Origin of the sequence: Pseudomonas sp. PDM32 (assembly GCF_019219225.1) — a bacterium.
Taxonomy (GTDB): domain Bacteria; phylum Pseudomonadota; class Gammaproteobacteria; order Pseudomonadales; family Pseudomonadaceae; genus Aquipseudomonas; species Aquipseudomonas laurylsulfatiphila.
The window spans coordinates 57,672-169,805 of the sequence record NZ_JAHUWE010000017.1; the positions used below are offsets into that span (position 1 = coordinate 57,672).

Below are 112,134 nucleotides of genomic sequence, written 5' to 3' on the forward strand. Positions count from 1 at the left end.
CCAAAAAAAGCCGGGCCGACGGAGCCGATGAAGGGCATGTGCGCGGCTGCCGAGACTTTGGAAATATTGCGCAGCAAGGCAATGTCCTGCGGGCTGCGGTCGAACTCGAAGTTGGAAATGGCAGCGGCGATCGGCTCACCACCCGGGGTGTCGTACTCCTGGGTGTAGGTATGCACATACAGGCCACTTTGTGCGATCTCCGGTGCATCCTCGAAATCCTGGACCAGGTGATCCTTGCTGATATCGAGCAATTCGATGCTCACGTTCTGGCGGAAATCGGTCTGATCGATCAGCGATTTCACACCGCGCCAGGTGGACTCCACCCGCTGGAAATCCGGGTGATGCATCACGGCGTCCAGTTGGCGGCTGATTTGTGCATCCAGCGACGCAATATGTTCATCCAGCAGTGTCCTGTCCAGACGCCGGACTTTGCGCGAAGACTGTTTGATCAGATTCAAAAAAACACTGACAGCGGCAGTCACACGCTCATCGGCGGATACGTCCGACAGTGCCTCGGAACTTTGAAACACTTCGATTTCGCCCAGCACTTTTACCGGGTTGAGATTGATCTTGCCAAACAACGCGCCATATACGCCTTGGCTTTCTTCAGGCAACACTGTAGTGCCGCGCGATTGCGCGTGAGAATGCTCAACAGACATTTTTAAATTTCCCTTTTAAACGAGCCGAGGTGAATTAACGAATGTGTTCCGGAGTCAGGGCAGCCAACTCATCTCGCAGTTCGTCACTCAGTGCCTCGTCCACGAGAATACGCTCCAGTTCCTGGCGGAACGTGGCATTGTCCAACAGGTTGGACTTGAGGTCGCGCAGCAGGTTACGCATAGCAAGCAGTGCGCGCAGTTGCGGAATTTGCCGAGCCACTTGTTCCGGCTCGAAATCCTTCAAACTCCGGAAACCCAGATCGACCGCCGCTTCGCCGGCATCCTCTGCCAGTGTGTTGGCCACCGCCAGCTTGACCTCGGGAGAAAACTCCGCCAGTACACTATCGAAATTATTCTTGTCGATGGCGACTTTGCTTCTCTCCGACAACGGCCGCTGTTCCTTGCCGTTACTGTAGTCGCCCATCACCATCAACTTGAGCGGCAATTCGACTTTTTTCTGTGCATCGCCCGTATGCAAATCGAGCTTGATGTTGACCCGTGCCTTGGGCACTTCGTTTTGAAAACTACCAGAAGCCATAAATCCTCCCAGGATATTTGTAACAACATACAACGTTACAAAAGCTCAACAACACAATCGAACTCAGGAATTGAGCCAACAATACGCAATCAAACAAGCGGACGTAACACGCAAACTTGCTTCGACTACGAAAGACTAGCCTTTCCAAAAGGAACCGCAACTACGGAAACAAACACTCAAACACTACCAGACGCAATAGTGATTCATCTTACAAAGACATTCCAACCGCCTAATTAAAATTAAGAAATATATTACATTGCGATCAGATCTTGCCTGCTCTCTAAATATCTATTTCCCACGCAATTAAGGAAGTTTCCTACGCAGAGATTATTGGTGTGTTTTGATTGCTGCGCGGCATGGCCGTTGAGACAGAGGATGATCGGTTCATTCCGGAAAAGCGGGGAGGCGATTTCACGACTGCCGTGCCCGGGTCTTGAATACCGGGCAAGGCAGCACAGTGCGGCGGGATTCTAGAATTTTTCCGCGATGTACTTGAACGGATAGTTCGGATCCCGATAGTTGCCGGGACTTTGGCGCTTGGGCAGTTTCACTTTCGCCCGCGGTACTTCCTCATAAGGAATGCTGCTGAGCACATCACTGATGATGTTCAGTCGCGCCCGCCGCTTGTCATTGGAGTTGGCGACCCGCCACGGGGCGAACTCGGTGTCGGTGGCCTCGAACATGTCGTCCCGGGCACGGGAGTAGTCGTACCAGCGGTTATAGGACTTGAGGTCCATCGGTGACAGCTTCCAGATCTTGCGCCCGTCGGTGATGCGCGCCTTGAGGCGTCGGGTCTGCTCCTCCGGGCTCACTTCAAGCCAGTACTTGATCAGGATGATGCCCGACTCGACCAGCGCATACTCGACGCGCGGCGCTACGGCGAGAAAGGTGCGCACCTGTTCGTCGGTGCAAAACCCCATGACCCGCTCGACACCGGCGCGGTTGTACCAACTGCGATCGAAGATCACCACTTCACCGGCCGCCGGCATGTGCGGCAGATAGCGCTGCACGTACATCTGGCTTTTTTCCCGATCGGTCGGTGCCGGCAACGCGATCACCCGGAACACCCGCGGGCTGACACGCTCGGTCAGTGCCTTGATGGTCCCGCCCTTGCCGGCGCCATCACGGCCCTCGAAGACGATGCAGACCTTGGCGCCCGAGTGCTGTACCCACTCTTGCAGCTTGACCATCTCGACATGCAGCCGCGCCAGCTCCTCGAGATACACCTTGTTCTTGAGTTTGCCGCTTTCAACCGGCTTGCTTTTCGTTGCCGTCTTCTTCTTTGCCATGCCCGTTATCTCCTTCAATGCGTCACACAGCGTCCGGCATGCACCCGGCCGCATTCATTCAGCGCCGACTGCGCTGGTAATGTTCAACCGCCAGTTCCAGGTTCAGGAACATGCGTGCCTCACCCAACGTATGGCCCAAGGGAGCCTTGATGACCATGTCCCATACGCTGGGGCTCATGCCCACCAGCCACAGTGAAATGCCTTTTTCGCTCATGCGCTGCTCGGCGCTGGTGAGCATCTTCAGGGCTGTGTATTCCAGGTCGAACACGCTGCGCAGGTCCAGGACCACGACCCTGGGGGTCGCCGCATCGATCAGCGGCCGGATTTTCTCGGCGATGCGTTCGGCATTGGCGAAGAACACCCGCCCCTCGGGCCTGAGCAACAGCAGCCCGTCAAAGTGTTCGTCGTCGGCGTGTTCGGCAGACGGCGGCCGGTACACATTGGTGCCGGGCTTGCGCCCGAGGACATGCACCGGTGGGTCCGAGACCTGATAGGCCAGGGCCAGCAAGGAGACGATGATCGCCACGACGATCCCTTGCAGCGTGCCCAGCAGCATCACGCCGATCATCGCCACCACGGCCCAGGCGAATTCGGTACGGCGAACCGACAGGATTTCGCGAAACTCCGCCGGCTCGATCAAGCCCACCGAATACACGATCACCACGGCGGCGAGCGTGGCATTGGGCATCAGGCCAATGAGCGGTGCCAGCAGCAGACAAGTGCCCAATGCCAGTGCAGCGGTAATCAGTGCGGACAGTTGCGAGCGGGCGCCGGCCAGGCGGTTGACCGCCGTTTGCGTGGTCCCGCCACCCGCGACCATGGCCCCGAGAAACGCACCGCCTATGTTGGCAACACCAGTGGCCAGCAGCTCCCGGTTCGGTTGTGGCGCAGGCTCGTCACTGCGGGCGAACGCGCGTCCCGCGGCGATGGTTTCGGTGAAACTCATCAGCGCGATACCCATCGCCGAAGGCCACAGGGTTTCGGCCAGCGACCATAGCGGCAGGGTCGGCGCCGGCAATCCGATCGGCACCACGCCGACGGCGGACACACCAAGGCTCTCAAGGCCAAGCAGGCTCATGCCGAGGATGCCCAGTGCCACCGCAATCAAGGGGGCGGGCAGGCGCGGTGTAAAACGCTTCATGCCGACCAGCAGCAGGACCATGAATACCCCGACCGCCACGGTCGGCAGCGAGGCATGCGGGAGGCTCTGAACCGTGGCCACCAGGTTGTGCAGGAAGCCGCCTTTGTCGATGTGGGTGCCCAGCAGCTTGGGTAACTGGTCGAGCACGATGACGACGCCTATGCCGGCCTTGAACCCCACCAGCACCGGTTCGGAAATGAAATTGGCGACGAAACCCAGGCGCAGCAACCCCGCGACGATCAGGATCGCGCCGACCATCAGGGCCAGCGTGGCGGAGCCCGCCAGCAGGGTCGCCGCATCGCCATCGGGGCTGATCTGGCCCAGTGCGGAGCCGGCGAGAATGGCCAGGGTGGTCGTGGTGCTGACACTGAGCGGACGCGACGTGCCGAGCACGGCATAGATCACCATCGGTACCAGTACCGTGTACAGCCCGACCTGCACCGGCAGACCGGCAATCGTGGCGTACGCCAGCGCCTTGGGAATGACCACGGCCGCTGCCGTCAGCCCGGCGACCACATCGCCCCGCAGCCAGTCCGGGCGATAGCTGTCGAGCCACTCCGGGATCAACAGGCTGCGCAAGGTACCCCGCTGTAGAGCGCCAGGGTTCCGCGCTTGCGGATCGCTGCCTAGTTGATTCATCAGTCACTCCAGTCGCAAATCGTCCGTGCGGATGATGAGTGGGCTCAACTGACCGCACAATCCGTTAACTGCACGCGTAACCACTGCAAACCTTCATCGGCATCGAAGTGCGCGTGCCCGCAACCAATCCACGCGGGCTCGACTACAAATGTAGCCGGTTTGCACCGCCACGCCGCCACTTGGTTGAAGAAGGAGTAAGACGCCCCAGCATCTGCGCGCAAAAATGGAAAGCCTTATATGGACGACGTCATGAGGGCGATAAATGAGCTATACCCGCTAATTCCCCCCCATTGCAGTTCTTCAACTCAGGAGTTTGGCAATGAAGCTCAAGACCTCTCTGGCAGCACTCATGGTCGCGGCCAGCCTTTTCGGCTGCGCCACTTCCTCGCACCACGGCGTGAACGTCAACCTGGTCGCCACCCGGCAAAACGCCGGTCAGATCGGCACCGTCACCTTGACCGACTGGGACAAGAAAACCGGGCTCAGCTTCTTCATCAGCGGTGTTCCAACCGGGGGTACCCTGCCCCTGCGCCTTTACTCGTTCATCAATAACGGCACCTGCGAGCAACCCGGATCAGTCGCCTACGCGATGAACGACACCGTCAACACCGAACGCCAACCCATACGCGGCTGGTCCTTTACCCGAACCGCGCCCGTGCCGTTGCAAACCCTGGTTGACGGCAAATATTCGGTGGTCGTGCGAACGGCTCCGACCGATGGCAACGTCGATATCTTTTGCGGGGACATCAAGGCGACAGAGCCGGTGAAATAGCCCCGGCCAGTGCAGGCCAGCCCACGCCCCGGTACCGCTCGTGCCACCGGTTGTCCGGTGCGAGCGGTGGCGTCGGGTGAACGGAACCGGGGGCCGGCGACGCCAGCAGCCACAACCGGTCACAAACCTGTCATTACTCACTGATAACGTCCTGACGCTTTCCCGAACCGCATCCGCTCGATCTCCGATCGCCAGCTCCCTGTACCAGGGCTTTGCCCATCCGCTCAAGGTGACACTTCAGGTGTACGCAAGCACGACGCGCAAGCAAATCATCATCAGGTCCAACGACATGAGCTGCGACGACTTCGGCGCGTTGTTCTCGAACCTGTTCGGCAACCTGTATGCCGACTCCCCGCCACCGCCGAAAAACATCATCATCGGCGGGGTCTACGGCCGACACGAAGGTGTCAGTTTTCGGCGCATGCACTATCGCGGCGACTTCACGGTGGATTTTCCCGCGCCTATGGATGAAATCACTTTCGTCATTCCTACCGCCGGCAAGATCATCTTCAACCATGTCACCCAGTCGGTAGGGTTCTCGCAGATCGGCCTGGCGATCGACAAGGCCGAGGTCCGCTCGGCGCGCTTTGTCGATAACCACGCACAGCACGGGATTTCGATCAGCCGTCGGCTGATCACCGAGCGCCTGTCGACGTTGCTGGGCAAACCCATTCTGCAAAAGGTGCAGTTCGAACCGGTGGTGGATCTGCAGGCATCGGCCTTGCAGGGCATCCGGGCATTGATCGACCTGGCCACGGGCAGCGAGTTCGACCTGCTGATCAACAGCGGTTCGCTGATGCCTTCGCGCCTTCGCGAAATGCTGGTCGATGCAGTGCTGGAAACCTGGCCGCACAACTTCACCGAAGCCCTCCGGCGCCCCTCCCCACTGATAGCGCCACGGCATGTGAAGCTGGCGGTCGAGTACATCCAGGCGCACCCCGACCACCTGGCCAGCGGCACGGAGCTGGCGCAACTGACCCATGTCAGCCTGCGCGCCTTGCAGGAAGGTTTTCAGCGTTTCATGGGCACTTCGATCGTTTCCTACCAGCGCCAGGTACGCCTGGAGCGCGCCTTTGCCGCGCTGTCCCAGGGGGCGGCGCCGTCGGTAACAGACGTAGCTCTGCAATACGGCTTCAGCAACGTCGGGCGGTTTTGCCAGTATTTCCAGAGCGCCTACGGCATCAGTCCAGCAGACGTGAGAAAGGGTGTGCGAATTCGGCCGATGGCGACCCATTGAGGGGTTACGGGAGCGCTCGCGAAGGTGGAGTGACATTCAACATCCCTGTCGACTGACATGGCCTCTTCGCGGGCAAGCCCGCTCCCACAATGTTTTGTGCTTGCCACATGATCCGGGCACGACACACAACCTGTGGGAGCGGGCTTGCTCGCGAAGTGGCCGGAAGACTCAATATCAATATTGCCGGTCAAATCACTATCGCGAGCCCGCTCCCACAGCTTGCCTTGACTGATCGTCAGAACAGATAGCTGGCCTTCAGCCCGCCATTGAAGCCGTGGCTGTCGCCGCCACCGCTGGCGCCGATTTCTGCCCCCACGCTCCACGGCCCCAGGTTGGCCATGACGTTGACGCCACCGGTGAACTGGTCACGGTTGTCGAAGGCGGCCTGTTGCTCGATGTCCAGGCCCAGCAGGTGCCCTTCGCTGTCGACTTCAGTGTCGCCCAGCACATGCTCGTAGCCCACTTGCACCCCCGGCACCAGTTGCCAGGCGCCCAGGTTGACCGGTGCAAAGGATGCGTTGAGGTTGGCCACCGCGCTCTTGCGGGTCTCGTGGATGCCATCGACGTCCAGCGCCAGCTCACTGCCTTTTTCCTGGAAGCCCGACAGATTGACGTGGCTGACTCGCACACCGAGGCTTGGCTCGAGGGTCACGCCGTTCACCGGAACCCGGTAGCCCACGGCCAGGGTCGCGCCGGTGAGGTTGCCATGGCTGTCGCCCTTGGCCGTGCCCAGGCCGCCGCCGAGTTCGCGCTTGCTCTCGTAATCGAGATAACCGGCGCTGGCATCGGCATCCACAAACAGGCCGCGCTCCAGACCGTTCGGTGCAAAGCGGGCACCCACGCTGAAGAAGGTCAGGTCGGTATCGACCTCGCCACCGGCGCCACCGACATTGCCGCGGCTGTAGCCGAAGCCGGCATGGGCGCTGAGCTGTTCGGAAAAGCGCTGGGTCAGGCCGATCATCAGGCCCTGGCTATGCTCGTTGCTGCTGGAGGCCTGAGACGAGCCGTCGGTGCCCAGATACCCCGCCAGGGCAGTGCTCCACAGGCGATATTGCCCGGTCTTGAGGTCGGTGCCGCTGGTGAAGGGCGCAGCGGCCTGGTCGATCATCGCGCCCTGGCGCAGCAGATAACTGGCAGCGTCGGCATGCACCTGGCCGCCAACGGTGGACTCGACGCCGCCGAGGCTGCGCGCATCAATGGCCGATTGCAGGTAGTAGTTGTAGGCGCTGTAGGTGCCCGACAGGTTGCTGTTCTGCAGTTGTTGCAACAGCTGCGCGCCAGCCGCGGCGTTGCCCGCCAGGTCCGCCGCGCCCGGCAGGCTGTTGTAGAACACCATCTTGCCGCGCAGCACGTAAATGGTTTCCTGGGACAGGCCGAGGCCTTGCTTGAGGTAGTTGTCCATGGTGCCGTACTGCGCGGTCACCTGGTCCAGCCCGGCTTGCAGGTAGCTGGCTTCCACACCGATCAGCGGCCCGTAAATGATCGCCATGCCCGGAGGCATCGCCGCCAGGGTCGCCTTGACACGCGCGGCGGTGTAGTCGTTGGTCGCCAGGTAGTTGCTCATGATGGTGGCATCGTCGACCCCGGCGATGCTTTGCAGCACAGCGGCGGTCCAGCCCGTGCGGTCCTTGCCGGCAGTGCAATGGAACAGCGCGGCACCGTCGACCGCGGCCAGTTCATTGAACAGCTGGTTGAACTCGCTGCGCATCCCCGCGTTCCGTACGAAATCACGGTTGGTGTCCTGCATCATCGCGGTGGCTTCAGCGGCGCTGTGGAACGCGATGTTAGTGACGTTGGCGCCAGACGCTGAACCGCCAATGATGTCGATGTTGCTGTAGGTCGCGCCTGTGAGCATCGTGTCGGGCGTGGCGGCGATCTCGGTGGGCGTGCGCAGGTCGTAGACCGCCTTGATGCCCAGGCCGTTGAGGGTCGCCAGGTCCGCTGCCGATGGCGTCAGCGCATTGGAGCGGTAAAACACCCCGCCACGCATCGTGCCGTCATTGGCTGTGGTGTATGCCGTGGTGAGACCGGCGACATCGCGGAAATTGTCGATGCTCTTCAGGCGTGGGGTGTTGAGGGGAACAGTCTCGGCCGCCTGGGCGGCAGCGATGGACAGGCTCAAAACAGACAGCGAACACACAAGTCGTTGGAACACAGTGCAGCCTCATTGGAATCACGTTGGGCTGACCAATATCTACATTGCATTGACGCTGAACATGACAAATCGCCTGCAAATGCAAATCACTGCGCGATGTGTCCGGGTGGCTCGTTTTCTGTCCGTGCATGGCCCGGGGTGCGGCCAGCTTCAGTGCCGAAAACCCATGACAGGCCGGGTGGGAAACGTGCTGCGCAATGTCCGGCGATCAAATGCCGGACGCAAAAAACCCGCCTTTCAGCGGGTTTTTGGCTTTTCTGAAACGGCTCGCTACTGCTGTGAACTCAATGGGTTTTTTTCGAGGTCGACAGCCCGGCTTTACTCAAGCCTTTGGTGTTGTGCTCACCCGGCGTCGAGGCCGAGATAGCCCCGGCCTTGGAGAGGCCGCGAGTATCCTTGGAGTGGGCGATGCCTGAGGTCGTGGTGCCATGACCGTTGTCATCGTTGCGCTCACTACCGTAGTGGTTGCCGCTCAGACCATGGTCGCGCACGGATTTGCCGGCATGGTCGCTGTCCAGCCCGTTGCCGCGGCCGTTACTGCCGGAGTGGCCTGTGCCGGCGTGTCCGCCACCCATGCCGCCGCCGTGACCTGCGCCGTTTCCGCCGCCGTGGCCGCCACCGTTTCCGCCGCCATTACCACCGCCGTTTCCACCGCCGCCGCCACCGTTTCCACCGCCACCGCCACCGCCACCGCCGTCCTTCGCGTAGGCGGAACCCATGATCGACAGGCCATCAGGCAGCAAAGGGGCGGCTGCAAGCATCATGGCGCATGACATTACAGCAACGAGACTCTTGTTTTTGAAAAGCATGATTGCTTCCGTAGGTGGTTGATATTGCGTGACGTATGACGCGATATCCCTCAAACAGTTCCAGCCCGACGACAGGCGGCTGGAAGCCCACTCACACATCAATCGAACACACCGTTGAGAATTTCATAAACGAGCCCGGTGGCCAGCGCGACCAGGATCAGATCCGTGCCGACTTGCTGCCACTCGTAACCGTCATAGTGGGGCAACCTGCCGACCAGCCGGCCATCCAGCTTTTTGGCAATGCCCGGTGGAAGCGGCTTGCCTCGGGCAAGGTTCTTTTGAATACCCGGTGGCAAGGCAGGCCCAGGGCTCCAGTAGCCCGTGTTGGCGCCAATGATCTCGAGCACGCTGCTGTGATTGATACTGGGACCATGACTCCAATCCCCGCCGCCGGAATTCTTGTTCTTGTTGCCATGACTGCCCTGGTTGCCCTGGTTGCCATGGCTGGCCTTGTTGTTGCCCTGGCCGTTTCCTGGATCAGCCAGTGCAGTCACTGAGCCGCTGACCAAGGCCAGGCAGGTGATTGCTGCAATCAACGATCGAGACTTGATCATGAGTCGTTCCTTCGTGGCGGGAATGTTCCCTTGATTTTAGACGCCATTGACGACGTTGGTTCCATCGGGTCACCGAACGCAACGCTCAATGCTTCAAAGCTTCACACTGATTTCGCAGGTCCTGGTTATCGATTCCACCGCAGCTGCCACTGCCGGTCTTGGCTTCGCAGAATCTGCGCTGATCCTGATTATCGATGCCCCCGCAACTGCCACTGCCTGTTTCCGCCTCGCACATTCTGCGCAGATCCTGATTGTCGATGCCGCCGCAACTACCACTGCCGGTCTTGGCTTCACAGTAGCGACGCTGATCCTGGTTATCGATCCCCCCGCAACTGCCGCTGCCCGTTTCTGCTTCGCACATCCTGCGCAGGTCCTGGTTGTCGATGCCGCCGCAACTGCCACTGCCGGACTTGGCTTCGCAATAGCGGCGCTGATCCTGATTGTCTATGGCGCCGCATCCATTGGCAAAGGCATGTCCGCCCATCCCCAACATCAACAACATCGCAAGCACTGATCTCATCACACACATCCTTGGGTTCACCGGGAAACAGCCTGGCACTGATTGATTCTGAGCGTCGCGACACGCTATCAAATTGACATCAACCTTTGAAAAAGTTCCGTTTGCGCAAGGTTTAGCGAAAGCAGCTATCCGCTCATCCCGACGCCCGAAAATCACCTGGGAATTCACTCACCGTGGCGAAGGAGCTTGCTCCCGCCGGGCTGCGAAGCAGCACTAGGCTCTGTACGAAAAGCAATGTCGTAAACACCGCATGGCGCAGGCCAGCGAGACCACCGCGGCATAACTTTTCGCAAGCTTGTCGAAACGCGTAACGATGCGGCGGTTCTCTTTCAACCAGCCGAACATGCGCTCACTGCATCTGTAGCGATCGCGTCTCAACATTAAGCCCCACGACATACTGCCTGCTGCCGCTTCCATTTTGACATTTGCAATACCAACTATCACAAAAAAATATATAAAACTGACATTTATTACAGTTACCCCAGTAAAACAACCTCACTAAACTTCTCCGCGAACGAACGATAACACTCCCAAAAATATCCCACGGAGTTGCATAAAACGTTTAAAAGCAAAATCAACAGAAGGAAACAATCATGAACCAGGAAAACAAAACGTTGCTCATCACCTACAGCCCTGAAGATATTAATTATCAGACGGCAGGAGCATTCCGCCTGCCGCTGAGGGAAAGCGCCGCACACAATGCGGACTACCTGGTCAATTTAAATACAGACGTTATTTCAAACACACTCCAGGTCCTTAGTTTCGATAACTTTAGCAGCAATGATCTCAGGTTCAGGAAAGTCAATACAGTAATAGACATAAGACTTTCTGGAAAAATAAAAGTAACAATGAAAAACACCATTGCTAGCGACCTTGACTGGCTAACTAATATCGACTTAACCATTCACCCCAGCGAAGGGAGAGAAAAAGCCTTTCAATTTCGCACATACTACTACTCGATAACAAACAAACCAGAATCATTCATTCAACTCAAGATCAATGAAAGAGAAATGTTTCGTGAAAGTATTTCGACATCAATGGCTAGACCTAACAGAGTAGAACAGATAGTCCTAGAGTTCGACGCCTGACAAATACAAACATCAATACCCATCTTGGGAGCCCGCTCCGGCAGGCGCCAAAGGTTGTAACCAGCTCGCCCGTCCCCACAGCCCATGCCATAAAAAATCCGATGCAGGTCAAGGCATCGGATCATTTTTTTATTATGGCGAATTAGCGGTTGTGCGTGGGAGATCTACGGGTCTGCCGAGCTTTGGGTTGTGTTCCTCGGTCTGTGTACCCGCACACAGCTGGCACCCAATTGATTCGCAGCAATCAGGTGGCGCTTCATCAATTTTTGAGTGAGCTTGAAAATGATGAACGCCCCCCCGCCGATTCACCCCCATGAAACAAATCGCCACCAGCTACCCTGTACTCCTCTTCGACAGCGACACGCCCCTGCGCGAACTCCACAACTGCGCAGTCGAACGCCTCAACGCCGTACTGCAATTTCTCAATCTCATGGCCTGCACCAGCCTCCCCGACTACGCCGAAAACGACATCAACACCGTGACCAACATTTCGCGGATTCTGCTGCAGAACGTGCGGGATGTGTTTGGGGTGATTGAGCAGCGTGGGTTTGAGGTGCCGAAGAAGCAGTGACATTTTTCAAGCGCAAAAAACCCGCATTTCTGCGGGTTTTCAATGGCCACAGTTCAGTTGGCTACAGCCCCATCAGCAGACTGAGATGCACAAAAGCGATTATTGAAAAACGTCTAAAAAATCCATCTCCCCGGCCGATTCATTTAGACTCGACTGTTGGCTCATGTGGCCAGGCCAAGCCCTATAACGGATATCCAAGACAGCTTTTCATGAAAAAAATAATCAGTTATTTGCGAAATAGTTACTGGAAAGGATGGATTCGCAAACACAAATGCAAAGTGGCGGGCGGTGTATTGTCACTGCACAAAAGATCGACACTGACCATTGAAGAAGGCGTGGCCCTTGGGCATGTGGTCATAGAGTCAAAAAAGCTGGAAATCGGTGCGCATACCTATATCCGCAGTGACTGCGTCCTTTCGGCGGTCTCCTCCATTGGCAGGTTTTGCTCCATTGGCAGCAGCTGTTTTATCGGCCAACAAAAGAGCTCGCATCCGTTGGACTGGCTCAGTTCACATCCCTTTCAATATACCGACACTGCGCTGGTTTACGACCCGGAGGTTGCGGACATCACGATTGGGCATGACGTCTGGGTCGGCCATAGCGCGATGATCCTGGAAGGCGTGACCATAGGCACCGGCGCTGTCATCGCCACCCGCGCCCTGGTTGCCCATGACGTGCCGCCGTACGCCATTGTTGCCGGCACCCCGGCAAAAGTCGTCAAGTATCGGCACACACCCGAGTTGATTGAGGCGCTGATCAACAGCAAGTGGTGGGAGGTTGATGTCGAGGTACTCAAGACATTACCACTCAATGATCCGCAAGCCGCTTTGACTCTGCTGGCCACCCTGCAGAAAGAAACGCGCGCCGACTACCAACAAATCGAGATCACCCGCAAAGGGTGCAGTGTTTCGTCTTGAGCAGCGCAAATGACCAGCGTCGCACTTCAAGATGCCTGGCTGTAACCCGATTCGAATGATAAAAAAACCCGCATCAAATGCGGGTTTTAAAGGGCGGTTGCTGATGAACCCTGCCCGAAAAGCGCTTATCAGAAGTTCGCCGGTGTGTTGGCGCTGATGATTTCCGCCTCATCCGCCCCGATATTGCGAAACCGGTGCGGCAAGGTGGTCGGGAAGTAATAGCCATCCCCGGCATTCAGCACACTCACCTGGCCATCCACGGTCAACTCCACGGTGCCTCGTGTCACCAACCCGCACTCCTCGCCTTCGGAATGCACGATTGGCTCTTCGCCGGAGCTTGCGCCCGGTGCGTATTGCTCGCGCAGCAGGCGCATCTGCCGGCTTGGCACGGACGCGCCGATCAGCAGCAGGCGCAGGCCGTGGCGGCCGAGGTCAGGCTGTTCGTTGGCGCGGAAGACGTACTGGTGTTCGCGGGGTGGCTGATCGAAGGTGAAGAAGTCGGCCAGGGACATGGGGATGCCCTCCAGCAGTTTCTTCAGGGAGCTGACGGAAGGACTGACCCGATTCTGTTCGATCAGGGAGATGGTTGCATTGGTGACGCCGCTACGCCGGGCCAGCTCGCGCTGGGACAGTTTGTAGCTTTCGCGTACTAATTTGAGTCGTGAGCCCGTGTCCATGACAGCCTTATGTGCCAACCCGTAGGAGCGAGCTTGCTCGCGATTGCGATTTTAGCCTCAACATTGATGTTGATTGAACTGGCGCTTTCGCGAGCAAGCTCGCTCCTACAGGGATAATGGAGGGGTGGAGTACAGGCGCGGATCACGCCGTTTTCCGGTCCCGGAAACGTGAAAGGCGGCTATTAAATCACGTTTGTTCATAATGCTCAGCAGGTTCGATAAACGGCAGAAAAAAACGATCTGTGGGAGCGAGCCTGCTCGCGAAAGCGGTGTGTCAGGCGACATCTGTTTTGGCTGATATGGCCTCTTCGCGAGCAGGCTCGCTCCCACAGGGGGGTAGCGGTGTTTCGGATAAAAAACCGGCGGCACCCTTTGGGGAGACGCCGCCGGCGAGGTAAAACTTAGATGCCGAAACGGTCGCGCAGCGAGTAGTACACGGCGCCCATGGCGGTCAACGGTGCCGAGAAGGTGCGCCCGCCGATCATCGGCATGTGCGGCAAGGAGGCAAACGCATCGAAACGCTCGGCGTCGCCACGGATCATTTCCGAGATCAGTTTGCCGGCCAGGTGCGAGCAGGTGACGCCGTGGCCGCTGTAGCCCTGCATGTAGTAGGCGTTTTTCTCGATACGGCCGAATTGCGGCATGCGCGACATGGTCAGCAGGAAGTTGCCGGTCCAGCGGTAGTCGATCTTCACGTCCTTCAATTGCGGGAAGGTCTTGAGGATTTTCGGGCGGATCAGTTGCTCGATGTCGTTCGGTTCACGCGCACCGTAGACTACGCCACCGCCGTACAGCAGGCGGTTGTCCGCCGTCAGGCGGTAGTAGTCGAGCAGGTAGTTGCAGTCTTCGACGCAGTAGTTGTTCTTGATCAGGCTGCGGGCCTGCTTTTCCGACAACGGCTCGGTGACGACGATCTGCGAACCGCACGGCATGCTCTTGCTGGTCACGCGGTTGTCCAGACCCTGCGGCAGGTAGGCGTTACCGGCGATCAGCAGGTACTTGGCCTTCACCACGCCTTTGGCAGTGCGCACGGTGATCGGCTCGCCGTAGGTGATTTCCACCGCCGCCGATTGCTCGTAGATCTTGCCGCCCAGGCCGATGATCGCCGAGGCTTCGCCGAGGGCCAGGTTCAGCGGGTGAATGTGACCGCCCTGCATGTCCAGCAGGCCGCCGACGTAGGCATCGGAACCCACTTCGCGCTTGATGTCGGCTTCGCCGAGCAGTGTCAGGTTCTTGTTGCCGTAGCGCTCCCAGCTTTTTTTCTGCTCGGCCAGGCCCTTGAGTTGCTTCTTGTTCATCGCCGCGAAGATGCCGCCGGGACGGTAATCGCACTGGATGTCGTAGTGCTGTATGCGCTGACGAATGATGTCGGCGCCTTCGAAAATCATGCTGCCGAGCACTTCGGCGGTCTTGTCGCCGTAGCGCTCTTCGATGACATCGACGTCGCGGCTGTAGGAGTTGACCAGTTGGCCGCCGTTGCGACCGCTGGCGCCGAAGCCGACTTTGGCCGCTTCGAGCACGGTCACGCTGTAGCCCGCTTCGGCGAGGAACAGCGCCGAGGACAGGCCGGTGTAGCCGGCGCCGATCACGCAGACGTCACAGTCCACCGCCCCTTCCAGCACCGGGAAATCACCGGTGAAGTTGCGGGTGGCGGCGTAGTAGCTGTTTACATGCTGTTGATTGCTAGAGCTGTGTTTCATAAGTTTCTCCGATGGCCGCCGCAGGTTGCCGGCGACCGCCGCTTTATTGTTGTTAGAGCTTGATCCAGGTCGCTTTGAGTTCGGTGTACTTGTCGAACGCGTGCAGCGATTTGTCCCGACCGTTACCCGACTGCTTGTACCCGCCGAACGGCGCGGTCATGTCGCCGCCGTCGTACTGGTTCACCCAGACGCTGCCGGCACGCAAGCCACGGGCGAAGGTGTGGGCCTTGCTCAGGTTGCGGGTCCAGACGCCGGCGGCCAGGCCGAAGATGCTGTCGTTGGCAATCGCCAGCGCTTCTTCGGCGGTGTCGAAGGTGATGACCGACAGCACCGGGCCGAAGATTTCTTCCCGGGCGATGGTCATGGCGTTGGTCACGCCGTCGAAAATCGTCGGCTGAACGTACTGGCCACCGGTGTCTTCTAGGGTGCGGCTGCCGCCGGCGATCAGTTCGGCGCCCTGCTCCTTGCCGATGCCGATATAGCGCAGCACGTTGTCCAGTTGACGCTGGTCGACGACCGCACCAACGGTGGTCGCAGGATCGAGCGCGTGGCCCGGCTTCCAGGCTTGCAAGGCTTCCACCAGCAATGGCATGAACTGCTCGCGAATCGAACGTTCCACCAGCAGCCGCGAACCGGCGGTGCAGACTTCGCCCTGGTTGAAGGCGATGGCGCTGGCCGCAGCCTGCGCTGCCGCGCGCAGATCCGGTGCATCGGCGAACACCACGTTCGCGCTCTTGCCTCCAGCTTCGGCCCAGACGCGTTTCATGTTGCTTTGCCCGGCGTAGATCATCAGCTGCTTGGCAATCGCCGTGGAGCCGGTGAAGGCCAGCACGTCGACATCCATGTGCAAGGCCAGCGCCTTGCCCACGGTGTGGCCGTAACCCGGCAGGACGTTGAACACGCCTTTCGGGATGCCGGCATCGAGTGCCAGCTGCGCGATGCGGATCGCGGTCAGCGGCGACTTTTCCGAAGGCTTGAGGATGAACGAGTTGCCCATCGCCAGGGCCGGGGCGAATTTCCAGCTGGCCATGATCAGCGGGAAGTTCCACGGCACGATGGCCGCGACCACGCCGGACGCTTCGCGCGTCACCAGGCCCAGTTGATCGTGGGGCGTGGCGGCGACTTCGTCGTAGATCTTGTCGATGGCTTCGGCGGTCCAGCGGATCGCGTTGGCGGTCGCCGGAATGTCGATGCTCATGGAGTCGCTGATCGGCTTGCCCATGTCGAGGGTTTCGAGCAGGGCCAGTTCTTCCTGGTTCGCCAGGATCAGGTCGGCGAAACGGATCAGGATGCGCTTGCGCTCGGCCGGGGCCAGGCTGGCCCACACACCGGATTCGAAGGTACGGCGCGCCACGGCGACTGCCGCATTGGCGTCGGCTTCGTCGGTGCTGGCGACGTTCACCAGGAAACGGCCGTCCACGGGGCTTAAGCATTCGAACGTGGCGCCACTGGCGGCCGCGCAGTATTGGCCGTCAATGAAGGCGCGACCTTCAATGGAGAGGGACTGGAAGCGTTGCTCCCAATCGCTGCGAGTGTTTGTCATGGTTGTGACTCGACGCAGGGGAATTAGGTGACCGCCAGCCTGGCGCCCTGTAGGAGCTGCCGAAGGCTGCGATCTTTTGATCCTGGTTTTTTGCCGTCCATGAAACCGCCGAAGGTCAAGATCAAAAGATCGCAGCCTTCGGCAGCTCCTACAGGGTTAGCCACCCGTGCGGGTGGCTGCTTGTCAGACGGTATGCAAGTACCAGTTGTACTCAAGGTCGGAGATGGAGTTCTCGAACTCGGCCAGCTCGCTTTCCTTGCACGCCACAAACACGTCGATGTACATCGGGTCGATGTAGCGCGCCATGACTTCGCTGTCATCCAGCTCGCGCAGGGCATCGCGCAGGTTGTTCGGCAGGCTTTGCTCGTTCTGCTCGTAGCTGTTGCCTTCCACCGGGGCGCCCGGCTCGATCTGGTTGGTCAGGCCGTGGTGTACGCCGGCCAATACCGAAGCCATCAGCAGGTACGGGTTGGCGTCGGCACCGGCCACGCGGTGTTCGATGCGCACGGCGTCCTTCGAGCCGGTCGGTACGCGCACGGCCACGGTGCGGTTGTCGATGCCCCAGCTCGGCGAGTTCGGCACATAGAACTGCGCGCCGAAACGACGGTACGAGTTGACGTTCGGGCAGAGGAACGCCATCTGCGCCGGCAGGGTCTCGAGCACACCGCCGATCGCGTGTCGCAGCGCGGCGTTCTGCTCGGGATCCTCGCTGGCAAAGATGTTGTTGCCTTCTTTGTCGAGAATCGAAATATGCACGTGCAGACCGTTGCCCGCCTGGCCCGGATACGGCTTGGCCATGAAGGTGGTGTCCATCTCGTGGTCGTAGGCGATGTTCTTCACCAGACGCTTGAGCAGGACTGCGTAGTCGCAGGCCTTGATCGGGTCAGCCACGTGATGCAGGTTGACTTCGAACTGCGCCGGGGCGCTTTCCTTGACGATGGCGTCAGCCGGGATGCCCTGCTCTTTAGCGCCTTCGAGGATGTCTTGCAGGCAGTCGACGTATTCGTCGAGGTCGTCGATCAGGTACACCTGGGTCGACATCGGACGCTTGCCGGATACCGGCGAACGCGGCGATTGCGGACGACCGTTCACGTTGTCCTGGTCGATCAGGTAGAACTCCAGTTCGAACGCGGCGCAGATGGTCAGGCCCAAGTCGTCGAACTTGCGCACGACATTGGCCAGCACTTCACGCGGGTCGGCGAAGAAGGGCTCGCCTTCGAGTTCGTGCATGGTCATCAGCAGTTGCGCAGTCGGGCGCTTCTGCCAGGGTTCGATGCTCAGGGTGCCCGGGATGGGGTAACAGATCCGGTCGGAGTCGCCGATGTCCAGACCCAGGCCGGTGCTTTCCACCGTGGAGCCATTGATGTCCAGAGCAAACAGAGACGCCGGCAGGTTGATGCCTTTCTCGTAAACCTTATGAAGACTGGTGCGCTCGATGCGCTTGCCGCGCACCACACCGTTCATATCCGCAATCAGAAGGTCGACGTACAAAACCTCAGGATATTTCTTAAGGAATGCGTTTGCTTCGTTGAGTTGAACGGTACGCAGAGGGACCGACATGATGCACCTATTTTTTACTGTTAATTATTATGTTCACCGCCCTTTCACGAGCCCAGTCAATCCGAAAGGCAAAGTGAAGTCAATAGCGAACACCTGGCCTTTCAACGTTTATTTTCGGGCCTCTCAGAAGGACGAGAGTGCCAGATACGCCCTCAAACACGCGTAAATCCTGAAGATCGGACGTGCGGCGTTTAGAATTTTTTACATGAGAGTTGTTAATTAAATTCAACAAGGCTAAGCTCCGGAAAAGCTCGTTCAAGTGTGAAACTTCGAGGTGATAAAAATGGCATTCAAGCCATTGATCGGCGTTACTGCATGCGTCAAACAGATTGGCCTGCACCCCTACCACATCAGCGGCGACAAGTACTTGCGTGCTGTCAGCGTTGCGGCGCTGGGGCTGCCTGTCGTTATTCCTTCCTTAGGCGACCTGACCGAAATCGATGACCTGCTGCCGCAGCTCGACGGTCTGTTGCTGACCGGCTCGCCGTCGAACGTGGAACCTTTCCACTATCAAGGCCCCGACAGCGCCCCCGGCACGGAACACGATCCGCAACGGGACCGCACCACCCTGCCACTGATCCGCGCAGCCATCGCTGCCGGCGTTCCGGTGCTCGGCATCTGCCGCGGCTTCCAGGAAATGAACGTGGCGTTCGGTGGCAGCCTGCATCAGAAAGTCCATGAACTTCCCGGTTTCCTCGACCACCGCGAGGCCAACCACCCGGAACTGGCCGTGCAATACGCTCCCGCCCATGCGGTGAATGTGCAGCCCGGTGGTGTGTTCGAAGCCCTGGACCTGCCACCGGTGTTCCAGGTCAACTCGATCCACAGCCAGGGCATCGACCGCCTCGCGCCCGGCCTGCGCGCCGAAGCCGTCGCACCCGATGGCCTGATCGAAGCGATCTCGGTCGAGCACAGCAAGGCCTTCGCCCTCGGCGTGCAATGGCACCCGGAATGGCAGGTCCTGAACAACCCGCCCTACTTGAGTATTTTCCAGGCGTTCGGCGAAGCCTGCCGGCAACGGGCGGCGCTGCGTCACTCGCGCTGACGACCCGGCACCCACATTCAACGATTGACTGCCCAACGCGAGCGGGCGGGCGCTTTTGCGCGTCCCGTTCGCGATAACAACACACTGCAATAACAACAAGTACGACCAGGCAGCCAGGATGGCGGCGCCGAATAAACCCGGCCGGTGTCGGTGAATCAAACGCAACACCCTGTAGGAGCTGCCGAAGGCTGCGATCTCTTGATCTTGATTTTGAAGAGCAAAGTCAAAAGATCGCAGCCTTCGGCAGCTCCTACAGGGACAGCGTTCGAATTTGACCGACACCACAAGGCTCGGGTTTGCAATCCACTATTAAGCCGGGCCGTGTTGGCCTGGCGACTGAAACCTGTTGGGAGTTTCACATGGCAAACGCCTCCAGCATTTACAGGAAGGCTATTGAAGGTCACCAGGCACCGAAGAAGGTCCTGGTGAAAGTCGATCGCGTCACCAAGAAATTCGACGAAACCACCGCAGTGGACGATGTGTCCCTGGAAATCCACCAGGGTGAAATCTTCGCCCTGCTCGGTGGTTCCGGCTCCGGCAAATCGACCCTGCTGCGCATGCTCGCCGGTTTCGAGCGCCCGACCGAAGGCCGGATTCTGCTCGACGGTGTCGACATCACCGACATGCCGCCGTACGAACGACCGATCAACATGATGTTCCAGTCCTACGCCTTGTTCCCGCACATGACGGTGGCGCAGAACATCGCCTTCGGCCTCAAGCAGGACCGTTTGCCAGCGGCCGAGATCGAAGCCCGGGTGCAGGAGATGCTGCGCCTGGTGCACATGACCCAGTACGCCAAGCGCAAGCCGCACCAACTGTCCGGCGGCCAGCGTCAGCGCGTGGCCCTGGCCCGTTCCCTGGCCAAGCGTCCGAAGCTGCTGCTGCTCGACGAACCGATGGGCGCCCTGGATAAAAAGCTGCGCTCGCAAATGCAGCTGGAGCTGGTGGAAATCATCGAGCGCGTCGGCGTGACCTGCGTGATGGTGACCCACGACCAGGAAGAGGCCATGACCATGGCCCAGCGCATCGCGATCATGCACCTGGGCTGGATCGCCCAGATCGGCAGCCCGGTCGACATCTATGAAGCACCGGTCAGCCGCATGGTCTGCGAATTCATCGGCAACGTGAACGCTTTCGAAGGCACAGTGGTAGAAGACCTGGAAGGTCACGCGATCATCCACAGCCCGGACCTGGAGCAAAAAATCTACGTCGGTCACGGCGTCAGCACCTCGGTGCAGGACAAGTCGATCACCTACGCGATTCGCCCGGAAAAACTGCTGGTCAGCACCGTCAAGCCGGACAACCGCTACAACTGGTCCAGCGGCAAGGTACATGACATTGCCTACCTCGGTGGCCACTCGGTGTTCTACGTCGAGCTGCCTGGCGGCAAGATCGTCCAGTCGTTCATGGCCAACGCCGAACGCCGTGGTGCACGTCCGACCTGGGACGATCAGGTCTACGTGTGGTGGGAAGACGACAGCGGCGTGGTACTGCGCGCATGAAAACCTTCAATCAGCAATTTCTGAGACTGGTCCCCAGCGGGCGCAAGTTCGTCATCGGGATTCCATTCATCTGGCTGTTTCTGTTCTTCATGCTGCCGTTCTTCCTGGTGATGAAGATCAGCTTCTCGGAAGCAGCCCTGGCCATTCCGCCCTACTCGGAGATCTACACCTACGCCGAGCAGAAATTCCAGCTGTTGCTCAACATCGGCAACTACACCTTGCTGGGCCAGGACGAGCTGTACCTCTCGGCTTATCTCGGTTCGTTGAAGGTCGCGCTGTTCAGCACCCTGATGTGCCTGGTGATCGGTTTCCCGATGGCCTACGCCATCACCAAGGCCAGCAAGGAAGCGCAGAACGTGCTGATGCTGCTGATCATGATGCCGACCTGGACCGCGATCCTGATCCGCGTGTATGCGTGGATGGGCATCCTCAGCAACAACGGCCTGCTCAACGGGTTCCTGATGTGGACCGGGCTGACGTCGCAGCCGATCGAGATCCTCAATACCAACATGGCTGTTTACATCGGCGTGGTGTATGCATACCTGCCGTTCATGGTGCTGCCGCTGTACGCCAACCTGGTCAAGCACGACCAGAGCCTGCTGGAAGCCGCGTCGGACCTGGGTTCGAGCACCTTCAACAGCTTCTGGAAAATCACCGTGCCGCTGGCCAAGAACGGCATCATCGCCGGCTGCATGCTGGTGTTCATTCCGGTGGTCGGTGAGTTCGTGATTCCGGAACTGCTGGGCGGTCCGGAAACCCTGATGATCGGCCGTGTGTTGTGGCAAGAGTTCTTCAACAACCGCGACTGGCCGGTGGCGTCTGCCCTGGCGGTGGTGATGCTGTTGATCCTGATTGTGCCGATTCTGCTGTTCAACCGCAGTCAGGCCAAAGAGATGGAGGCACGGGGATGAAACGCTTCGGATTTTCAAAGTTCATGCTGATTTTCGGCCTGTCGTTTATCTACCTGCCGATGCTGATCCTGGTGATCTACTCGTTCAACGCCTCGAAGCTGGTGACGGTGTGGGGTGGCTGGTCGTTCAAGTGGTACGCCGGCCTGCTCGACAACTCGCAACTGATGGGCTCGGTGGTGCGCTCGCTGGAAATCGCCTGCTACACCGCCATCGCGGCGGTGGCGCTGGGTACCCTGGCAGCGTTCGTGCTGACCCGCGTCACCCGTTTCAAGGGGCGCACCCTGTTCGGTGGCCTGGTCACCGCGCCGCTGGTGATGCCTGAGGTGATCACCGGTCTGTCGCTGTTGCTGCTGTTCGTGGCCATGGCGCAGTTGATCGGCTGGCCGATGGAACGCGGCATCGTCACCATCTGGATCGCCCACACCACGTTTTGTGCCGCTTATGTGGCGGTGGTAGTCTCGGCCCGCCTTCGCGAGCTGGACCTGTCCATCGAGGAAGCGGCCATGGACCTGGGCGCGAAACCGTTCAAGGTGTTTTTCCTGATCACCATCCCGATGATCGCGCCGTCACTGGCGGCCGGCGGCATGATGTCGTTCGCCCTGTCGCTGGATGACCTGGTGCTGGCGAGCTTCGTCTCCGGCCCGGGTTCCACGACCCTGCCGATGGAAGTGTTCTCGGCGGTACGTCTGGGGGTCAAGCCCGAGATCAACGCCGTGGCCAGCCTGATCCTGTTGGCCGTGTCGATCGTGACCTTCATGGTCTGGTACTTCAGCCGCCGCGCCGAAGCTTCCCGCAAACGCGCGATCCAGGAAGCCATGGACCAGACCGCCAGCGAATCCTGGCAACAACCGAAGAAGCAGATGGCAGGAGCAACGGCTTAAGCCGCTGCTGAATTAACTGTGGCGAGGGGGCTTTTGTGGCGAGGGGGCTTGCCCCCGTTGGGTCGCGAAGCGGCCCCAAAACCGGAAACCGCGGTGTTTCAGTTTCACCGCACTCGCTGGTTTTACGACTGCTGCGCAGCCGAACGGGGGCAAGCCCCCTCGCCACAAAAGCGCCCTCGCCACAGATTCACTGTTTTGCTTTGCGTACTTGAATAAAAAAGAAATGGAGTTGTACCGATGAAAATGTTTGGCAGGACTCTGCTGACACTGTCCTTATTGGGCGCGATCGCCACTGGCGCCCAGGCCAATGACAAGGTTCTGCGCGTCTACAACTGGTCGGATTACATTGGCCCGGACACCGTCAAGAAGTTCGAAGACGAGACCGGCATCCAGGTGACCTACGATGTGTTCGACAGCAACGAAACCCTCGAGGCGCGCCTGCTGGCGGGCAAATCCGGCTACGACATCGTCGTGCCGTCCAACAGCTTCCTGGCCAAGCAGATCAAGGCCGGCGTCTACCAGACGCTGGACAAGTCGAAGCTGCCGAACTGGAACAACCTCAATGCGGTGCTGCTGAAAAACGCCTCCGCGAGCGATCCCGACAACGCTCACGCCATCCCGTACATGTGGGGCTCGATCGGCATCGGTTTCAACCCGGCCAAGGTCAAGGAAGTGCTCGGCGCCAACGCCCCGACCAACTCCTGGGACCTGCTGTTCAAACCGGAAAACGCCGAGAAGCTCAAGGCCTGCGGCATCAGCTTCCTCGACTCGCCGACCGAAATGATCCCGACCGCCCTGCACTACCTGGGCTACCCGGTGAACGATCAGGACAAACAGCACATCGCCCAAGCCGAGGCGCTGTTCATGAAGATTCGCCCGAACGTGGCGTACTTCCATTCGTCGAAATACATCTCGGACCTGGCCAACGGCAACATCTGCGTGGCCGTCGGTTACTCCGGCGACGTGCTGCAGGCCAAGGCCCGCGCCCAGGAAGCCGGGGACAAGGTGAAGATCGACTACAGCATCCCGAAAGAAGGCGCCGCCAGTTTCTACGACATGCTCGCGATCCCGCGCGATGCCGCCAACGTCGAGAACGCCTACCTGTTCATGAACTTCCTGATGCGCCCCGACGTGATCGCCGACATCACCAACAACATCGGCTACAGCAACGCCAACGCGGCGGCCACGCCACTGGTCGATGAAGCGATCCGCAACGATCCGGGTTCCTACCCGTCGGAAGCGGTGATGGCCACGCTCTATGCCGTACCGGACCAGCCGATCGCCATCCAGCGAATCATGACCCGTGGCTGGACCAAGGTGAAACTCGGCCAGTAATCCAGGACCCCATCATCAACTGTGGGAGCGGGCTTGCTCGCGAAGAGGCCATCACATTCAACATCAATGTTGACTGGCACATCGCATTCGCGAGCAAGCCCGCTCCCACATTGGGCAGGTGGGTGTTCAACACTTTCCGTTCACGCAGCGCCTTACCACCGCTGCCTCTCCTGCAAGTAGAACGGCCTCACCTGGCTCCCTCGGTTCAGGTGAATTTGGCGCCCTCGGGCGCCTTTTTTATGGGGGATCAAGCAACGGCCATTCGGCCAGCGCCCGATAACGGCCCTTGTGGGATTCGAACAGGGTGAAGCGCTCGACATGCAGGATGAACTCCGGCGCGGTTGGGGACTCCGGCACCGGCGCCCGATAATCCCGCGCCAGGGTCAGGTGCGGGCGATACTCCCTTGGGGCCTCCTCCAGCCCGAACGGCAACATCGCCTGTTCCAGGGCATAGACCAGACGCAGCAATGCCGGGGGCGCCTGCTGCGGCGCGAGCACCAACGCCCCTGCCCTGCGCCATACGTCCAGCCGGTCAAGCACCACCGTCAAGCGCTCGCCCGGCGTGCGGATGGCCCCCGCTGCGTTGCAGAGCTCGGCGATCTGCGCCACACCCACCGCGCCCAAAAACTTCAGCGTCAGGTGAAAGTTGTCCGCCGGCACCGGTCGACCATTGCGCAGCTGCAGCGCGCTGCGCCACTGGGCGATCTCCCGGCGCTGGGCCGGGGCGCAGTCCAGCGCAAAGAACAGACGCTTGATCGGCTCGCGGGTTTCGTCGTTCATGCCGCACTCCTTGTGGGAAGACTGTCTGAGTGTACTCAACAGCCGCCTGCCGGCCAGCGGATTTCTGGCAACGTCCGGCAGGCGCGTTATAGTTTTGGCATCCTGCAGACCGGAGGGGGACCATGCGACAGATCATCAGCAAAGAGCCATGGTGGGCCAGACCGCCCGCGCCAGGTCAGGATGAACTCCAGCTGGAATGGGGCTGGCTGGTGCATTACAGCGAAGGTGAGCCGCGCTTCGAGTTCATCCACGAGCGGCCGACGGATGACGAGATCCGCCAGCGCAAGAGTTGCAGGACCACCCCGACGCCGGAGTGATCCCGCGTCCGGCATCAAGCCGTAAGGAGTACTTCAAACCCGCCGTACACCATGCGCTGGCCATCGAAGGGCATCGGATTGACGTCCGGCTTCATGCGCGGGTCCTGCATCATCTTGTCCATCCCGGCATTGCGGGTGGCCTTGTCCGGCCAGATGATCCAGCCAAAGGCAACGGTTTCGCCCTCCTTGAGCTTCACCGACATCGGGAACGAGGTGACCTTGCCATCCGGCACGTCCTCGCCCCAGCATTCGACCACGCTCAAGGCACCGTTTTCCTTAAAGACCGAGGCGGCGATTTCGGCGTGTTTGAGGTATTGCCCACGGTGGGCGGTGGGTACGGCAGCGATAAAACCATCGACATAAGACATGAGTGTTTCTCCTTGGGTCATGGGGTGTTCTGCTGGGTAGTCGGTTGCGCCGGCGTCCAATCGACAGTACCGGCACTCAAACCGACCGGCGGTTGTGCGCCGCCGCCCAGACTCCCTTCGATCTGCCCCGCCATGTAAAGCGTGCCGGCCATGACACCGGTGGTCGGGTTCTGCACCAGCTTGATCCAGGCCTTGTCGAAGGTGTTGCCCAGGCTGCTGCGGATCAGTGCCTCGCTGTCGGGCCTGTCATTGGCCTGAATGATCGCGCGAATGCCCGCCACACCGACGGTGATCAATCCGCCGGCGAGTTTCCCGGCAGCGGCGGCCACGGCACTGGCGGCCCCGCGCGGGGCCATCTCGGCTTCCATGCGCTGGCTGGCGCGCTTGGCCACCGGCGCCATCGCTGTGTCGGTCGACCCCACGCCCCGGTCACCGCCGGCCTTGTGGATTTTGTCGAGCAACGCGGCGTAGGCCGGCAATGTGGTCAATGATTCAGTGTGCACGACCTGGTACAACGAGGCGTCCCGCGCCGGCGGTGGCCCGAGGGCAATGGCCGGGATTTTCTGGATGCGCCCGTTGAGCTGGGCCATCGGCACGCCGTGGCGGGTGGAGATCTTCTGCAGTTCTTCCTTGAGGATGTCGACGTAGAATGCCGCTGCCAGGCCAAGAATCGCATCGGGATCGATTTCCGCCGCCACCGGGGCCAGGACCTTCTCCTGATAGGCCTCGAGCAGGTACGCCGCCAGGCGCTTGGCCGAGGCATCCTGCTCACCCTTGGCGCTGATGGTGTACCAGCTGACCTTCATCGACAGCCACTCCTGGGTCCAGTAGCTGCTGAACCACGGAATGAAATTCTCTTCGGTCAGTTCATAGACCCGCGTGCGCCAGTATTCCATGGCGCCACGGGCGTAGATTCGGGTCTGTTCGGTGGCCGACTGCGACGCGGCGACGATCTCCCGGTCCACTTGTTGCCAGGTGCTGGCGGGAACGATGACCGGCGCCACTTCCACTGGCGCACGCGGCGGCGTGGCGCACCCTGCCAACACCACCAGCACGGCAATGATCAGCGAACGCAGGTTCAAGATGGCGGCTTCCAGAAGTGTGCACCGGGCGGGATGTCCAGCACTCGAAAACCATGATTCAAGTATAGGTCGCGGCGCACCTGAGGCCGCCTTCGCGAGCAAGCCCGCTCCCACAGGTTCACCGTCGATCAGTGTGGGAGCGGGCTTGCTCGCGAAAGGGCCAGAGCAGACAGAACAAAAACCACCATCACTGGCGTCGATATTCACCATCGCCGCGATTGCCTTCCGCTTGCACACCGTCAGCGTAGGATCGATCCCAAGCCAACACGAAATCCCGAATCGGAGGGAAACCTCATGCTGATCCATCTGCTGACCTGCCTGGCCCTGACGGCGTTCACATTGAGTGTGTTTGCCTGGTACGTCCTGAGCGAGGAGCAAACATCATGATGCACACCGTCTCCCTCGCCGTGCGTTTTCCGCTGTTCGGCAGCAATTTCTACGCGCAGAAATTCGAATCACGTAAAGAGTTGACTCTGCTGTTCGACGAGAAGTTCGACGCATTGCTGATCCCTTCAGCCGATCATCACTTCAGTAACGAAGTGGTCGGGCTCAATGATCAGTTCCGCTTTTTGAATGACGTGTTGGCCGAGCATTTGCTGGATGTCGAGCTGGCAAAAGCCTCGGCCCGCGCCTTCGGATTCTGACGGCGACCACCGGTCACCCGGGCACGGACGCGAACCGCTCACAACGTTCGCTGGCTATTGCCAGTCCCCCTCGCAATATCGATTCCCCAATCCATCGCCGCCTCCATGTCCAGCATGTGCGGCCGTGGGTCGTGGTTTTCGTCGATGACCGAGCCGTCCGGCTTGTAGACACCGATAAACATGCCCAACGAACCGTCCTTCAATATCTCGGCGGTGACTTTGATTTTGCATCCATTCGATAACGTCTCCTTGTGCTCTATATGGCGCTCGGTCATGACTGCATTGCTCCCCTGACTGGATTCAAACCCTACTGGCCATGCTAGCTCAGGCCCCGGAACTGCGCCGCCCCGCTGGACCGGAGGGCCTGGCCTGACAGCGGCGCAATGCCACCTATACTCAAGGCCACCTCCCCCCAGGGGATCTGCACGTCCAACAATAAAAAGCAGAGGTGGAACATGGTCTGGCAGCAAGTCTACGATCCGTTCGGTAACCCGGTGCTTTCAACGCTCATGGCGGCTGTGCCGGTGGTGGTGATGCTGGCGTCCCTCGCGTTTTTCCATGTCAAGGCGCACCTGGCGGCGCTGCTCGCCCTGGCCTCGGCCTTGCTGATCGCGATCTTCGCCTTCGGCATGCCGGCGAACATGGCCGGTTCCGCGGCGCTGTTCGGTGCAGCCAACGGTTTGCTGCCGATTGGCTGGATCGTGTTGAACATCATCTTCCTGCACCGCCTGACCACCGAGAACGGTTCGTTCAAGGTGCTGCAAGATTCCCTGGCGCGCATCACCGATGACCGGCGCCTGCAATTGCTCCTGATCGCCTTCTGCTTCGGTGCGTTTTTCGAAGGCGCGGCCGGTTTCGGTACGCCGGTGGCAGTGACCGGGGCGATTCTCATCGGGCTGGGCTTTTCGCCGCTTGCCGCCTCGGGGCTGGCGCTGATCGCCAACACCGCGCCGGTGGCATTCGGCGCCCTTGGCACGCCGATCATCACCCTGGCCAAGGTCACCGGGCTGGATGAGATGGAGCTGTCGATGATGGTCGGTCGGCAGTTGCCTTTCTTCTCGGTGTTGGTGCCGTTCTGGCTGATCTGGGCTTTCGCCGGCTGGCGCAAGATGCTGGAGATCTGGCCGGCGATCCTGGTGGCCGGGGTCAGTTTTGCCGTGCCACAGTTCCTCGTGTCGAACTATCACGGGCCCATGCTGGTGGATGTGATCGCCGCGCTGATCTCCATGGCCTGCCTGACCGGTTTCCTCAGGGTCTGGAAACCGGCCACCGTGCACACCTCCGCCGCCCTGTCCGGCCGGGTCGACAACTCGAAGATCGACGCCGAGCACGACGAAAAGCCCGTACCGACCGCAACCTTCGCCAACGAGGCGAAACCGGCGGTGATGCGAGCCTGGATGCCGTGGATCATCCTCACGGTCTTCGTGTTCATCTGGGGCACCCAGGGCTTCAAGAACACCTTCGACACCCGCCCTGCCATCGACCCGCAAACCAGTGCCGCCAAGCTCGATCCGCAGGGCAAGCCGATGCGCGAGGCCAACCCGCTGTTTGCGCCGGTCGTGACCTTCACCACCCTGCACTTGCAGGTCGAGAAAGTCCCGCCCGTGGTGGCCGCGCCGAAAACCGAGGAGGCGGTGTACAAGTTCACCTGGTTCACCGCCACCGGCAGCGGCATTCTGCTGGCGGCAATCGTTGGCGGCTTGTTGATGGGTTACTCGATCCCGCAACTGATTCACCAGTACCTGCGCACGTTGTGGGTGGTGCGTTACTCGCTGATCACCATTGCCGCGATGCTCGCGCTGGGCTTCCTCACACGCTACTCCGGCCTGGATGCGACCATGGGCCTGGCCTTTGCCGCGACGGGCATTTTCTACCCGATGTTCGGCACCCTGCTCGGCTGGCTCGGCGTGGCGCTGACCGGCTCGGACACCGCGTCCAACGTGCTGTTCGGCGGCCTGCAACGGGTGACGTCCGAGCAACTGGGCATCAGCCCGGTATTGATGGCCGCCGCCAACAGTTCCGGCGGGGTCATGGGCAAGATGGTCGACGCCCAATCGATCGTGGTCGCCTCCACCGCCACCCGCTGGTACGGCCATGAAGGGGAAATCCTGCGCTATGTGTTCTTCCACTCGATTGTGCTGGCGATTCTGGTCGGCGGGCTGGTGACGTTGCAGGCCTACGTCGCGCCGTTCAGCCATATGGTGGTGGGCGGGCATTGAATCCAATAGCAGGCAATTCTGCTTAAGCCTCATCCCTGTGGGAGCGGGCTTGCTCGCGAAGGCGGTGTGTCAGTCGAAGACATTGCCGTCTGACACACCGCCTTCGCGAGCAAGCCCGCTCCCACAGTGGCGAGTGGTTTTTTTGAATGAATGGTCCGTCGTGCGGACAAACATCCCATGGACAGCCGGCCGTCTCAGGCCAATGATGAAGGTCGCAGGTCTCCAGCGAGAATCGTGATCCCATGAACATTCTCTACGATGAACGCGTTGACGGCGCCTTGCCCGACGTCGACAGACAGGCCCTGTTGCAGGCCCTGCAGAGCCGCTTGCCGGGCCTGGAAATCCTGCATCAGCAGGAGGAACTCAAGCCCTACGAATGCGACGGACTGTCGGCCTATCGCACCACGCCGATGCTGGTGGTGCTGCCCCGGCACATCGACGAAGTGCAAGGGGTGCTGCGCGTCTGTCATGAGCGGCACGTCCCGGTCGTCGCCCGTGGCGCGGGCACCGGTTTGTCCGGTGGTGCGCTGCCCCTTGAGAAAGGCGTGCTGCTGGTGATGGCGCGTTTCAACAACATCCTGGGCATCGACCCCGCCGCCCGTACCGCACGGGTTCAGCCGGGTGTGCGCAATCTGGCGATTTCCCAGGCGGCGGCACCGTTCGGCCTGTATTACGCGCCGGATCCGTCCTCGCAAATTGCCTGCTCCATCGGCGGCAACGTCGCGGAAAATGCCGGTGGCGTGCATTGCCTGAAGTACGGCCTGACCGTGCACAACGTGCTCAAGGTCGACATCCTCACGGTCGACGGCGAGCATTTGAGCCTGGGCTCAAACGCCCTAGACGCCCCCGGTTTCGATCTGCTGGCTCTGTTCACCGGCTCCGAAGGCCTGCTCGGGGTGATCACCGAGGTCACGGTCAAGCTGCTACCCAAACCGCAGACCGCCAAGGTATTGCTGGCGGCGTTCGACTCCGTGGAAAAAGCCGGGCGCGCCGTCGGCGACATCATTGCCGCCGGCATCATCCCCGGTGGCCTGGAAATGATGGACAACCTGGCCATCCGCGCCGCCGAGGACTTCATTCACGCCGGATATCCGGTGGAGGCCCAGGCCATTCTGCTGTGCGAACTCGATGGTGTTGAAGCCGACGTCTCGGATGACTGCGACCGGGTGCGCCAGGTCCTGCAACAGGCCGGTGCGACCGAGGTGCGCCAGGCGAAGGACGAAGCCGAGCGCGTACGTTTCTGGGCCGGGCGCAAGAACGCCTTCCCGGCGGTGGGCCGACTCTCGCCGGATTATTACTGCATGGACGGCACCATCCCCCGTCGCGAACTGCCCGGCGTGCTGCACGCCATCGCCGAACTCTCGAACGAATACGGCCTGCGGGTGGCTAACGTATTCCACGCCGGCGACGGCAACATGCATCCGTTGATCCTGTTCGACGCCAATCAACCCGGTGAACTGGAGCGCGCGGAAAACCTGGGCGGCAAGATTCTGGAGCTGTGCGTGAAGGTCGGCGGCAGCATCACCGGTGAGCACGGCGTGGGTCGCGAGAAGATCAACCAGATGTGCGCGCAATTCAACAGCGATGAGCTGACCCTGTTCCATGCCATCAAGGCCGCCTTCGACCCGAGCGGCCTGCTCAACCCCGGCAAGAACATTCCGACCCTGCACCGCTGCGCCGAATTCGGTGCCATGCACATACATCGCGGTCAATTGCCCTTCCCCGAGCTGGAGCGTTTCTGATGCGCGGCCCTGAAGATTTCGATGACAGTCAACTGCTCCTGGAGCAGGTCAATCAGGCGCTGGAAAACGCTACGCCGTTGCGCATCCAGGGTTCCAACAGCAAGGGGTTTCTCGGCCGCACCACGGCCGGGGAAATTCTCGATACCCGCGCGCACCGGGGCATCGTCAGTTACGACCCGACCGAACTGGTGATCACCACCCGTTGCGGCACGCCGTTGTCGGAACTGGCCCAGGCACTGGATGCCGCGCAACAGATGCTGCCTTGTGAGCCGCCGTCCTTTGGCGAGGGCGCCACGGTCGGCGGCATGATCGCCTGCGGACTGTCCGGCCCACGGCGCCCGTGGTCCGGCTCGGTGCGCGATTTCGTCCTCGGCACGCGGGTCATCACCGGTCAAGGCAAACTGTTGCGCTTCGGTGGCGAGGTGATGAAAAACGTCGCCGGCTACGACCTGTCACGCCTGATGACCGGCAGTTACGGCTGCCTCGGGCTGATCACCGAAGTCTCGCTCAAAGTGCTGCCAAAACCCCGGAAAGTCCTGAGCATCAGCCTGGAAATGGACCCTGAACGCGCCTTGCTGCGCCTGGCGGAGTGGGGCCAGCAACCGTTGCCGATCAGCGCAGCCTGTCACGACGGTACACGCCTGCACCTGCGGCTCGAGGGCGGTGAAGGCTCGGTGGCGGCGGCCCACGAGCGCCTCGGTGGCGAACGGCTGGACGCTTCCTGGTGGGAAGACCTCAATGAACAGCGCTTGAGTTTCTTCGATGAAGACCAGCCGCTTTGGCGCCTGTCACTGCCGCACAACACACCGCGCCTGTCGCTGCCGGGGCGCCAGTTGATCGACTGGGGCGGCGCCCAGCGCTGGTTGAAATCCGATGCCGAGGCGGCGTTCATCCGCCAGGTCGTCGACGAAGTCGGCGGCCATGTCACCTGCTTCAGCCACGGCCTCACCGACACCCCGTTCCAGCCCCTGCCCCCGGCCCTGATGCGCTATCACCGCAACCTGAAACAACAGCTCGATCCACGGGGCATCTTCAACCCCGGACGCCTGTACGCGGAGCTTTGAACCATGCAGACGACCCTGAGTGAACGCGCCCGCCATCTGCCCCGCGCTGCAGAAGCCGAAAGCATCCTGCGCACCTGCGTGCACTGCGGCTTCTGCAATGCCACCTGCCCGACCTATCAATTGCTCGGCGATGAACTGGACGGACCGCGGGGCCGCATTTACCTGATCAAGCAAGTGCTGGAAGGCAACGATGTCACGCAAAAGACCCAGCAACACCTGGATCGCTGCCTGTCGTGCCGCAACTGCGAAACCACCTGCCCGTCGGGCGTCGATTACCACAACCTGCTGGACATCGGTCGGGCGGTGGTCGATGCGGCGGTGCCGCGTCCGCTCGGCCAGCGCCTGTTGCGCGAAGGGTTGCGCCAGACCGTGCCGCATCCGGACCTGTTCAAGAGCCTGGTCAATGGCGGCCAGGTGTTCCGCGCACTGCTGCCGGGCACGCTGCAAAGCAAATTGCCGCGCCATGCACCGCCGGCCAAGCCGCGCCCCATGACTCTGCGCGAGCGTCAGGTGCTGATGCTCGAAGGCTGCGTGCAGCCTGCCCTGTCACCCAACACCAATGCCGCGGCGGCGCGGGTGCTGGACCGGTTGGGGATCAGCGTCATCGCGACCCGCGAAGCCGGTTGTTGCGGTGCCGTGGACTACCACCTGGACGCCCAGGCCGCCGGCCTCGATCGCGCCCGGCGCAACATCGACGCGTGGTGGCCGAGCATCGAAAAAGGCGCCGAGGCGATTGTGCAGACCGCCAGCGGTTGCGGCGCCTTCATCAAGGACTACGGCCATCTGCTCGCCAGCGACCCGGCCTATGCCGACAAGGCGAAAAAGGTCAGCGAACTGGCCCGGGACCTGGTGGAGGTGTTGCGCGACGAGCCGCTGGAAAAACTCGGGATCCACGCCTCGCAGCGCCTGGCCTTCCATTGCCCCTGCACCTTGCAGCACGGGCAGAAACTCGGCGGTGCCGTGGAAGCACTGCTGACCGGCCTCGGTTTCAACCTGACGTCCGTTCCCGACGGGCACCTGTGCTGCGGTTCGGCGGGCACCTATTCGTTGACCCAGCCCGAGCTGTCGCGACAACTGCGCGACAACAAGCTCAATGCCCTGGAAAGCGGCCATCCCGAGGTCATCGTCACGGCCAACATCGGCTGCCAGTCGCACCTCGACGGCGCGGGCCGGACCCCGGTGCGGCACTGGATCGAACTGGTCGAAGCCGCCCTGCCTTAACCGAATCCCGGAGATGCCCATGAACCGCAAAGCCGTGCTGAGCCAGACCGAAGTCCAGCAGATCATCAAAGCCGCCCGTGCCGAAGCACAGGCCAATCAATGGGCCGTGACCATAGTGGTGGTCGATGACGGCGGCCACCCGCTGGCCCTCGAACGCCTCGACGGTTGCGCACCGGGCAGTGCCTATATCGCCACCGAAAAGGCCCGCACCGCCGCCCTCGGGCGGCGCGAATCGAAAAGCTATGAGGACATGGTCAACGCAGGGCGCTACGCTTTTCTGTCAGCACCGTTGCTGACTTCGCTCGAGGGTGGCGTGCCGATCATTTTCGATGGCCAGGTGATTGGGGCTGTCGGGGTGTCGGGCGTCAAGCCTGAGCAGGATGCGCAGGTGGCGAAGGCTGGGGCGCAGTGCGTGAAATGAGATGCCGGCATCACCATTCCCCCCTGTGGGAGCGGGCTTGCTCGCGAATGCGGTGGCACATCCAACATCCATGTATCTGACACACCGCTTTCGCGAGCAAGCCCGCTCCCACAGGGGCCGTGTTCAACCTTCTGTAAGGAGTTGCACCGATGACCCGCCTCACAGCCAAAGACTTTTCCCCGGAGCTGCTGGAACTCTACGACTACTACGCCCACGGCAAGATCAATCGCCGGGAGTTTCTCGACCGCGCAGCGTTGTTCACCTTCGCAGGTTTGACCGCCGGTGCCCTGCTCGCCGCGCTAAGCCCCAACTACGCGCTGGCCGAGCAAGTCGAGTTCACCGACCCGGACATCATTGCCGAGTACGTCACCTACCCTTCGCCCAAGGGCAACGGCCAGGTACGGGCTTATCTGGTGCGCCCGGCCAGGGCCACCGGCAAGGTGCCGGCGGTGGTGGTCGTGCATGAAAACCGCGGGCTCAACCCCTACATCGAAGACGTGGCCCGGCGTGTGGCCAAGGCCGGTTTCATCGCCCTGGCCCCGGACGGCCTGACCTCGGTCGGCGGTTATCCCGGCAATGACGACAAGGGCCGCGAGCTTCAGGCCACGGTCGCCCCAGAAAAGCTGATGAACGATTTTTTCGCCGCCGTCGAGTGGATGATGAAACACCCGGCCGCCACTGGAAAAGTCGGCATCACCGGGTTCTGCTACGGCGGTGGCGTGACCAACGCCGCCGCCGTGGCCTATCCGGAACTGGGCGCCGCCGTGTCGTTTTATGGTCGTCAGCCAACGGCCGAGGAAGTGCCCCAAATCAAGGCACCGGTGATGCTGCACTACGGCGAACTGGATACACGGATCAACGAGGGCTGGCCGGCCTACGAGAAAGCATTGAAGGCCGGGGGCAAGACCTATGAGGCCTACATTTATCCGGGCGCCAATCATGGTTTCCACAACGACTCGACGCCGCGTTATGACGAGGCGGCGGCGAAGCTGGCGTGGGAGCGGACGTTGGGGTGGTTTAGAAAGTATCTGGTTTGAAGTACTTGGCCACCAGGGCCGGCCCCTTCGCGGGCAAGCCCGCTCCCACAGGGTCCTGAGTCGTTCACAGATATGTGCTTCGACTCGACCCCCTGTGGGAGCGGGCTTGCTCGCGAAGGCGGCATCAGGGCTGCCGAGGCTACTTCGGCTGAGCCACCGTCCGCAAATACGGCTTCAGTGTCTTGAAGCCATCCGGGTATTTCTTCTTCGCATCTTCATCAGACACCGAAGTCGGGATGATCACATCCTCACCCGGCCGCCAGTTCACCGGCGTGGCGACGGTATGCTTGGCATTCAGTTGCAGAGAGTCGAGCAGGCGCAGCACTTCATCGAAATTGCGCCCGGCGCTCATCGGGTAGATCAGCATGGCCTTGACCTTCTTGTCCGGGCCGACGATGAACACCGAGCGCACCGTGGCGTTGTCCACGGCTGTGCGCGCGCCGCCGCTGGCATTGGGGTGGATCATGTCGTAGAGCTTGGCCACCACCAGGTTTTCATCGCCGATCAGCGGGTAGTTGACGGCGCAGCCCTGAGTCTCGGCGATGTCGCCGACCCAACGGTTGTGGTCACTGACCGGGTCGACGCTGAGGCCGATGACCTTGGTGTTGCGCTTGTCGAATTCGGGCTTGAGTTTCGCCAGGTAACCCAATTCAGTGGTGCAGACCGGGGTGAAATCCTTGGGGTGGGAAAACAGGATGGCCCACCCGTCGCCGATCCATTGGTGAAAATTGAGCGTGCCTTCGGTGGTTTCGGCGGTGAAATCCGGTGCTTCATCGCCAATGCGGATAGCCATGTTCGATCTCCTTGCAGTGATGGACAGGGACGCCGTCAGGGCAACGAATGCGCTTTCAACGGCATGGACGCGGACAGTATAGGAGAGGTTGCGCAACTCGCCGGCTGCGCTAGTCCACCAGCGCAATCAGCTGCTGACGCTGGGCATCGGTCAGCATCGGGCCGAAACCGGCCCGGGCATTTTCCGCCATGTAGCGCGGGTTGCCGGTGCCCGGAATCACGCAGGTCACCGCCGAATGCGACAGCAGGAACTTAAGTGCCAGTTGCGGCCAGCTCTTGACCCCGACTTGCGCCGCCCAGCCTGGCAGCGGTTTGTCTTTCAGTCTGGCCAGCAGGCCGCCACCGCCGAACGGCCGATTGCAGATCACCGCCACGCCCCGTTCTCGGCACAACGGCAGCAAGCGTTTCTCGGCGCCGCGATCATCCAGGGCGTAGTTGATCTGCAGGAAATCCAGCGGCTCGGCCTTGAGTACCGCTTCCACTTCGTCGTAGGCCGACGCCGTGTAATGGGTGATGCCGATGTAGCGGATGCGCCCCTGTTCTTTCCAGTGGCGCAGGGTCGGCAAGTGCGTCTGCCAGTCCAGCAGGTTGTGGATCTGCATCAGGTCGATCCGGTCGGTTTGCAACAGGGCGAAGGATTGTTCCATCTGCGCGATGCCTTCCTCGCGCCCGCGGGTCCACACCTTGGTGGCCAGGAACGCCGGCGAGCGCGGTTCATGGATCGACAGCAATTCGCCGGTGGTCTGTTCGGCGCGACCGTACATCGGCGAGCTGTCGATCAGCTTGCCACCCTTGTCGAACAACGCATCCAGTACCGCGGGCAAGTCCTTGTAGGCCGGTTGCGAAGGCTCGACGTCGAATCCGCGATAAGTGCCCAAGCCTACGATCGGCAAGGACTCGTTGCTGGAAGGAATGGCGCGAGTCTGCATGGTCTTGCCTCCTGTTCCCGTCGACGGCGCGGGTTGCGCACCCACCGGACCGAACGTGAAGACCGCCGAAGCGCCGGCAGCCAGCGTGAGAATTTCTCTACGGGTGTAACCCTCAGGATGGCTCATAAAACGCTTCTCACCAGTCGTTCGGGTCCGGCCTGTTGCACCGACACGGCGGATAACCCGTGCCATGGGTCGATTGACTACACTCACAAGGCCCTGCGGCGCCAGTCACTTTCAAACCCCGAGCCGTCAATGCCGCCCACTAACGTTAGTCGAATGTCGCGCACCCTGGTGTTACTCGTTGTCATCGTCGCTGCGTTGTACCTGGCGCTGTGCCTGGCGTTGTTCGTGTTTCAGCGGGCGCTGATCTATTACCCGCAACCGCGTGCCGTCGGAACAGCCGGGACGCTGCTCACCCTGCCGGTCGCCGACGCACGGGTGCTGGTGTCCATCCGACCTCACGAAGGCCCGAATGCGCTGATCTACTTTGGCGGCAACGCCGAAGACGTCTCGCGCAACTTGCCCGTGTTCACCCAGGCGTTCCCTGACTACGCGCTGTATCTGCTGCATTACCGTGGCTTTGGCGGCAGTTCCGGCTCGCCTTCGGAAGAGGCCATCGCCCGCGATGCCTTGACCTTGTTCGACCAGGTGTATGCCAGTCACTCGCATGTGGCGGTGGTCGGACGCAGCCTGGGGTCGGGTGTCGCCGTGCGCCTGGCCAGCCAGCGCCCGGCCGCGCGCCTGGTGTTGATCACGCCCTACAACAGCCTCGAGGGGCTGGCCGCTCGTCAGTTTCGCTGGTTGCCGGTGCGCTGGTTGCTGAAGGACAAATACCCGTCCTGGCAGTACGCCGCCCGCATCACGGTGCCGACGGTCTTGATAGTGGCCGAGCATGATGAAGTGATTCCGCGTTCGAGCACCGAGCGTTTGTACACACACTTCGCCAAAGGCGTGGCGTCACTGCAGGTGATACCGGGGGCGGGGCATAACTCGATCAGCGAAAGTCCCGACTACCTCAAACGTCTGCGTGAAGGGCTGTAACGGCAACACCAGTCTTTGTGGCGAGGGGGCTTGCCCCCGTTGGACTACGAAGTAGTCCCGAATCCAGACGATGCGTATTCAGGTTAACCGCATGTAGCTGTTTTACGACTGCTGCGCAGCCGAACGGGGGCAAGCCCCCTCGCCACAAAAAGCCTCCCTATGCCCCCAGTCGCTTCCAGCAACAGGCTATGGCCATTCATCCGAGAGTTCGCTTCCAGCCAATAAAAACATATTTTTATGCCTATATTGATATTGTCGAACGTTCCCACTCTCAGAGGGTGCCGTCATGAATATCAAAACCCTGGCTTTGCTCCTGCTGGCTTTCTGTGCGCAACCGGTCTGGAGCCAGACGCCTGCCGCTTCACCCGCCGCTGCCGACAGCCCCGCGCTGACCACACGCCTGGCCGAGCGTGACCTTTGGGTCGAGCACATTTTCTGGATCAGAAACTACGCGCTGGCCAATCAATCCGCCGACCAGAAACAAGCCAAAGTTGCGGCCGATCAGGTGGTCGACAACGCCACCAAGATCGCCAACAGCATCGCCCCGCTCTACGGCCAGCGGGCGGCGGATCAATTGCTCAAGCTGCTTGCCGGCCATTGGGGCGCGGTGAAACACTACAGCGATGCCACCGTTGCCAAAGATGCCAAGGGCAAGCAGGCCGCCGTCACCGAGCTGACCAGCAATGCCAAGGCGATTGCGGCGTTCCTGGCCACGGCGAACCCCAATCTGCCTGAGGCGACACTGGTGACGATGTTGTCAGCCCATGGCGGTCACCACATCACCCAGATCGATGAATTCGCGGCACATGATTACGCCGGCGAAGCCCGTACCTGGGCGATGATGCGCACGCACATCCTGGCCCTGGCCGATGCGTTGACCGGCGCGTTGGTCAAGCAATTCCCGGACAAGTTCTGATATCGCGCGAGGCTATCCCATGCTGGAAGGACTGGGCCGAACACAGCAAGACCTGCTCAATGCGCTGCTGCACCATGCCGGCGGCATGAGCATTGACGAGTTGGCTGAACATCTGGCCGTCACGCGCACCGCAATCCGCCAACACCTGGCGGCGCTGGAGCGTGACGGCCTGGTGCTGCGCGGCGACACCCGCCCGACGGGGCGTCGCCCGGAGCAGCTGTATCGGCTCACCGACCACGCACGGGAGCAATTCCCTCGCCACTATCAGCTACTGGCCAGCGTCCTGATCGATGAAGTTGCCGCCATCATCGGCCCCGAAGCCCTGGCCTCGCTGATGCGCAGCATGGGCCGCAAACTGGCGCTGGACCGTGAACAGCAGGTCGTCGACGAAACCAGGATCGTCCAGCACATGAACCAGGCGGGCTACGAAGCCGAGGTGTTTTTTCGCTCAGGCGACACGCCGGAAATCGTCGCGCATAACTGCGTGTTCCATCGCCTGGCCGCCGAGCATCCGGTGGTCTGCGAACTGGACCTGGCCTTGATCGGCGCGTTGGGCGGCGGTGAAGTCGAGCACAGCGAATGCATGGTGCGTGGCGGGCATGTCTGTCGCTTCAGGCTGCGACCGAGCGAGAAGCAGGATCCCGTTTAAACGGCGCACCACACCCTACCCTTCGTCGGATGCCTCGGCTGGATCACAGGCAGCAGCTTGTCCGCCGTGAACCTTGTGTCGAGACACCAGTCATACCCTGCGTTTTCCCCCCTCTCCTTTCGTCGTCATCTCATTCGAGTTGTCCGTTCATGCGCCAAACCGTCGTTGCCTTGCGCTTTTCTTCGCTGTGCCTGCTTCCCCTGCTCCCCGTTTTTGCCAGCCCCGCCCACGCCGATGGGCAACGGCAACTGGTCGACGCCATCAACGACTACCGCGCCCATCCGCAACGTTGCGACCGACGCCCCGCGCAACGCTTGTCACCCCTGACGCTCAAAGCGAACCTGGCCTTGCCCGTTGGTTATGGCGGTGGGTTGCGGGACCGGTTAAAGGCTTCCGGCTATCAGGCGACCATGGTGCGCTCTATCCGCGTGGTGGGTGCACGGGATGCCGAAGAAGCCTTCGATATGTTCCAGGACGAGCACTGCGCCGCACTGCTGGACAACCAATACGCCGATATCGGCGTCAGTCGCGCCGGGAGCGAGTGGCAAGTGGTGCTGGCGCGGCCGGTGCTCGACCGGCAAACCGCCGATCCCCGCAGCGCCGCCCAGGCGTTGCTGGCGCAGGTCAACGCTGCCCGGGCCAAGCCGCGCCTGTGTGGTCGCCAGCGCTTCGCCGCCGCACGGCCGCTGTCCTGGAGTGCTGCCTTGGGTTCCGCAGCGCAAAATCACAGCAAGGACATGGCCTACGGCAACTACTTCGCCCACCAGGACCCCGACGGTGACATGCCCGCCGACCGCGCCAGGGCTGCCGGCTACCGTGGCCGCCAGATCGGTGAAAACATCGCCGCCGGACAAGGTTCGCCGAGCAAGGCCATGGCCGGTTGGCTCGCCAGTCCCGGGCACTGCGCCAACCTGATGAACCCGATGTTCACCCAGGTCGGTGCCGCGTACGCCGCCAACGCCCGCAGCGACAACGGTGTTTACTGGACGATGCTGTTCGGCGCGCCTTGAGCGGCCGGCCAGACCCACCTTGCGGGCATTGAAAAGGTTCTAGACGGGAAACTGTAGGAGCCAGCCTGCTGGCGATGGACTCCAGTGCGCCGCGTTTATCCGGTTCACCCGCGTTATCGTTAACGACCATCGCTGGCAAGCCAGCTCCCACAAAAAACCGCGCCCACACGCTGAAACTGTAGGAGCCAGCTTGCTGGCGATGGACTCAGATGCGCCGCGTTTATCCGGTTCACCCGCGTTATCGTTAACGACCATCGCAGGCAAGCCAGCTCCCACAAAAGACCGTGCCCACGCTGCAACTGTAGGAGCCAGCCTGCTGGCGATGGACTAAAGCGCGCCGCGTTCATCCAGTTCACACGCGTGAACGTTGACGACCATCGCAGGCAAGCCAGCTCCCACAAAAGACCGCGCCCACACGCTGAAACTGTAGGAGCCAGCCTGCTGGCGATGGACTCCAGTGCGCCGCGTTTATCCCGTTCACACGCGTTATCGTTAACGACCATCGCGGGCAAGCCAGCTCCCACAAAGGGCCATGCCCACGCTGAAACTGTAGGAGCCAGCCTGCTGGCGATGGACTCCAGTGCGCCGCGTTTATCCAGGTCACACGCGTTATCGTTAACGACCATCGCCAGCAAGCTGGCTCCTACAAAGACGCCAAAAACCAAGGCATTAAAAAGCCCGCACTGGGCGGGCTTCGTGGGTGAGTACAAGTAGGTGGCCGGTGCTGGTCTCCGGCTTACAAGGTTTATCAGGCCTCCCACAAAAGAGTCGTGAAACCGTAATGGAACTCTTCTGCTTCACACGGCATAAGGGCTGGATCCCAGCGCGGGGATCTTTCTAACCGTGTACCCTTCGGAACGCGCCCCACGTCTCCTTGCTATCCTTTTGCGCATCAGTCTGCGTCTTCACCTACAAAGTTGAGGATAGCAAAACAGGGACGATTGCCAACCGGGCTTTTAGACCGATTTCGACCAGCAGAAAACATGGCAGGACGGAAAAATACTATCGATAAGGAGAGGGTATTGCATGGATGAGTTTCACCAGGGCAGCTGCCTTTGCGGCGCGGTCAAATATGGCGTGTCGACCGAGTTGAAAGCCGTCACCCATTGCCATTGCAGCCAGTGCCGAAAGAGCCATGGGGCTGCGTTTGCGACCTATGCGAGCGCGCCCGTCTCGGCGCTGTCGATCATGACCGGCACAGATTCGCTTCAGGCCTATGAATCATCCAAAGGTGTCACCCGGCAGTTCTGTTGCCGCTGCGGATCTTCGCTGTTCTGGACTGACTCGACAGGCGCGTTTTCCGAGTGGGTTTCGATTGCCCTCGGCTCGCTGGATACGCCGCTACGGACACGCAAGCAAAAACATGTTTGCGTCGGCTCGAAAGCGGATTGGTACGAGATCAACGATCAGCATCCACAAGCGGACTGAGTGAGGTTGCTTGCAGATTTTGCATACACCCACTGCCCCTGTGGGAGCGGGCTTGCTCGCGAAGGCGGCGTGTCAGACGACATTGATGCTAGCTGATACACCGCCTTCGCGAGCAAGCCCGCTCCCACAGGGTAAGTGGGTGTACACAGTTCCGTGCATCACGAAGGCCGACGCACCACCCTCACCTTGCCGCTTTCGCCGCCACCGCAGAACAACCGCTCGCCGCCATCGGACTCCAGTCCCGACACGCCGACGCCTTCGGGCATCCTGAGGCTCTCGAGCACTTCACCGGTTTGCGCGTCGATGCGCCGCAACTCACTCTCGTCGCCCTCCCAGGTGCCATGCCACAGCGAACCTTGCACCCAGGTCACGCCGGTAACGAAACGGTTGGATTCGAGGGTGCGCAGGATCTTGCCGGTCTCGGGGTCGATCTGATGGATCTTGCGTTCGCGGTACTGGCCCACCCACAACGTCCCTTCGGCCCAGGTCAGCCCCGAATCGGTGCCGGCGCCGGGGGCCGGAATCGTCGACAGGATGCGGCCGGTGCGGGGGTCGATCTTGTGGATGCGGTCGTCGGCGATCTGGAACAGATGCTCGCCATCGAACGCGGTGCCGGCATGGGCAGCGACATCGATCGAGTCCAGCAACTTGCCGCTTTCCGGGTCGAGGGCGTTGATTTTGCTGTTGCTGGCGAACCAGACCTTTTCGCCGTCCCAGGTGACGCCGCACACATGATCGACCTCGGCAAACGGGCCATATTCACGAATGACTTCAGCAGTTGCGTGTTTCATCTGGCAATCCTCAATGGGGGGTTGGTGGCGTTCATCCTAGCCACCGGGCAGCGGCGCCGGGAGTAACAAGGTCGTCGCGAATCCCGGCACCGGCGGTGTCATCCAGCGCCGCGCGCGGCCTCGGCCAAACCACTGCACCTTGCCCTGCTCCGCCAGCGTATCGAGTGCACGCTGCACCGTGCGCTGGCTGGTACCCAGCGCCAGGGCCAGGGCGGAACTCGACCACGACTCGCCATCGGCGAGGCAGGCAAATACCGCGGCAAATTTTTCCTCGACCGGTTGCGCCAGTGTCACCACCTCCGTGCACACGGACGTTTGCAGGGCAAAACCACGGGGCGTCGCGATGACGCCGGCCAACGGCTTGAGTGCTTTACGCAGCCGGCCGATTTCCACGCGAAGCCGGGCACGATGGGACTCATCCGAGAGCTTCAGACGGAACGCCCGGGCGATCAGCGTTTCCCGTGCAACGTCGGCGGGCCAGGCTTCGGCCAGGGTGCGGGCGAGCAGGAACAGGATCGGCCGCGTCGCGAGCGACACCGACATGCCGCAGCCCCGCACAACGTACCGGCAGGCATCCACCACCAACGCCGTTGAACCGAGCAAGGCTTCGACTTCATCGAGCAGCAGTGCGCGTTCCTCACCCCGGGCAATCAGGCGTGCCGCGGGGGCGTCGAGCAGGCGCGCAGCCTGTTCGACTTCAGCGATCAGCGCGGCAATCCCCGTCTGACCGGCAGCCTGCCCGGCTCGCGTCAACGCCTCCCGTGCCGCGTTCGATTGCAGGCGGCGAATGGCGATCCCCGCCAGCACCAGCTCATGGGTAGCGCGCAAGGCCGGCGGCAAGGGGCCGGGGTCGAGGCTGGCCAGCAACTGCTGCGCCTCATCGAGCTGACCGATCAGCAGCAGACGGCGGATTTGCAGATACCGCGCATGAGCGGCATTGACCCGGTCACCGTGCTGTTCAAGGGTGACCCGCGCCGTTTCGAGCGCCTTGACCGGCCAACCGAGTTCCCGCGACGCCAGGGCGATTTCGGCTTCGGCCACCACGCATCGGGCACGGGCCAGCACTTCCCTGGGCGAAAAGGCCCGCTGCGCGCGCTTGACCAGCGCCCGGGCGCGCACCAGATCGCCCAGTTGCGCCATGGCGATGCCGCGCAGGGCCAGCGCCGGCGCATCGTCGCGCAAGGCCACGCGGTCCAGTGCGCCCAGTGGATTGCCCGCCGCCAGCGCCTGGGCAGCGGCCGTGATCATCGAGTCCATCGAAATCCCGCCACGCTTGTCACTCCCATCATTCGATACCCGGGTTTAGTCTAATTCACGACCTTTCACCAGGAGCGTACAGCGATGAACACGCACACAACCGCGACCCGGGACCAATGGCTGGCGGCACGCCTGCAACTGCTCGAAGCGGAAAAGGCCCTGACCCGACGCAGCGATGAACTGGCCCGGCAACGCCAGGCCTTGCCGTGGGTTCGTCTCGACAAGACGTACCGTTTCGCTACCGACAACGGTAGCGCCACCCTGGCCGAACTCTTTCAAGGGCGCTCGCAACTGCTGGTCTATCACTTCATGTTCGGCCCCGACTACACCGCCGGCTGCCCTTCCTGCTCAGCCATTGCCGATGGCTTCGACCCCCTGGTCATCCACCTGGCCAATCACGACGTGACCCTGATGGCGATATCCCGCGCACCGTTGGCGAAACTGCAGGCCTACAAGCGCCGGATGGGCTGGACCTTCCCCTGGGCCTCGGCCGCCGACAGCGATTTCACCGCCGACTTCAACGTCTACTTCACCGAAGCGCAGCAGCGCGAAGGCCTGGTCGAGTACAACTACCAGCGCGGCGGCCATGCCATGGACGCCAGTGACATTCCGGAACCGGTGAAACAGTTCGCCGCGACCTGTGGCACCGACGCACCGACCTATACCCGCGACCGGCCGGGGCTGAGTACCTTTGTACTGGAGGACGGCCAGATCTATCACACCTACTCCACCTACGCGCGGGGCCTGGACGGGTTGTGGAGCATGTACCAATGGCTCGACCGCGCGCCCAGGGGACGCAATGAAACGGGGCCCTGGTGGCGTCGGCATGATGAGTACCGGTGAGCGCGAAGGCGGTGTGGCCTGGTTGCGGATCGCGGGCATGCCACACTAGCCTTCTCCAGCCCCGGAATAACAACCGCTTCCCGAGACCCTTTGATCAGGCCTGCTATACGATTTGACAGGCAGATAGGGTTAACGAACTCCCCCCTCGATTCATGATCAATCCGGCAACAGTGTTTATCCCGCCGACCGATTTTTGCGCCCCCGCCAAACGCCTAACATCGACTTCACCCAAGTGAATAATCCCCGGGATAACGCTTTTACCACGAGGTAACGATCATGAAACTGTTAAACATCGCACTCTTGCTTGCGCTGGCCAGCGCCGGCACCCAGGCCTTGGCGGACGACAGCCACTCGACTACTGCAGCTAACCAACCACCCATTGAAACCTACACCTACGGCACCCGGCTTGATATCAAACGCGTCATCGAAGTATCGGAAGTCGCCAACGAATGCGGACCAGTGCCGGCGCGCATGACCTATGAAGATTCCCGGGGTCAACGTCGCACCGTCGAATATCAAGTGATGGGCACCGGCTGCTCGAACGGGTGAGCACTGTATGGACGATGGAGGGTCGACACTCCATGGGTACAACGCCAGCTACACCGACGCACCGACAATTTTTTCATCAGACGCCAGCAACCCCGGAATGGAATGCTTGAGAAATTCCACCCAGGTTTTTATTTTTGCATCCACGAACTTGCGTGAAGGGTAGATCGCAAACAGGTTCAACTCTTCAAGCCGATACGCCGGCAATACGCGCACCAACGTCCCCGCCCGCAGGCCCTCGACGGCCGATGCAATCGGTTGAATGCCAATCCCCATCCCGTTCTTGATCGCGAAGGTCATGGCGTCAGCCGTGTTGACGTGAAAGGGTGACACCGGCGTGCTGAATGTCTCTGTCCCCTGCGGGCCTTCAAATACCCAGTGCTCGGCCGGCATGACCGTGTTGACGATTCGCAGGCAGTCATGGCCGGCGAGTTCACCCGGCGAGTCGGGAATCCCGCGTTGGCTCAGGTACTCGGGCGAGGCGCAGAGAATGCTGTAGGTGATGCCCAGCCGCTGGGCGACGAAGCCGGAATCGGGCAGGTCCCGCGCCAGCACGATCGACATGTCATAGCCCTCTTCGAGCAAATCCGGCAGGCGATTGGTCACGGTCAGGTCAAACAGCACCGAAGGCCAGATTTGCCGGTAGCGGGCGATGGCGCCGATCACGTAGTGGTTGCCGATGGCGGACATGGCGTGGATTTTCAGTCGGCCTGCGGGCATGACCTGGGCCGTGCCCGCCTCTGCATCGGCCTCACGCAGGTCCTCCAGGATCCGCTCGCAGCGCTGCAAATAGCGCACACCGGCTTCGGTCAATGCCAGGCGCCGGGTGGTGCGGTTGATCAAGCGCGTCTGCAGCCTGGCCTCCAGGCTGGAAACGGCTTTTGATACGTTGGTCGTGGTGGTGTCCAGCATCGCGGCCGCCGCGGTGAAGCTGCCGCTTTGGGCCACCGCCGCGAAACAGCGCAGGGTCTGGAAAACATCCATCGGTTTCACCTCCAGGGATAGGCAGACAGGACGGTCCCGTGACGCACCGCCCTGATCTCAGGCACTAAGGCTTGCGCGCAGTGAATCCGGGAACACCGGTTTCAACCACCGAGTTGAAGCGTATACGGGTGGTGATGTCTTGTTGAATCTCGATCATGGCCCTGAGCGGCAAGGTCGAGATATCGATGTTTTCCCGGATATGGCTCGGCGTTGCCGAGGTGGTCAGGAACGCCACCCCGCGTTGCACCGACCAGGCCAGCGCAACCTGGGCCGGGGTTTTCTGCAGACGCCGGGCGATGCCGGTGAGCACCGGGTCTTGCAGCACATTGGGCTGCATGCCGTGCCCCAATGGCGCAAACGCCAGCACGATAATCCCGTGCGCCTTGCAGAACTCAAGCAGTTCCCACTCCGGCAAATAAGGGTGGGACTCGACCTGCACCACGGCGGGTTTGATCCGGGCGACGGCGACCAGCGCCTTCAGCGCGTCCAGCGTGATGTCCGACACCCCGATGGACCTCGCCCGCCCCTCATCCACCAGCCGCTCGAGCGCCCGCCAGGTTTCGATCAGCGTCACGCCGTGGTCGTAGATGACGTTGCCCAGCGCGTCCCTCGGGTCCTGGTTGTCGCCGGGTTGAAAGGCAAACGGCGTGTGGATCAGGTAGCAGTCGATGTAGTCCACTTGCAGGCGTTGGCAACTGGCGGCGAACGCGGGCTCGACGCGCTCGGGGCGATGGTTGGTGTTCCACAGCTTAGTGGTGATGAACAGGTCTTCGCGGCGGACGTTGCCGGCGGCCAGCACCTCCGTCAGCGCCACACCGACCTGGGCTTCGTTGCGATAACGCTCGGCGCAATCGAAATGGCGGAAACCGGCGGCCAGCGCTTCCTTCACCGCATCAGTGGTCGTGGCGAGATCACGGAACAAGGTCCCGAATCCAACCGCCGGCATCTCGACCGCTCCATGGTTGAGCGCAAACCGGGTATCGCGCAGTCCGTCGTGAAAGGCTTCATAGGTCATGTGTCTACTCCAGGCCGCAGCCATTATTGATACGAAGGTGTCTGCCCGTCGCCAGAGGCAACGCGTTGCTCGAAGGTGCCGACAGCGTTACCGCCAAGGGCAACAAACAGCTGCACGGTGTCGAGGTACTGCGCGGTATTCACGCGGATCTGTCCCAGCAGTGCCTGCTCATAGGCACGCTCCGCTTCCAGGACCTGGAGGATGCTGTTTTCGCCTTGCGCGAAGGCTTGCTGGTTCAACCGCAGACTGTTTTCGGCCGCGCGCAAGGCGTCGGTCTGGGCCAGGTGTTCTTCGGCGTCATGGTTGATCGCCTGCAAGGTGTCGGCGACCTGCCCGAACGAGTTGATGACCGTCTGTTGGTATCCGGCGAGCGTCGCCTTGTAGCCGTCGACGGCGGCCTGCTGCTGTGCCTTGAGCGTGCCGCCATCGAAGATCGGCCCGGCCAGCCCGGCAGCGAAACCCCAGAGTGCCGCGCCGCCGTTGCCCGAGGCCGCCTGCGCCAGAGAGGCCGACAACGTGACATGGGGATAGCGGTTCGCCGTCGCCACGCCCACCGCCGCGCTGGCCATGTGCAGTTGCGCTTCGGCCTGCAGCACATCCGGGCGGTCGTGGGCCATTTCCGAAGGCAGGCTCACCGGCAGGTTCGACGGCAGGGCGAACTCGCTCAAGTCGAAGTCGGGAGCGATCCAGTCCGCCGGCCCCTTCCCCGTCAGGATCGACAGTGCATGGCGGGCCGCATCGCGCTGCTGAGCGAGGGGCGGCAACAGCGTGCGATCCTGGGCGAGCCGGGTCTCGGCCAGCGACACATCGATCTGCGTGGTGCTGCCGTTGAGATGGGCCATGCGCACCAGCTCCAGGTTTTTCGCATCGTTGGCGAGCAGTTTTTCCACGGCTTGCATCTGCGCGTTGGCCGAGGCCAACAGCAAGGCCTGGCTGGCAACGTTGCCGGTCAATGTCAGGTACGCCGCTTCGTAGCGGTGTTTTTGCAGCTCGGCAAACGCCTGCTGCTGTTCAACCAGACGCTGGTTGCCGCCGAACACATCAAGGTCGAACCCCACCCGCGGGCCAATCGCATAGAAGTTGGCGATAGAGGGCTCCCTGGCGTTGTGCAGCCGCTGACGACCGGCCACGGCAGCGAAATCGACCTGCGGATACAGCGCACCCTGCGCCGCAGCGACAGACGAAGCGGCCTGGCGGATCGTTGCGTCGGCGGCCACCAGGTCCAGGTTGCCGTCGATGGCACGACGCACCACGTTGTCGAGTTTCTGCGAGCGAAAGGCCGTCCACCAATCGCCACTGACCTTCTTGCCAAGGTCGATGCGAGGGGCTGCACCCTGGGCAAGACGCTGCTCGGCCTGTGTGTCGTAGTGCTGCGATGTACTCGCTGCCGGTGTTTGATAGTCGGGGCCAACGGTGCAAGCCGTCAGCAAGAAAAGCAGCGACAGCGCCGCGATCTTCGTTTGCAGCAAGTATCGGGTGATGACCAGCGCACAGGATTTCATTTGGCGAACTCCACGAAAACTAATTGGCCGCAACAGGCTTGCGAAGAAACAACACCAGCGGGCTCACCACCAGCATCACCACCATCAGGATCTTGAACTGATCGACCACGGCGATGAACGCGGCCTGGCCGGTGATCATTTCGTTGAGCCCCTCCAGCACCTGCAACGGCGCCCAGGCCAGCGACTGCGTGGCGGTGCGGTACGGCGTGAGGTTGCTGACCAGCGCCATGTGCATGGCCTGGGTGTTGTTGAAGAAAAACAGCTGCACGATCGCCACCCCCAGCGTGCTGCCGTAGACCCGGACCAGATTGAACAGGCCGGTGCCTTCGGCCCGCAGCGCGGGGTCGAGGGTACTGAACGCGACGTTGCTCACCGCCGGCATCAGGATGCCCAGGCCCGCGCCCTGGATCGCGCCGGCAACCGCCACGGGCCACTCGTCCATCAGCGGCGAATAGCCGAGCATCAGCCAATTGGCATAGATCACGATGGCGATACCGGCCGCGACGAAGAGGCGACGGTCGAAGCGCGCGGGCAGCCGCCCCATCAGCAGGAAGGCGCCGACCAGGCCCATGCCACGCGGGATCGTCAAGGCGCCCGTGGTGTCCGGCGGGTAGCCGAGAATTTCGTCGAGCATCGGCGAGGTCAGGGCCATGGTCGACAACAGCACGAAACCGAGGGCGAAAAAGATCACCGTCGACAGCACGAAGTTGCAGTCCTTGAGCAGGCGCTTGTTGAGGAAATGCACGTTCGAGGTCAGCACATGCACCACGAACAGGTAGAACCCCAGCGCCGACGCCACGGCTTCCAGCCAGATCTCGGGCGAGGCGAACCAGTCCAGTCGTTCACCCCGGTCGAGCAGCATCTGCAGGCTGATCAGGCTGAGGGTGAAGGTGCCGAAACCGAAGAAATCGAACGCCGGAGGTTTTTCGGCTTTCTTTTCGGTCAACAACAGCGCCGCCACCAGGAAGATAAACAGCGACAGTGGCACGCTGAGGTAGAACATCGGGCGCCAGCCGAAATGTTCGGCGATCCAGCCACCGATACTAGGGCCGCTGACGATGCCGAACAGCACGATGGCGGTCCAGCTCACGCCGAACTTCGCACGCTTTTCCGGCGGCAAGGTTTCCAGGGCGATCGCCATCGACAGCGGCGCCAGTACGCCGCTGGCAATGCCTTGAACGATGCGCGCGCCGACGAATTCCAACGGCGTCGTCGCCACCGTGGCGAGCAGCAAGCCCAGGACAAACAACGCCAGCGCCGACTGATATACCCACTTCAAGCCAAAGCGCGCGGCCAGCCACTGGGCCAGCGGCATGCTGATCGCACTCGCGGCCAGGTACGAGGTGAAAATCCAGCCCGCCTGATCGTCGGTCATCGACAGGCTGCCCTGAATCAACCTGAGTGCCGCGTTCGGCAACGGCAGGTTGGCCGACTGCATGTAGGTCGCCAGCAAGGCGGCGAACCTGAGGGAGCGCGCGCCCTCCCCGCCGGGGCTTACTATCGCTTGGGCGTTCATCAGAAGTTACCTGCGGTCAGCAACGCCTTGAGCGGATGCCACCAGGGGCTGCGAAACCGGGTGTCGATCCTTACCGTGGCGCTGGTCCCGGAGAACAGCGGCAGCGCCGGGTCCACTTCATCGAGCTCAAGCCGTACCGGCACCCGCTGCGTCACCTTGACCCAGTTGCCGGTCGCGTTCTCCGGCGGCAGCAGGGCGAAATCCGAACCGGCCCCCGGGCTCATGCTGGTGACGTGGGCCTTGAACACGCGATCCGGGTAGGTATCGATGCGGATGGTGGCTTGCTGGCCAGGGCGCATGTGGGTCACGTCCGTCTCGCGGAAATTGGCCTCGATCCAGATCTCGTGACCGGACAGCAAGGCAAAGGCCGGCGCACCGTTGTTCAGGTAGTTGCCCACCTGCAGGTCGTCAACCTTGGCCACGATGCCGTCCTGCGGCGCGTATACCGTGGTGTACGAGAGGTACAACTGCGCCTCGTCGAGCTGCGCCCGGGCCTCGCGCACCGTCGGGTGGTTATCGGCCTCGATGTTCGGATTGCCGTTCAGGGCCACCACGGTGCTGGCGATCTGTTGCTCGATGGACGCGATCCGTTGCCGCGCCACCTTCACGTCGGTGTCGGCCCGTTCGTAGATCGACTTCGAAACGAACTCGGTCGCGACCAGTGCTTTCTTGCGGGCAAAGTCCTTCTGGTCGAAGTCAGCCGACTCTTTCGCCGATTGCAGTTCCGCCTGCTGCTGGCGATAGCTGGCCTTGAGTCCGTCGATCCGCAGCCGCGCCACGCTCAGTTGCGCTTGCGCACGGTCGACGGCGATCTGGAAGGGTTTCGGATCGATCCGGAACAGCACCTGGCCCTTGCTGACCGGCTGATTGTCCTCGACGGCAATCTCGACCACTTGCCCGGAGATCCGCGCATTGATCGATGCCTTGGCCACGCGGGCGTAAGCGTTGTCGGTCGATACATAGGCCTGGCCCGACACATGGTGGGCATAGCCCAGCGCCGCGAACAGGAGTGGAACACCCACCATCAGCCAGGGACGCAAGGTCTGTCTCAGGGGTTTTCGGGTGGGCGCGCCGGCCGGGTTTGGGCCAGGCTGCCCGAAGGTCTGTGAAGCCGGGATATCGAACGCTTTGGTCATGATCGAGTTCACCTTTAGCCGGGTAATCGGGCCAGCATCGGCAACAAGCGCCGGTGGCCCGCAAGTCAATAAATGCTGAAAAGAAGCAAGCCCGTGCGCGGTCGGGAGGATCGCTCCCAGCGCGTCGGTTTCGTCGCCGCAGCACTCGGTTCGAGCCCGGCTACAACAAACCCTGGATCAAGGAATTTCTGATTCCTTAATTTTGTGCGATGGTGTAAGAATATCCCTCACCCCATCACCCCACAAGGATTTTGTACGACATGGCACAAAATAAATCGACAGAGGGCAAAGGCCGCGGCCGCCCTCGGGCCTACGACCCGCAGACCGCGTTGCAGCAGGCACTCGGTGTGTTCTGGAACACCGGCTATTCCGGTGCGTCCCTGGACAGCATCGCCACCGCCGCCGGCATGAACCGCCCCAGCCTCTATGCCGCGTTCGGCGACAAGCACGCGCTCTACATCAAAGCGCTGGAGCAATATTGGGAATTTGCAGCGGCGGCCATGCATGAGGCGCTGACGGACCTGAACCTGCCGCTGGCCGAGGCCTTGCAGCGTTTCTACGAGGGGCAGTTATCGATTTACTTCTCGGGCGATGGCCAGCCCCGCGGTTGCTTCGCCATCGGCACGGCAACCACCGAAGCCGTCGAGGACCCGCAGATTCGCGAAGTGCTGTCCGACCGTTTGAGCCGGCTGGATGCCGATCTGGAAGTACGCCTGCAAGCGGCGAAAAATGCCGGCGAGTTGAAAGACGATGCCGACCCGGCCGCCCTTGCCGTGCTCGCCTCGTCCCTGCTGCACAGCATTTCGATCCGTGCCCGGGCCGGTAAATCCCGAGACGAGCTGACAGGACTGGCACGCCAGGCGATCAGAGTGATCTGCGGTGAGTGAAAGACTCGAGGATATTCTTGCCGAGGAGCTTGCCGTGATCTTTTGCGGCATCAATCCCGGCATGACTGCCGCCGCCCAAGGGCACCATTTTGCCGGGAGCGGCAATCGCTTCTGGCGCACGCTCCATCTCGCCGGGTTTACGCCTGAGCAGGTGCAACCGGAAAACGACCGGACGCTCTTGCGCTATCAATGCGGCTTGACCGCAGTGGTCGAGCGGCCGACGGCCAGCGCCGATCAATTGTCCTTGCACGAGTTCAGCGCCGCCGCAGCGGGCTTCGAACAGAAAATCGCCCGCCATGCGCCGCGTTTCGTGGCATTCCTGGGCAAGGCGGCGTATTGCGCGCTGTCCGGTCAGCGCGAGGTTGCCTGGGGTCTTCAAGCGAAAACCTTCGGCAACGCGGCGGTCTGGGTCCTGCCGAACCCCAGCGGCAGAAATCGTGCGTTCAGCCTTGAGCAACTGGTCGCGGCGTACCGCGAACTGCGCCTGGCCGTCGACGAAAACCGGCCGCAGTAATCACGCCGGAGGAATCGTCGCCAGCACACCGATCAGGATGGTCAACAGCAGAAAACCGCCGAGAAAAATCGTCATCTTGGCCATGCGGCCTCCCACACTATGAATTGGCGGTACAGCGAGCGCCGAGTGCTGCCGTACCGGAGATTTATTATGGGCTGGCGGCTGTATCCGTTACAGAGGCAGATTGCACTGAAAAATACGGATCAGATGCGCTTTGAGGCTGTGCTTTCGGGCGTATGGCACAGAGGAGTTTGCGGCCGATGTCCACAAAAGGCGTGACGATCAAACCCTTCATCGTCAGGTAACGCTCGTGATCCTGTTCCCCGGTGCCGAAGGCGATGACCTCGGGTGTGGGCCGGGTAACGTACAGGGTGCCGAACATCCAGTCCCACAGCGACAGGTTGATGCCGAAGTTCTTGTTGAAATGTCGTGGCGCATCGCTGTGATGAATCTGGTGTTGCGCCGGGCTGCTCAGCACCCGTTCGAGCACCGGTCCGAAGGACAACCAGACATGGCTGTGACGCAGGTTGGCCGCCAGGCTGTTGAAGATGAACACCATGTAGGTCACGCCAAACAATGTGTAGCGGCTGATCTCTCCCCCGCAGGCGTACCAGAAGACACCGGCAAAGGCGCCGACACAGATGATGTCCGTGAGCTTTTCGACCACCTCTTCCAGAAAGTGCACGCGGCTGGCCGTCGCCGGCACCAGCACGGGCGCCGAATGATGGACTTTGTGGAAGGCCCACAGGTACCGCGAATGAAACGCGCGATGGCCCCAGTAATGGCTGAAATCCTTGACCAGGAATACCCCCAGTCCATAAAGCAGGGTCAGCGCCAGGTGCTCCTCCACTTGCGTGCGCGCGCCCCACAGCCCGGTGAAGAAGGCGATGTAGTCCGCCGAGCGCAACACGTACGGGTCGACCAGAGCGACGATGGGCAGCACCAGGACGACCTTGAGGATGGCCAGGACGAAGTAATAGCGGTAGTCGAGCAGCGCCGAGCGGTGCAGGTAAACCCGGCTGCCACCGATGAACTCAACGAACGAGCGCGCGTCGGTCAAACCCCGGGATTTGCGGTGCCGGAACAGGCAATAAGCGACGCTGTAAGACATGCAGAGAAAGGATAGACCGAGTCTGCCGTTGAAGTCGAAAATGCCCAGGAACTGCCGGGTGACCGGCTCGATCACCCACTGGGATAAATAAAGATGGATTGCGGCAAGAACATCCATACCGGGCTGCCCGACGTAAATGGAAGGGCAATTGTAAATGAGAATGAGTCTTTAGTGTGCTGAATTATGTCCAGTTGTCAGCCGCCCAGCGCAATGATCGCAAGGATCAACACACCTCCCGTAGCGGCCATGATCACCCCACCCTGCCACTGCGTGGCGCCAGCGTATCTGGCGAGCATCCAGCCTGCGATGAACAGCACCACCAGTCCGATCAGGTTGGACAAGCGAATGGCGAGTGCCGTCTGGTCGAGCAGTATGAACGGCACCACCAGCGGAAAGGTCGAGCACACCACCAACAGGAAAACACCGAACGCCCCCCTGAAATCGTTCCAGCCGAGGCCGGCCCTGATCGGCAAGGGCGGCTGCTCGAGCAGCCGTCGGCGCAACAGTTCCAGGCCCTCGCTGCCGGCCGCCGTGGCGAATTGCAACGGCAGCACTTGTGCAATGAGCGCCTGACCCGCCGCGGCGTCCGCGCCATTGCGCAGGGCCAGGTACAGCTTGATCCGGCGCGTGCGCTCGACCAGTGCACGCAGCAGGTACATGACCGCATCGGCCAGTCCCCAGGCGAGATTGCAACCGAGCGCGGCCAGCATCATCGTGCGTTCGGCGGCCTGGTCTGCCGTGGCCACGCTGATGGTGCCGGTGAACGTCATGGCCATCAGCAGGCCGAAGATCACCTCGGTAATGCGCTCGACAGGGTCAAGTACAGGCGCCCTTTCGAATTGACCATTGCCTGGCATGAGTACACCTCCCCTTGGGCTATCTGCACGATACCGGTCGACGCGTCGGCCAGGCACCGGTTGCCCGGGCTGGATATCAGCATCCCCGTCAAGTGTAGATTGAACGGCTACACTCATGCGCACACGTTACCTGCTTCAAGAGGAGTGATTCATGCTTGATTACTTCGCGCTGGGCCTGCTGATCTTTGTCGGGCTCGTCCTGTTCTACGGGATCATCCTGCTCCACGACATCCCCTATGAAATTGCCGTCCACCGCAACCACCCTCACCAGGATGCAATCCACGCCACCGGCTGGGTCAGCCTGTTCACCCTGCACGCGCTCTGGCCGTTCCTGTGGATCTGGGCGATGGCCTATCGGGAAGACCGGGGCTGGGGTTTCAGTGACGGACACTCAGCCAAGAGCCATGTGGTTCACCTCGAACAACAGGTCGCCGAACTGCAAGGCCGCATCGAGCGCCTCGAGACGGCGACGGGCACGACGCAGAGCAGGCGGCCAACGGACAATCTCGGCGAGGGCATTTGAGCCATGGATCTCTTACTCATACTGACGTATGCCGCACTCTGCGTTGCCATCTTCAAGATCTTCCGCATCCCCCTGAACAAATGGACGGTGCCCACGGCGGTGCTGGGCGGTATCGTGATTATCGGCGCGCTGATTTTCACGATGAACTACAACCACCCCTACTCCGAGGTGGCGCGTTCCTATTTCGTATCGGTTCCGGTGATTCCCGTGGTCAGTGGCCAGGTGATCGACGTGCCGGTCAAGACCAACCAGCCCCTGGAAAAAGGCGATGTGCTGTTTCGCATCGACCCCGCGCCTTTCGAGTACCGGGTCAAATCCCTCAAGGCACAACTGATTGCCGCCCAGGCCGATCGTGTGCGGATCACCGAGTTGATCAAGCGTAATTTCAGCACTCAACGGGAACTGGATATGGTGGTCGCCCGGACCGACGACCTGAAGGCACAACTGGACAACGCGCAGTATGAACTCGACAACACCACGGTGCGTGCGCCCAGCAAAGGCTTCGTCACCCATGTTTCGCTGCGTCCGGGCATGATGGCGACCAAGCTGCCGCTGCGCCCTTCGATGGTGTTCATTCCCGCAGAAGGTCATTACTTCTCGGCATGGATGCGCCAGAACAGCCTGTTGCGCCTGACCGAGGGCGATGAGGCCGAAGTCGCTTTTGACGGCATTCCCGGGAAGGTGTTCGAAGGCAAGGTCAAAACCGTGGTGTCGGTCATCGCCGAAGGCCAGATCCAGCCGTCGGGCACGCTGATCGGTTTCACCGGTTCGCCACCGGCCGGCCGGGTACCGGTGATCATTGAAATCACCGATCCCGACTATGCCCAGTACGCCGACCTGATGCCCGGCGGGGCCTACGGCCAGGCGGCGTTGTACAGCCAGCATTTCCATCACATCGCGATGATGCGCAAGATCCTCCTGCGCATGGCTGCCTGGATGAACTACATCTTTCCGTTCCACTAATCCGCCAGCGTCGGCAACTGGCTCCCTTGAATGGGGTCAGTTGCCGGTTCAGCGAACCGGCCTGGTCGCGCAGTTGCAACGACTGATCGAGCAGGCTGCGGATCGCGGAGCTTGAAGTATCGGGCGTGGCATTGAGGGGGGTACGGCGCTAGAGAATCCAGTGGAGCAGCAGGTGCGAGGCAATCCAGGGAGAGGCCTGGGTCACCGCCCATGCCAGCAGTGCGCACACGAACAGGTAGCCCGCAAAGAACTTGACCATCGCGCTGTTGCCCATGCTGCCCTCCCGGCTTTACAGCCTAACTGGGCGTTCAATGCGAATGCGTAACCATTACGACGCGCGTCTCACCCGTAAAGGATTTGATCGCCAGAATGGTGTGCAGTTCCATAGGCTGGGTCATTCACAGGCTTGCTCACCCGTTTGCATTCGACCCGACACGTCAGCGGCGTCGGCAGCTCAGAACCCTCAAAGGGTCAACGCCATCGCCAGTACGGCGGACAACGCCAGCATCATCAGCAACGCAACAACCATCAGACTCAACTGAGCGAGCTGCTTGTAAAGGTGGGTCGGTCTTTTCGTGATCAGATCAATGGATTTAGTCGTGGAAGCCATCACCCGTTCTCCCTTTCCCGCCGTACATGTAATAGCTCTCGCGAACAATTGGCTGGGCTGGTCGTCGGTGGCGATCTGAATGATATCTGCACGTTGGGAGTAAGTGCGTTGTCAGCCCGTGACGTGCTCCGGGAAGGAGCATCGTGGAGGGCGGGCTTGACCTCAGCAGTAAGGCGATGGCGTTGCATGCTGGCGTCGCTGGCTTCATTTTTTCACCCCTCGCGTCATGGGACGAAAACTGTTGCGGGTACCAAGGGTTAAGCAACGAATGAGCCATCACTACAGGGCCAGGAAAAAGTCCAGATTAATGAACAAGCTGTTTGACGGTGTGCCAGGCGAAACGCAAATTTGGTGAAAAAGGCCCGGTCAGGTGGGTGTAATAACCCATGTATGGGGATGTAGGAGCGAGCCTGCTCGCGATAAACCCCAGAGCGCCGCGGGGCACCTGCCAGCCGGCGTTATCGTTGACGACCATCGCGAGCGAGCTCGCTCCTACAGGGTTTATGTTTTCGCCGGCGGCCAATGCCAACTGTAGGAGCGAGCCTGCTCGCGAAAAACCGGAGAGCACCGCGGGGCACCTGCCAACCAGCGTTATCGTTGACGACCATCGCGAGCGAGCTCGCTCCTACAGGGTTTATGTTTTCGCCGGCGGCCAATGCCATCTGTGGGAGCGAGCCTGCTCGCGAAAAACCGGAGAGCACCGCGGGGCACCTGCCAACCAGCGTTATCGTTGACGACCATCGCGAGCGGGCTCGCTCCTACAGGGTTTATGTTTTCGCCGGCGGCCAATGCCATCTGTGGGAGCGAGCTTGCTCGCGATAAACCCCAGAGCGCCGCGGGGTACCTGTCAACCCGCGTTATCGTTAACGACCATCGCGAGCGGGCTCGCTCCTACAGGGTTTATGTTTTCGCCGGCGGCCAATGCCATCTGTGGGAGCGAGCTTGCTCGCGATAAACCCCAGAGCACCGCGGGGTACCTGCCAGCCAGCGTTATCGTTGACGACCATCACGAGCGAGCTCGCTCCTACAGGGTTTGTGTTTTCGCCGGCGGCCAATGCCATCTGTAGGAGCGAGCTTGCTCGCGATAAACCCGAGAGCACCGCGGGGCACCTGCCAGCCCGCGTTATCGTTGACGACCATCGCGAGCGGGCTCGCTCCTACGGGGTTTGTGTTTTCGCCGGCGGCCAATGCCATCTGTAGGAGCGAGCCTGCTCGCGATGAACCCGAGAACACCGCGGGGCACCTGCCAACCCGCGTTATCGTTGACGACCATCGCTGGCAAGCCAGCCCCCACAGGGGACCGTGCCCACGCTAAAACTGTAGGAGCCAGCTTGCTGGCGATGGACCCGAGAGCGCCGCGGGGCACCTGCCAACCGGCGCTCACTTCACTTCAGATACCACCCCCAGGGTTCGCCGTTGTAGCGGGTGATCTGCTTGGTTTCCAGGTAGTTGTTGTAGCCCCACTCCCCCAGTTCGCGACCGATGCCGCTCTGCTTGTAGCCGCCCCACGGCGCTTCGACGAAGGTCGGCTGCGAGCAGTTGACCCAGACAATGCCGGCGCGAAATCCACGCGCGACCCGTTCGCAACGCGGGATATCCCGGGACATGACCGCTGCCGCCAGGCCGAACGGCGAGTCATTGGCCAATCGGATCGCTTCGGCTTCCGTGTCGAAGGCGCGCAGGCACACTACCGGTCCGAAGATTTCCTCACGCCATACCGAGCTGTCCTCGGGGACATCGGCGAAAATCGCCGGCGTCAGGTAGTAACCCTTTTCCAGATTGCCCGGCCGCCCACCGCCCGACACCAGACGAGCGCCCTCTTGCTGACCGGTTGCAATGGCCGCCAGCACCTTGTCCAGTTGCCCCTGACTGACCAGCGGCCCGAGTTTCACCCCCTCTTCGAAACCCTGGCCGATCTGAATCCGCTCGGTCGCGGCAATCAGGCGTTCGAGCAACGCCGGGTACAACCCGCGCTCCACCAGCACCCGCGAAGTGGCTGAACAGACCTGGCCCTGGTTCCAGAAGATCCCGAACAGAATCCATTCCACAGCGGCTTCGATGTCGCTGTCGGCGAAGATCACGAAAGGTGATTTGCCGCCCAGTTCCAGGCTGATGTTTTTGATGTCGTTGGCAGCCGCCTGCATGATCTTGCGCCCGGTCGGTACGCTGCCGGTGAAGGCGACCTTGTCGACATACGGGTGTTTGGCCAGCGGCGCGCCCGCCTCGCGTCCCAGGCCCGTGATCACGTTCAGCACCCCGGCCGGCAGCCCTGCCTTGTCGGCGATGTCGGCCAGTTCGAGGGCGGTCAACGGGGTCAGCTCCGATGGCTTGAGCACGACGGTGCAACCTGCCGCCAGCGCCGGGGCCACTTTCCACGAGGCCATCAGCATCGGGAAATTCCACGGGATGATCGCCGCGACCACACCGACCGGTTCCTTGATCACCGATGACGTGAAGCGCGCATCCGGCACATCGATCGACTGCTCACCCTGTTGATCCGACTGCTCGGCCAACCCGGCATAGAAGTCGAAGCAACCGGCGGTGTCGGCGATGTCCCACAATGCTTCCGGCAATGGCTTGCCGTTGTCGCGCACTTCGATGGCGGCCAGTTCGTCCTGACGGTGGCGAATGCCCTCGGCGATACGGCGCAGGACCTCGGCCCGCTGCGTGCCGGACCAGCGTGGCCAGTCCCCCTCGTCAAACGCCGAACGCGCGGCCGCCACCGCCCGGTCGACGTCCTCGAACGTGGCAGAAGCGACCCGCGCCAGCACCGACTCGTCACTCGGATCGAGCGTATCGAAAACACCGCGTTGAACCGGGGCAACCCACTCGCCGCCGATGTACAACCGTTGATAATCACCCATGGGACACTCCTTGATCCTGCGCTGCCGACGCTGCTGGTACAGCTGTTCGGCGACCTGCAATTGCTCGCGGTCATTGACCCCGAGCACGTCGGTTTCCTCCACTTCCACGGCAGTCACCATCAGCCCCGCTTCGTTGGCCACCGCCACCGCATCGGTGAGGTAGTACTCGCCCTGGGCGTTGCGGTTGCCGATACGCTCCAGCAACCACAGGCAGGTATCTGCCCGCAGGCCCATGACGCCGCCATTGCAGAAGTTGATGTCCAGCTCCTGCGGGCTCGCATCCCTGGCTTCGCGGATCGCCCGCAAACGCCCCTGCTCCACCAGCAGCCGCCCGTAGGGCCCCGGTTGCTGGGTGTGGAAACCCGCCACCGCCACCGCCGCGCCGTCCATCAACGCCCTGCGCAAGCGATTCAGGGTCTGCGGGGTGATCAGGGGGGAGTCGCCAAACAGCACCAACACATAGCCCTGCTGCTGCGCCTGCAAAGCCGGCCGCGCGGCGAGTACCGCGTGGGCCGTGCCCCGTTGTTCGTGCTGGGTAAACACCTGTGCCGTCGGTGCGACCTGCCGCAGGTATTCAGCCACCTGCTCGCCGCCCGCGCCCACCACCACCGCCCGTTGCTCGATACCGGCCGCCTCCACCGCCGCCAGCACATGGCCGAGCAGCGGCCGGTTGCCCACCGGGTGCAGCACCTTGGGCAGCGGCGACTGCATCCGCTTGCCCTGCCCGGCCGCGAGAATCACCGCCAGCGTCGACCCGCCCATGTTGTCGCTCATCACGATCCTCCTGTGTGCATCCGGGCTTCAGGCCGGATCGCGATAGAACACATCGTCGGCATAGGGATACCACCAGTCCTGAATCTTCGGCTGGTGATCGATGATGACCATTTTCGAGCGGCGGAACGCTTCCAGCCCCTGACGCCCGAGCTCACGCCCAAGGCCGGACATCTTCCAGCCACCGAACGGCAGCGCATCGTTGTCGATCAGCGGATTGTTGACCCAGACCATCCCCGCCTCGAGCCGCTCGGCGGCTTCCATGGCTTCGGCCAGGTCCGTGGAAAACAGCGAGGCCCCGAGGCCGAATGGCGAGTCGTTGGCCAGCCGCACCGCCTCATCGAAATCGCTGACCCGGCAGATCGCCGCCACCGGGCCAAAGCACTCTTCCTGAAGAATCGCCATGTCAGCGGTCACGCCGGTGAGGATGGTCGGCTCATAGAACCAGCCGACCGTCTGCCGGGGTGGAATCCGCCCACCACACACCACTTTCGCGCCCTTGGCCACGGCGTCATCGACCAGGCGCATGACTTTATTGCGTGCCGCTTCGCTGACCATCGGCCCGATCTCCGAGCGTTCCAGGCCATGGCCGATACGCAGGGCGCGGGTGCGCTCGGCGAACTTCGCGACAAATTCGTCATGCACCTCATCCACGACATACAAGCGCTCGGCCGAGGTGCAGATCTGCCCGCTGAGATGGAACGCAGCCGTCACTGCCCCCGCCGCTGCCACGTCCAGCGGCGCATGCCTGGAGATGATCAACGGATCGCTGCCACCGGCCTCGATCACGCAAGGCTTCATCCGCTCGGCACAGGCCACCGCCACCGCCTTGCCCGCCGCGACACTGCCGGTGAAGGCCACCGCGTGGGTCTGCGCCGACTGCACCAGCAGCTGCGCGGTCACCGCATCGCCAGGCACACAGGACACCAGCCCCGGCAACAACGCGCTGAAATGCTCCATGAACTTGAGGGTGCACAGGGTCGTCGCTTCCGCCGGCTTGATGAGGCAGGCATTGCCCGCCGCCAACGACGCGGCGACCGTCCAGCACATCAGCAGGATCGGAAAGTTGAACGGCATGATGTGCACGCTGACGCCATAGGGCTCGTAGCGCACATGCTGGAAGGAGCCGATCTGCGTGGTGCCGGCGACCTTGCCGGCATCGTCCCGGGCCATTTCCGCGTAGTAGCGAAAGATCGGCGCGCAGTTGGCCAGCTCGCCCATGGCCTCGGGAAACGGCTTGCCCATCTCCAGGGTCATCAGGCGCGCGACTTCACGGTTGCACGCCAGGTTCTGCTCGATGGCATTGGCCAGTTGATGCAGGCGCGCGGCGCGGCTTTTCGCGTCCACCAGGCGCCATTGCTTTTGCGCGGCGGTGGCGGCATCGATGGCGGCTTGCACATCGGTTTCGCCACACACGCCGACTTGCCCGACCGGTTGCAGGGTCGCCGGGTCGAGCACCTGGCGCACGTGGCCATCGCTCAGCGGCAGGAACTCGGGATTGATGAAACGCAAGGCAGAATCGCTGTTAAACGTGGCCATGGGATGATCCTTGAACCAATCGATAAGGGGTTTGACGCAATGTCGCCAGGGTCGTGGCGGGCAGCTCTTCTCGCCAGCCCGGCACGTGCCGGTCGAGCCACTGGCGCAGGGGCGCAAAGGCCTCGGCGTCCAGCGCACGGACAAACAGACCCAGGGTTCGCGGCAGGTGCGCCAGGTAAGCGTGCTTGCCGTCACGACCGGCCAGGCGCACGAAAATCCCCAGCACCTTGGCGTGACGTTGGGCGGCCAGGCGCCGGTAGTCTTCGAGAAAACGCCGCGCGTCCAGCTCCGGGCGCTGCGACAGGTAATGGCTGATCAGTACCTCACGCAACGCCTCGGGCACATCGCGCCGGGCGTCTTCGAGCAACGACATCAGGTCATAGGCCGCCGCCCCGGCCAGGGCGTCCTGGAAATCAAGCAAGCCGCAGGCGGCGACACCTTCGCGGCCTTGCAGCAGCATCAGGTTGTCGACGTGAAAGTCACGCAGCACCAGGGCTTCGCGGCGCTGGGCAACGTCACCACAAGCCTCGGCGAACAGCGCCAGATACTCTTCGCGCAGACCCTGTGCCGCCTCTTTGCCGACGAGTAAAGGCACGTACCAGTCGATAAACAGCGAGCACTCGTCCGCCAGTCGCCGCGCGTCGTAAGGCGCCAGTTCCGCCGCTGGCGCTGCGCGGTGCAAGGCCACCAGCGTATCGACCGCCAGGTGATACAACGCCGACTCCGAATGCCCGGCCAGCAGCAGCCGGGTGTAGGTGTCGTGACCGAAATCCTCGATCAGCGCCAGCCCCGCCACTTCATCTACTTCCAGCAAGGCCGGCGCGGACAGCCCCAGCCCTTGCAACTGCCGGGCGATCCGTACAAACGGGCCGAAGGGTTCGCTCTGGGGCGGCGAATCCATCAGCAACAGGCCGGCGCCGTCCAGGCGGAAATAGCGCCGGGTCGAAGCATCCGCCGGCAAGGCCACCAGCGGGGCCCCGGCGAAACCGGCGCGTGCCAGAAAGGCGGCGCGCTGGTCTTCACGGGTTGGCGATGACGCCAGTGCATCAGTCATGGCAGTCACCGGATCATGTAAACCTTTTTGATGGTCTCGTGGACCGTGCACACACCCTTCCAGTCCTTGCCGAAGAAGGCGGCGGTGTCGGGCTTGATCTCGATCACTTCGCCGGACTCGTGGACGTACGTGCAGCGGCCCTCGAGGAAGTGGCAGAACTCGTCGCTGGTGACATGGCAAAACCATTTGCCCGGGGTGCAGATCCAGATGCCGCATTCGGACTGGCCTTCGGGGCCTTTGTGCAGCACCACGCCGGAGACACAGGATTCGCCTTCGAGCATGGTCGGGATCACGCCCCAATCCTTGACGTCGGTGATGCTCAGGGGGTCGTACAGGAACGGGGTAGTCATGTGTTGCTCTCCAATAAATCAATTGAAATGAACGACCAATAACCCTGTGGCGAGGGAGCTTGCTCCCGCTGGACTGCGTAGCAGGCCCATTTTTTTTGGGGCAGCTTCGCTGCCCAGCGGGAGCAAGCTCCCTCGCCACAGGTTCAGTGTCAGGTCCAGGTACAGGTCCAGTGTCAGGTTCAAGCCCGGTGTCAGGCTCAAGCCAGCATGTACACGTTGCGCAAGGTTTCCCGGACGTCGCATTCACCGGTCCAGCCGGCCGGGAACAGCACCAGGGTGTTGGGGCGCACTTCGATCACTTCGCCGTTGTCGTTGCGGTAGGTGGCGTGCCCGGCGATGAAGTGGCACAACTCGTCCCGGGGAATCGACAGCCGCCAGCGCCCGGGGGTGCAGACCCACAACCCGGTTTCCGGGCTGTTGTTCGGGCCCTTGAACAGCAAGCGGCCGCTGGAATGCGAGACGCCTTCGATGGCGTCGCTCTGCACGCCCCAGTCCACCAGGTCGGTGCGGCTGCTGACGGCTTCGAGGTACGGCGTGATACCCGCCGTGGTGGATGAATCAGGCATCGTTGAGCACCTTGTCGAGAATCGCGGCCGCGTCTTGCGGCCCCTTGCGGGATTGCATCTGCGCGCTGGTGCGCTGCAGGCGTTGGCGCATGGCCTCGTCGTTGAGGCAGGCGTGGAGTTTTTGGGCGAGCTGTTCTTCGCTCCATTCGTAGCGGTCGAGCTTGAAACCGTGGCCGCTTTCTTCGGCGCGCATGGCGTTGTCGTGGCCGTCCCAGACGTAGGACATGACGATCGCCGGTTTGCCGAAAAACAGGCACTCGGTGAAGCTGTTGTTGCCACCGTGATGGATCACCGCGTCGACCTGGGCGATCACCGACGGCTGCGGGAACCAGTTGGAAATCTGCACGTTGTCCGGCAGGTCGGTGTATTCGTCGAGGTGCTCGCCGACGTTGAACAACGCCCGGTAAGGCAGCTTGCCCACCGCCTCGATCAGGCGCTTGAGCAACTCGACGTCGCCGGAACCGAGGCTGCCGAAGCTGGCGTACAGCAGCGGCTTGTCGTTGTGGGCGCGGAACTGTGGAATCTCGTACGGCGTGTCGTGGCGCACGCAGCCTTGCAGGTAATGGAAACGCTCGGCCGGCAGTGGATGGCGGCGGTCGAACTTGACCGCGTCCGGGTACAGCAGCAGGTTCATGAACGGCGAGGCTTCAAAGAAGGTGCCCAGCGGATAAGGCGCTTCACCGTGGGCCTGGAGGAACTGGTTGAAGTCCTCGTGGATCGGCCCGACCACTTCCTCGAAGCGCTGGCGGAATTGCGCGTGGCCGGCCTTGTCATCGATGCTCATGCCCGACAGGTGCGGCGGGATATCCGGGTCTTCGATCTCGTTTTCCGAGCAGGAAATGATCCGCACCCACGGCTTGCCGTATTGCTTGATCGCCGGGAACAGGATCACGTTGTCGACGCAGATCAGGTCGGGCTTGACCTTGTCCAGCACCGCCGGCAGGTCCTTTTGCGCCCACTTGGCGGTTTCGACGATGGCCGCCCAGCATTCCTTGACGTAGTTGTCGATCTGCTCCAGCGGCGACTTGCGGAAATTCGGAATGTGGCCGTTGATGAAGTCGACCCAGTAGCGGGCCATCTCTTCGGCCGGCATCGGCGCCGACATGTTGACCATGTGCTCCTCGAAACCATAACCGGCGTAGACACCGCTCATGCCCGGGTCGGTGAGGAACACCGCCTTATGGCCCAGGGCTTCACACGCCTGGGCGATACCCACTGAGTTCAGCGCCGGGCCGTAGGCGGCTTCGGGGAAGAATGCGATCACTTTCTGTTTCATCGAGTGCTGCTCCTGCCTGGTCTTTTTATTGTTCAGCGTGTCAATACGCGGGCATGCCGGGCCTGCCAGCCCAGCCGGATGGTCGTGTCGATTGCAAAATGGGCGAATTCAAACTGCGAGGACGGCACGCGCACGATCAGCGGTTTGTCGCTCAGGGCTGTCTGCACATGCAGGTTGGTGTCGAGGCCGTGGTAGGCGACCTCGACGATTTTGCCGCTGATCTGATTCGGGCAATCGCTGCCCTGCTCCGTCAGCACTTGCAGGCGTTCGGGGCGCACCACCACGGCGACGGACTGGCCGGACACCAGCGGAGCGTCGGTTTCCACGCTCAACTCCTGGCCATTCACGCGCACCGAGTGCTGGCCCGAGCGCACGCCTTCGAGCAGGTTGCTGACGCCGATGAAGTTGGCGACAAAACGGCTGTTGGGGTTCTCGTACAGCTCCGACGGACTGCCGCACTGGCACACCTTGCCGCCGTCGAGCACCGCCATGCGGTCGGACATCACCAGCGCTTCTTCCTGATCGTGGGTGACGATGATGAAGGTGATGCCGCTCTCGTGTTGCAGGCGCTTGAGTTCCAGCTGCATCTTTTCCCGCAGCTTTTTGTCGAGGGCGCCCAAGGGCTCGTCGAGCAGCAACACCCGCGGACGCTTGACCAGCGCCCGGGCCAGTGCCACCCGCTGACGCTGGCCGCCGGACAGCTGATCGGGCTTGCGCTCGGCCAGCTCACCCAGCTGCGCAGTGCTCAGCACTTCATCGACCCGCCGGCGGATTTCGCTTTCCGGCAGGCGCTCCATTTCCAGGCCGTAGGCGATGTTCTTGCGCACGGTCATGTTGGGGAACAGCGCATAGGACTGGAACATCAGGTTCAGCGGACGCTTGTTGGCCGGCAACGGCGAGATGTCATTGCCGTCCAGGTAAATGCAGCCACCGCTGGGGGTCTCGAAACCGGCGAGCATGCGCAGCAGCGTGGTCTTGCCGCAGCCGGACGGGCCGAGCAGCGCGAAGAACTCGTTCTCGCGGATGCTCAGCGACACCTCGTTGACCGCCAGGCCGTTGCCATAAGACTTGCTGACCTTGTCCAGGATCAGTACCGCAGATGAATTATTCATGGGTGCGAGGAGCCTTGTTGAGACGCTGCGAAGCCAGCAGCGCGGTGATGCTGACCAGCATCACCAGCGTCGCCAGAGCGTTGATTTCCGGGGTGACGCCGAAGCGGATCATGGCGTAGATCTGCATGGGCAACGTGGTCGAAGCCAGGCCGGAGCCGGAGTTGAAAAAGGCGATGATGAATTCGTCCACCGACAGGGTGAACGAGAGCAATCCACCGGCCAGCACGCCGGGGAAAATCACCGGCAACAGCACCCGGCGGAAGGTGGTGAACCAGCTGGCACCGAGGTCGATCGAGGCTTCGAGGATCGAATAGTCGAAGTGCTTGAGCCGCGTGCGCACCACCGCGCAGACGAAGGCGATGTTGAACACCGCGTGGCTGATGATGATCGAGTGCAGGCCCAGGCCAACCTTGAGCAGGTTGAAAAAACTCAGCAGCGCAATCGCCAGCACGATGTCGGGAATGATCATCGGCGCCATCAGCAAGGTGTCGACCACCTGGCCTTTGTCATTGCCCTTGCGGCGCAACTCGATGCCCAGCGCGAGGAACGTGCCGAGCACGCAGGCAATGAAGGTGGCCGACAAGGCGACGATCAGAGTGTTGAGCGCCGCCGACAGGATCGCCGTGTTGTGCGCCAGCGCCGCGTACCACTTCAGCGACACGCCGCCCCAGGCGGTGGGCAATCCGGACTTGTTGAACGACAGCAGGATCAGCACCAGGATCGGTATATAAAGGAAGGCGTACACCAGCCCCAGGTGCGAACCCAGCACGGTGGCGCTGACAGAACGTGGCTGACTCATGAGCGCGCCCCTTCTGCACGACGGGCCACCAGGGCCTGGATGAACAACAGGATCAGCATGATCGCGATCAGGAAGAAGCTCAGTGCGGCGCCGAACGGCCAGTCCCGCGCCGTGAGGAATTGCGCATAGATCAGGTTGCCGACCATCTGCACCTGCTTGCCACCCAGCAGGTCGGCGGTGATGAAGTTGCCGATGCTCAGCACGAAGACAAACACCGCACCGGCGGCGATACCCGGCACGCTCAGCGGCAGGATGATCCGGCGAAAGGTCATCCAGCCCGAGGCGCCGAGGTCTTTCGAGGCGTCCCACAGTTCGTTGTTGATCCGCGACAGCGACGAGAAAATCGCCAGGATCACAAAGGGGATGTAGTTGTAGACCAGCCCCAACACCACGGACGACTCGGTGTACAGCAGGCTGAAGGGTTCACCGCTGTAGCCGGACACTTGCAGCAGGCGATTGATCAGGCCTTCACGGTTGAGCAGGACGATCCAGGCGTAGGTGCGGATCAGGTAATTGCTCCAGAACGGCAGCATCACCAGGAACAGATACACCGCCTGGCGCCGCCGTGGCGCCCGGGCAATCGCGTAGGCCGCCGGGTAGCCGATCAACACCGCGAACACCGTGGCCAGCCCGGCGATTTTCGCCGACTTGAGCAGGATGCCCAGGTACAGCGGATCGAATGCGCGCTGGTAGTTTTCCCAGGTGAACAACCAGTCGATGCCACCGTAGGCACCGCGTTCGACGAAGCTGTAGACCAGCACCAGCAGGCACGGAATCACCAGGAACATCAGCAGCCAGCCAAAGCCGGGCGCAAGAAGCCAGGCCGACAGACGCCTGTCAGCATGCAAAGCACTCATTAACCCTATCCTCCCGCCTCAGGACAGAGGCGGCTTGCGAGCGTGGCGAGGCATGCCGGGCATGCCTCGGATCGACGTGGCGTTAGTTCTGCGCTGCCATGATTTCGGTGACGGCGCGGGTGTAGGCTTTTTGCGTGGTGCCGCCCAGGTCGCGCAATTGCTCCATTTTCAGCAGCTCGGCGGGGGCGATGGTCAGGTTGGGGTATTGCTTGAGCAGGTCCGCGGACAACCCGGCCATGGCCGCCTGGTTGGGGACTTTGTAGAGGATGTTTTCAGCGACCCAGGCGTGGTTTTCCTTGGCCAGCATGAAGTTGATGAACTTGAAGGCCTGGTCCTGGTGCTTCGAACTCTTGAGCACCACCATGGTGTCCACCCACAGGTCGGAACCTTCCTTGGGCACCACGAACTTGATCGCCGCGTTGGCCTGGGTGCCGTAGTTGCACCAGCCGTCCCAGGCATGGGCCATCAGCGATTCGCCGGAAGCGAGCTTGGAATAGAAGGTGGTGTCGTCGAAGGACAGAATGCGTTTTTTGGTGGCGATCAACTGGTCGCGAACCGCGGCGATCTGTGCCGGGTCACTGTCGTTGACCGACCAGCCCTTGGCGAGGAAACCGGCGCCGAGCATCCAGCGGTCGGTGGCGAGCATCGTCACCTTGCCCTTGAGGGCATCGCTCGGGTTGAGCAGCTCGTTCCAGCTCTGCGGCGCCGGTGTCACCTTGTCGGAGCGATAGCAGATGCCCGTGGTGCCCCAGGTGTAAGGCACGGAGAACTGGTTGCCCTGGTCATATTCCAGGTGAGTGGCTTCGGGGTAGAGGTTTTTCAGGTTGGGGACTTTGACCGGATCAATGTCCGCCAGCAGCCCCTGCTTGTGCAGGACTTCGGCGAAGGGCGAGGAGACGAACACCACGTCATAGCCTTCACCACCGGAGGCCATCAGCTTGCCCATGATTTCTTCGTTGGTGGCATGCAGCGCCTTGTCGACGTCCACACCGCTGGCAGCCTTGAACTTCTCCAGCGCATCGGGGGCCATGTAGCCGTCCCAGATGGAAATCACCATGTCTTTCGCACTTGCAGCCTGTGAGGCGATCGCCAGGGAAACGGCCAATCCCGCGCACAGAAGATCATTCAGCTTGCTCATAAATACTCACCCGACGATTGTTTATTGTTGTGTTCGAAGGCAGTACGGCAAAACGAGATACGATTGCTGGTGTTTTTTTTTAGAAATTAGGACCAGTATCAAAAGATGTCAACGCTTTTTTACGGCCTGACGACTGGCCAGCGCATGACATAAGATGGGCAACTGAGTCCCACAGCGGATCACAACGAGAAAAGACGCTTGAGCACGACAGCTGAAAAAAAACCGCGCACCAATCACCTGGAACTGGCCCGGCGCATCCTCGAGCACACCCAGGAAAGCGGCCTGGTGGCCGGCGACCCGGTGGCCGAACAGGCCCTGGCCCGCACGTTCCAGGTGTCGCGCACGCTGATTCGCGGCGCGCTGAAAGTGCTGCTGGAAGAAAACCTGCTGAGCCACGAAGCCGGCAAGGGCTACCGCTTGCTGGCATCGCCGGTGGGCCAGGCCTTCAACGCCGCCCTGCCCCAGGCCGAGGAAGAAGAACTGGCCGCCTCGGTGCTGCGTGACCGCATGGCCGGGCGCCTGGGCGACAGCATCAGCATCAGTGAGCTGATGCGCCGCTACGACATCGGCCGGCCGGCGGCGCAAAAGGCCCTGCAGCAATTGAGCGAGAGCCAGGCCATCGAGCGCGGCCCCGGCCAGTCCTGGCTGTTTCGTCCGTCGCTGAACAGCCTGGCCGCCCTCGAAGAAAGCCTGAAGTTCCGCCTGATCCTGGAGCCCGAGGCCTTGCTCAGCCCGAGCTTCAACGCCGACCCGCAACGCCTTGCACTGTTGCGCAGCGCCATGCAAAGCCTGCTCGCCCGCCCCGTGGAAGACTTCGATCTGCAGCAGTTTCGCGAACTGGACATCAGCTTCCACGAACTGCTGGCCCAGAGCTGTGGCAACCGCTTCATCAGCGACGCCCTGCTCCAGCATCAGGGCTTGCGCCGCTTGCCGAACCTGCTGCCATCGGTCAGCGTGCACCGCCTGCAAGAGGCCCTGCGCGAACACCTGCAAATCATCGCGCAGATCGAACGCGGGCAGATGGAGATCGCCGCCGACCTGCTGCGCCTGCACCTGCGCCTGAGCGCCGCGCAACGCCCGCAAACCGCCAACCGGGGCATTCCGCAAAGTCATCTGTTCGGGCGTCGTTAAGCGCCACGCAAAAACATGATGATTTTTTTTTGAAAATAAGACAGCATCAAAAACACCTTCAGGAGCGGCGGGTCTGACCCGCCATGGACAGCCCTCGCCATGCAAAAACAAAAACTGATCGCCCTGTTTCCGGAAGCCAGTTTCGGCGCGGCCTTGAACTGCATCGGTATCGCTCAGGCGTTGCGCGAGCTGGGCGCCAGACCGGTGTTCATCTGCCACGAGCATTTCCAGGGGCTGTTCGCCGAGTACGGCTTCGACGAATACCCGATTCCGCAAGTGAGCCCCTTGTCGGCGGCGGAACACCAGCACTACTGGGAACGCTTCATCGAGCGCAGCATCCCCTACTTCGACCAGACCCCGCTGGCGCAGATCGACAGCTACGTGGCGCCCGCCTGGGAAGCCATCATCGACACCGCCATCGAAGCGGAAAAACCCTTGCAGCAGCTGCTCGGCCGCCTCAAGCCAGACGTGATCGTGCTCGACAACGTGGTGATGTTCCCGGCCATCGCCAACGCCGGTTGCCCGTGGGTGCGGGTGGTGTCCTGCGCCGAGACCGAACTGCCGGATGCCGCCGTTCCGCCGTACCTCTCCGGCTGCCTGGCCAGTGACACCGAGGCCTGCGAGCGTTACTCCGAGCACTACCTCAAAGCGGTCGCACCGGCCCATGAACGCTTTTCGCAGTTTCTCCTCGGCAACCATACGGCGCCCTGTCCGGCAGGGCAGTTCCTCACCGATTCACCCTGGCTCAACCTGCTGCTGTCGCCGACGCCGGTGCGCTATGAACGCCGGCAGCCGCTCGATCCGCAGCGCTACGTCTACCTCGACGGCTGCGTACGCCGCGAAGCGCCGTACATCGTCCCGGACTTCCCACGGCACAACGACGCACCGCTGATCTACCTCAGCTTCGGCAGCCTCGGCGCCGCCGACACCGGGATGATGAAGCGCCTGATCAGCACGATCGAAACCTTGCCGTACCGCTTCCTGGTCAACGTCGGCGCCTACCGCGACATGTACACCACCGTGCCGGACAACGTGTACCTCGACAGCTGGTTTGCCCAGCCCGCCGTGCTCAAGGAATGCGATGTGTTCATCCATCACGGCGGCAACAACAGCTTCTGCGAGGCGCTGTACTTCGGTTTGCCGTCGCTGATCATTCCCTATTGCTGGGACGGTCACGACAACGCCGCCCGCGCCGAGGAAGTCGGCGTCGGCCGCTACCTGCCGCGCTTTGCCGATCCCCTGGCCGCCCTGCCCGGCGCCCTCGAACAACTGCTGGCCGACCAACCGATGAAGCAACGCCTCGCATCGTTCAGCTTGCGCATGCAGGCGACCCGCGGCACCGACATTGCCGCCCGCGCCATTCTTGACCTCTAGCCAAAACAACAAAAACCGTCGGGCAACCGAACGCAAACGTCGCTGCCCGACACACCGCCGGAGTTTCAGCATGAATGCCCCACCGCGTCTCGATGCGCTCGACCACGTCCTGCCCCATCCCTTCTGGCAGGACACCGTCACCCCACCGCCCGCCGCACCTTCTGTCAGCGCAACCGTGCAATGCGACCTGGCAGTGGTCGGTGGCGGATTCACCGGATTGTGGACGGCGCTACTGGCACGCCAGCGCCACCCCAAGCTGAGCATTGCGATCATCGAGGCTCGACGCTGCGGCGGCGAGGCCAGTGGGCGCAATGGCGGTTTTTGTGCACCGAGCATTTCCCATGGCGTGTCCAACGCCCTCAAGCGTTGGCCGGATGAAGCGCAGCAACTGATCCGCCTGGGCCGGCAGAACCTCGATGAACTGGCCGCCGATCTGGATCACTTCGGCATGCAGGTCGAGTTCGAACGCCAGGGCAAACTCAACGTCGCCAGCCAGCCGTGGCAAGTCGACGGACTGCGCGCCATGCAACGTAACTACGCCCGCTTCGGCATTGACTGCGAGTGGCTGGAAGGCCCTCATTTGGCACAGAAACTCGACTCCCCGACCTACGTGGCAGGTCTGTTCGAACCCAACTACGCCCTGCTCAACCCGGCAAAAATGGCCGCCGAGCTACGCCGTGTCTGCCTTGAACAAGGGATCCAGCTGTTCGAAAACAGCCCGGTGCTGCAACTGGATGCGCGCAACGACAGCCTGCGCCTGCGCACGGCCGACGGCGAAATCATCGCCGGGCAGATCGCCCTCGCCACCAACATCGCTCCACCGCTGCTCGGCCATCTGGCCTCAAGTGTGATCCCGGTCTACGACTACTCGCTGGTCACGGAGCCACTGCGCGATGAACAACTGGCCGCCATCGGCTGGACCGACCGATACGGCATCGCCGATTCCGGCAATCAATTCCATTACCTGCGCAAGACCGCCGACAACCGCATTCTCTGGGCTGGCTTTGATGCCATCTACCATTTCGGCGGGCGCCGCGACGAAGCCCTGACCCAGCGCCCGCAAAGTTTCCAGCGCCTGGCCGAACAGTTTCAACAGACCTTCCCCGCCCTGGGCGATGTGCGCTTCAGCCATGCCTGGGGCGGCATCATCGACACCTCGGCACGCACCACGATGTTCACCGGTTGCGAACATCAGGGCCGCGTTGCCTATGCCCTGGGCTTCACCGGGCAAGGGGTATCGGCCAGCCGTTTTGCCGCGCTGAACATGCTCGACCTGCTGGCCGGGGAACGCACCGAACGCACCGAGCTGCTGATGACCTCCAAGGCGCCGTTCCGCTTTCCGCCCGAACCGTTGCGTTATGTCGGCGTGAAACTGGCCCAGCGCTCTCTGGCGCGGGAGGACCGCGACGGTCACCGCGACCTGCTGCTCAAGACCTTCGATGCCTTTGGCATCGGTTTCGATTCCTGACCCGGAGACCACCATGTCCACAGCCCTGCCCCGGCACGTCATCGACTTCGCCAGTGAACTTGCCCCCCGTGAAACCGAAATCGACGACCCGGCCGTGGTCGACGCGCCTTATCGCAGCAAGAGTTGGCGGCACTTTGTGCAGCCCGGGAAAAACGCCGTGGCCGGCATCTGGGAGGCAGGACCGCACCGGGAGCGTTGCCAGTGCGATTACGATGAGCTGTGCCACATTCTCGAGGGCACGGTGCGCCTGACCGATGCCGAAGGCGTCGCGCGTACATTCGGCCCCGGCGACTCCTTCGTGGTCGCCAGCGGATTCCAGGGCACCTGGGAAAACCTCACCCCGGTGCGCAAGGTCTACTTCATCCTCGGCTAACCGCGCGATGAAAGGAGCACCAAACAACCTGTGGCGAGGGAGCTTGCTCCCGTTCGGCTACGCAGCAGTCGCAAACCCTGTTTACCAGTTGATACCTGAGTGCTCAGATTTTGGGGCCGCTGCGCGACCCAGCGGGAGCAAGCTCCCTCGCCACAGGTGCTGGGGTTCGTCCTTTAAGGGGTTACTGCCGTACGAGGTTGCGCCCGTTGCGCTTGGCCTGGTACAGCGCGTCGTCGGCGCGGGTCAGCAGGCTTTCCGGTGTGTCGCCGGGTTGTGCATGGGCCACGCCGAACGACGCAGTGATGGTGTCCAGCACGGTATCGGTGCCCCGGGCCTTGACCCGCAGCGACTGGATTTTCAGGCGCAGGCGCTCGGCAAACGCACCCACCGCCGCCAGATCCGGGCAATCCTTGAGCACCACGCAGAACTCCTCACCGCCGTAACGCGCCGCGAACGCTTCGCCCGACAGCGAGTCACGCAACACCCGGGCAACATGCTGGAGAACACGGTCCCCCAACGGATGGCCGTACTGATCGTTGAATTGCTTGAAGTGGTCGATATCCAGCATCACCAGCGCCACGCCGGACGCCGCGTCATTCATCGCCTGTTCAAGCTTGCGGTTGAAGGTGGTGCGGTTGAGCAATTCGGTCAGGCCATCGAGGGTCGCGGCCAGTTGGGCGCGCTCCAGCTTGTCGCGCAGGCTTTTGATCTCGTGTTGCGCCGACTGCAACTGGGCGAGGAAGTGTTCCTGCTGCCCCTGCATCAGCCGGGTGCTTTGTTGCAGCTGGATCAGGATGCTCGGCAAGCGCTCGCTGGCCGGCTCTTCGAGCATTTGCAGGTATTGGCCAAGGCTGGCCTGGAAGTTCTGGTTACCCTTCACGCTGCGCGAGACATCGCGCTCCATGTCGTCGACCAGGTTGATCGCTTCCTGCTGCCCGGAACGGGCGTCCGCCAGTTCGTCGCGGATGATGTACTCGCGAAACAGCCTGGCCGCCGACTCCGGCGGGAAAGCGTCGAAATCGTTGACCACCCGGTCCAGGTGCCGGTTGAGTTCCGGCTCCTGGCCCTTGCTGTAGGTGTACCAGAGCGCGTAGTGCACCGGGTTGGGCGGAATGTTGTGACGAACCATCAGCGGCACTGCCTGCTTGAGCAACGCCGCTGCCTCACGGGAATCTTCTGGATACAGCGCTAGAACAGTCGCACGCGTGTCGGATTGGCTCATGGCTTCACTGTGGTTGTTTATCATTGGCGATCGGCAGGCTCGCTGAGCATAACCATACGCCCGACAAACGGCTATCCCGAATTACAGCCTCATTTCAACCCGGTACGCCTGTTCCAGCGTCCTTTATATGTTGCCCGACATCAGACTCGCCACGTTCTGCCGGCGACGGTAAGCGGTATCGCGGTTCGCCAGCCAGTAGTACAGCGGCGTCGTGACGATCAAGCCCACCAGCCACGACAGATCCGCGCCATCGATATGCACCGCCACGGGGCCGGTGTAGATCGGCGTGTTCATGAACGGAATCTGCACCACGATGCCGATGGCGTAGGCCAGCAGCGCCTGCGGGTTGAAGCGCCCATAGATACCGCCGTCGACGCGGAAGATCGAGGCGATGTCGTAGTCACCCTTGTGGATCGCGTAGAAGTCGATGAGGTTGATCGCGGTCCACGGCACCAGCACCACCAGCAACGCCAGCACCAGGTCGACGAAATGCCCGATGAAATCCGCCGAGGCGCCGATGGCCGCCACGCAGCAACCGGCGAGGATGATCAGCGACAGCACCGCCCGGCTCTGCGCGGTCGGAATCCAGCGGTGGGCGAAGGTTTGCAGCAAGGTGATCACCGAGAGCACCGCGCCGTACAGGTTCAGGGCGTTATGGCTGATCACGCTGAGCAGGAACAGCACCAGCATCAAGGGGCCGATGGCACCGGTGGCGAGTTTCACCGCGTCCATGGTGTCCATGCCCACGGGCGTGGCCAGCACGGCGACGGCGCCGAACACGAAGGAAAGGATCGAGCCCAGTGAAGAACCCAGGTAGGTCGCCCAGAAGGTCGAGCTGACCTTGACGTCCTTCGGCAGGTAGCGCGAGTAATCGGACACGTACGGCGCGAACGCGATCTGCCAGAGCGCTGCCAGCGACACCGTGGCCAGCCAGCCGGAGATGTTGAAACTGCCGCGGGTGAGGAAGTCATCGGTCTGCACGTGGGTCAGGATGTAGCCGAAGCCCAGCACGATGCCCAGGCCCAGCACCCAGGTGCCGATGCGATTGAGCACGTGGATGAAGCGGTAGCCAATGATGCCGATGATCCCCGAACCGAGTCCGCCGAGGACGATGCCCACCGACACCGGCACACTCTCGACCACGCCATGCAGCGACTTGCCGGCCAGGACGATGTTGGAGGCGAAGAAACCGATGTACATCACGCCGGCAATCACCACCACCAGCAACGCCCCCAGGGAACCGAACTGCGCGCGACTCTGGATCATCTGCGGAATGCCCATCTGCGGGCCTTGCGCCGAGTGCAGCGCCATCAGCACCCCACCGACCAGGTGGCCGACGATGATCGCGACAATGCCCCAGACCAGGTTCAGGTGGAACAACTGCACGCCAAGCGCACCGGTGACGATGGGCAACGGCGCGATATTGCCGCCGAACCACAGGGTGAACAGATCTTTGACCTTTCCGTGGCGATCCTCAGGAGGGACGTACCCGATCGTGTGTTTCTCGATGAGCGGGGCGGATGAAGCGGTGGTGGACATGACGAACTCCAAGGCAAGGATGAGTACGTGTTCGTACTTCGGTGTGCGCAAACGGGACGGCGCATTTCTTGTTGGAGACGATCATGGACAAAGAGCGCGGGGAGGAAAATTAGTTAATTTGTGCCTTTAAACCTTAAAAAAGATTGCGCAGTAATGGCCATTTATCAGCAGGAAAAACCAATAAAATTCCGAACGACGAAATCCCTGTGGGAGCGGGCTTGCTCGCGATGAGGCCATCAGGTCCAACATCTTCGTTGACTGATACACCGCCATCGCGGGCAAGCCCGCTCCCACAGGGTCCTGCGTTTTAACTGACTGCCATCACCACTGCGCGAAGGTGGCAAAGCTGGAACCCGAGGTATCGCACTGTTTTTTGTGGGAGCGGGCTTGCTCGCGAAGACGGCGGCACATCCAGCATCCATGTGGCTGACATACCGCTTTCGCGAGCAAGCCCGCTCCCACAGGGTCCTGCGCTTTAACTGACTGTCATCACCACTGCGCGAAGGCGGCAAAGCTTGAACCCGAGGTATCGCACTGTTTTTTTGTGGGAGCGGGCTTGCTCGCGAAGGCGGCGGCACATCCAGCATCGATGTGGCTGACATACCGCCATCGCGGGCAAGCCCGCTCCCACAGGGTCCTGCGTTTTAACTGACTGTCATCACCACTGCGCGAAGGCGGCAAAGCTTGAACCCGAGGTATCGCACTGTTTTTTTGTGGGAGCGAGCTTGCTCGCGATGGCGGTGGCACATCCAGCATCGATGTGACTGACACACCGCTTTCGCGAGCAAGCCCGCTCCCACAGGGTCCTGCGTTTCAACTGACTACCATCACCACTGCGCAAACCCGGCAAAGCTTGAACCCGAGGTATTGCACTGGTTTTTTGTGGGAGCGGGCTTGCTCGCTCCCACAGGGTCCTGCGCTTTAACTGACTGTCATCACCACTGCGCGAAGGCGGCAAAGCTTGAACCCGAGGTATCGCACTGTTTTTTTTGTGGGAGCGAGCTTGCTCGCGATGGCGGCGGCACATCCAGCATCGATGTGGCTGACATACCGCTTTCGCGAGCAAGCCCGCTCCCACAGGGGGTTATGCGGTGCCTGTATCAGCGTGCAGCCCAGGCGTTGAAGCGCTGTTCCAGCTCTTCGCCATGGTCGACCCAGAACTCTGCATCCACCGCCCGTGCGCCGGCCAGGTTGGCCTCGGCGGTTGGCAGTTGTTCCTGCACATCCTTGGGCAGCAGCGGCAGGGTCTGGCGATGCACCGGCCCGTAGGGAATGTTTTCCGAGAAGACTTTTTGCGTCTGCGGCTGGCTGGCGAACGCGATGAAGTTTTCCGCCAGTGCCTTGTTCGGTGTGCCTTTGACCACCGCCCAGTATTCCGGGTCGTACAGGCTTTGCGGCCAGACGATGCTTAGCTTCATGCCTTCCTTTTGCGCCGAGGCGATCCGGCCGTTGTAGGCCGCGCTCATCACCACGTCGCCGGCCACCAGCCATTGCGCCGGTTGGGCGCCCGCCTCCCACCACTGGATGTTCGGCTTGATCTGGTCGAGCTTGGCAAAGGCCCGGGTCACGCCTTGTGGGGTGTTCAGGACCTTGTAGATGTCATCCGCCTTGACGCCGTCGGCCAGCAAGGCGATTTCCAGAGTGTACTTGGCGCTCTTGCGCAGGCCGCGCTTGCCCGGGAAGTCGGCGACGTTCCAGAAGTCCGCCCAGGATTGCGGCGCCTTGGCCTGCTTGCTCTGGTCATAGGCCATGACCATCGACCAGACGTAAGTGGCCACCCCGCATTCGGTCAGCGCACCGGGCACGAAGTTCGCCGAATCACCGAAGCGCCCGGCGTCGAGCTTCTCGAACAGCCCCTCCTCGCAACCGCGCAACAGCTCGGGGCTTTCGACTTCCACCACGTCCCAGCTGGTGTGACCGGCCGAGACCATGGCCTTGATCTTCGACAGTTCACCGTTGTACTCACCGGCGATGATGTTGCCCGCGCCGCTGGCATTGAACGGCTGGAAGTAGGCTTTATCCTGGGCCTGTTTGGTAGCACCGCCGAAGGAAATCACGGTGAGGTCCTGGGGGGCCGCCCACACACTGGCACTCAACAACGCCAGGGCAAACGGAACACTGCAACGCAAGGATCTGGACATGGATCGCTTCCTCGGGGCTGGTCGGCCCGCTGTTGTTATGGGTGTTCGGATTCACTCAAGTAAGCCGCCAGGCGATCCATCAGGCGGTCACAGGCCGCCATCTGGTCGACGCTGACAAATTCATCGGGCTTGTGCCCCTGGTCCATGCTGCCGGGACCGCAGACCACGGTCGCAATCCCGGCCTGATTGAACAGCCCGCCTTCGGTGCCAAAGGCCACGGTGCCGAAATCATCGCTGCCGCACAGCTCGGCAATCAGCCGGGCGGCGGCGCTGTCGGCGGGTGTCGCCAGGCCCGGATAGGCCGAGATTTTTTCAAAGCGGATCGCGGTATCGCTGTCCACGGCCTGCATTGCCGGCAGCAATGTCTGCTCGGCGTAGTCCTGCAGTTCATCGACGACCACTTGCGGAGCGAAGTCCGGCAAGGCGCGGATCTCGAAATCGAAACGGCAGTCCGCTGGCACGATGTTCAGCGCCGTACCGCCCTGGATCACGCCGACCTGCACGGTCGAGAACGCCGGATCGAAGCGCTTGTCGTGCAATGACGGCCGGGCCAGGGTGGCGCCGATGTCGCTCAGCCGACCGATCAGGCGCGCGGCCTGCTCGATGGCATTGACCCCATAAGGCGCGTAGGCCGAATGACAGGCCGCACCACGCACGTGGCAACGCATCGCCAGCTTGCCCTTGTGGCCGAGCACCGGCTTGAGCTCGGTCGGCTCGCCGATCAGGCACAACGCCGGGGCCGGGATGCGTTGGGGCAACACCTCCAGCAAACCGCGCACGCCAAGGCAGCCGACCTCTTCGTCATAGGAAAACGCCAAATGCACCGGGCGCTTCAAAGGGCTGGCGAGAAACACCGGCACGGCGGCCAGCACCGAGGCCAGATAGCCTTTCATGTCCGCGGTGCCGCGACCGTAAAGCTTGCCGCCCGCCTCGCTCAGGCTGAACGGCTCGACCGTCCAGGCCTGGCCGTCCACAGGCACCACGTCGGTGTGACCGGACAGCACGATGCCGCCAGCCACGCTCGGGCCGACCGTGGCCAACAGATTGGCCTTGGTCCGCTCGGCGTTGTAGATCAGTTCGCAATCCACGCCCAGCCCGTGCAGGTAGTCACGCACGAACTCGATCAGCTCGAGGTTCGAATCGCGGCTGACCGTGGCGAACCCGATCAACCGCGCGAGCATGGCGCGGCTGCGCAACTCACTCATCGCCGGGCACTCCATACGCGGGGGCCAGGGTGGGATTGAGCGCGCGGGTCAGGTAGTCCTGCAATTGCGGCTCGTAGGCCGTCCACAGTTTGCCCAGCTCGCCAATCGGGTTTTCATCGGCCCAATCCACCCGCAAATCGACAATCGGCCAAGTCAGGTCACCGACCACCGACAACGCCGCCGAGTGCACCGCACCCGCTTCGCCGCCGGCGTCCTGCCCGGCCTGCAAGGCGCTCATCAGCCGGGTGGCAAGGCAGCCTTCGCTGTTTTCGAAGGCCGCGACCATCGCCTCGATCACCCCACTATTGGCCAGCAGGTTGCCGGCCGCCACGCACTGGTCACCGGCCACCGCGTTGTTGATGCCCAGCGCATGGTTGCCGCTGAACACCGCCGTGCGCCCGTGGGCATCCACCACCGCCACCTGGCGGTACTGGCTGTAGCCGTTGCGGGTCAACGAGTGATCCAGCGCCTGGGGCGGCGCCGAGCCGTTGGCCAGTTCATCGAGGATCTGCGGGCCGAGGGCCGGCAGCGTGATGTTCTGGCTCGACACCGCGCCGACCCCGGCACGCAGCCAGGGGCAGCGCGCACCGACGGCGATGCTCGAAGAACTGATGGCAATGCCCAACTGGCCGGTCTCGGCGCAGCGACCCACGATGGAAAAAGTCATGGCGAAGTCCTTATTCAGGGATAACGGCAATCACGTCGATTTCCATCAGCCACTGCGGCTGGCCGAGGGCGCTGACTACCAGCCCGGTGGAAATCGGGAACACACCCTTGAGCCACTTGCCGACCTCCTGGTACACCGGCTCGCGATAGCGCGGGTCGATCAGGTAGGTGGTGGTCTTGACGATGTGGCTCAGGTCGCTGCCCGCCTCTTCAAGCAGTTGCTTGACGTTGCGCATGGCCTGTTCGGCCTGGGCGCGCGGATCACCGAGGCCCACCAGCTGGCCGTTGAAATCGGTGCCGACCTGACCACGGACATACACGGTGTTGCCGGCGCGCACGGCCTGGCACAAATCGTTGTCCAGCGTCTGGTTCGGGTAGGTGTCTTTGGTGTTGAACATGCGGATGCGGGTATGAGTAGGCATTAACGAACTCCCATGAGGCTGGCTTTCTGAACGGGTGCGCGGGCGGCGTCGGCTTGACGCTGGGTCGCATCCCGATAGTTGAAATAGGTGTGCTGCTTAACGATGTGATCGGCGATGTGCTTGGCGTCGTGCCAAACGCCCCAGATGAACGCGGAGCCACGACGGGACTGCCACGGCAACCCGACGAAGTACACGCCGGGCTCGGCCGACACGCCGCGCTGGTGCTGCGGCTTGCCGTTTTCCTTGAAGGCATCGACCTTCAGCCAGCTGTAGTCGGTGGAGTAACCGGTGGCCCAGATGATCGTGGTCACGCCGGCCTTGAGCAGGTCCAGTTCCAGGATTGGATTTGTCACGCAATCCGGATCGGCCAGCATGGCCCGGGCTTCCGGCTCCAGCGGCAGGTCCAGGCCGTTGCGCTCGATATAGGCGTCGGCCTTGTCGAGCAGCGCGAGGTAGTTTTCATCGCCACGGCGGATGTTGTCGGCGAGGTTGTTTTCAAAACTGACCACGGTGCCATTGAACGATTGAGTCAGGCCGACCAGGGTCATGCCCTGATGCGCCAGGCGGCGGAAGTCCACGGTGTGGCCGCCACGGGCACCGCTCACGGCGATGGTCACGTGTTCCTTGCCCGGCTGCATGGCCTCGGCATCCCACTCGCCCAGCACCCCCAGCCACCAGCAGAAATCGCGGTTGCGGTAGGCGCGCGGCGGACGGTCGTGGGCGCCGACCGAGAGGTAGACCTGTTTGCCGGAACGTTGCAGTTCATCGGCGATCTGCACGCCCGACGACCCGGCGCCCACCACCAGCACCGCGCCTTCAGCCAGTTGCTGCGGGTTGTAGTACTGGGCGGAGTGAATCTGGCTGATGCCGGCCATTGGCAGGGCAATCGGCGGAATGGCCGGACGCTGGAACGGGCCCGTGGCGACCACCACGTGGCGGGCCTCGATCACACCATCAGAGGTTTCAACGGTGAAACCCGGACGGTCGGCATTGCGTTGTACGCTCTTGACTTCAACGCCAGTGCGGATCGGCGCGTTGAACTTGCGGGCATAGGCTTCGAAGTACTCGGCCACCTGCTCTTTGCCGGCGAAGGCGTCCGGGTCCAGGCCGTCGAATTCCAGGCCCGGGAAGCGGTCGTGCCAGGCAGGACCGTTGGCCACCAGCGAATCCCAGCGGCCGGTGCGCCAGGCTTCGGCGATACGGTTGCGCTCCAGCACGAGGTGGGGCACACCGAGTTTGCTCAGGTGTTCACTCATGGCCACGCCGGCCTGGCCGGCGCCAACAACAAGCGTATCAATTGCGGTTTTATCAACTGTCATGGCTGTGCACTTCTGAAAGGTGGTTTGATTCAGGTCGGTCATGGCTGCCGCCTCGATGCTGATCACTGTTGTTCTTCTGCTGTGGCTATCGGTATCGGGGTGTTGGCCGCATTCTGTTCGGAGCCGGGAAATAGCGAAATTATGTTTTTTGTGGTTGCTGGCGAGGAAAAAGCGTCGAGGTGACCGGCTGGCCGTGCGAGGTTGCGGTCGACCCGATCCCGGCCTATGGTCCAAGCGATGCATTGCCCGCGACCGGCGCGAAGACCCGGCGCGGATTGCTGTCCATCCAGTGCGGATTCACGCAAGGAGTGATGACATGCCCGACTATTCCCGTCCTGCTGTACTCGAACTGATTGGCAATACCCCGCTGGTACGCGTCAGCCGGTTCGATACCGGTCCCTGCACGCTGTTTCTCAAGCTCGAATCACAGAACCCCGGCGGTTCGATCAAGGACCGTATCGGTCTGGCCATGATCGACACCGCCGAACGCGACGGTCGCCTCAGGCCCGGCGGCACCATCGTCGAAGCCACCGCCGGCAACACTGGCCTGGGCCTGGCCCTGGTCGGCCGCGCCAAGGGCTATCGCGTCGTGCTGGTGGTGCCGGACAAGATGTCCACCGAGAAGGTCCTGCACCTCAAGGCCATGGGCGCCGAGGTGCACATCACCCGCTCCGACGTCGGCAAGGGCCATCCCGAGTACTACCAGGACGTTGCCGCGCGGCTGGCGGCGGAAATTCCCGATGCGTTCTTCGCCGACCAGTTCAACAACCCGGCCAACCCCCTGGCCCACGAATGCAGCACCGCGCCGGAGATCTGGGCGCAAACCCAGCATGATGTGGACGCCATCGTCGTCGGCGTCGGATCGGCCGGCACCCTCACCGGCCTGACCCGTTTCTTCAAACGCGTGCAGCCGGACCTGGAAATGGTCCTGGCCGACCCGGTCGGTTCGGTGATGGCTGAATACAGCCGCGGTGGCACCCTCCCCACCCCCGGCTCCTGGGCGGTGGAAGGCATCGGCGAAGACTTCATCCCGTCGATTGCCGACCTCTCCAGCGTGCGCCACGCCTATTCGATCAGCGACGAAGAAAGCTTCGACCATGCCCGCCAGTTGCTGCGCGCCGAAGGCATTCTCGGTGGCTCATCGACCGGTACCTTGCTGGCGGCGGCGCTGCGTTACTGCCGCGAACAGACCCAGCCGAAACGGGTGGTGAGCTTTGTCTGCGACACCGGTACGCGTTACCTGTCGAAGGTCTACAACGACCAGTGGATGAACGATCAGGGCCTGCTGCAACGCAAGCACTACGGCGACCTGCGCGACCTGATCGCGCGGCGTTTCGAGGATGGCCGGGTGATCAGCGTCGGCCCCGACGACACCCTGCTCACGGCGTTCCAGCGCATGCGCCTGGCGGACGTGTCGCAATTGCCGGTGCTGGTGAAGGGTCAGCAACTGGTCGGCGTGATCGATGAGTCCGACATCCTGCTGGGGGTGCATGAAGACGTTGCGCACTTCCGTAAAACCGTGGCCAGCGCCATGACCGACAAACTGCAGACCCTGTCCCCCGCTGCCACCCTGGCGGAACTGGAGGCAGAGCTGGGCCGTGGGCTGGTGGCGATCATCCAGGATGCCTCGGGTTTCCACGGCCTGATTACCCGAACCGACATGCTCAACCATTTGCGGAGATCCCTGCCATGAGTCAACAGGACAAAAACGCCCCGCCTCAGGGCTTCGCCACCCGGGTGATCCATGCCGGGCAATCGCCGGACCCTTCCACCGGGGCCTTGATGCCGCCGATCTACGCCAACTCCACCTACCTGCAACAGAGCCCCGGGGTGCACAAAGGCCTCGACTACGGGCGCTCGCACAACCCGACGCGCTGGGCGCTGGAGCGCTGCGTGGCCGACCTCGAAGGCGGCACCCGGGGCTTTGCCTTCGCCTCGGGCCTGGCGACCATTTCCACGGTGCTCGAACTGCTCGACGCCGGTTCGCACGTCGTCTCCGGCAACGACCTGTACGGCGGCACCTTCCGCCTGTTCGACAAGGTGCGCCAGCGCAGCGCCGGGCACCGCTTCAGCTTCGTCGACCTGACCGACCTGGCGGCGTTCGAGGCGTCCCTGCAGGACGACACCCGCATGGTCATGGTCGAGACCCCGAGCAATCCGCTGCTGCGCCTCACCGACCTCGCCGCCATCGCCCGCACCTGCCGCGCCCGCGGCATCATCTGCGTGGCCGACAACACCTTCGCCAGCCCGTGGATCCAGCGCCCGCTGGAGCTGGGTTTCGACATCGTGCTGCACTCGACCACCAAATACCTCAACGGCCACTCCGACGTGATCGGCGGCATCGCCGTGGTCGGGCAGAACGCCGAACTGGCCGAGCGCCTGGGCTTCCTGCAAAACGCCGTCGGCGCCATCGCCGGCCCGTTCGACGCCTTCCTCACCCTGCGCGGGGTGAAGACCCTGGCCCTGCGCATGGAACGGCATTGCAGCAACGCACTGGAACTGGCGCAGTGGCTGGAGCGTCAGCCGCAAGTCTCCCGGGTCTACTACCCCGGCCTGCCCTCGCACCCGCAGCACGAACTGGCCCAGCGGCAAATGCGCGGATTCGGCGGGATGATCTCCCTCGACCTCAACAGCGACCTGGCCGGCGCCAAACGCTTCCTCGAGAACGTGCAGATCTTCGCCCTGGCCGAGAGCCTGGGCGGCGTGGAAAGCCTGATCGAACACCCGGCGATCATGACCCACGCCACCATCCCGCCCGATACCCGGGCAGAGTTGGGGATTGGCGATGGGTTGGTGCGGTTGTCGGTGGGGGTTGAGGATGTGGAGGACTTGCGCGCGGACCTGGCGCAGGCGTTGGCAAGGATGTAGGCAACCTCAATGGCAGGACACCGCAAAACCTGTGGGAGCGGGCTTGCTCGCGAAGACGGCGGCACATCCAACATCGATGTGACTGACACACCGCTTTCGCGAGCAAGCCCGCTCCCACAGGTCTTTTTTTGGCCTTGAGGGTTGGTGCGGTTGTCGGTGGGGGTTGAGGACGTCGAGGACTTGCGCGCAGATCTGGCGCAGGCGTTGGCGCGGATGTAAGCAACCTGAATGGTAGGACACAACACAACCTGTGGGAGCGGGCTTGCTCGCGAAGACGGCGGCATATCCAACATCGATGTAACTGACACACCGCTTTCGCGAGCAAGCCCGCTCCCACAAGTTTTTTTTTGGCCTTGAGGGTTGGTGCGGTTGTCGGTGGGGGTTGAGGACGTCGAGGACTTGCGCGCGGACCTGGCGCAGGCGTTGGCAAGGATGTAAGCAACCTGAATGGCAGGACACCGCAAAACCTGTGGGAGCGGGCTTGCTCGCGAAGACGGCGGCACATCCAACATCGATGTGACTGACACACCGCTTTCGCGAGCAAGCCCGCTCCCACAAGTCTTTTTTTGGCCTTGAGCCTTGTTGCAAGGCTGGTCAAGCACCCAAGACCCCCTATAATCGCGCCGTTTTCGTCTACCCTCACGAAGCGTCGTGCAGCAATCAGCTTGTGCGGGGCGCATCGACATTTTTCCGCTATTGAACCGGAGAACTTCCATGCTCAAACGTACCCTGGCCTTGGCCGTCGGCCTGACCCTGTCCCTTTCCACCCTGCTGGCACAGGCTGCCGAGACCCTCAAGGTCAGCGCCATTCCCGACGAAGCCCCCACCGAATTGCTGCGCAAGTTCAAGCCACTGGGCGAATACCTGGAGAAGCAACTGGGTATGAAGGTCGAGTTCGTACCGGTGTCCGACTACCCGGCGGTGGTCGAGGCGCTGGCCACCGACCGTATCGATATGGCCTGGCTGGGCGGTTTCACCTTCGTGCAGGCACGTTTGAAAACCGGCAATGCCATTCCCCTGGTACAGCGTGAACAGGATGCCCAGTTCACCAGCAAATTCATCACCGCCGATCCAGCGGTCAAATCCCTGGCCGACCTCAAGGGCAAATCGTTCGCCTTCGGCTCGGTCTCGTCGACGTCCGGCAGCCTGATGCCGCGCTATTTCATGCTGCAGGACGGCATCAAGCCGGAAACCTATTTCAGCCGCGTCGGTTACTCCGGCGCCCACGACGCCACCGTCGCCTGGGTTCAGGCGGGCAAAGTGGATGCCGGCGTGCTCAACGCCAGCGTCTGGGAAAAACTGGTCAAGGCCGGCAAGGTCGACACCGACAAGGTCAAGGTCTTCGCCACCACACCGGCCTACTTCGACTACAACTGGACCGTGCGCGGCACCCTCGACCCGGCCCTTGCCGAGAAAATCAAGGCCGCCTTCCTCGCGCTCGACCCGGCCAACCCTGAGCAAAAGGCGATCCTCGACCTGCAGGCCGCCAGCCGCTTCATCGAGACCAAGCCTGAGAACTACAAGGGCATCGAGGAAGCCGCGCGCGCTGCCGACCTGCTGAAATGACCTTGCATCTGAACCGGGTCAGCCTCACCCACGACACGGGCGTGCGGGCGCTGCATGAGGTCGACCTGCACATCAGCGCCGGTGAGCAGGTGGCGATCATCGGCCCGTCCGGCGCCGGCAAGTCGAGCCTGCTGAACCTGCTGGCCACCGCCCTGCGCCCCGGCAGCGGCACGGTCGAGGTGCTCGGCGAGCAAGCCTGGCAGCTCGGCGCCCGACAGCGCCAACGCCTGCGCGCGCGCATCGGCCTGGTGCATCAGGCGCCGCCACTGCCACCGCGCCAGCGCGTGGTCACGGCAGTGCTGGCCGGCAAACTGGGGCAATGGGGTTTTGCCAAAAGCCTGCTGAGCCTGTTGCATCCGGTGGATGTGCCCGGCGCACGCGCGGCCCTGGTCAAACTCGACCTGGGCGACAAGCTGTTCGCCCAGTGCCAGCAACTGTCCGGTGGCCAACTGCAGCGCGTGGGCATTGCCCGCGTGCTGTACCAGGCCCCCGACGTGCTGCTGGCCGATGAGCCGGTGTCGGCGATGGACCCGGTGCTGGCCGGGCACACCCTGTCGATCCTCTGCCGCCACGCCCGGGAACACAAGGTGACCCTGGTCGCCAGCCTGCATGCGGTGGATCTGGCGTTGAGCAACTTCTCGCGCATCATCGGTTTGCGCGACGGCCAGATCCTCTTCGATCTTCCCGCTGCCGACGTCGACCACGACTTGCTCGACCGGCTCTACGCCAACGAGCAACTGCAATCCCCGCCCGCTCCGGTGGCGCCCTTGAGCCTGCAGATTCCCCGATGCTGACGCGCGATACACGAGACCCGGCCACCCTGCCCCGCCTGCTGCTCAGTCTGCTGGCGCTGGCCCTGCTGTGGCCCGGCCTCCACTTCAGCGAACTGGACCTGGGTGTGCTGCTCAAGGCCGACAGCCAGAGTGAAATGGGCCGTTTCGTTTCGGCCTTCTGGCCGCCGGCCCATGGCGAAGAGTTCCTCCAGCTGCTGTGGCAAGCCACCTTGCAAACCCTGGCCATCGCCACCGCCGGCATGGCCCTGGCCTTGCTGCTGGCCGTGCCCGCCAGCCTGCTCGCCAGCCGCGCACTGTCACTGTCGGCGGCTTCGCGCAGCGGCCGACCGAGCGCCCTGGGCCGGTTGTTGCGCTGGCCGGTGCGCGGGTTGCTGATCTTCCTGCGCAGCGTGCCGGAAATCGTCTGGGCCCTGCTGTTCGTGCGTGCCGTCGGCCTTGGCCCGACCGCCGGGGTGCTGGCCATCGCCATCACCTACAGCGGCATGCTGGGCAAGGTCTACGCGGAAATCTTCGAGTCGGTCGACCAGCGCCCCGCCCACTCACTGCTGCAAGCCGGCAGTGGCCGGTTGGCGGCGTTCTGCTACGGCATCCTGCCCAATGTCGCGGCGGAGCTGCTGTCGTACACCGTGTATCGCTGGGAATGCGCGATCCGCGCGTCCGTGGTGATGGGCTTCGTCGGCGCCGGCGGGCTGGGCCAGCAGATCGACCTGTCGCTGCGCATGTTCGCCGGCGGTGAAGTGGCGAGCATGCTGCTGACCTTCTTCGTCCTGGTGCTGTTCGCCGACCAGATCAGCCGCCTGCTGCGCTGGAGGTTCGCATGAATCGCCTGATCAACCTGCTGCTGATCCTGGGCATCGGCACCGCAGTCGTCGCCTCGTTCCGCTATCTGGGCATCGACCTCGGCGAACTGACAGGCAGCGGAAACCTGAAGCAAATGGGCGCCTACGTGCTGCGTTTTCTCAGCCCGGACCTGAGCGCCGGCCACCTGCAAGCCATCGGCCGTGGCGCCGTGGAAACCATGGCGATGTCGGCCCTCGGCACCCTGCTCGCAGCAGTGTTTGGCCTGCTGCTCGCGCTGCCGGCGGCCGGACGCTTCGGCTGGCTGCTGCAGAGCGCGTCGCGTCTTGTACTCAATGGCCTGCGCGCCATTCCCGAACTGGTGTGGGCCGCGCTGATGGTACTGGCCGCCGGCCTCGGCCCGAACGCCGGCACCCTGGCACTGGCCATGCACACCACCGGCGTACTCGGCCGCCTGTTCGCCGAAGCGCTGGAAAACACCCCGCCGCAACCGGCCGAAGCCATTCGTTTGCAGGGTGGTAATGTCGTCTGGGCCTTCTGTTACGGCACCCTGCCTAACCTGTTTCCGCAGCTGCTGGCGTACATTTTGTACCGCTGGGAGAACAACATTCGCATGGCCAGCGTGCTGGGGTTTGTTGGTGCTGGGGGGTTGGGGCAGATGCTCTATGTGAGCCTCAGCCTGTTTCAGGAGGCTCAGGCGAGTACGGTGATTTTGGCGATGTTGGTGCTGGTGTTTGCTGTTGATGGGTTGAGTAGTTGGAGTCGGCAGCGGTGGGTTAAGGCTTGATGGGGGGGGGGTGGATGGATTTGGTCAGCTGATGGCGTTCGAGTTGAGCAGGTATTTGTATGGAGTTGACTCCCGCGTTTTATGGTTATGACTGGTAGAAAACGACCCAAAAGCTGACGGTGGCGACGGGCAGAGATCGGCCAATAACGGACACTGGATGATGACTACTTCGCATCCTGCGCCGCCAAAATAACCCCCACCGCCACCTCCAGCTCCTTGGCGATCTTCGAAATAAGTGCGGCCATCGAAACGCCTCAGAGCCGACCATAGAAGAGGTTGGGAAACTGATCGACGGCGTGGCAAAGGTCATCAATTCCATTTTCTGACGCAACCAGGGCTCGCTTAGCTCATCTCTATGACCTCAATGTAATACCAGTCCAACACTGACGGCGAGACTGCGGAACCGTCGGTACTTACGAGGCAGCAAGCATTGGTCAGAAGGTTTTATATTTCTCACCCGTGATCGCGGAGTGGAAAGTTGGCTGCGGCGGTTGGCTTGCACGATCAACGGCGGCGCAGCTTCGATGCAGGTAGTTGCGCAGCAGTTGCTAACCTCGCCAAGCCAATGCCGTGAAAAGAAAAAATGACAGCCCCATAGATGAGCGGTAGAATTCAGTCGGGTTTATAGACAGATTTTTTATCGCGAATCGCGATATGTGACATCAACGGTAGTATGCATTGCTACTTAACGTTACTCGAAGTCTCAAACTGAGGCACATTGGCAGGTTGCAAATGAGTGTCTATAAACCCAACTCTTACCACATACATGATCACTGCACATGTCAGAGCTAATCAAATTAAAAAAAACAAACTCTCTTAGTGATCTCGCACTTTATTTAGGGTACAAACCAAAATCGCTATCTTATATACTCTACAAAAAGCCAAAAGAAGAGCTATATCGAAGCTTTGAGGTACCGAAGAAAACAGGTGGTTCTCGGACAATATCAGCCCCATGTAAAGAATTGAAACTTTTGCAGAGCAAGCTGCTAGAGAAACTCCAAGCCTGCATCAATGAAATACAATCATTAAAGAACCTAAGAAAGACACTCACGCAACCGTTCAAAACAGAAAAAAACACATCGCTATCTCACGGCTTCAAACCCGGCTTCTCGATAATAACCAATGCAAGGCAACATAGACACAAGCGCCACGTATTAAATATTGATCTGGAAAACTTCTTTGGCAGCATTCATTTTGGCCGCGTTCGTGGCTTTTTTATAAAAAATCAAGACTTCAATCTACACCCAAAGATTGCAACCATACTGGCTCAAATTGCGTGTCATGATAACGTTCTTCCACAAGGTAGCCCCTGCTCGCCGTTGATTTCGAATTTAGTAGCACATGTTCTCGATATTCGCTTGGCGGAACTAGCTAAAAAGAATGATTGCACATACTCTCGCTACGCAGACGACATAACTTTTTCTACGAATGAAAAAAAATTTCCGAGTAGCTTGGCAGTCTGTGTCTGTGAAGAAGATCATATTTGGATCGCAGGGAAAACATTAGTTGACCTAGTGAAAAAGTGCTGGTTCTCAATTAACCACGCTAAAACTCGGCTTCAATACAAAGACTCTAGGCAAGAAGTCACAGGCCTGATTGTCAATTCTAAAGTAAATGTACGAGCCGAATATCATCGCACTGCGAAAGCGATGGCTCATCGCCTATTTCATAGTGGAAAGTATGAAACTCTCGGCTTCGATAAAGATGGGCTTAGCAAAAAGGTACTCGGTAGCGTAAATCAACTGAGCGGTGTCTTTAGCTTTATATACATGATAAACAAATACAACCGCAATCTTAGAACTATCAATCCGCTAGAAAAATTCCCCAACCCACAACCGAAGCTTAAATCGATAGAAGAAACACACAGAAAGCTTTTGTTCTATAAAGACTTTTACGCAAATGAAGTCCCTACTATCATGTGCGAAGGAAAGACTGACAATGTATATCTAAGGACCGCCATTCGAAGTCTCTCGGAAAAATTTCCAGCGCTTATTGAAAAGGATAAAGATGGCGAAAAACGCCTTAAATTAAAAATATTCAACTACACAGATCAAGTTAAATATTTAATGCATCTTACTGGTGGCACTGGGGATATGGTCAAATTCACGTCCAACTACCCAAAAGAATGCAGCTTCTATAAATCTAAAGGAGGGCTCAAGCCAGTAATTCTTGTCGTAGATAATGATCAAGGAGCCAGTGATCTGTATACCCGAATCCAAAAGTTCGGCAAGATGCCTGTTAAACCAGATGGATCAAAACCTTTCTACTTCTATAGTAACAACCTGTATATCGTACCAACTCCGTTGACTCCAGACGGCAAGCAAACCATGATTGAAAATCTCTTTGATCCTGAGTTGCTAAAGACTGAGCTGGACGGCAAGACGTTCAATCCCGACGAAAAAACTGCAACAGCGTCAAATTACAGCAAAAATCATTTTGCTGAGTACGTAGTTAAAGCCAATCAGAAAACCATCGATTTCTCTGGATTTGAGCCGCTGCTAGCGACAATCTCAAAAATAATCCAAGACCATGAAAGACTTTCTGCACTAGCCACATTGCCACTAGCTACAGCAAGCCATAAAGTTGCCAAAGCTTAAAAAATGATTAAAGCGAATAACAGACAATCACAGATCTGCCCGCGCCAGAAACACGCCGGGGACCCTGGCGAGTTGGTCGAAGGACGGGTGCGAAGACTCGCGAAAATTCGTTAGCGGCACTCCGCCAAAGTTAGTTAACTGGGCTGAAAGCCTTATGGTCCGTGGCCTGTAGCCCGGTTAACTAAGCATTTTAGCTGGTTAACTCGGCTGCCCGTCAAATTGCCTGAGAGCCATGCGGGCCGAGGCTTTCAGGCAGTTAACTCGGTTGGTTAACTGGGCTGAACGCCTTGGGAGCCGTGACCTGTAGCCCGGTAACTAAGCACTGACCTGGTTAACTCAGCTAATTACCAGTCCCTAGCGGTGATAGCTCGCGCTCGCTTCCACATTTTAAACGCGGAGGTGATCCGTCATTCCATCTCGACCAATGACAGCGGAAATATAAGGATTGTCATTCCTCAAAACGCCTCCACCAACACGAGGCTGTTCGCCATTTTTGGTCTGCTGATCAGTTGCTTTCTCAGCCGATCTTTCCGCCGATCTGGCTGTTGCTGTTCCCCAAAAAAGCACTGGGGTACAAGTTCCCCCGCTAAAGCCCCGGAAACATTAGATGTTCCCACTGTTCCCCCGTTCCCCGTTTTTTTGAAATCAGTCACACATTGGATGACGGACTATCGCGACAGGTAGAGTGGCCGCGTTGCGCTTGTAGCGAGGGGCTGCAATCGACCATATATAGACCGTGGCGACAGGCAGAAATCGGCCAGAAGCGGATGCCCAACAAGAGCTTGTTCCGGCCAATTGCAGCCACTTAGGCAGCCATCTACCAAACAAACAGCCAAATGTAGGCGATCCGGTGCATACCTGGCGATTTCAGTGAATCGGATCGGCTGCCTGCCAGATCTGCGCGTGGGCCTGAATCCTGAACTGAGCCGTGTCTGAGTCCGCACGGAAAAGGTTGATAGGGGCGCTACACTACACAGCGTGGCGGCTGCTTAGAAATTGCGATAAGGGCAAGGCTTGGGAGCCCTCCGGGCAAGCAACGCGAGGGGCCGATGAGAAGCTATGCTCAATCCATCACTGAAAAGCTGACGACTCTTTATTGTCAGCGGCAGTTACCTACCCACATCTGGCGATCATTATCTGCTTATTGTGGTATATCGGCCGTGCTTCAGCCTCACTCCGCCTGATCTAGGAATGCAAATGAAATGGAAGAGCAGGAATCTAAGAGAACTCGCCCACATTGTTTGTGGCGACTCTGAGCACTTTAGGTATCGTTCAAGCAGTTACATCACTGAGTTCTTTCAAGATTGTGACTTAGATTACGCCCACGACGGTTCAACCCGCTGGGTATGGGTTGCAAGCAGACTGGAGGAGGTGTTGGCTCTCCCGCATACCAGCCCTTCGGTTCCGCCTGATGCTTTCATCCGAATCATCCGTGCAACTCTCGACAAGGGCGACGCGCAGGAGGGCGATCCGAACAGGAGCAAAGCACTTGCCGCGCTTAATGCTGTGCTGTTGCGCGAAGGTTGGGAAGCGTTCTACGACGAGCACGGCCTCGGCCAGTTGCGCCACAATGCCACGAACACCATTGCGCAGATGGCGAACCCGCATCGTCCGCTAACTCCAGCGGAGATGGAGCGCCGAGAGTTACTCACCACCTACCTCGACAAGTGCTCCGAAGATGAGCTGATCGAGGAGGTGCTGCTGCCGCTGTTCCGTCAGCTTGGGTTTCATCGCATAACGGCAGCGGGTCACAAAGACAAGGCGTTGGAGTACGGCAAGGACGTGTGGATGAAATACACCCTGCCGACTCTCCATGTCCTCTACTTCGGTATCCAAGCAAAAAAGGGCAAGCTAGATTCAGCAGGCGTCGGAAAGCCTGGTTCAGCGAATGTCGCCGAGATTCACAATCAGGTGAACATGATGCTTGGCCACGAGATTTTCGACTCGGAATTGAATCGACGAGTACTGGTTGACCACGCATTCATCGTCGCGGGCGGTGAGATAACAAAGCAGGCAAGAAACTGGCTAGGCAACAAGCTGGATGCCACGAAGCGTTCTCAGATCATGTTTATAGACAGACACGACATCCTTAATCTTTTCATTGTTACGAATCTGCCATTGCCAAAGAACGCTTTGCCTCTCCCGAAAGTTACAGCCCCCTTCGACGATGACATACCGTTCTGAACCGTAGCTTTTTCAGAAACGTAAACAAAAAAAGCGAAGCATTGATTTGACTTCGCTCTTTTAATTGTCTATGTGGCCTATTTACGCTCTTTATCAACACGGGACCGTTCTGAAACGTAGGTTTAACTAGGAACCTGCACAGGCTTGCCTTCGATTATCCTGTAGCTCCTTTGAATGAGTGTCATCGGGTTCGACGTGAAACTCTCTACCGTTGTGATCTGAGTGATGTCCGATAGGTCTCCGATATTTAGCTCTAACGCCCCTCGATCGTTTAATGCCTCAGGTTCAGCGCCAAAGCATAGTCTGTACTCTCGTTGCCAAGCATACTCGATCGGTTTGCGAAACAATCCTATCGGGCCGCTGTAGTCGCTGAAGTCTACGTAATCGACCTGGCCGTAACCACCTTCAAAGAAGGGAGAATTATAAAGATGAGGGTGAGTCGCAATAGCTTGTGAAAGCCTTCTAGAAAACTCTGCGTGGTTCGTAATACGAAGGACATGGGTACCAAACTCTTGGAAACGCTCACTGAATTGCAGCATTCCGTTGTCGAGCCCCCAAATCTGACCGTCATGTCCGGCTGACACAGAACCCAGGCAGTACACCATGACGGTTTCAGGACGAGGCAGATGCAGGGTCATGATTGTCTCTGGGTTCAATACGATTTCGTCGTGACCTTCAACCTGAAGTGCGAGCTCGCTGACAACCCCATCCCTTATGCCAGAGCTGAGCTTAAGGTATACATTCTCAAGCTCGTCCCTTCGAAGTGCAGTGCCGGCTTCACCTTCAAGCTTCGCGAAATAGTCGACGCTGTTCATGTAAAGTAGACCACGCTGCAGCGCCTGTAGTCGATCTAGATTAGCCACCTTGAACAGCATCCAACACTGCTTGTTAGGCATGCGATCAGGTACCGCTTGCATCTGCACTTCACCAGATACCATCTTGCCCCCTTATCTCTACAGATCATTGTTCAACCAACGGGATGGGGACTGACTACGGCTTGACGCTTACGGCGGCCAGCTCTGCAATCCCTGATCGCACGGCACCGATATTATCGTCAAGGTGCGCTAGGGCGCCATTCACTTTACCCACATCAGTAATCACCGTGCACTACCGCACGACGTGAGCCAAAAGTACTGGCAAGTCCACACCACCAATCCAACGAACAAATAAACTTGAGTTATTTGCTTACAACCAATGGCGGCTGCCCAGCCTAGGAGGATCATGCCATCCACGCGGCATGTAAGCGCTGCATAAGCTGGCAGTTGCGATTACTCGGTCGGTGCTGGTGCTGGTGCTGGTTTCGCTTTTGAAGGCGTCATAGCATCAACAGCTTTGCCCGCGAGGTCCTTTATTTGCTCAGCAAAACCTGGTACGGCTTTGAATGCTTGTTTAACAACGTCCGACGAAGCAAGTTCATGCCAAGGACTCCCATGGCTATCAGGTTCTACGAGCCGGAGAGGAAGCTCATCGAACCGAGCAAGCGCAGATGTAAGTAGTTTCGCTTCCATTTCTTTATCAAACCCAGCAGCTTCTCGCCGGAAACCCTCATACGCGCGTGAAATGGATGCCTTGAAGGCATAATCTTCGGCAAGCCTGAATCTTTGTCCTATCTGCTTTGTAGCCAGCCATGAAAACCAAACAGGCGCCCCAACCGATAGCAGCGACAGTAGCAAATTCAGTGTGACTACCGATGTCGATATGTTTGGAATTTGGAAGAGCTCTGAAAGCGTGTGAAGCTGATTGGAGCCGAAATAGCTACCCCCCACAAGGGCAACGGCAAGTCCAGCAACCCAGAACCACATCGACTTGGATAGAGCTATAGAGCGCTCGCTGAATGCGGCTGCCAGCCCAACGCTTGTCGCTGCCGAGTAAGCTGTTTCGCAGCGCTTCAGCACGGCTTCCGCGTCCTCCGCACTTTTTTTCAGCAGACCATCAAGTTCGTCGGCATGCTCTCGAAGCGTTAGGATACGGGATTGATCTTTGGCTGCTGCCTTAGCAAGGTCGTCGATCGTATTTTGCGCCTCAGACAACTGCTCCAAGTCGGCTGGAAGCTGATCAGCCGCGTTGTAAGCCTGCTCGATCCTCTCAACCATTGAATTTAGATCAGTAGTGCGCGGATCTAACGCCTTGACACGCGACTCCATAGCCCGTAGCTGCACAGTCAATCTACGGATTTTTGCTTGCGCCTCCGCGCGTTCGTCTGCCTTCAAGACAGGCTCAAGAGCTTTGCGCAGCCCCTCAAGAGTGAGCATATATGTAGGAATCGCAGTGCCTGCGCTGCCCCAAATATTTGGAACGGTGTTCCCGTGCAAATAGGTTATGCGCCGGGCGTAATCCTTAATCCGGCTTTCTGAGCTCCCCAGCTCGTCAATACCGTTATCATCAATCAACTCAATAATTGATTGTGCTTCTTCGATGAGCTCCGATCTCGTAAGTCCAGGGAACGACCAGTTGCCATGCGCGATCCCGAACGGCTCGTCGCTAGGTACTGTGGCCTTTATCTGCGCAATCACAGCTTCTAGCTGGGTTTGAATAGTTGTCAACGCTTCGTGCATTCCATGTCCCCCTATGTCAATTCGCCATTAGGTCAGCATGTATCAAAAAAAAACAATACCCTACCTGTGAGCCAAATGCGGTTCGCCTCGAATGGCCGCTTTTGGCCGTTCTCTGCCAGTCATCGTTACAAAACCTGCTTGTTAAATCCGATGCAACCGGTGGTCAAGTGCAGTGCAATTCCGCACCTGACGACCCAACCACTACCACCCGCGCAAAAAACCCTTCCTGCGCGTCAACACAGGAAGGGTTTTTTATTAGCGGCTGATCACTCTTTAGCCTGGCTCAGTTTGGTAAACAACTCGGTCGGCACTTTCTTGCCATTGGAGGTGTACTGGTTGGTGCGGAACTTGTACACCTCACCCTCGGACAGGAAGCCGTCGCCGTTGGCGTCCATCGCCTTGAATTCCTCTGTGCCCTTAGGCGCCACGGCCAACAGTTCCTTGAGCGACACGCGGCCGTCATGGTCAGCGTCGGTGCGGGCGAAAGACGCATCGCCGCACTTGCCTTCACCGCACTTGCCTTCGGCCTGGGTCTTTTGGGCGCTGGCACCGCATTTGCCTTCACCACACTTGCCTTCGCTGGTCTTCTCGGCGGAGGCCAGTTGATAGCCCTGAGGCAGGGCTTCGGCGGAAAACGCGGAGGATGCGAAGTTGATACCGCCGACCAGTGCAACAGCGATCAGGCCAATACGGGTTTTGTTCGACTGGATACGAGACATGTTGATACTCCGGATCAATGACGTGGCGGGACCACTATTGGTCGTACCACAAGGGTTGATGAACCTGGTTGCGAGGTGCGTTGTGCTTCTCGCTTTGGCAGGTCTATTTGGCCCCAGTGGTGTATCCGGGCTGTATCCGTGATGAGTGGGTTTTGTAGGGTTGTAGTCGGATTTCGTGCGCTGATACACAGCGATACACGAAAGCCGGTCTTCCGTTGACCGGGGATGTTTTTTGCTCGCGTGGGGATCGCTCGACATTGCCCACGAGCGTTTGTTTAAAAAGGTTGTAGGGTATTTCCGGCGGGCTACAAGACCTTGCGTCGTTGCCTACGGGTACGCCAGAATCCGCCGGCTTGTGCGCCTTGCCCCTGGTCTCTATCGTTTCTGCGCCACTGCCCATCAGTGGTCGGGTTTAGCAGCCCGGGGTTGTAAGCAAGGTGCACATGCTCCTGTCAGTCAGGTATTCCTATGCCTGCATTTGATGGTGGCTGTGCGCAGGGCGCCTTCGGGCGCGCCGGCTTTGCTAGCTTCCCCGGTCTGCTAACCTGCGCACAGCTGCCTCCTTCTCGTTTAGCAGCAAGAGGGTTGGCACCCAATCAGAGAAGCAAGCATATGTTCAAGGTCACCCCCAACCCGCCGGACACCGATCCGACATCCCCCTGCGAACCCGATTCAAACAGGCTCAACGAAGCCGCCGAATCCGCCTTCCACGTCCCCTCCACCGCCGACATCAAAGCCACACCGCGCACGCCTTGTTCCCTGTTTACCGTCGACCCCGAGGCCAATACCGAAACGCTGATGGTGTATCTGGTCGAGACGCTGGCCTCGGTCGATGTGATGGTGCATCAGTTGGTGGATCATCTGGATGGTGGGTCGCGCAATGCCCTGTTGGGGATTTCCAATAGCGTGATGCTGGCGGAGATTACGGCGAATCGGGTGTTGGATCAGATTGATCCGCGTGAATAAACCCGGTCATTTGTAGGAGCTGGCTTGCCAGCGATGGCGGCGGCACGTTCACCATCGCATCGCCGGCAAGCCGGCTCCCACAGGGTTGTGTGTTTGATGTTGGGGGATGGCTAGTTCGGGTCAAGCAACCCGCCGCTCCAGTGACGCGACATCCGGCTGCCGGTGAATTTTGCTACGCCCATGCCCTGGGCGATCAGTCGGTCGCGATAGCGCGTGACCAGGCGCCCCGCTTGTTCGGCATGCAGGACCACTTCGGAAGTCGGGTCGCCCGGGGTTCTGAGGATCCGGGCAAAGCGCTGCCCTTCTTCGACGAAATCCCCCAGCTCTTTTTCGAAGATCAGCACGCCGGGTTGCGGGGCGAGGATGGTTTCCATGTGGCCCATTTCCACGGCTTCGACGGGCCAGTCTGCAGGCGCCACGGACTCGTCGATGACGCCGTAACCGCACAGCCAGTGGTACAGCCCTTCGGCATCAGACTCGGCGAATCGGTCGTTGACGTCGCCCTGCCCGCGCAGCTCCAGGGTCGCGGCCATGCGCCCTGCTGTGACGCCGTCGCGTATCCACGGGGCGATGATGGTTTCTTCGAAGGAACCGTCGCCGCCGTCATCCCAGATGATCGCCACGTCCATCTTCATCGCCGCCGCCAGTTCGCGGCCGCGGGGCCAGAAACGGCGGTGTACGTAGAGGTACGGCAGGGCCTCGTCGTCGGTGTGCAGGTCGAGCACCACGTCGGCCGGGGCGGCCAGTTGCACCAGTTTTTTTTGCCATTGCTGGACGCAGGTCGAAGGTCGCGCCATGGCCGCCGACTGGTCGAACGCGCGATTGAAGTTGTGCCCGGTCGCGTCGTGGTAACGCCCGAGAATCCGGCCTTGGCGAAACTGGCCGATGCCCAGTGGATTGGCCTGTGGCACCACGGTCACCTGGCCCTTGAGCCGGCCCTGGGCTTCGGCGATCTGTAGTCGTTGCATCAGCACGTGCAGGACCAGCATCCCGGCGATTTCATCGGCATGCACCCCGGCCTGCAGGTGCACGTTCGGCCCGCTGCCGTCGCCGGCATAGCGCCAGGCACCGACTCGCACGGCATCGCCGTTGTTGTTGCTGACACTGAACGAAATATCCTGCGGCATTAGCTTTCCCTCCCGTCATGACCGTTGAAAAACGCTGTATCGCGGCGGTCGAGGCTGGTGATTGAACAGGCGTTCAACTAAGCTCGACAGCGTGGAAGCTCATCCAGGGACAGCCTTGTGACAACCGATGCCCCGAAAAACCGTCGCGCCGAACCCGAAGACCGCCGCGAAATGCTGGTGGCGGCCACCCTGCGCTGCCTGGGCCGCGACGGTCACGCCGGGATCTCCGTGCGGCGCATCGCCACCGAAGCCGGGGTGTCCGTGGGTTTGCTCAACCATCACTTCGGCAGCATCGAGGCATTGATCGCCGACACCTACCAGCGGCTCGCGAGCGAGCTGACCACTGCCCTGCTCCAGGAAATCGAACAGGCACAGACACCTGCGCAGAAGGTCGATGCCTTCCTGGAAGGCTCGTTTTCGCCCAGGGTCATGGACCCGAAACTGCTCGGCGTGTGGGTGGTGTTCTGGAGCCTGATCCGTCACTCCGAACACGTCAGCCAGTCCCACGAAAAAAGCTACCGCGCCTACATCGATCTGCTCAGCCAATTGCTCGACGGCCTGGCGGCCAGCGAAGGCTTTGTGATTCACGACACGCGCCTGGCCGCCATCGGCCTATCGGCGATGCTCGACGGTCTCTGGCTCGAGTGGTGCCTGAACCCCGAGACCTTCAGCGCCGCCAACGGATTGCATATCTGCCGTTGCTGGATAAAGGGGCTGCGTCACGGAGCATTCAGCACCGACGACGTCTTGTGAGGCGTGCCGGCCGAAGATCATCGCCAGGGTGCCGCTGACGGCGATCAGCCCGGCGCCGATCATCAGTGAGGTGTCCATCAGCGTGCCCCAGACCAGGCTCGACAGGGCAAAGGCCCAGATCAAGCCGGTGTATTCGAACGGCGCGAGCAAGGTCGCGGTGGCGCGGCGGAAACTGGCGAACAACAGGAACTGGCCGATGCCGCCCACCAGCCCGGCGCCGAGCATGCCCAGCCAGGCCGGTGTCGGCGAGGGTGTGTAGGTCCACGGCAGGGCCACCAACATGCAAATCACAAACACCACGTTGGTGATCAGCATCTGTTCCAGCACGGAGGTCTGGTCATCCACCTGCCGCAGCTGGATGTAGGTGAACGCCCAGCACATCGCCGCCAGCAGGGTCAGGACGATCGGCAACGGCTCGGTCATGTGGTCGGGGCGACAGGCAATGACCACCCCGACGAACCCGACGATCAGGCTGAACCACTGCCAGCCGCTGGCGCGCTCCTTGAGAATCACCGCCGCCAGCACCGTGACCATGATCGGCGCGGAAAAATACAGGGTGGTCATCTCGGCCAGGGTCAGGTCCCGGGCCGCCGTGTAGTACAGCACCCAGGCCACTATCGACAGCAAGCCGCGCACCACCAGCAGGCGCCGGCTCGGTGAATGCCAGGCCCTCTGGATAACCCGCGAACGCCCCGCCAGCAGCACGGCCACGACCACCACGGCGGCGCGCCAGAACAGAATGGTTACCACCGAATAATCGGCCACCAGCCACTTGATGACCGCGTCCTGCAATGACAGGAACGCGTAGCCCAGGGTGCACAGCCCAATGCCCTGCAGCGAGCGATCGACTTTCGACGAACTCATCAGGCCGACCTGCGCACGGGCGTCCCGCGCCGCTCGGCGAAGGCAAACAGCGCTTCGATGAGGAAGGTCAGGCAGACGTAGACACCGGCCACCAGCAACAGGGGTTCGTACACCTGCAGGGTTTGCGCGCGGACCACGTTGGCGGCGCCGAGCAAGTCGATCACGGCGATGGTCGAGGCCAGTGCCGTGGACTTGAGCAGCATCACGGTCTCCCCCGCCAGGGTCGGCAACAGCAGGCGCAGGGCCCGGGGCAGGCGCACCCGCAGCAACGACTGGCGCGCCGTCATGCCAAAGGCCGACGCGGCCTCCATCTCGCCCTTGGGCACCGCCAGCAGGCCACCGCGAATCACTTCGCCGACATAGGCCCCCATCGACACCACCAGGGCAAACACGATGTACCAGTAGCCATCGCGCAGGTAAGGCCAGAGGAAGCTGCCGCGAATCAGCGGGAACTGGGCAAACAGGCTGCCCAGCCCGTAGTAGTAGATGTAGATCTGAATCAGCAACGGCGTGCCGCGCGTGACGCTGGTGTAGAACAGGCTGACCTTGGCGATCACCTTGTTTTTCGAGATCCGCGCCAGCGCCACCAGCACCGCCAGCAGGTAACCGAACACACTGGAGACCAACAGAATGATGAGGGTGGTTTGCAGCCCCCGGCCCAACAGTGCCCCGTATTCAACTATCCACGCTGGAATCATTTCATTCTCTCTGCCGGTTCAGTCAACAAGAGGCATCCAGCGACGAATGCGTCGCTCCAACCGTCCCGAAAGATAGTTCGACGCCAAGGTCACCGCGTAGTACAGCGCGGCAGCCGTGAGGTAGAACAACAGATAGTGGCGCGTCGAACCCGCGCCTTGCTTGGCGGTGTACAGCAGCTCGTTGGTGCCGACCACGCTGATCAGCGCGCTGTCCTTGATCAGGTTGATCCACAGGTTGGCCATCCCGGCCATGGCGTAAGGCGCCATGATCGGCAGCGTGACCCGGCGGAACAGACCGAAACCGTTGAGGCCGAATGCCTTGGCCGCTTCGATCTGGCCGAAGGGAATCGCCTGGATCGCCGCGCGGAAAATCTCCGAGGCGTAGGCGCCCTGCACCAGCCCCAGCACGACGATGGCCGCCAGCGGACCGCTGACGTTCACCACGCCGTAGCCGAGTTTGGTCATCAGCGAATTGAGAAGCATCGAGCCGACGTAGTACAGCAACAGAATCAGCAGCAACTCCGGCACCGCGCGGAACAAGGTGGTGTAGCCGCGCATCAGCGCTGCAATCGGCTTTGGCGCGCCGAGCTTGAGGCACGCCACCACCAGCCCGATGGCCAGCCCGAGCACAAAGGCCCCGGCGGAAATCTGCAGGGTCATCCAGAGCCCCTTCAACAGCGCACTGCCCCATCCCTGTTCGGTGAAATTGATCAGATCGAACATTGCCGGCATATCAACCTCCAGTAAAAACAACACCGGACCTTGTGGGAGCGGGCTTGCTCGCGAATGCGGCCTGACATTCAACATTGATGTCGACTGACACACCGCTTTCGCGAGCAAGCCCGCTCCCACAGGGGATTGCGTTCAGTTCATCAGAACGCCGGCTTCACGCTGGTGCCGAAGTAGCTCTGGGACAGCTCGTCGTAGTCCTTGCTCGCCAGCAATTCCTGGATGGCCTTGTCGAGTTTGGCCTTGAGTTCGGTGTCGTCCTTGCGCAGGCCGGCGCCTACGCCTTTGCCGAAGATCGGGTCATAGGGCACGGTGCCGAGGTAGGCCAGGTCCTTGGCATCCGGGGTCTTGACGAACGAAGCCATGGCAGTGCCGTCGGCCATCATCAGGTCGATGCGCCCGGCGATCAGGTCGGCGTTGGCCGAGTCCTGGGTGTCGTAGTACTTAACGTCGGCGATTTTTTCGTAGTAGGTCTTCAGGTAGTTGGCGCTCACCGTCGAGTTCTGAACGCCGATGATCTTGCCCTTGAGGTCATCCGGGTACTTCTTCACCGACGTCTCTTTCGGGCCGACGACGGCAATCGCCGAATCGTAGTAGGCCTTGCTGAAGGCGATCTGTTTTTCCCGTTCTTCGGTCACCGACATCGAGGAAAAGATCACGTCGATCTTCTTCGCCAGCAGCGACGGAATGATGCCGTCCCACGCCACTTCCTTGATCTCGCAATCGGCTTTCATTTCGCTGCACAGCTTGTGGATCAGGTCGACTTCAAAGCCCTTCCACTCACCGTTGGCCTGCTTTTCGGTGTACGGCGGATAGGGTTCGGCGGCCACCGCGAAACGGATCGGCTGTGCCTGGGCCGCGCTCATGCCGGCCAGCATTACGCAGGCTGCACCGGTCAACCAGTTTGCAAAACGTCGATTTCCCATGTTGTTTTCCCGTCTTTTTATGATGAGTTAGCGAGTCTGATGAGCGTTGACGAATTGCCGGCAACGCTCGCTGCGTGGGTGTACGAACACTTCGTCCGGCGAACCGGTTTCCTCGATCAGCCCTTGATGCAGGAAGGCGACTTTGGAAGAGACATCGCGTGCGAAAGCCATTTCATGAGTCACCAGGATCATGGTCCGGCCTTCTTCGGCGAGGGAGCGGATCACCCGCAGCACTTCCCCGACCAGTTCCGGGTCGAGTGCCGAGGTGGGTTCATCGAACAGCATGACCTTGGGCCGCATGGCCAGGGCCCGGGCGATGGCCACCCGTTGTTGCTGTCCCCCGGAGAGAAACGCCGGGTACTCGTTGCGCTTGGCCGCAAGCCCGACGCGTTCGAGCAGGGCTTCGGCCCGTTCGGTGGCCTCCGCACGGCTTTCACGCAGGACCTGGGTCGGCGCTTCGATGAGGTTTTCCAGCACCGTGCGATGGGGCCAGAGGTTGAAGTTCTGGAACACCATGCCCAGGCTCGACCTGATGCGCACCAGCTGTTTGGCGTCCGACACCAGCGGTGCGCCGGGGCGATTCTGGTTAAGGTGAATGCTTTCGCCATCGACCAGGATGCGGCCCTGGTCCGGCACTTCGAGCATGTTGATGCAGCGCAGCAAGGTACTTTTGCCCGAGCCGCTGGCACCGATCAGAGAGATCACCTCGCCTTCGCGGGCAGTCAGGGAAACGCCCTTGAGCACTTCGATATTGCCGAAGCGTTTGTGCAGGCGATCGACCTCGATCATGGTCCTGGCCGCGGTCGGTTCAACGGTTGCGGTACTGGTCACCGTGCCGATCACCGGCCTTGGCGCTTCACCGTTGAGCACCTGGACAAAGCCGCGAATGCGCTGACAGGCCTGGGCCAGTCGCTCTTCGCTGAGGGTGAACGAAAGCCGTACAAAACCCTGGGCCGGCTCACCGAATGCCGCCGCATCCAGCACCGAGACACCGGCTTCGCGCAGCAGGCGCCAGGCGAATTCCAGCGAGGTCAGGCCGGTGCCGCGCACGTCCACCAGCACGAACATGCCGGCATCCGGGTTGAGCACGCTGATGCCCGGGCAATCGGCCAGGCCGGACACCACCAGATCGCGGCGCCGGCGATAGATCTCGCGCATGCCGTGGGTGACTTCGTCGTGGGACTGCACGGCCTTGAGCGCCGCTTCCATGACGAAACCGGGCAAGCCGTACAGCATGCTCAGCACCAGGGTTTCGACATGGTTGACCAGGGCTTCGTTGGCCACGACCCAGCCGATACGCCAACCGGTCATGGCATGGGATTTCGACAGGCTGCCGATCACCACGCAGCGCTCGGCCATGCCCGGCAACGCCGCCAGGCTCAGGTGTTCGCGCTCGTAGGCGAGGCTCTCGTAGACCTCGTCCACCACCACCCACAGGTCATGGGCGATGGCGAGGTCGGCGATGGCTTGCAGCTCTTCGCGACCCAGCACCACGCCGGTGGGGTTGTTCGGGTTGGAGAAGAAAATCGCCCGGGTGCGCGGGGTGATGGCCTTGGCCAACACGGCGGCATCGAGGCGGAAACCCGAATCCGCCGCACAGGGCACCCGCACCAGCGTGGCGCCGGAGGCCTTGAGCGTGGCTTCGTAGGTGACGTACATCGGGTCGAAGGCAATCACTTCGTCGCCGGCACCGAGCAGACACATCGAGGTGGCGAACAAGGCGTTCTGCGCACCGGCGGTGAGAATGATGTTCGAGGCCTGCAGTTCGCGGTCGATCAACCGGCTGTAGCGACCGGCGATGGCTTCGCGCAAGGCCTGGCGGCCGGCGATTTCGGTGTAGTGGGTATCCCCTTCGCGCAAGGCGTGGATGGCGGCATCGGTAATGAAATCCGGGGTGGGAAAATCCGGGTCGCCGACGCTGAGGATGATCACGTCCTCGCCTTTGCGCTGTGCCGCGTTGGCCGCGTAGTGAATATCCCAGGCGGCAACGCCTTGGCCACTGATCCGCTCTACAAAGGGTGAAAACCGCATGCCAGTGCCTCGTTCGAATTGAAGAAACGCAAGCCCGCAACCAGCCGGGGGAAGGTGGCCCTCAACATAGTCCAGACTGAACACTCGTTCAACAGAAAACTCACAAGGCTTCGCGTTCAGCGCAAACAGGTCGTTTTCACGACAGTCGCGCCGTTTTTCAGCACGACGCGATCAGGCGACGTGAAAGGATTTTGCTGACCGCACCAATCGCCAGGGCGATGCAGATCAGCCCCGCCGCGACCGCAAACGTCAAGCGCATCCCCTGCGCGATGGCCTCAGGTGGCGCCTGCAAAACATCGTGGCTGGCGGTGCCGAAGGCGAACACGGCGCCCATCACGCCAGCGCCGGTGATCAAGCCCAGATTGCGCGACAGCCCGAGCAGACCGGAGACCACGCCGCGCTCTTGCGGCGTGCTGTCCGCCAGCACGGCGGTATTGTTGGCCGCCTGGAACAGCGCATAACCGGCGGTCATGACCGCCAGGGGCACGATGTAGCCGAGCGCGCCGAAGCCCGTCGGCACGGCGGGCAGGAGGCAAGCGCCGGTCAGCATGGCCAGCAATCCGAGCGTGCCGGATCGATGTGCGCCCAAGCTGTCGACCCATCGACCCGCCGGGACCCCGACCAGTGCGGCGACCAGTGGCCCCGTCGACATCACCAGGCCAACGCTCGCTGCGTTCAGCGCCAGTGCGCCGGTGAGATAAAACGGCCCCACCACCAGGGAGGCCATGACCACGGTCGTCACCAGCAGGCTCATGGCGAAACCTGCGCTCAGCTGCACATTGCGAAACATCGTCAGTCGAACCAGTGGCGACCCGGCGCTGCGCTCGACGAACACAAACACGCCCGACCCCACCACGGCCACCAGCAGCAGTGCCAGGTTCAGCGGAGCAAAACGGTCGCGCCCGAGGGTCATCGCCAGCGCATAGGCCAGCAGTGTCAACACCAGTACCAGGGTGCCGAGGACATCGAAACCCGCTCGGTCCGCCCTTTTCTCAAGGTCATCTTTCGGTAGAAAACGCTGCGCGAGCCCCATCGCCAAAACGCCCAAGGGCACATTGAGCAGAAAAATCGACTGCCACCCCGAATGGGCAATCAGAAATCCGCCGAGGGTCGGGCCGAGCGAGGTACCAATCGCCGACATCGTGCCGAGCAGGCCCATCGCACTGCCCAGTTTTGCCTTGGGCACCGCCTCGCTCACCAGCGCCAGGGTCAACGCCATCATGATGGCCGCGCCGATGCCCTGCAGGGCCCGGGCGGCAATCAGCAATCCGAGACTGGAAGAGACGGCGCACAGGACTGAAGCGGCGGTAAACACACCCATCCCGATCAACAACAAACGCCGACGGCCAACAATGTCGCCGAGCCGCCCGACACTGACGATCAGCGCCGTGATCGCCAGCAGGTAAGCGAGCACCACCCATTGCACTTGCTGGAAAGAGGCCGAGAACGCGGCGGCCAGTGTCGGTAAACCGACATTGGCAATGCTGGTGCCCAGGGATGACAGCAGCATGGACAGCGACAGGCTGGCCAGCGCGCCCCGAATCGATATGGACTTCATTTTCTCGCGACTCCGCAAATTGGTTGTCTGGAGCCTAAGCCCAGCCATAACATGGCGGAAGACGCAGCATTTGCACTGAATACATGCACCAAACGCCATATAGCCACAACCCAGTGTGGGAGCGGGCCTGTAGTGAGGGGGGGGGCTTGTGGTGAGGGACCTGTGGCGAGGGGGCTTGCCCCCGTTGGGTTGCGAAGCAGCCCCAAAATCTCTGATGCACCAAAGATCTTTGTGAGTGCTACGCACTCAAACGGGGGCAAGCCCCCTCGCCACAGGTCACTCACTACAGGCCCCTCACCACAAGCCCCTCTCACCACAGGCCAACTCCCACAGGAATTGATTCAATGCCAGACCTCAATCTGCTGATCACCCTGAACGTATTACTGGAGGAAGGCAGCGTGGCCCGCGCCGCACAGCGTTTGCGCCTGAGCCCGTCGGCCATGAGCCGGGCGCTGGCGCGGTTGCGCGAAACCACGGGCGATCCGTTGCTGGTGCGGGCCGGACGCGGGCTCGTCCCCACACCCCGAGCGCTGGAGTTGCGTGAACGCGTCGGGCTGCTCGTACAGGACGCCGAATCCGTCCTGCGCCCCGCCGAGGCACTCGATCTCGCTCAACTGGCACGCACCTTCACCCTGCGCACCAGCGATGGCTTCGTGGAGAATTTCGGCGCGCCACTGATCGCCCGTATCAGTCGGGAGGCGCCCGGTGTCCGCCTGAATTTCGTGCAGAAGCTGAACAAGGACAGCACCCTGCTGCGCGACGGTTCGGTGGACCTGGAAACCGGCGTGATCGACGAATCCACCAGCCCGGAAGTGCGGACCCGGATGCTGTTTCGCGACCGCTTCATTGGCGTGGTGCGCGAGGGTCATCCACTGGCCCAAGGTGAAGTCACACCGGTGCGTTATGCCGAGGCCCGGCACATCCTGGTTTCACGCCGAGGCCACGAAAAAGGCGTGATGGACGACGCCTTGAATGAGTTGGGACTGAAGCGGGAGATCATCACCCTCGTCGCCGGTTTTTCATCCGCGATTGCATTGGCGCGGGCTTCAGACCTGGTCGCCAGCGTGCCGCAGCGGCACGTCGGCAACCTGTGCCAGGGCATGCATTGCTTTGCGTTGCCCTTCCCCACGCCGCCGATCACGGTGTCGATGCTGTGGCACCCGCGCATGGACGCCGACCCGGCCCATCGTTGGCTGCGCGGTTGTGTGTGGGAGGTTTGCAGTCAGTAAACTCCGGCGCCGCGCGCATTCCAGCGGTTTGTATCGAACTGTATGTCCCCCCGGCCACCTTACACAGCGATACACATCCCCCAGGTTCAGGACATATGGGCAGTACATGGAAGTGAAACAGTGGGGCGGCATCGGGAAGCGCAGGTTTTCCGAGCATTCCCGCGACCCACTGACAGGAAAAACCACCATGATCAATGCAATCGATACCGTGCTGTACACCGGCAAGACCCACACCACCGGCGGCCGCGACGGTCAGGCGCGCAGCACCGATGGACGCCTGGACATCAAGCTTTCGCCTCCCGGCGGTTCGGGCGCCGGCACCAATCCTGAGCAACTGCTGGCGGCGGGTTGGTCGGCCTGTTTCATCGGGGCGATGGGCAAGGCGTGTGTCGCGCTGAAAGTGGCCTTGCCGAGCGACGTTGCGGTGGATGCCGAAATCGACCTGGGCAAGTCCGAAAACGCTTTCTTCCTTCAGGCCCGTCTGAATGTCAGCCTGCCGGGCCTGGACCCGGCCATCGCACGCAGTGTGGTGGAACTGGCGCATCAGACTTGCCCGTATTCCAAAGCGACTCGCGGCAATATCGACGTCGAGATCAATCTGGTTTGACCGACGCAAGAAAGCCTGGCCTGGCATCTTGATACCGGTCAGGCCAGGCTTTCTGAACACCGCAATCGTTGTTGTTGTTGTGGGAGCGAGCTTGCTCGCGATGGTCGTTAACGATAACGCGTGTTTCCTGGTTAAACACAGCGCTCTCGAGACCATCGCGAGCAAGCTCGCTCCCACAGTTCTCCTACTCCTTCAGGATCAGCAGCGGCTGGCCTTTCTTGACGATGTAGGTTGCCAGTTCCGAGGCCTTGTCCTGGCCTACGTTCTTCGCCACATGGGCGACGCCTTCGGGGATGTACAACGAATCACCGGCCTTGAGCGTCACCGGTGCCCGCCCTTCCAGCTGATACTCGAAGGTGCCGCTGATCACGTGCGCCACTTCTACGCCAGGGTGAGCGTGTTTGGGTGATGTCACGCCCGGGTCGAAGTCCACGAGCACCTGAGTGACTTCGCGATCGGCGGCGCCCAGGTCTTCGCGTACCAGGTCGGTGCGATGCAGGCCCTGCTGCCAGCTTTTCATCGCCGGAGCCGCCTGTGTTTCCTGGGCTTGAGAGAAGCTCGCGAAAGTCGCAAGCCCTGCGGCGGCCAGGGCAATGCCCAGCTTGCCGATGATGTGACGGGTGTTGATACGCAACATTGCCTTTCCTCCAGTTGAACCCTGGCCAGCCGCGCCGAAAATGACCCGGTGCCGGTGATTGCATTTGAAGGCCGCCGTGTATCGCCAGGGTGTCTGGAAACCCCGGTTTTGTATGCCCGGGTAACGGCGGGCGTTGCGGATACCTGTCGATACAAACCCGCCGCTAGGCCTTGAACGCTTCGCGCCGGGCGCTGCGTTCGGCGACATAGGCGGCACTCGGTTCACTGATCAGGTCTGCGCGGCGCAAGGGCTGCCCGCAATGGGCGCACAGCGGTCCGAGTCCGGCGGGCTCGCCGCAACTGCGGTGGGTATAGACCACCGCCAAACCTTCCTCGGGCGATTTGCACCAGGTTTCGCCCCAGGCCCGCAGCGCCAGCACCACCGAGTAGAACGCATCGCCCTTTTCCGTGAGGTGGTATTCGTAGCGTTTGGGCCGTTCGCTGTAGGCACGTCGCTCCAGGAGCCCGTCGGCCTCCATGCTCTTCAAGCGCGCCGCGACCATTTGCGGCGTACCGCCGGTCTGCGCCTGGATTTCATCGAAGCGATGACTGCCCATGAACAACTCACGCAGCACCAACACCGTCCAGCGGTCGCCCACGACGGCTTCGGCCCGGGAAATCGGGCACAGGGTTTCAGAAACGGTTGCTTTCACCGACATGCGGTATTGCCTCTTGCCTAGTTGCTATGATTATCATATCTACGTGAATTGCTGGCAACTACACTTCATCTTCCACGGATTATCTTGCGGAGCACCGCCATGTCCAACGCCACCTACCCTCTTGATCGGACGGCCTACCTGCTGGTCGACCCCTACAACGATTTTCTGTCGGAAGGCGGAAAGATCTACCCCTTGATCGAGCCCATTGCCACGCGAGTCGGCCTGCTCGACAACCTGCGTACGCTTGACCGCACCGTTCGCGGGCTCGACATTCCAGTGGTCATCGTACCGCACCACCGCTGGGAAAAAGGCGACTACGAAAACTGGGATCACCCAAGCCCCACCCAGTGCAAGATCATGCACATGCACCACTTCGCACGCGGGGAATGGGGCGGTGAATGGCACCCCGACTTCGCGCCGCAGGAAGGCGACATCATCGTTCAGGAACATTGGGGTTCCAGCGGCTTTGCCAATACCGACCTGGATTTTCGCCTCAAGCAAAAGGGTATCACCCACGTGATCATCGTCGGCCTGCTGGCCAACACCTGCATCGAGGCAACCGCCCGTTACGCTCAGGAACTCGGCTATCACGTCACCCTGGTACGCGACGCGACCGCGGCCTTCAAGCCGGAGATGATGCATTCGGCCCATGAGCTGAACGGCCCGACCTTCGCTCACGCCATCCTGACCACCGATGAACTGGTTGCCGCACTGGCACAGGCAGGTGCGTGATGCAGTTGTCCGGCAACCTGCTGATCGGCGCCCGAGATATCGGCGCCAGCGAAGGCACCCTGAAGGCGCTCAATCCCGCGACCAACCAGCCGATTGAACCGGCGTTCGCATTGGGCAGCGTGGCTGATGTCGACCGGGCGGCGACCCTGGCCGATGAAGCATTCGATGTGTACAGCCATACCTCGCTCGCCGTGCGGGCGGCGTTTCTCGAACGCATCGCCGACAACCTCGACCGCGTTCGCGCGGCGCTGGCGGCGCGGGCCGCCCTGGAAACCGGTGTGCCCGAGGCGCAACTGGAAGGCGAGGCCATCAAGGCGGCCACCCAGTTCCGCCAGTTTGCCGATGTGGTGCGCAAGGGGCGTTTCCTGCAACTGGCCATCGACCCGGCGCAACCCGAGCGCCAGCCACGCCCGCGCATGGATCATCGCCTGCAAAAAATCGCCATCGGCCCGGTGGCGATTTTCGGTGCGAGCAACTTCCCCATCGCCTATTCGGTGGCCGGTGGCGATACCGCGTCGGCGCTGGCGGCGGGATCGACCGTCATTCTCAAGGCGCACAACGCGCATCCGGGCGCCTCGGAAATCCAGGCCCGGGCGATCCGCCAGGCGGTGCAAGACTGCGGATTGCCCGAAGGCGTGTTCTCCATGGTGCGTGGCGGCGGCAATGCCATCGGCGAAGCGCTGGTCGATCATCCGCTGATCAAGGCCGTGACCTTCACCGGTTCCGAACAGGGTGGCATGGCGCTGTATCGGCGTGCGCAATTGCGCCCCGAGCCGATTCCGGTCTTCGCCGAAATGACCAGCGTCAACCCGACCTTCATCCTGCCCCGGGCACTGGCCGAACGCGGCGCGGCGATTGGCGATGGCTTTGTCGAGCGCATGCTGGTCAACGTCGGGCAAGCCTGCCTCAAGCCGGCGATCCTGCTGGCCGTCGAGGGTGCAGGGTTTGCAGCACTGCGCCACGCCATGAGCCAACGCGTGAGCGCAGCACCGGCGCGCACGATGCTGACACCGGGCATCCATGGGGCCTATCTGAACGGGCTGCGCACCCTGGAAAACGCCGGCGCCCGCCTCGTCGCCGTGGGCTCGACCGCCACCGCTGAAGTCGATGGCCGTTCGGCATTGTTCGAAGTCGATGGCGAACATTTTCTCGCCGAACCGGCGCTTTCCCAAGAGGTATTCGGCCCGTCCGCGCTGCTGGTGAAGGTCCGGGATGAAGCAGAGCTGTTACGGGTAGCGCGCGCCTTCAAGGGGCAACTCAGCGCGACCCTGCACCTTGAACAGGACGACCTGCCACTGGCCCGTCGCCTGCTGCCAACCCTGGAGCGACGCACCGGACGCATCGTGGTCAACGCCTTCGCCCATCCGCAGGAAGTGTGTTTTGCCACCGTGCATGGCGGACCGTTTCCGGCCACCTCGGACAGCCGCTTCACCTCGGTGGGCATGACCGCCATCGAACGCTTCCTGCGCCCGGTGGCTTACCAGGGGTTTCCGGATGAGCTGCTGCCGGAGGTTTTGCGTGAGGGCAATCCCTTGGGGTTGCCACGTCTTGTGGACGGTCATTGAACAAAAATGCATTTCCGGCCACCGCTGACTGCTGGATCGAGACGGCTCCTACATTGGTGTTGTTGGGCCAAACACGGTTCTTTTGCCCACTGAAAATCTATGTGGGAGCGAGCTCGCTGGCGAAGGCGTCGGCACAGCCAACATCATCGGTGGCTGAACTGCCGCTTTCGCGGGCAAGCCCGCTCCCACAGTAGATCCGGTAGTCCACAAATACTGCGTACACCCACTAACCCTGTGGG

At 61.3% G+C, this 112,134-nt stretch carries 104 protein-coding genes and 5 pseudogenes (1 of these 109 cut by a window edge); 50 read left to right on the forward strand and 59 right to left on the reverse strand.

Features of this window, described 5'->3' with window-relative positions; translation table 11 throughout:
* From tssC to KW846_RS26930, 4 genes are all read right to left on the reverse strand, one after another.
* Window positions 1-659: the 5' end (the start) of a type VI secretion system contractile sheath large subunit gene (gene tssC, locus KW846_RS26915; RefSeq protein ID WP_218486120.1), read on the reverse strand. 880 nt of this gene lie to the left of the window's left edge; the window shows 659 of its 1,539 coding nt (coding positions 1-659); its start codon is at window positions 657-659; the stop codon falls past the left edge of the window.
* A gap of 34 nt (window positions 660-693) precedes the next feature.
* Window positions 694-1,197 (reverse strand): type VI secretion system contractile sheath small subunit, encoded by a 504-nt coding sequence (tssB, locus tag KW846_RS26920; protein WP_218486121.1) that lies wholly within the window; start codon window positions 1,195-1,197, stop codon window positions 694-696.
* A 470-nt stretch (window positions 1,198-1,667) separates the two neighbouring features.
* Window positions 1,668-2,486, reverse strand: coding sequence for a polyphosphate kinase 2 (ppk2, locus tag KW846_RS26925; RefSeq protein WP_007976010.1), 819 nt, complete (start codon window positions 2,484-2,486; stop codon window positions 1,668-1,670).
* Window positions 2,487-2,544: 58 nt separating this feature from the next.
* A complete protein-coding gene (locus tag KW846_RS26930; protein ID WP_218486122.1) occupies window positions 2,545-4,266 on the reverse strand; it encodes a SulP family inorganic anion transporter in 1,722 nt (573 codons plus the stop codon).
* Between the two features lie 319 nt (window positions 4,267-4,585).
* Between KW846_RS26930 and KW846_RS26935 the strand changes: the two genes are divergently transcribed.
* Together KW846_RS26935 and KW846_RS26940 are read left to right on the forward strand one after the other, a co-directional pair.
* Entirely contained in the window at window positions 4,586-5,038 is a 453-nt protein-coding gene (locus tag KW846_RS26935; RefSeq protein ID WP_007976006.1) for a hypothetical protein, read from the forward strand.
* 289 nt (window positions 5,039-5,327) lie between these two features.
* Window positions 5,328-6,275 carry an AraC family transcriptional regulator gene (locus tag KW846_RS26940; RefSeq protein WP_256356879.1) on the forward strand — a complete coding sequence of 316 codons (948 nt, stop codon included), beginning with the start codon at window positions 5,328-5,330 and terminating at the stop codon, window positions 6,273-6,275.
* A 235-nt stretch (window positions 6,276-6,510) separates the two neighbouring features.
* Here KW846_RS26940 and KW846_RS26945 read toward each other — a convergent pair whose 3' ends face one another.
* From KW846_RS26945 to KW846_RS26955, 3 genes are all read right to left on the reverse strand, one after another.
* Entirely contained in the window at window positions 6,511-8,430 is a 1,920-nt protein-coding gene (locus KW846_RS26945; protein WP_218486124.1) for a tyrosine-protein phosphatase, read from the reverse strand.
* A gap of 284 nt (window positions 8,431-8,714) precedes the next feature.
* Window positions 8,715-9,239, reverse strand: a complete 525-nt coding sequence (locus tag KW846_RS26950) for a hypothetical protein (RefSeq protein ID WP_218486125.1) — start codon at window positions 9,237-9,239, stop codon at window positions 8,715-8,717.
* Window positions 9,240-9,337: 98 nt separating this feature from the next.
* Entirely contained in the window at window positions 9,338-9,793 is a 456-nt protein-coding gene (locus KW846_RS26955; protein ID WP_007981091.1) for an anti-virulence regulator CigR family protein, read from the reverse strand.
* A gap of 88 nt (window positions 9,794-9,881) precedes the next feature.
* On the opposite strand from KW846_RS26955, the gene KW846_RS30580 reads away from it, so the two are divergent.
* The gene (locus KW846_RS30580) at window positions 9,882-10,307 is read left to right on the forward strand and encodes a hypothetical protein (RefSeq protein WP_218486126.1); all 426 of its coding nucleotides are present in this window, start codon (window positions 9,882-9,884) and stop codon (window positions 10,305-10,307) included.
* Between the two features lie 219 nt (window positions 10,308-10,526).
* Here KW846_RS30580 and KW846_RS26965 read toward each other — a convergent pair.
* Window positions 10,527-10,667: pseudogene (locus KW846_RS26965) on the reverse strand (IS5/IS1182 family transposase); the annotation flags it as partial.
* 239 nt (window positions 10,668-10,906) lie between these two features.
* On the opposite strand from KW846_RS26965, the gene KW846_RS26970 reads away from it, so the two are divergent.
* The 3 genes from KW846_RS26970 to KW846_RS26980 all read left to right on the forward strand — a co-directional run bounded on the left by KW846_RS26970 (window position 10,907) and on the right by KW846_RS26980 (window position 12,889).
* On the forward strand, window positions 10,907-11,401 hold the full coding sequence (locus KW846_RS26970; protein ID WP_218486127.1) for a hypothetical protein: 495 nt from the start codon (window positions 10,907-10,909) through the stop codon (window positions 11,399-11,401).
* 313 nt (window positions 11,402-11,714) lie between these two features.
* On the forward strand, window positions 11,715-11,972 hold the full coding sequence (locus tag KW846_RS26975; protein WP_218486128.1) for a fructose-bisphosphate aldolase: 258 nt from the start codon (window positions 11,715-11,717) through the stop codon (window positions 11,970-11,972).
* A 209-nt stretch (window positions 11,973-12,181) separates the two neighbouring features.
* On the forward strand, window positions 12,182-12,889 hold the full coding sequence (locus tag KW846_RS26980; RefSeq protein WP_218486129.1) for a CatB-related O-acetyltransferase: 708 nt from the start codon (window positions 12,182-12,184) through the stop codon (window positions 12,887-12,889).
* 128 nt (window positions 12,890-13,017) lie between these two features.
* Here KW846_RS26980 and KW846_RS26985 read toward each other — a convergent pair whose 3' ends face one another.
* The 4 genes from KW846_RS26985 to KW846_RS27000 form a co-directional block, all read right to left on the reverse strand.
* A complete protein-coding gene (locus KW846_RS26985) occupies window positions 13,018-13,566 on the reverse strand; it encodes a cupin domain-containing protein (protein WP_007975263.1) in 549 nt (182 codons plus the stop codon).
* 401 nt (window positions 13,567-13,967) lie between these two features.
* Complete coding sequence (locus KW846_RS26990; protein WP_116583057.1) at window positions 13,968-15,266, reverse strand: FAD-binding oxidoreductase; 1,299 nt, start codon at window positions 15,264-15,266, stop codon at window positions 13,968-13,970.
* A gap of 52 nt (window positions 15,267-15,318) precedes the next feature.
* Complete coding sequence (locus KW846_RS26995; protein ID WP_218486130.1) at window positions 15,319-16,809, reverse strand: aldehyde dehydrogenase; 1,491 nt, start codon at window positions 16,807-16,809, stop codon at window positions 15,319-15,321.
* A 183-nt stretch (window positions 16,810-16,992) separates the two neighbouring features.
* Window positions 16,993-18,369, reverse strand: coding sequence for a glutamine synthetase family protein (locus KW846_RS27000; protein WP_104447513.1), 1,377 nt, complete (start codon window positions 18,367-18,369; stop codon window positions 16,993-16,995).
* A gap of 283 nt (window positions 18,370-18,652) precedes the next feature.
* On the opposite strand from KW846_RS27000, the gene KW846_RS27005 reads away from it, so the two are divergent.
* The 5 genes from KW846_RS27005 to KW846_RS27025 all read left to right on the forward strand — a co-directional run bounded on the left by KW846_RS27005 (window position 18,653) and on the right by KW846_RS27025 (window position 24,043).
* Window positions 18,653-19,414 carry a gamma-glutamyl-gamma-aminobutyrate hydrolase family protein gene (locus tag KW846_RS27005; protein WP_218486131.1) on the forward strand — a complete coding sequence of 254 codons (762 nt, stop codon included), beginning with the start codon at window positions 18,653-18,655 and terminating at the stop codon, window positions 19,412-19,414.
* A gap of 359 nt (window positions 19,415-19,773) precedes the next feature.
* Window positions 19,774-20,916: a polyamine ABC transporter ATP-binding protein gene (gene potA / locus KW846_RS27010; protein WP_007975257.1), complete on the forward strand. Its 1,143-nt coding sequence runs from the start codon at window positions 19,774-19,776 to the stop codon at window positions 20,914-20,916.
* The gene (locus KW846_RS27015) at window positions 20,913-21,827 is read left to right on the forward strand and encodes an ABC transporter permease subunit (protein WP_218486132.1); all 915 of its coding nucleotides are present in this window, start codon (window positions 20,913-20,915) and stop codon (window positions 21,825-21,827) included. The genes potA and KW846_RS27015 overlap by 4 nt, the downstream gene beginning before the upstream one ends.
* Window positions 21,824-22,708, forward strand: a complete 885-nt coding sequence (locus tag KW846_RS27020; RefSeq protein WP_218486133.1) for an ABC transporter permease subunit — start codon at window positions 21,824-21,826, stop codon at window positions 22,706-22,708. Before KW846_RS27015 ends, KW846_RS27020 begins: the two co-directional genes overlap by 4 nt.
* 237 nt (window positions 22,709-22,945) lie before the next feature.
* A complete protein-coding gene (locus KW846_RS27025) occupies window positions 22,946-24,043 on the forward strand; it encodes a polyamine ABC transporter substrate-binding protein (RefSeq protein WP_116583060.1) in 1,098 nt (365 codons plus the stop codon).
* 237 nt (window positions 24,044-24,280) lie between these two features.
* Here the strand turns inward: KW846_RS27025 and thpR are convergent, their stop codons facing one another.
* Window positions 24,281-24,823 (reverse strand): RNA 2',3'-cyclic phosphodiesterase, encoded by a 543-nt coding sequence (thpR, locus tag KW846_RS27030; RefSeq protein WP_218486134.1) that lies wholly within the window; start codon window positions 24,821-24,823, stop codon window positions 24,281-24,283.
* Window positions 24,824-24,945: 122 nt separating this feature from the next.
* Between thpR and KW846_RS27035 the strand changes: the two genes are divergently transcribed.
* Window positions 24,946-25,140: a hypothetical protein gene (locus tag KW846_RS27035; protein ID WP_116583062.1), complete on the forward strand. Its 195-nt coding sequence runs from the start codon at window positions 24,946-24,948 to the stop codon at window positions 25,138-25,140.
* 14 nt (window positions 25,141-25,154) lie between these two features.
* On the opposite strand, the gene KW846_RS27040 is transcribed toward KW846_RS27035, so the two are convergent.
* Window positions 25,155-25,508, reverse strand: coding sequence for a DUF1428 domain-containing protein (locus tag KW846_RS27040; RefSeq protein ID WP_218486135.1), 354 nt, complete (start codon window positions 25,506-25,508; stop codon window positions 25,155-25,157).
* A gap of 17 nt (window positions 25,509-25,525) precedes the next feature.
* Window positions 25,526-26,590, reverse strand: coding sequence for a hypothetical protein (locus KW846_RS27045; RefSeq protein ID WP_218486136.1), 1,065 nt, complete (start codon window positions 26,588-26,590; stop codon window positions 25,526-25,528).
* A 383-nt stretch (window positions 26,591-26,973) separates the two neighbouring features.
* On the opposite strand from KW846_RS27045, the gene KW846_RS27050 reads away from it, so the two are divergent.
* On the forward strand, window positions 26,974-27,234 hold the full coding sequence (locus KW846_RS27050; RefSeq protein WP_218486137.1) for a hypothetical protein: 261 nt from the start codon (window positions 26,974-26,976) through the stop codon (window positions 27,232-27,234).
* A gap of 38 nt (window positions 27,235-27,272) precedes the next feature.
* Here KW846_RS27050 and KW846_RS27055 read toward each other — a convergent pair whose 3' ends face one another.
* On the reverse strand, window positions 27,273-27,509 hold the full coding sequence (locus KW846_RS27055) for a hypothetical protein (protein ID WP_007975246.1): 237 nt from the start codon (window positions 27,507-27,509) through the stop codon (window positions 27,273-27,275).
* Between the two features lie 180 nt (window positions 27,510-27,689).
* Here KW846_RS27055 and KW846_RS27060 point away from each other — a divergent pair, with 180 nt between their 5' ends.
* The 6 genes from KW846_RS27060 to yghX all read left to right on the forward strand — a co-directional run bounded on the left by KW846_RS27060 (window position 27,690) and on the right by yghX (window position 34,938).
* Entirely contained in the window at window positions 27,690-29,453 is a 1,764-nt protein-coding gene (locus KW846_RS27060; protein WP_218486138.1) for an L-lactate permease, read from the forward strand.
* A gap of 242 nt (window positions 29,454-29,695) precedes the next feature.
* Window positions 29,696-31,195: a glycolate oxidase subunit GlcD gene (gene glcD / locus KW846_RS27065; protein WP_218486139.1), complete on the forward strand. Its 1,500-nt coding sequence runs from the start codon at window positions 29,696-29,698 to the stop codon at window positions 31,193-31,195.
* Entirely contained in the window at window positions 31,195-32,259 is a 1,065-nt protein-coding gene (glcE, locus tag KW846_RS27070; RefSeq protein WP_218486140.1) for a glycolate oxidase subunit GlcE, read from the forward strand. The genes glcD and glcE overlap by 1 nt, the downstream gene beginning before the upstream one ends.
* Before the next feature lie 3 nt (window positions 32,260-32,262).
* On the forward strand, window positions 32,263-33,480 hold the full coding sequence (glcF, locus tag KW846_RS27075; RefSeq protein ID WP_218486141.1) for a glycolate oxidase subunit GlcF: 1,218 nt from the start codon (window positions 32,263-32,265) through the stop codon (window positions 33,478-33,480).
* A 19-nt stretch (window positions 33,481-33,499) separates the two neighbouring features.
* Complete coding sequence (locus KW846_RS27080; protein ID WP_218486142.1) at window positions 33,500-33,901, forward strand: heme-binding protein; 402 nt, start codon at window positions 33,500-33,502, stop codon at window positions 33,899-33,901.
* A gap of 149 nt (window positions 33,902-34,050) precedes the next feature.
* Window positions 34,051-34,938 (forward strand): YghX family hydrolase, encoded by an 888-nt coding sequence (gene yghX / locus KW846_RS27085; protein WP_218486143.1) that lies wholly within the window; start codon window positions 34,051-34,053, stop codon window positions 34,936-34,938.
* Between the two features lie 139 nt (window positions 34,939-35,077).
* On the opposite strand, the gene KW846_RS27090 is transcribed toward yghX, so the two are convergent.
* Together KW846_RS27090 and KW846_RS27095 are read right to left on the reverse strand one after the other, a co-directional pair.
* A complete protein-coding gene (locus KW846_RS27090; RefSeq protein WP_015095597.1) occupies window positions 35,078-35,731 on the reverse strand; it encodes a peroxiredoxin in 654 nt (217 codons plus the stop codon).
* A gap of 109 nt (window positions 35,732-35,840) precedes the next feature.
* On the reverse strand, window positions 35,841-36,785 hold the full coding sequence (locus KW846_RS27095) for an aldo/keto reductase (protein ID WP_165824824.1): 945 nt from the start codon (window positions 36,783-36,785) through the stop codon (window positions 35,841-35,843).
* Between the two features lie 129 nt (window positions 36,786-36,914).
* Between KW846_RS27095 and KW846_RS27100 the strand changes: the two genes are divergently transcribed.
* The 5 genes from KW846_RS27100 to KW846_RS27120 all read left to right on the forward strand — a co-directional run bounded on the left by KW846_RS27100 (window position 36,915) and on the right by KW846_RS27120 (window position 41,706).
* Window positions 36,915-37,703 (forward strand): alpha/beta hydrolase, encoded by a 789-nt coding sequence (locus KW846_RS27100; RefSeq protein WP_218486144.1) that lies wholly within the window; start codon window positions 36,915-36,917, stop codon window positions 37,701-37,703.
* 286 nt (window positions 37,704-37,989) lie between these two features.
* Entirely contained in the window at window positions 37,990-38,619 is a 630-nt protein-coding gene (locus KW846_RS27105; RefSeq protein WP_218486145.1) for a hypothetical protein, read from the forward strand.
* A 19-nt stretch (window positions 38,620-38,638) separates the two neighbouring features.
* Entirely contained in the window at window positions 38,639-39,268 is a 630-nt protein-coding gene (locus tag KW846_RS27110; protein ID WP_218486146.1) for a metalloregulator ArsR/SmtB family transcription factor, read from the forward strand.
* 149 nt (window positions 39,269-39,417) lie between these two features.
* Complete coding sequence (locus tag KW846_RS27115; RefSeq protein WP_218486147.1) at window positions 39,418-40,278, forward strand: CAP domain-containing protein; 861 nt, start codon at window positions 39,418-39,420, stop codon at window positions 40,276-40,278.
* 1,026 nt (window positions 40,279-41,304) lie between these two features.
* Window positions 41,305-41,706: a GFA family protein gene (locus tag KW846_RS27120; RefSeq protein WP_218486148.1), complete on the forward strand. Its 402-nt coding sequence runs from the start codon at window positions 41,305-41,307 to the stop codon at window positions 41,704-41,706.
* A gap of 158 nt (window positions 41,707-41,864) precedes the next feature.
* Here KW846_RS27120 and KW846_RS27125 read toward each other — a convergent pair whose 3' ends face one another.
* Both KW846_RS27125 and KW846_RS27130 read right to left on the reverse strand, forming a co-directional pair.
* On the reverse strand, window positions 41,865-42,497 hold the full coding sequence (locus KW846_RS27125; RefSeq protein WP_116583336.1) for a PQQ-binding-like beta-propeller repeat protein: 633 nt from the start codon (window positions 42,495-42,497) through the stop codon (window positions 41,865-41,867).
* Window positions 42,498-42,533: 36 nt separating this feature from the next.
* Window positions 42,534-43,754, reverse strand: a complete 1,221-nt coding sequence (locus KW846_RS27130) for a helix-turn-helix domain-containing protein (protein WP_218486149.1) — start codon at window positions 43,752-43,754, stop codon at window positions 42,534-42,536.
* Window positions 43,755-43,838: 84 nt separating this feature from the next.
* On the opposite strand from KW846_RS27130, the gene KW846_RS27135 reads away from it, so the two are divergent.
* Both KW846_RS27135 and KW846_RS27140 read left to right on the forward strand, forming a co-directional pair.
* Window positions 43,839-44,597 carry a DUF899 domain-containing protein gene (locus KW846_RS27135; protein WP_218486150.1) on the forward strand — a complete coding sequence of 253 codons (759 nt, stop codon included), beginning with the start codon at window positions 43,839-43,841 and terminating at the stop codon, window positions 44,595-44,597.
* Window positions 44,598-44,873: 276 nt separating this feature from the next.
* The gene (locus KW846_RS27140) at window positions 44,874-45,146 is read left to right on the forward strand and encodes a DUF2790 domain-containing protein (RefSeq protein ID WP_218486151.1); all 273 of its coding nucleotides are present in this window, start codon (window positions 44,874-44,876) and stop codon (window positions 45,144-45,146) included.
* A 48-nt stretch (window positions 45,147-45,194) separates the two neighbouring features.
* On the opposite strand, the gene KW846_RS27145 is transcribed toward KW846_RS27140, so the two are convergent.
* The 5 genes from KW846_RS27145 to KW846_RS27165 form a co-directional block, all read right to left on the reverse strand.
* Window positions 45,195-46,127, reverse strand: a complete 933-nt coding sequence (locus KW846_RS27145) for a LysR family transcriptional regulator (RefSeq protein ID WP_218486152.1) — start codon at window positions 46,125-46,127, stop codon at window positions 45,195-45,197.
* A gap of 64 nt (window positions 46,128-46,191) precedes the next feature.
* Window positions 46,192-47,142 (reverse strand): aldo/keto reductase, encoded by a 951-nt coding sequence (locus tag KW846_RS27150; protein ID WP_218486153.1) that lies wholly within the window; start codon window positions 47,140-47,142, stop codon window positions 46,192-46,194.
* A 23-nt stretch (window positions 47,143-47,165) separates the two neighbouring features.
* On the reverse strand, window positions 47,166-48,644 hold the full coding sequence (locus KW846_RS27155) for an efflux transporter outer membrane subunit (protein ID WP_218486154.1): 1,479 nt from the start codon (window positions 48,642-48,644) through the stop codon (window positions 47,166-47,168).
* A gap of 19 nt (window positions 48,645-48,663) precedes the next feature.
* Window positions 48,664-50,160: a DHA2 family efflux MFS transporter permease subunit gene (locus tag KW846_RS27160; RefSeq protein ID WP_218486155.1), complete on the reverse strand. Its 1,497-nt coding sequence runs from the start codon at window positions 50,158-50,160 to the stop codon at window positions 48,664-48,666.
* Window positions 50,160-51,296, reverse strand: a complete 1,137-nt coding sequence (locus tag KW846_RS27165; RefSeq protein ID WP_218486156.1) for an HlyD family secretion protein — start codon at window positions 51,294-51,296, stop codon at window positions 50,160-50,162. The genes KW846_RS27160 and KW846_RS27165 overlap by 1 nt, the downstream gene beginning before the upstream one ends.
* Before the next feature lie 260 nt (window positions 51,297-51,556).
* Between KW846_RS27165 and KW846_RS27170 the strand changes: the two genes are divergently transcribed.
* Together KW846_RS27170 and mug are read left to right on the forward strand one after the other, a co-directional pair.
* Window positions 51,557-52,183, forward strand: coding sequence for a TetR/AcrR family transcriptional regulator (locus tag KW846_RS27170; RefSeq protein ID WP_218486157.1), 627 nt, complete (start codon window positions 51,557-51,559; stop codon window positions 52,181-52,183).
* Entirely contained in the window at window positions 52,176-52,697 is a 522-nt protein-coding gene (gene mug / locus KW846_RS27175; RefSeq protein WP_218486158.1) for a G/U mismatch-specific DNA glycosylase, read from the forward strand. The genes KW846_RS27170 and mug overlap by 8 nt, the downstream gene beginning before the upstream one ends.
* Before the next feature lie 148 nt (window positions 52,698-52,845).
* Here mug and KW846_RS27180 read toward each other — a convergent pair whose 3' ends face one another.
* Together KW846_RS27180 and KW846_RS27185 are read right to left on the reverse strand one after the other, a co-directional pair.
* Entirely contained in the window at window positions 52,846-53,925 is a 1,080-nt protein-coding gene (locus tag KW846_RS27180) for a sterol desaturase family protein (RefSeq protein ID WP_218486159.1), read from the reverse strand.
* Between the two features lie 77 nt (window positions 53,926-54,002).
* A complete protein-coding gene (locus tag KW846_RS27185; protein ID WP_218486160.1) occupies window positions 54,003-54,665 on the reverse strand; it encodes a hypothetical protein in 663 nt (220 codons plus the stop codon).
* 151 nt (window positions 54,666-54,816) lie between these two features.
* On the opposite strand from KW846_RS27185, the gene KW846_RS27190 reads away from it, so the two are divergent.
* Complete coding sequence (locus KW846_RS27190; RefSeq protein ID WP_007976137.1) at window positions 54,817-55,188, forward strand: DUF3302 domain-containing protein; 372 nt, start codon at window positions 54,817-54,819, stop codon at window positions 55,186-55,188.
* Window positions 55,189-55,191: 3 nt separating this feature from the next.
* Entirely contained in the window at window positions 55,192-56,151 is a 960-nt protein-coding gene (locus KW846_RS27195; protein ID WP_007976135.1) for an HlyD family secretion protein, read from the forward strand.
* Window positions 56,152-56,299: 148 nt separating this feature from the next.
* Here the strand turns inward: KW846_RS27195 and KW846_RS30170 are convergent, their stop codons facing one another.
* The 13 genes and pseudogenes from KW846_RS30170 to KW846_RS27250 form a co-directional block, all read right to left on the reverse strand.
* Window positions 56,300-56,425, reverse strand: a complete 126-nt coding sequence (locus tag KW846_RS30170) for a hypothetical protein (RefSeq protein WP_256356881.1) — start codon at window positions 56,423-56,425, stop codon at window positions 56,300-56,302.
* A 189-nt stretch (window positions 56,426-56,614) separates the two neighbouring features.
* The gene (locus KW846_RS27200) at window positions 56,615-56,761 is read right to left on the reverse strand and encodes a hypothetical protein (protein ID WP_007976132.1); all 147 of its coding nucleotides are present in this window, start codon (window positions 56,759-56,761) and stop codon (window positions 56,615-56,617) included.
* Window positions 56,762-58,146: 1,385 nt separating this feature from the next.
* Entirely contained in the window at window positions 58,147-59,625 is a 1,479-nt protein-coding gene (locus KW846_RS27205) for an aldehyde dehydrogenase family protein (protein WP_256356886.1), read from the reverse strand.
* A 297-nt stretch (window positions 59,626-59,922) separates the two neighbouring features.
* Window positions 59,923-60,399: pseudogene (locus KW846_RS30175) on the reverse strand (NTP transferase domain-containing protein); the annotation flags it as partial.
* Window positions 60,400-60,426: 27 nt separating this feature from the next.
* Window positions 60,427-61,935, reverse strand: coding sequence for an aldehyde dehydrogenase (locus KW846_RS27210; RefSeq protein ID WP_218486162.1), 1,509 nt, complete (start codon window positions 61,933-61,935; stop codon window positions 60,427-60,429).
* Window positions 61,922-62,989: an aminoglycoside phosphotransferase family protein gene (locus KW846_RS27215; protein ID WP_218486163.1), complete on the reverse strand. Its 1,068-nt coding sequence runs from the start codon at window positions 62,987-62,989 to the stop codon at window positions 61,922-61,924. Before KW846_RS27215 ends, KW846_RS27210 begins: the two co-directional genes overlap by 14 nt.
* Window positions 62,990-62,994: 5 nt before the next feature.
* Window positions 62,995-63,339: a cupin domain-containing protein gene (locus tag KW846_RS27220; protein WP_218486164.1), complete on the reverse strand. Its 345-nt coding sequence runs from the start codon at window positions 63,337-63,339 to the stop codon at window positions 62,995-62,997.
* Between the two features lie 197 nt (window positions 63,340-63,536).
* Window positions 63,537-63,905 (reverse strand): cupin domain-containing protein, encoded by a 369-nt coding sequence (locus tag KW846_RS27225; protein WP_015095619.1) that lies wholly within the window; start codon window positions 63,903-63,905, stop codon window positions 63,537-63,539.
* Window positions 63,898-65,181 carry a glycosyltransferase gene (locus KW846_RS27230; RefSeq protein ID WP_218486165.1) on the reverse strand — a complete coding sequence of 428 codons (1,284 nt, stop codon included), beginning with the start codon at window positions 65,179-65,181 and terminating at the stop codon, window positions 63,898-63,900. Before KW846_RS27230 ends, KW846_RS27225 begins: the two co-directional genes overlap by 8 nt.
* A gap of 32 nt (window positions 65,182-65,213) precedes the next feature.
* A complete protein-coding gene (locus tag KW846_RS27235; protein ID WP_218486166.1) occupies window positions 65,214-66,293 on the reverse strand; it encodes an ABC transporter ATP-binding protein in 1,080 nt (359 codons plus the stop codon).
* Window positions 66,286-67,092 carry an ABC transporter permease gene (locus KW846_RS27240; RefSeq protein ID WP_218486167.1) on the reverse strand — a complete coding sequence of 269 codons (807 nt, stop codon included), beginning with the start codon at window positions 67,090-67,092 and terminating at the stop codon, window positions 66,286-66,288. Before KW846_RS27240 ends, KW846_RS27235 begins: the two co-directional genes overlap by 8 nt.
* Window positions 67,089-67,949: an ABC transporter permease gene (locus KW846_RS27245; protein ID WP_218486168.1), complete on the reverse strand. Its 861-nt coding sequence runs from the start codon at window positions 67,947-67,949 to the stop codon at window positions 67,089-67,091. Before KW846_RS27245 ends, KW846_RS27240 begins: the two co-directional genes overlap by 4 nt.
* Before the next feature lie 82 nt (window positions 67,950-68,031).
* Window positions 68,032-69,087 carry a spermidine/putrescine ABC transporter substrate-binding protein gene (locus KW846_RS27250; RefSeq protein ID WP_007976110.1) on the reverse strand — a complete coding sequence of 352 codons (1,056 nt, stop codon included), beginning with the start codon at window positions 69,085-69,087 and terminating at the stop codon, window positions 68,032-68,034.
* A gap of 198 nt (window positions 69,088-69,285) precedes the next feature.
* Between KW846_RS27250 and KW846_RS27255 the strand changes: the two genes are divergently transcribed.
* The 4 genes from KW846_RS27255 (at window position 69,286) to KW846_RS27270 (ending at window position 73,433) form a co-directional block, all read left to right on the forward strand.
* Window positions 69,286-70,218, forward strand: coding sequence for a GntR family transcriptional regulator (locus KW846_RS27255; RefSeq protein ID WP_218480466.1), 933 nt, complete (start codon window positions 69,286-69,288; stop codon window positions 70,216-70,218).
* Window positions 70,219-70,317: 99 nt separating this feature from the next.
* A complete protein-coding gene (locus KW846_RS27260; RefSeq protein WP_218486169.1) occupies window positions 70,318-71,592 on the forward strand; it encodes a glycosyltransferase in 1,275 nt (424 codons plus the stop codon).
* 70 nt (window positions 71,593-71,662) lie between these two features.
* Window positions 71,663-73,060, forward strand: coding sequence for an FAD-binding oxidoreductase (locus KW846_RS27265; protein WP_218486170.1), 1,398 nt, complete (start codon window positions 71,663-71,665; stop codon window positions 73,058-73,060).
* A gap of 13 nt (window positions 73,061-73,073) precedes the next feature.
* Window positions 73,074-73,433: a cupin domain-containing protein gene (locus KW846_RS27270; protein ID WP_126052890.1), complete on the forward strand. Its 360-nt coding sequence runs from the start codon at window positions 73,074-73,076 to the stop codon at window positions 73,431-73,433.
* Between the two features lie 181 nt (window positions 73,434-73,614).
* Here the strand turns inward: KW846_RS27270 and KW846_RS27275 are convergent, their stop codons facing one another.
* From KW846_RS27275 to KW846_RS27305, 7 genes are all read right to left on the reverse strand, one after another.
* A complete protein-coding gene (locus KW846_RS27275) occupies window positions 73,615-74,655 on the reverse strand; it encodes a GGDEF domain-containing protein (RefSeq protein ID WP_256356882.1) in 1,041 nt (346 codons plus the stop codon).
* Between the two features lie 123 nt (window positions 74,656-74,778).
* Window positions 74,779-76,194, reverse strand: a complete 1,416-nt coding sequence (locus KW846_RS27280) for a cytosine permease (protein ID WP_007976098.1) — start codon at window positions 76,192-76,194, stop codon at window positions 74,779-74,781.
* Window positions 76,195-77,294: 1,100 nt separating this feature from the next.
* Entirely contained in the window at window positions 77,295-78,335 is a 1,041-nt protein-coding gene (locus tag KW846_RS27285) for an ABC transporter substrate-binding protein (protein ID WP_116581759.1), read from the reverse strand.
* Window positions 78,336-78,370: 35 nt separating this feature from the next.
* Window positions 78,371-79,540, reverse strand: coding sequence for an acetylornithine deacetylase (gene argE / locus KW846_RS27290; protein WP_218486172.1), 1,170 nt, complete (start codon window positions 79,538-79,540; stop codon window positions 78,371-78,373).
* Window positions 79,533-80,207, reverse strand: a complete 675-nt coding sequence (locus KW846_RS27295) for a DUF1028 domain-containing protein (protein WP_218486173.1) — start codon at window positions 80,205-80,207, stop codon at window positions 79,533-79,535. The genes argE and KW846_RS27295 overlap by 8 nt, the downstream gene beginning before the upstream one ends.
* A gap of 10 nt (window positions 80,208-80,217) precedes the next feature.
* Complete coding sequence (locus KW846_RS27300; protein ID WP_003201555.1) at window positions 80,218-80,628, reverse strand: RidA family protein; 411 nt, start codon at window positions 80,626-80,628, stop codon at window positions 80,218-80,220.
* On the reverse strand, window positions 80,628-81,989 hold the full coding sequence (locus KW846_RS27305) for an NAD(P)/FAD-dependent oxidoreductase (protein WP_218486174.1): 1,362 nt from the start codon (window positions 81,987-81,989) through the stop codon (window positions 80,628-80,630). The genes KW846_RS27300 and KW846_RS27305 overlap by 1 nt, the downstream gene beginning before the upstream one ends.
* A gap of 274 nt (window positions 81,990-82,263) precedes the next feature.
* On the opposite strand from KW846_RS27305, the gene KW846_RS27310 reads away from it, so the two are divergent.
* From KW846_RS27310 to KW846_RS27355, 10 genes and pseudogenes are all read left to right on the forward strand, one after another.
* On the forward strand, window positions 82,264-83,640 hold the full coding sequence (locus tag KW846_RS27310) for a pyridoxal-phosphate dependent enzyme (protein WP_007976080.1): 1,377 nt from the start codon (window positions 82,264-82,266) through the stop codon (window positions 83,638-83,640).
* Window positions 83,637-84,815 carry a PLP-dependent aspartate aminotransferase family protein gene (locus KW846_RS27315; RefSeq protein ID WP_218486175.1) on the forward strand — a complete coding sequence of 393 codons (1,179 nt, stop codon included), beginning with the start codon at window positions 83,637-83,639 and terminating at the stop codon, window positions 84,813-84,815. Before KW846_RS27310 ends, KW846_RS27315 begins: the two co-directional genes overlap by 4 nt.
* Window positions 84,816-84,953: 138 nt before the next feature.
* Window positions 84,954-85,034: pseudogene (locus tag KW846_RS30585) on the forward strand (PLP-dependent transferase); the annotation flags it as partial.
* Between the two features lie 138 nt (window positions 85,035-85,172).
* Window positions 85,173-85,253 (forward strand): annotated as a pseudogene (locus KW846_RS30590) (PLP-dependent transferase); the annotation flags it as partial.
* Between the two features lie 276 nt (window positions 85,254-85,529).
* Window positions 85,530-86,381, forward strand: a complete 852-nt coding sequence (locus KW846_RS27330; RefSeq protein WP_007977824.1) for a putative selenate ABC transporter substrate-binding protein — start codon at window positions 85,530-85,532, stop codon at window positions 86,379-86,381.
* Window positions 86,378-87,175: a phosphonate ABC transporter ATP-binding protein gene (locus KW846_RS27335; RefSeq protein WP_218486176.1), complete on the forward strand. Its 798-nt coding sequence runs from the start codon at window positions 86,378-86,380 to the stop codon at window positions 87,173-87,175. Before KW846_RS27330 ends, KW846_RS27335 begins: the two co-directional genes overlap by 4 nt.
* A complete protein-coding gene (locus KW846_RS27340; protein WP_102675847.1) occupies window positions 87,169-87,996 on the forward strand; it encodes an ABC transporter permease in 828 nt (275 codons plus the stop codon). Before KW846_RS27335 ends, KW846_RS27340 begins: the two co-directional genes overlap by 7 nt.
* The gene (gene phnE / locus KW846_RS27345) at window positions 87,993-88,760 is read left to right on the forward strand and encodes a phosphonate ABC transporter, permease protein PhnE (protein ID WP_218486177.1); all 768 of its coding nucleotides are present in this window, start codon (window positions 87,993-87,995) and stop codon (window positions 88,758-88,760) included. The genes KW846_RS27340 and phnE overlap by 4 nt, the downstream gene beginning before the upstream one ends.
* Window positions 88,761-89,539: 779 nt before the next feature.
* The gene (locus KW846_RS27350; RefSeq protein WP_218486178.1) at window positions 89,540-91,357 is read left to right on the forward strand and encodes a retron Ec67 family RNA-directed DNA polymerase/endonuclease; all 1,818 of its coding nucleotides are present in this window, start codon (window positions 89,540-89,542) and stop codon (window positions 91,355-91,357) included.
* Window positions 91,358-92,554: 1,197 nt separating this feature from the next.
* Entirely contained in the window at window positions 92,555-93,541 is a 987-nt protein-coding gene (locus KW846_RS27355; protein ID WP_218486179.1) for a restriction endonuclease, read from the forward strand.
* 122 nt (window positions 93,542-93,663) lie between these two features.
* Here the strand turns inward: KW846_RS27355 and KW846_RS27360 are convergent, their stop codons facing one another.
* The 3 genes from KW846_RS27360 to KW846_RS27370 form a co-directional block, all read right to left on the reverse strand.
* A complete protein-coding gene (locus KW846_RS27360; RefSeq protein WP_218486180.1) occupies window positions 93,664-94,479 on the reverse strand; it encodes a hypothetical protein in 816 nt (271 codons plus the stop codon).
* 330 nt (window positions 94,480-94,809) lie between these two features.
* Window positions 94,810-96,096, reverse strand: a complete 1,287-nt coding sequence (locus KW846_RS27365; protein ID WP_218486181.1) for a hypothetical protein — start codon at window positions 96,094-96,096, stop codon at window positions 94,810-94,812.
* A 266-nt stretch (window positions 96,097-96,362) separates the two neighbouring features.
* Window positions 96,363-96,815: a hypothetical protein gene (locus KW846_RS27370; protein ID WP_218486182.1), complete on the reverse strand. Its 453-nt coding sequence runs from the start codon at window positions 96,813-96,815 to the stop codon at window positions 96,363-96,365.
* A gap of 612 nt (window positions 96,816-97,427) precedes the next feature.
* Between KW846_RS27370 and KW846_RS27375 the strand changes: the two genes are divergently transcribed.
* Window positions 97,428-97,781: a DUF6124 family protein gene (locus KW846_RS27375; protein ID WP_218486183.1), complete on the forward strand. Its 354-nt coding sequence runs from the start codon at window positions 97,428-97,430 to the stop codon at window positions 97,779-97,781.
* A 110-nt stretch (window positions 97,782-97,891) separates the two neighbouring features.
* Here the strand turns inward: KW846_RS27375 and KW846_RS27380 are convergent, their stop codons facing one another.
* Window positions 97,892-98,908 carry a succinylglutamate desuccinylase/aspartoacylase family protein gene (locus KW846_RS27380; RefSeq protein ID WP_218486184.1) on the reverse strand — a complete coding sequence of 339 codons (1,017 nt, stop codon included), beginning with the start codon at window positions 98,906-98,908 and terminating at the stop codon, window positions 97,892-97,894.
* Between the two features lie 171 nt (window positions 98,909-99,079).
* On the opposite strand from KW846_RS27380, the pseudogene KW846_RS27385 reads away from it, so the two are divergent.
* A pseudogene (locus KW846_RS27385) lies at window positions 99,080-99,565 on the forward strand (TetR family transcriptional regulator C-terminal domain-containing protein); the annotation flags it as partial.
* Here the strand turns inward: KW846_RS27385 and KW846_RS30180 are convergent.
* The 6 genes from KW846_RS30180 to KW846_RS27410 form a co-directional block, all read right to left on the reverse strand.
* Window positions 99,521-100,525 (reverse strand): DMT family transporter, encoded by a 1,005-nt coding sequence (locus KW846_RS30180; RefSeq protein WP_256356883.1) that lies wholly within the window; start codon window positions 100,523-100,525, stop codon window positions 99,521-99,523. The pseudogene KW846_RS27385 and the gene KW846_RS30180 sit on opposite strands and share 45 nt — an antisense overlap.
* The gene (locus KW846_RS27390) at window positions 100,525-101,223 is read right to left on the reverse strand and encodes an ABC transporter permease subunit (protein WP_015095644.1); all 699 of its coding nucleotides are present in this window, start codon (window positions 101,221-101,223) and stop codon (window positions 100,525-100,527) included. The genes KW846_RS30180 and KW846_RS27390 overlap by 1 nt, the downstream gene beginning before the upstream one ends.
* 18 nt (window positions 101,224-101,241) lie before the next feature.
* On the reverse strand, window positions 101,242-101,955 hold the full coding sequence (locus KW846_RS27395) for an ABC transporter permease (RefSeq protein ID WP_007977785.1): 714 nt from the start codon (window positions 101,953-101,955) through the stop codon (window positions 101,242-101,244).
* Between the two features lie 140 nt (window positions 101,956-102,095).
* The gene (locus KW846_RS27400; protein ID WP_218486186.1) at window positions 102,096-102,878 is read right to left on the reverse strand and encodes a transporter substrate-binding domain-containing protein; all 783 of its coding nucleotides are present in this window, start codon (window positions 102,876-102,878) and stop codon (window positions 102,096-102,098) included.
* Window positions 102,879-102,905: 27 nt separating this feature from the next.
* On the reverse strand, window positions 102,906-104,909 hold the full coding sequence (locus KW846_RS30265) for an aminotransferase class I/II-fold pyridoxal phosphate-dependent enzyme (protein ID WP_218486187.1): 2,004 nt from the start codon (window positions 104,907-104,909) through the stop codon (window positions 102,906-102,908).
* Window positions 104,910-105,066: 157 nt separating this feature from the next.
* Window positions 105,067-106,467, reverse strand: a complete 1,401-nt coding sequence (locus KW846_RS27410) for an MFS transporter (protein ID WP_218486188.1) — start codon at window positions 106,465-106,467, stop codon at window positions 105,067-105,069.
* A gap of 344 nt (window positions 106,468-106,811) precedes the next feature.
* On the opposite strand from KW846_RS27410, the gene KW846_RS27415 reads away from it, so the two are divergent.
* Window positions 106,812-107,696 (forward strand): LysR family transcriptional regulator, encoded by an 885-nt coding sequence (locus KW846_RS27415; protein WP_218486189.1) that lies wholly within the window; start codon window positions 106,812-106,814, stop codon window positions 107,694-107,696.
* Window positions 107,697-107,883: 187 nt separating this feature from the next.
* Window positions 107,884-108,303 carry an organic hydroperoxide resistance protein gene (locus KW846_RS27420; protein WP_007977775.1) on the forward strand — a complete coding sequence of 140 codons (420 nt, stop codon included), beginning with the start codon at window positions 107,884-107,886 and terminating at the stop codon, window positions 108,301-108,303.
* Between the two features lie 184 nt (window positions 108,304-108,487).
* Here KW846_RS27420 and KW846_RS27425 read toward each other — a convergent pair whose 3' ends face one another.
* Complete coding sequence (locus KW846_RS27425; RefSeq protein ID WP_218486190.1) at window positions 108,488-108,940, reverse strand: cupin domain-containing protein; 453 nt, start codon at window positions 108,938-108,940, stop codon at window positions 108,488-108,490.
* Window positions 108,941-109,103: 163 nt separating this feature from the next.
* Window positions 109,104-109,598, reverse strand: coding sequence for a helix-turn-helix domain-containing protein (locus KW846_RS27430; protein ID WP_218486191.1), 495 nt, complete (start codon window positions 109,596-109,598; stop codon window positions 109,104-109,106).
* A gap of 99 nt (window positions 109,599-109,697) precedes the next feature.
* Here KW846_RS27430 and KW846_RS27435 point away from each other — a divergent pair, with 99 nt between their 5' ends.
* Both KW846_RS27435 and KW846_RS27440 read left to right on the forward strand, forming a co-directional pair.
* Window positions 109,698-110,330: an isochorismatase family cysteine hydrolase gene (locus KW846_RS27435; protein WP_218486192.1), complete on the forward strand. Its 633-nt coding sequence runs from the start codon at window positions 109,698-109,700 to the stop codon at window positions 110,328-110,330.
* Entirely contained in the window at window positions 110,330-111,895 is a 1,566-nt protein-coding gene (locus KW846_RS27440) for an aldehyde dehydrogenase (NADP(+)) (RefSeq protein ID WP_218486195.1), read from the forward strand. Before KW846_RS27435 ends, KW846_RS27440 begins: the two co-directional genes overlap by 1 nt.
* Window positions 111,896-112,134 lie beyond the last annotated feature (239 nt).

Excerpts from the sequence above, each read along its gene's own strand:
- KW846_RS27020 (WP_218486133.1), top strand. The coding sequence starts at position 21,824 with ATGAAACGCTTCGGATTTTCAAAGTTCATGCTGATTTTCGGCCTGTCG.
- KW846_RS27145 (WP_218486152.1), bottom strand. The coding sequence starts at position 46,127 with ATGGATGTTTTCCAGACCCTGCGCTGTTTCGCGGCGGTGGCCCAAAGC.
- KW846_RS26940 (WP_256356879.1), top strand. The coding sequence starts at position 5,328 with ATGAGCTGCGACGACTTCGGCGCGTTGTTCTCGAACCTGTTCGGCAAC.
- KW846_RS27025 (WP_116583060.1), top strand. The coding sequence starts at position 22,946 with ATGAAAATGTTTGGCAGGACTCTGCTGACACTGTCCTTATTGGGCGCG.
- KW846_RS27115 (WP_218486147.1), top strand. The coding sequence starts at position 39,418 with ATGCGCCAAACCGTCGTTGCCTTGCGCTTTTCTTCGCTGTGCCTGCTT.
- KW846_RS27305 (WP_218486174.1), bottom strand. The coding sequence starts at position 81,989 with ATGACCGACCTGAATCAAACCACCTTTCAGAAGTGCACAGCCATGACA.
- KW846_RS27285 (WP_116581759.1), bottom strand. The coding sequence starts at position 78,335 with ATGTCCAGATCCTTGCGTTGCAGTGTTCCGTTTGCCCTGGCGTTGTTG.
- KW846_RS27000 (WP_104447513.1), bottom strand. The coding sequence starts at position 18,369 with ATGTCGGTCCCTCTGCGTACCGTTCAACTCAACGAAGCAAACGCATTC.
- KW846_RS27350 (WP_218486178.1), top strand. The coding sequence starts at position 89,540 with ATGTCAGAGCTAATCAAATTAAAAAAAACAAACTCTCTTAGTGATCTC.
- KW846_RS27060 (WP_218486138.1), top strand. The coding sequence starts at position 27,690 with ATGGTCTGGCAGCAAGTCTACGATCCGTTCGGTAACCCGGTGCTTTCA.
- KW846_RS27410 (WP_218486188.1), bottom strand. The coding sequence starts at position 106,467 with ATGAAGTCCATATCGATTCGGGGCGCGCTGGCCAGCCTGTCGCTGTCC.
- KW846_RS27095 (WP_165824824.1), bottom strand. The coding sequence starts at position 36,785 with ATGAGCCATCCTGAGGGTTACACCCGTAGAGAAATTCTCACGCTGGCT.
- KW846_RS27110 (WP_218486146.1), top strand. The coding sequence starts at position 38,639 with ATGCTGGAAGGACTGGGCCGAACACAGCAAGACCTGCTCAATGCGCTG.
- KW846_RS27155 (WP_218486154.1), bottom strand. The coding sequence starts at position 48,644 with ATGAAATCCTGTGCGCTGGTCATCACCCGATACTTGCTGCAAACGAAG.
- KW846_RS27090 (WP_015095597.1), bottom strand. The coding sequence starts at position 35,731 with ATGGCTATCCGCATTGGCGATGAAGCACCGGATTTCACCGCCGAAACC.
- KW846_RS26975 (WP_218486128.1), top strand. The coding sequence starts at position 11,715 with ATGAAACAAATCGCCACCAGCTACCCTGTACTCCTCTTCGACAGCGAC.
- potA (WP_007975257.1), top strand. The coding sequence starts at position 19,774 with ATGGCAAACGCCTCCAGCATTTACAGGAAGGCTATTGAAGGTCACCAG.
- KW846_RS27180 (WP_218486159.1), bottom strand. The coding sequence starts at position 53,925 with ATGGATGTTCTTGCCGCAATCCATCTTTATTTATCCCAGTGGGTGATC.
- KW846_RS27260 (WP_218486169.1), top strand. The coding sequence starts at position 70,318 with ATGCAAAAACAAAAACTGATCGCCCTGTTTCCGGAAGCCAGTTTCGGC.
- KW846_RS27440 (WP_218486195.1), top strand. The coding sequence starts at position 110,330 with ATGCAGTTGTCCGGCAACCTGCTGATCGGCGCCCGAGATATCGGCGCC.
- KW846_RS27040 (WP_218486135.1), bottom strand. The coding sequence starts at position 25,508 with ATGTCTTATGTCGATGGTTTTATCGCTGCCGTACCCACCGCCCACCGT.
- KW846_RS27390 (WP_015095644.1), bottom strand. The coding sequence starts at position 101,223 with ATGATTCCAGCGTGGATAGTTGAATACGGGGCACTGTTGGGCCGGGGG.
- KW846_RS27220 (WP_218486164.1), bottom strand. The coding sequence starts at position 63,339 with ATGACTACCCCGTTCCTGTACGACCCCCTGAGCATCACCGACGTCAAG.
- KW846_RS27275 (WP_256356882.1), bottom strand. The coding sequence starts at position 74,655 with ATGAGCCAATCCGACACGCGTGCGACTGTTCTAGCGCTGTATCCAGAA.
- KW846_RS27015 (WP_218486132.1), top strand. The coding sequence starts at position 20,913 with ATGAAAACCTTCAATCAGCAATTTCTGAGACTGGTCCCCAGCGGGCGC.
- KW846_RS27375 (WP_218486183.1), top strand. The coding sequence starts at position 97,428 with ATGTTCAAGGTCACCCCCAACCCGCCGGACACCGATCCGACATCCCCC.
- glcD (WP_218486139.1), top strand. The coding sequence starts at position 29,696 with ATGAACATTCTCTACGATGAACGCGTTGACGGCGCCTTGCCCGACGTC.
- KW846_RS27080 (WP_218486142.1), top strand. The coding sequence starts at position 33,500 with ATGAACCGCAAAGCCGTGCTGAGCCAGACCGAAGTCCAGCAGATCATC.
- KW846_RS30265 (WP_218486187.1), bottom strand. The coding sequence starts at position 104,909 with ATGCGGTTTTCACCCTTTGTAGAGCGGATCAGTGGCCAAGGCGTTGCC.
- glcF (WP_218486141.1), top strand. The coding sequence starts at position 32,263 with ATGCAGACGACCCTGAGTGAACGCGCCCGCCATCTGCCCCGCGCTGCA.
- KW846_RS27340 (WP_102675847.1), top strand. The coding sequence starts at position 87,169 with ATGCTGACGCGCGATACACGAGACCCGGCCACCCTGCCCCGCCTGCTG.
- KW846_RS27330 (WP_007977824.1), top strand. The coding sequence starts at position 85,530 with ATGCTCAAACGTACCCTGGCCTTGGCCGTCGGCCTGACCCTGTCCCTT.
- KW846_RS27160 (WP_218486155.1), bottom strand. The coding sequence starts at position 50,160 with ATGAACGCCCAAGCGATAGTAAGCCCCGGCGGGGAGGGCGCGCGCTCC.
- KW846_RS27430 (WP_218486191.1), bottom strand. The coding sequence starts at position 109,598 with ATGTCGGTGAAAGCAACCGTTTCTGAAACCCTGTGCCCGATTTCCCGG.
- KW846_RS27295 (WP_218486173.1), bottom strand. The coding sequence starts at position 80,207 with ATGACTTTTTCCATCGTGGGTCGCTGCGCCGAGACCGGCCAGTTGGGC.
- KW846_RS27335 (WP_218486176.1), top strand. The coding sequence starts at position 86,378 with ATGACCTTGCATCTGAACCGGGTCAGCCTCACCCACGACACGGGCGTG.
- KW846_RS27005 (WP_218486131.1), top strand. The coding sequence starts at position 18,653 with ATGGCATTCAAGCCATTGATCGGCGTTACTGCATGCGTCAAACAGATT.
- glcE (WP_218486140.1), top strand. The coding sequence starts at position 31,195 with ATGCGCGGCCCTGAAGATTTCGATGACAGTCAACTGCTCCTGGAGCAG.
- KW846_RS27190 (WP_007976137.1), top strand. The coding sequence starts at position 54,817 with ATGCTTGATTACTTCGCGCTGGGCCTGCTGATCTTTGTCGGGCTCGTC.
- KW846_RS27225 (WP_015095619.1), bottom strand. The coding sequence starts at position 63,905 with ATGCCTGATTCATCCACCACGGCGGGTATCACGCCGTACCTCGAAGCC.
- KW846_RS26985 (WP_007975263.1), bottom strand. The coding sequence starts at position 13,566 with ATGGACACGGGCTCACGACTCAAATTAGTACGCGAAAGCTACAAACTG.
- KW846_RS27415 (WP_218486189.1), top strand. The coding sequence starts at position 106,812 with ATGCCAGACCTCAATCTGCTGATCACCCTGAACGTATTACTGGAGGAA.
- KW846_RS27150 (WP_218486153.1), bottom strand. The coding sequence starts at position 47,142 with ATGACCTATGAAGCCTTTCACGACGGACTGCGCGATACCCGGTTTGCG.
- KW846_RS27195 (WP_007976135.1), top strand. The coding sequence starts at position 55,192 with ATGGATCTCTTACTCATACTGACGTATGCCGCACTCTGCGTTGCCATC.
- KW846_RS27055 (WP_007975246.1), bottom strand. The coding sequence starts at position 27,509 with ATGACCGAGCGCCATATAGAGCACAAGGAGACGTTATCGAATGGATGC.
- KW846_RS26955 (WP_007981091.1), bottom strand. The coding sequence starts at position 9,793 with ATGATCAAGTCTCGATCGTTGATTGCAGCAATCACCTGCCTGGCCTTG.
- KW846_RS27205 (WP_256356886.1), bottom strand. The coding sequence starts at position 59,625 with ATGGGTGATTATCAACGGTTGTACATCGGCGGCGAGTGGGTTGCCCCG.
- KW846_RS27240 (WP_218486167.1), bottom strand. The coding sequence starts at position 67,092 with ATGAGTCAGCCACGTTCTGTCAGCGCCACCGTGCTGGGTTCGCACCTG.
- KW846_RS27165 (WP_218486156.1), bottom strand. The coding sequence starts at position 51,296 with ATGACCAAAGCGTTCGATATCCCGGCTTCACAGACCTTCGGGCAGCCT.
- KW846_RS27200 (WP_007976132.1), bottom strand. The coding sequence starts at position 56,761 with ATGGCTTCCACGACTAAATCCATTGATCTGATCACGAAAAGACCGACC.
- KW846_RS27270 (WP_126052890.1), top strand. The coding sequence starts at position 73,074 with ATGTCCACAGCCCTGCCCCGGCACGTCATCGACTTCGCCAGTGAACTT.
- KW846_RS27425 (WP_218486190.1), bottom strand. The coding sequence starts at position 108,940 with ATGTTGCGTATCAACACCCGTCACATCATCGGCAAGCTGGGCATTGCC.
- KW846_RS27365 (WP_218486181.1), bottom strand. The coding sequence starts at position 96,096 with ATGCACGAAGCGTTGACAACTATTCAAACCCAGCTAGAAGCTGTGATT.
- KW846_RS26990 (WP_116583057.1), bottom strand. The coding sequence starts at position 15,266 with ATGAAACACAGCTCTAGCAATCAACAGCATGTAAACAGCTACTACGCC.
- KW846_RS27245 (WP_218486168.1), bottom strand. The coding sequence starts at position 67,949 with ATGAGTGCTTTGCATGCTGACAGGCGTCTGTCGGCCTGGCTTCTTGCG.
- KW846_RS27235 (WP_218486166.1), bottom strand. The coding sequence starts at position 66,293 with ATGAATAATTCATCTGCGGTACTGATCCTGGACAAGGTCAGCAAGTCT.
- KW846_RS27185 (WP_218486160.1), bottom strand. The coding sequence starts at position 54,665 with ATGCCAGGCAATGGTCAATTCGAAAGGGCGCCTGTACTTGACCCTGTC.
- KW846_RS27355 (WP_218486179.1), top strand. The coding sequence starts at position 92,555 with ATGAAATGGAAGAGCAGGAATCTAAGAGAACTCGCCCACATTGTTTGT.
- KW846_RS26980 (WP_218486129.1), top strand. The coding sequence starts at position 12,182 with ATGAAAAAAATAATCAGTTATTTGCGAAATAGTTACTGGAAAGGATGG.
- KW846_RS30180 (WP_256356883.1), bottom strand. The coding sequence starts at position 100,525 with ATGAGTTCGTCGAAAGTCGATCGCTCGCTGCAGGGCATTGGGCTGTGC.
- tssB (WP_218486121.1), bottom strand. The coding sequence starts at position 1,197 with ATGGCTTCTGGTAGTTTTCAAAACGAAGTGCCCAAGGCACGGGTCAAC.
- KW846_RS27135 (WP_218486150.1), top strand. The coding sequence starts at position 43,839 with ATGAACACGCACACAACCGCGACCCGGGACCAATGGCTGGCGGCACGC.
- KW846_RS27140 (WP_218486151.1), top strand. The coding sequence starts at position 44,874 with ATGAAACTGTTAAACATCGCACTCTTGCTTGCGCTGGCCAGCGCCGGC.
- KW846_RS27435 (WP_218486192.1), top strand. The coding sequence starts at position 109,698 with ATGTCCAACGCCACCTACCCTCTTGATCGGACGGCCTACCTGCTGGTC.
- KW846_RS30170 (WP_256356881.1), bottom strand. The coding sequence starts at position 56,425 with ATGGGCAACAGCGCGATGGTCAAGTTCTTTGCGGGCTACCTGTTCGTG.
- phnE (WP_218486177.1), top strand. The coding sequence starts at position 87,993 with ATGAATCGCCTGATCAACCTGCTGCTGATCCTGGGCATCGGCACCGCA.
- KW846_RS26935 (WP_007976006.1), top strand. The coding sequence starts at position 4,586 with ATGAAGCTCAAGACCTCTCTGGCAGCACTCATGGTCGCGGCCAGCCTT.
- KW846_RS27280 (WP_007976098.1), bottom strand. The coding sequence starts at position 76,194 with ATGTCCACCACCGCTTCATCCGCCCCGCTCATCGAGAAACACACGATC.
- KW846_RS27210 (WP_218486162.1), bottom strand. The coding sequence starts at position 61,935 with ATGGCCACGTTTAACAGCGATTCTGCCTTGCGTTTCATCAATCCCGAG.
- yghX (WP_218486143.1), top strand. The coding sequence starts at position 34,051 with ATGACCCGCCTCACAGCCAAAGACTTTTCCCCGGAGCTGCTGGAACTC.
- KW846_RS27400 (WP_218486186.1), bottom strand. The coding sequence starts at position 102,878 with ATGGGAAATCGACGTTTTGCAAACTGGTTGACCGGTGCAGCCTGCGTA.
- ppk2 (WP_007976010.1), bottom strand. The coding sequence starts at position 2,486 with ATGGCAAAGAAGAAGACGGCAACGAAAAGCAAGCCGGTTGAAAGCGGC.
- argE (WP_218486172.1), bottom strand. The coding sequence starts at position 79,540 with ATGAGTGAGTTGCGCAGCCGCGCCATGCTCGCGCGGTTGATCGGGTTC.
- KW846_RS27250 (WP_007976110.1), bottom strand. The coding sequence starts at position 69,087 with ATGAGCAAGCTGAATGATCTTCTGTGCGCGGGATTGGCCGTTTCCCTG.
- KW846_RS27100 (WP_218486144.1), top strand. The coding sequence starts at position 36,915 with ATGCCGCCCACTAACGTTAGTCGAATGTCGCGCACCCTGGTGTTACTC.
- KW846_RS26950 (WP_218486125.1), bottom strand. The coding sequence starts at position 9,239 with ATGCTTTTCAAAAACAAGAGTCTCGTTGCTGTAATGTCATGCGCCATG.
- KW846_RS27265 (WP_218486170.1), top strand. The coding sequence starts at position 71,663 with ATGAATGCCCCACCGCGTCTCGATGCGCTCGACCACGTCCTGCCCCAT.
- KW846_RS27170 (WP_218486157.1), top strand. The coding sequence starts at position 51,557 with ATGGCACAAAATAAATCGACAGAGGGCAAAGGCCGCGGCCGCCCTCGG.
- KW846_RS27050 (WP_218486137.1), top strand. The coding sequence starts at position 26,974 with ATGATGCACACCGTCTCCCTCGCCGTGCGTTTTCCGCTGTTCGGCAGC.
- KW846_RS27420 (WP_007977775.1), top strand. The coding sequence starts at position 107,884 with ATGATCAATGCAATCGATACCGTGCTGTACACCGGCAAGACCCACACC.
- KW846_RS30580 (WP_218486126.1), top strand. The coding sequence starts at position 9,882 with ATGCTTCAAAGCTTCACACTGATTTCGCAGGTCCTGGTTATCGATTCC.
- KW846_RS27125 (WP_116583336.1), bottom strand. The coding sequence starts at position 42,497 with ATGAAACACGCAACTGCTGAAGTCATTCGTGAATATGGCCCGTTTGCC.
- KW846_RS27035 (WP_116583062.1), top strand. The coding sequence starts at position 24,946 with ATGCGACAGATCATCAGCAAAGAGCCATGGTGGGCCAGACCGCCCGCG.
- KW846_RS27230 (WP_218486165.1), bottom strand. The coding sequence starts at position 65,181 with ATGAAACAGAAAGTGATCGCATTCTTCCCCGAAGCCGCCTACGGCCCG.
- KW846_RS27105 (WP_218486145.1), top strand. The coding sequence starts at position 37,990 with ATGAATATCAAAACCCTGGCTTTGCTCCTGCTGGCTTTCTGTGCGCAA.
- KW846_RS27120 (WP_218486148.1), top strand. The coding sequence starts at position 41,305 with ATGGATGAGTTTCACCAGGGCAGCTGCCTTTGCGGCGCGGTCAAATAT.
- KW846_RS27315 (WP_218486175.1), top strand. The coding sequence starts at position 83,637 with ATGAGTCAACAGGACAAAAACGCCCCGCCTCAGGGCTTCGCCACCCGG.
- KW846_RS27370 (WP_218486182.1), bottom strand. The coding sequence starts at position 96,815 with ATGTCTCGTATCCAGTCGAACAAAACCCGTATTGGCCTGATCGCTGTT.
- KW846_RS26995 (WP_218486130.1), bottom strand. The coding sequence starts at position 16,809 with ATGACAAACACTCGCAGCGATTGGGAGCAACGCTTCCAGTCCCTCTCC.
- KW846_RS27300 (WP_003201555.1), bottom strand. The coding sequence starts at position 80,628 with ATGCCTACTCATACCCGCATCCGCATGTTCAACACCAAAGACACCTAC.
- KW846_RS26970 (WP_218486127.1), top strand. The coding sequence starts at position 10,907 with ATGAACCAGGAAAACAAAACGTTGCTCATCACCTACAGCCCTGAAGAT.
- KW846_RS27310 (WP_007976080.1), top strand. The coding sequence starts at position 82,264 with ATGCCCGACTATTCCCGTCCTGCTGTACTCGAACTGATTGGCAATACC.
- KW846_RS26930 (WP_218486122.1), bottom strand. The coding sequence starts at position 4,266 with ATGAATCAACTAGGCAGCGATCCGCAAGCGCGGAACCCTGGCGCTCTA.
- KW846_RS27380 (WP_218486184.1), bottom strand. The coding sequence starts at position 98,908 with ATGCCGCAGGATATTTCGTTCAGTGTCAGCAACAACAACGGCGATGCC.
- thpR (WP_218486134.1), bottom strand. The coding sequence starts at position 24,823 with ATGAACGACGAAACCCGCGAGCCGATCAAGCGTCTGTTCTTTGCGCTG.
- KW846_RS27395 (WP_007977785.1), bottom strand. The coding sequence starts at position 101,955 with ATGCCGGCAATGTTCGATCTGATCAATTTCACCGAACAGGGATGGGGC.
- KW846_RS27130 (WP_218486149.1), bottom strand. The coding sequence starts at position 43,754 with ATGGACTCGATGATCACGGCCGCTGCCCAGGCGCTGGCGGCGGGCAAT.
- KW846_RS27360 (WP_218486180.1), bottom strand. The coding sequence starts at position 94,479 with ATGGTATCTGGTGAAGTGCAGATGCAAGCGGTACCTGATCGCATGCCT.
- KW846_RS27215 (WP_218486163.1), bottom strand. The coding sequence starts at position 62,989 with ATGACTGATGCACTGGCGTCATCGCCAACCCGTGAAGACCAGCGCGCC.